94 protein-coding genes and 1 riboswitch (2 of these 95 only partly in view) are annotated in these 115,343 nt (G+C 68.2%); of the genes, 47 read left to right on the forward strand and 47 right to left on the reverse strand.

Going from position 1 to position 115,343, the window contains the following annotated elements; translation table 11 throughout:
- Nucleotides 1–360: the final stretch of a 2-dehydro-3-deoxy-D-gluconate 5-dehydrogenase KduD gene (kduD, locus tag ACODRV_RS01030; RefSeq protein ID WP_488907129.1), read on the forward strand. 396 nt of this gene lie to the left of the window's left edge; 360 of the gene's 756 nt are visible here — the last part of the coding sequence; its start codon lies off the left edge, out of view; its stop codon occupies nt 358–360.
- Here the strand turns inward: kduD and ACODRV_RS01035 are convergent.
- Complete coding sequence (locus ACODRV_RS01035) at nt 357–1,658, reverse strand: pectate lyase (RefSeq protein ID WP_488907130.1); 1,302 nt, start codon at nt 1,656–1,658, stop codon at nt 357–359. The genes kduD and ACODRV_RS01035 overlap by 4 nt on opposite strands.
- A gap of 219 nt (nt 1,659–1,877) precedes the next feature.
- On the opposite strand from ACODRV_RS01035, the gene ACODRV_RS01040 reads away from it, so the two are divergent.
- On the forward strand, nt 1,878–4,880 hold the full coding sequence (locus ACODRV_RS01040; RefSeq protein ID WP_488907131.1) for a TonB-dependent receptor: 3,003 nt from the start codon (nt 1,878–1,880) through the stop codon (nt 4,878–4,880).
- A gap of 80 nt (nt 4,881–4,960) precedes the next feature.
- Here ACODRV_RS01040 and ACODRV_RS01045 read toward each other — a convergent pair whose 3' ends face one another.
- Genes ACODRV_RS01045 through metX form a run of 3 tightly spaced genes read right to left on the reverse strand, consistent with a single transcriptional unit; the run spans nt 4,961 to nt 8,368 of the window.
- Nucleotides 4,961–6,187 carry a homoserine dehydrogenase gene (locus tag ACODRV_RS01045; RefSeq protein ID WP_488907132.1) on the reverse strand — a complete coding sequence of 409 codons (1,227 nt, stop codon included), beginning with the start codon at nt 6,185–6,187 and terminating at the stop codon, nt 4,961–4,963.
- A gap of 1 nt (nt 6,188) precedes the next feature.
- The gene (metB, locus tag ACODRV_RS01050) at nt 6,189–7,379 is read right to left on the reverse strand and encodes a cystathionine gamma-synthase (protein WP_488907133.1); all 1,191 of its coding nucleotides are present in this window, start codon (nt 7,377–7,379) and stop codon (nt 6,189–6,191) included.
- Nucleotides 7,376–8,368 carry a homoserine O-succinyltransferase MetX gene (gene metX / locus ACODRV_RS01055; RefSeq protein WP_488907134.1) on the reverse strand — a complete coding sequence of 331 codons (993 nt, stop codon included), beginning with the start codon at nt 8,366–8,368 and terminating at the stop codon, nt 7,376–7,378. Before metX ends, metB begins: the two co-directional genes overlap by 4 nt.
- Nucleotides 8,369–8,467: 99 nt before the next feature.
- Nucleotides 8,468–8,592, reverse strand: a riboswitch (SAM riboswitch).
- 255 nt (nt 8,593–8,847) lie between these two features.
- On the opposite strand from metX, the gene ACODRV_RS01060 reads away from it, so the two are divergent.
- From ACODRV_RS01060 to gltB, 4 genes are all read left to right on the forward strand, one after another.
- Entirely contained in the window at nt 8,848–10,203 is a 1,356-nt protein-coding gene (locus tag ACODRV_RS01060) for an ammonium transporter (RefSeq protein ID WP_488907135.1), read from the forward strand.
- Nucleotides 10,204–10,297: 94 nt separating this feature from the next.
- Nucleotides 10,298–10,978 carry a TorF family putative porin gene (locus ACODRV_RS01065; protein WP_488907136.1) on the forward strand — a complete coding sequence of 227 codons (681 nt, stop codon included), beginning with the start codon at nt 10,298–10,300 and terminating at the stop codon, nt 10,976–10,978.
- A gap of 167 nt (nt 10,979–11,145) precedes the next feature.
- Nucleotides 11,146–12,579, forward strand: a complete 1,434-nt coding sequence (locus tag ACODRV_RS01070) for an NAD(P)-dependent oxidoreductase (RefSeq protein ID WP_488907137.1) — start codon at nt 11,146–11,148, stop codon at nt 12,577–12,579.
- A complete protein-coding gene (gltB, locus tag ACODRV_RS01075; RefSeq protein WP_488907138.1) occupies nt 12,576–17,057 on the forward strand; it encodes a glutamate synthase large subunit in 4,482 nt (1,493 codons plus the stop codon). The genes ACODRV_RS01070 and gltB overlap by 4 nt, the downstream gene beginning before the upstream one ends.
- Here gltB and ACODRV_RS01080 read toward each other — a convergent pair.
- From ACODRV_RS01080 to ACODRV_RS01095, 4 genes are all read right to left on the reverse strand, one after another.
- On the reverse strand, nt 17,054–18,514 hold the full coding sequence (locus ACODRV_RS01080) for a S41 family peptidase (RefSeq protein WP_488907139.1): 1,461 nt from the start codon (nt 18,512–18,514) through the stop codon (nt 17,054–17,056). The two genes, gltB and ACODRV_RS01080, sit on opposite strands and share 4 nt — an antisense overlap.
- 145 nt (nt 18,515–18,659) lie before the next feature.
- A complete protein-coding gene (locus ACODRV_RS01085) occupies nt 18,660–20,102 on the reverse strand; it encodes an efflux transporter outer membrane subunit (protein ID WP_488907140.1) in 1,443 nt (480 codons plus the stop codon).
- Nucleotides 20,102–23,338 carry an efflux RND transporter permease subunit gene (locus tag ACODRV_RS01090; protein WP_488907141.1) on the reverse strand — a complete coding sequence of 1,079 codons (3,237 nt, stop codon included), beginning with the start codon at nt 23,336–23,338 and terminating at the stop codon, nt 20,102–20,104. The genes ACODRV_RS01085 and ACODRV_RS01090 overlap by 1 nt, the downstream gene beginning before the upstream one ends.
- Nucleotides 23,339–23,345: 7 nt before the next feature.
- Entirely contained in the window at nt 23,346–24,542 is a 1,197-nt protein-coding gene (locus ACODRV_RS01095; RefSeq protein ID WP_141625853.1) for an efflux RND transporter periplasmic adaptor subunit, read from the reverse strand.
- A 170-nt stretch (nt 24,543–24,712) separates the two neighbouring features.
- Between ACODRV_RS01095 and ACODRV_RS01100 the strand changes: the two genes are divergently transcribed.
- The gene (locus ACODRV_RS01100; RefSeq protein WP_141628204.1) at nt 24,713–25,282 is read left to right on the forward strand and encodes a TetR/AcrR family transcriptional regulator; all 570 of its coding nucleotides are present in this window, start codon (nt 24,713–24,715) and stop codon (nt 25,280–25,282) included.
- Nucleotides 25,283–25,415: 133 nt separating this feature from the next.
- Complete coding sequence (locus tag ACODRV_RS01105; protein WP_488907142.1) at nt 25,416–29,801, forward strand: cadherin-like domain-containing protein; 4,386 nt, start codon at nt 25,416–25,418, stop codon at nt 29,799–29,801.
- 25 nt (nt 29,802–29,826) lie between these two features.
- Here the strand turns inward: ACODRV_RS01105 and ACODRV_RS01110 are convergent, their stop codons facing one another.
- A complete protein-coding gene (locus tag ACODRV_RS01110) occupies nt 29,827–30,261 on the reverse strand; it encodes a PaaI family thioesterase (RefSeq protein WP_141625855.1) in 435 nt (144 codons plus the stop codon).
- An 81-nt stretch (nt 30,262–30,342) separates the two neighbouring features.
- On the opposite strand from ACODRV_RS01110, the gene ACODRV_RS01115 reads away from it, so the two are divergent.
- From ACODRV_RS01115 to ACODRV_RS01145, 7 genes are all read left to right on the forward strand, one after another.
- Nucleotides 30,343–30,657, forward strand: a complete 315-nt coding sequence (locus ACODRV_RS01115) for a DUF3253 domain-containing protein (protein WP_488907143.1) — start codon at nt 30,343–30,345, stop codon at nt 30,655–30,657.
- 135 nt (nt 30,658–30,792) lie between these two features.
- The gene (locus ACODRV_RS01120; protein WP_141625857.1) at nt 30,793–31,377 is read left to right on the forward strand and encodes a uracil-DNA glycosylase family protein; all 585 of its coding nucleotides are present in this window, start codon (nt 30,793–30,795) and stop codon (nt 31,375–31,377) included.
- On the forward strand, nt 31,374–32,384 hold the full coding sequence (locus tag ACODRV_RS01125) for an alpha/beta fold hydrolase (RefSeq protein WP_488907144.1): 1,011 nt from the start codon (nt 31,374–31,376) through the stop codon (nt 32,382–32,384). The genes ACODRV_RS01120 and ACODRV_RS01125 overlap by 4 nt, the downstream gene beginning before the upstream one ends.
- 234 nt (nt 32,385–32,618) lie before the next feature.
- The gene (locus tag ACODRV_RS01130) at nt 32,619–33,710 is read left to right on the forward strand and encodes a Glu/Leu/Phe/Val family dehydrogenase (protein WP_141628205.1); all 1,092 of its coding nucleotides are present in this window, start codon (nt 32,619–32,621) and stop codon (nt 33,708–33,710) included.
- Nucleotides 33,711–33,996: 286 nt separating this feature from the next.
- Nucleotides 33,997–36,048 (forward strand): cell cycle histidine kinase CckA, encoded by a 2,052-nt coding sequence (gene cckA, locus ACODRV_RS01135; RefSeq protein WP_488907145.1) that lies wholly within the window; start codon nt 33,997–33,999, stop codon nt 36,046–36,048.
- A gap of 68 nt (nt 36,049–36,116) precedes the next feature.
- A complete protein-coding gene (locus ACODRV_RS01140; RefSeq protein ID WP_488907146.1) occupies nt 36,117–37,958 on the forward strand; it encodes a M61 family metallopeptidase in 1,842 nt (613 codons plus the stop codon).
- A gap of 85 nt (nt 37,959–38,043) precedes the next feature.
- A complete protein-coding gene (locus ACODRV_RS01145; RefSeq protein WP_488907147.1) occupies nt 38,044–39,867 on the forward strand; it encodes a DUF885 domain-containing protein in 1,824 nt (607 codons plus the stop codon).
- On the opposite strand, the gene ACODRV_RS01150 is transcribed toward ACODRV_RS01145, so the two are convergent.
- The 4 genes from ACODRV_RS01150 to ACODRV_RS01165 form a co-directional block, all read right to left on the reverse strand.
- Nucleotides 39,864–40,778, reverse strand: coding sequence for a LysR substrate-binding domain-containing protein (locus ACODRV_RS01150; RefSeq protein WP_488907148.1), 915 nt, complete (start codon nt 40,776–40,778; stop codon nt 39,864–39,866). The two genes, ACODRV_RS01145 and ACODRV_RS01150, sit on opposite strands and share 4 nt — an antisense overlap.
- Nucleotides 40,779–41,108: 330 nt before the next feature.
- The gene (locus ACODRV_RS01155; protein ID WP_488907149.1) at nt 41,109–42,044 is read right to left on the reverse strand and encodes an NAD(P)/FAD-dependent oxidoreductase; all 936 of its coding nucleotides are present in this window, start codon (nt 42,042–42,044) and stop codon (nt 41,109–41,111) included.
- A complete protein-coding gene (locus tag ACODRV_RS01160; protein ID WP_488907150.1) occupies nt 42,041–43,186 on the reverse strand; it encodes a DUF1176 domain-containing protein in 1,146 nt (381 codons plus the stop codon). The genes ACODRV_RS01155 and ACODRV_RS01160 overlap by 4 nt, the downstream gene beginning before the upstream one ends.
- Nucleotides 43,174–43,431, reverse strand: coding sequence for a hypothetical protein (locus ACODRV_RS01165; protein ID WP_488907151.1), 258 nt, complete (start codon nt 43,429–43,431; stop codon nt 43,174–43,176). The genes ACODRV_RS01160 and ACODRV_RS01165 overlap by 13 nt, the downstream gene beginning before the upstream one ends.
- A 217-nt stretch (nt 43,432–43,648) precedes the next feature.
- Here ACODRV_RS01165 and ACODRV_RS01170 point away from each other — a divergent pair, with 217 nt between their 5' ends.
- The 3 genes from ACODRV_RS01170 (at nt 43,649) to ACODRV_RS01180 (ending at nt 46,328) form a co-directional block, all read left to right on the forward strand.
- Nucleotides 43,649–44,863, forward strand: coding sequence for an NADP-dependent isocitrate dehydrogenase (locus ACODRV_RS01170; RefSeq protein WP_141625864.1), 1,215 nt, complete (start codon nt 43,649–43,651; stop codon nt 44,861–44,863).
- Nucleotides 44,864–45,070: 207 nt separating this feature from the next.
- Nucleotides 45,071–45,688, forward strand: a complete 618-nt coding sequence (locus ACODRV_RS01175) for a DUF2939 domain-containing protein (protein ID WP_141625865.1) — start codon at nt 45,071–45,073, stop codon at nt 45,686–45,688.
- A 79-nt stretch (nt 45,689–45,767) separates the two neighbouring features.
- A complete protein-coding gene (locus ACODRV_RS01180) occupies nt 45,768–46,328 on the forward strand; it encodes a DUF2939 domain-containing protein (protein WP_488907152.1) in 561 nt (186 codons plus the stop codon).
- Here the strand turns inward: ACODRV_RS01180 and alaS are convergent.
- The gene (gene alaS, locus ACODRV_RS01185; RefSeq protein ID WP_488907153.1) at nt 46,325–48,973 is read right to left on the reverse strand and encodes an alanine--tRNA ligase; all 2,649 of its coding nucleotides are present in this window, start codon (nt 48,971–48,973) and stop codon (nt 46,325–46,327) included. The two genes, ACODRV_RS01180 and alaS, sit on opposite strands and share 4 nt — an antisense overlap.
- Nucleotides 48,974–49,166: 193 nt before the next feature.
- On the opposite strand from alaS, the gene ACODRV_RS01190 reads away from it, so the two are divergent.
- Nucleotides 49,167–49,343, forward strand: a complete 177-nt coding sequence (locus tag ACODRV_RS01190; RefSeq protein WP_168196780.1) for a hypothetical protein — start codon at nt 49,167–49,169, stop codon at nt 49,341–49,343.
- Nucleotides 49,344–49,381: 38 nt separating this feature from the next.
- Here the strand turns inward: ACODRV_RS01190 and ACODRV_RS01195 are convergent, their stop codons facing one another.
- From ACODRV_RS01195 to chpT, 6 genes are all read right to left on the reverse strand, one after another.
- Nucleotides 49,382–49,672 carry a hypothetical protein gene (locus ACODRV_RS01195; protein WP_488907154.1) on the reverse strand — a complete coding sequence of 97 codons (291 nt, stop codon included), beginning with the start codon at nt 49,670–49,672 and terminating at the stop codon, nt 49,382–49,384.
- 238 nt (nt 49,673–49,910) lie between these two features.
- Nucleotides 49,911–50,990, reverse strand: a complete 1,080-nt coding sequence (recA, locus tag ACODRV_RS01200; RefSeq protein WP_141625869.1) for a recombinase RecA — start codon at nt 50,988–50,990, stop codon at nt 49,911–49,913.
- Between the two features lie 188 nt (nt 50,991–51,178).
- Nucleotides 51,179–53,059 carry a M28 family peptidase gene (locus ACODRV_RS01205; RefSeq protein WP_488907155.1) on the reverse strand — a complete coding sequence of 627 codons (1,881 nt, stop codon included), beginning with the start codon at nt 53,057–53,059 and terminating at the stop codon, nt 51,179–51,181.
- Nucleotides 53,060–53,126: 67 nt separating this feature from the next.
- Complete coding sequence (locus tag ACODRV_RS01210; protein WP_141625871.1) at nt 53,127–53,942, reverse strand: CheR family methyltransferase; 816 nt, start codon at nt 53,940–53,942, stop codon at nt 53,127–53,129.
- A 4-nt stretch (nt 53,943–53,946) separates the two neighbouring features.
- Nucleotides 53,947–54,318: a response regulator gene (locus tag ACODRV_RS01215; protein WP_141625872.1), complete on the reverse strand. Its 372-nt coding sequence runs from the start codon at nt 54,316–54,318 to the stop codon at nt 53,947–53,949.
- A gap of 103 nt (nt 54,319–54,421) precedes the next feature.
- Complete coding sequence (chpT, locus tag ACODRV_RS01220) at nt 54,422–55,078, reverse strand: histidine phosphotransferase ChpT (RefSeq protein WP_141625873.1); 657 nt, start codon at nt 55,076–55,078, stop codon at nt 54,422–54,424.
- A gap of 89 nt (nt 55,079–55,167) precedes the next feature.
- Here chpT and cysQ point away from each other — a divergent pair, with 89 nt between their 5' ends.
- On the forward strand, nt 55,168–55,953 hold the full coding sequence (gene cysQ / locus ACODRV_RS01225) for a 3'(2'),5'-bisphosphate nucleotidase CysQ (protein WP_141625874.1): 786 nt from the start codon (nt 55,168–55,170) through the stop codon (nt 55,951–55,953).
- Here the strand turns inward: cysQ and ACODRV_RS01230 are convergent.
- From ACODRV_RS01230 to ACODRV_RS01255, 6 genes are all read right to left on the reverse strand, one after another.
- Nucleotides 55,950–57,188: a hypothetical protein gene (locus ACODRV_RS01230; protein WP_488907156.1), complete on the reverse strand. Its 1,239-nt coding sequence runs from the start codon at nt 57,186–57,188 to the stop codon at nt 55,950–55,952. The genes cysQ and ACODRV_RS01230 overlap by 4 nt on opposite strands.
- A 109-nt stretch (nt 57,189–57,297) precedes the next feature.
- Nucleotides 57,298–57,810, reverse strand: coding sequence for a YbjN domain-containing protein (locus tag ACODRV_RS01235; RefSeq protein WP_488907157.1), 513 nt, complete (start codon nt 57,808–57,810; stop codon nt 57,298–57,300).
- A 64-nt stretch (nt 57,811–57,874) separates the two neighbouring features.
- Entirely contained in the window at nt 57,875–58,219 is a 345-nt protein-coding gene (locus ACODRV_RS01240; protein WP_141625877.1) for a hypothetical protein, read from the reverse strand.
- Between the two features lie 81 nt (nt 58,220–58,300).
- On the reverse strand, nt 58,301–59,821 hold the full coding sequence (locus ACODRV_RS01245) for a tetratricopeptide repeat protein (RefSeq protein ID WP_488907158.1): 1,521 nt from the start codon (nt 59,819–59,821) through the stop codon (nt 58,301–58,303).
- A gap of 87 nt (nt 59,822–59,908) precedes the next feature.
- Nucleotides 59,909–60,037 carry a hypothetical protein gene (locus tag ACODRV_RS01250; protein WP_255431440.1) on the reverse strand — a complete coding sequence of 43 codons (129 nt, stop codon included), beginning with the start codon at nt 60,035–60,037 and terminating at the stop codon, nt 59,909–59,911.
- A 65-nt stretch (nt 60,038–60,102) separates the two neighbouring features.
- Nucleotides 60,103–61,746: a peptide chain release factor 3 gene (locus ACODRV_RS01255; protein ID WP_488907159.1), complete on the reverse strand. Its 1,644-nt coding sequence runs from the start codon at nt 61,744–61,746 to the stop codon at nt 60,103–60,105.
- Nucleotides 61,747–61,928: 182 nt separating this feature from the next.
- On the opposite strand from ACODRV_RS01255, the gene ACODRV_RS01260 reads away from it, so the two are divergent.
- Nucleotides 61,929–62,069, forward strand: a complete 141-nt coding sequence (locus tag ACODRV_RS01260; RefSeq protein ID WP_168196781.1) for a hypothetical protein — start codon at nt 61,929–61,931, stop codon at nt 62,067–62,069.
- 71 nt (nt 62,070–62,140) lie between these two features.
- On the opposite strand, the gene ACODRV_RS01265 is transcribed toward ACODRV_RS01260, so the two are convergent.
- The 4 genes from ACODRV_RS01265 to ACODRV_RS01280 form a co-directional block, all read right to left on the reverse strand.
- On the reverse strand, nt 62,141–63,733 hold the full coding sequence (locus tag ACODRV_RS01265; RefSeq protein WP_488907160.1) for a DUF1570 domain-containing protein: 1,593 nt from the start codon (nt 63,731–63,733) through the stop codon (nt 62,141–62,143).
- Between the two features lie 69 nt (nt 63,734–63,802).
- Nucleotides 63,803–64,183, reverse strand: coding sequence for a hypothetical protein (locus ACODRV_RS01270; protein WP_488907161.1), 381 nt, complete (start codon nt 64,181–64,183; stop codon nt 63,803–63,805).
- A gap of 234 nt (nt 64,184–64,417) precedes the next feature.
- Nucleotides 64,418–64,999, reverse strand: coding sequence for a hypothetical protein (locus tag ACODRV_RS01275; protein ID WP_488907162.1), 582 nt, complete (start codon nt 64,997–64,999; stop codon nt 64,418–64,420).
- A gap of 96 nt (nt 65,000–65,095) precedes the next feature.
- Nucleotides 65,096–65,425 carry a DUF1491 family protein gene (locus ACODRV_RS01280; protein WP_488907163.1) on the reverse strand — a complete coding sequence of 110 codons (330 nt, stop codon included), beginning with the start codon at nt 65,423–65,425 and terminating at the stop codon, nt 65,096–65,098.
- 56 nt (nt 65,426–65,481) lie between these two features.
- Here ACODRV_RS01280 and ACODRV_RS01285 point away from each other — a divergent pair, with 56 nt between their 5' ends.
- Entirely contained in the window at nt 65,482–66,342 is an 861-nt protein-coding gene (locus tag ACODRV_RS01285; RefSeq protein WP_488907164.1) for a hypothetical protein, read from the forward strand.
- A gap of 11 nt (nt 66,343–66,353) precedes the next feature.
- Here the strand turns inward: ACODRV_RS01285 and ACODRV_RS01290 are convergent, their stop codons facing one another.
- The gene (locus ACODRV_RS01290) at nt 66,354–68,045 is read right to left on the reverse strand and encodes a sensor histidine kinase (protein WP_488907165.1); all 1,692 of its coding nucleotides are present in this window, start codon (nt 68,043–68,045) and stop codon (nt 66,354–66,356) included.
- Between the two features lie 134 nt (nt 68,046–68,179).
- Here ACODRV_RS01290 and ACODRV_RS01295 point away from each other — a divergent pair, with 134 nt between their 5' ends.
- Complete coding sequence (locus ACODRV_RS01295) at nt 68,180–68,641, forward strand: SufE family protein (RefSeq protein WP_370451024.1); 462 nt, start codon at nt 68,180–68,182, stop codon at nt 68,639–68,641.
- Here the strand turns inward: ACODRV_RS01295 and ACODRV_RS01300 are convergent.
- The 5 genes from ACODRV_RS01300 to ACODRV_RS01320 all read right to left on the reverse strand — a co-directional run bounded on the left by ACODRV_RS01300 (nt 68,616) and on the right by ACODRV_RS01320 (nt 71,992).
- Complete coding sequence (locus ACODRV_RS01300; protein ID WP_488907166.1) at nt 68,616–69,629, reverse strand: AAA family ATPase; 1,014 nt, start codon at nt 69,627–69,629, stop codon at nt 68,616–68,618. The two genes, ACODRV_RS01295 and ACODRV_RS01300, sit on opposite strands and share 26 nt — an antisense overlap.
- The gene (gene pnuC / locus ACODRV_RS01305) at nt 69,626–70,204 is read right to left on the reverse strand and encodes a nicotinamide riboside transporter PnuC (RefSeq protein WP_488907167.1); all 579 of its coding nucleotides are present in this window, start codon (nt 70,202–70,204) and stop codon (nt 69,626–69,628) included. The genes ACODRV_RS01300 and pnuC overlap by 4 nt, the downstream gene beginning before the upstream one ends.
- A 25-nt stretch (nt 70,205–70,229) precedes the next feature.
- A complete protein-coding gene (locus ACODRV_RS01310) occupies nt 70,230–70,769 on the reverse strand; it encodes a hypothetical protein (RefSeq protein WP_488907168.1) in 540 nt (179 codons plus the stop codon).
- 150 nt (nt 70,770–70,919) lie between these two features.
- Nucleotides 70,920–71,639, reverse strand: coding sequence for a DUF6456 domain-containing protein (locus tag ACODRV_RS01315; RefSeq protein ID WP_141625888.1), 720 nt, complete (start codon nt 71,637–71,639; stop codon nt 70,920–70,922).
- The gene (locus ACODRV_RS01320) at nt 71,636–71,992 is read right to left on the reverse strand and encodes a helix-turn-helix domain-containing protein (RefSeq protein ID WP_141625889.1); all 357 of its coding nucleotides are present in this window, start codon (nt 71,990–71,992) and stop codon (nt 71,636–71,638) included. Before ACODRV_RS01320 ends, ACODRV_RS01315 begins: the two co-directional genes overlap by 4 nt.
- Nucleotides 71,993–72,285: 293 nt before the next feature.
- Between ACODRV_RS01320 and ctrA the strand changes: the two genes are divergently transcribed.
- Both ctrA and ACODRV_RS01330 read left to right on the forward strand, forming a co-directional pair.
- Entirely contained in the window at nt 72,286–72,993 is a 708-nt protein-coding gene (ctrA, locus tag ACODRV_RS01325) for a response regulator transcription factor CtrA (RefSeq protein ID WP_141625890.1), read from the forward strand.
- Nucleotides 72,994–73,239: 246 nt separating this feature from the next.
- Nucleotides 73,240–74,535 carry an OmpP1/FadL family transporter gene (locus tag ACODRV_RS01330; RefSeq protein ID WP_488907169.1) on the forward strand — a complete coding sequence of 432 codons (1,296 nt, stop codon included), beginning with the start codon at nt 73,240–73,242 and terminating at the stop codon, nt 74,533–74,535.
- A 99-nt stretch (nt 74,536–74,634) separates the two neighbouring features.
- On the opposite strand, the gene ACODRV_RS01335 is transcribed toward ACODRV_RS01330, so the two are convergent.
- Nucleotides 74,635–76,146, reverse strand: coding sequence for a DEAD/DEAH box helicase (locus ACODRV_RS01335; RefSeq protein WP_370451025.1), 1,512 nt, complete (start codon nt 76,144–76,146; stop codon nt 74,635–74,637).
- Between the two features lie 280 nt (nt 76,147–76,426).
- Nucleotides 76,427–77,059 carry a DUF1345 domain-containing protein gene (locus ACODRV_RS01340; protein WP_488907170.1) on the reverse strand — a complete coding sequence of 211 codons (633 nt, stop codon included), beginning with the start codon at nt 77,057–77,059 and terminating at the stop codon, nt 76,427–76,429.
- 427 nt (nt 77,060–77,486) lie between these two features.
- On the opposite strand from ACODRV_RS01340, the gene ACODRV_RS01345 reads away from it, so the two are divergent.
- The gene (locus ACODRV_RS01345; RefSeq protein ID WP_488907171.1) at nt 77,487–79,589 is read left to right on the forward strand and encodes a malate synthase G; all 2,103 of its coding nucleotides are present in this window, start codon (nt 77,487–77,489) and stop codon (nt 79,587–79,589) included.
- A 76-nt stretch (nt 79,590–79,665) separates the two neighbouring features.
- Here ACODRV_RS01345 and ACODRV_RS01350 read toward each other — a convergent pair whose 3' ends face one another.
- Nucleotides 79,666–81,075 carry an HlyD family type I secretion periplasmic adaptor subunit gene (locus ACODRV_RS01350; RefSeq protein WP_488907172.1) on the reverse strand — a complete coding sequence of 470 codons (1,410 nt, stop codon included), beginning with the start codon at nt 81,073–81,075 and terminating at the stop codon, nt 79,666–79,668.
- A complete protein-coding gene (locus tag ACODRV_RS01355; protein ID WP_488907173.1) occupies nt 81,072–82,913 on the reverse strand; it encodes a type I secretion system permease/ATPase in 1,842 nt (613 codons plus the stop codon). Before ACODRV_RS01355 ends, ACODRV_RS01350 begins: the two co-directional genes overlap by 4 nt.
- Nucleotides 82,914–83,103: 190 nt before the next feature.
- On the opposite strand from ACODRV_RS01355, the gene ACODRV_RS01360 reads away from it, so the two are divergent.
- Both ACODRV_RS01360 and ACODRV_RS01365 read left to right on the forward strand, forming a co-directional pair.
- Nucleotides 83,104–83,982, forward strand: a complete 879-nt coding sequence (locus ACODRV_RS01360) for an ABC transporter ATP-binding protein (RefSeq protein WP_141625896.1) — start codon at nt 83,104–83,106, stop codon at nt 83,980–83,982.
- 11 nt (nt 83,983–83,993) lie between these two features.
- Complete coding sequence (locus ACODRV_RS01365) at nt 83,994–87,569, forward strand: ABC transporter permease/M1 family aminopeptidase (protein WP_141625897.1); 3,576 nt, start codon at nt 83,994–83,996, stop codon at nt 87,567–87,569.
- A gap of 72 nt (nt 87,570–87,641) precedes the next feature.
- Here ACODRV_RS01365 and upp read toward each other — a convergent pair whose 3' ends face one another.
- From upp to ACODRV_RS01380, 3 genes are read right to left on the reverse strand one after another with little or no spacing between them, the layout of a single operon-like run.
- Nucleotides 87,642–88,271 carry a uracil phosphoribosyltransferase gene (gene upp, locus ACODRV_RS01370; protein ID WP_141628213.1) on the reverse strand — a complete coding sequence of 210 codons (630 nt, stop codon included), beginning with the start codon at nt 88,269–88,271 and terminating at the stop codon, nt 87,642–87,644.
- 20 nt (nt 88,272–88,291) lie between these two features.
- The gene (locus ACODRV_RS01375) at nt 88,292–89,545 is read right to left on the reverse strand and encodes a URC4/urg3 family protein (protein ID WP_488907174.1); all 1,254 of its coding nucleotides are present in this window, start codon (nt 89,543–89,545) and stop codon (nt 88,292–88,294) included.
- The gene (locus tag ACODRV_RS01380) at nt 89,532–90,785 is read right to left on the reverse strand and encodes a GTP cyclohydrolase II (protein ID WP_488907175.1); all 1,254 of its coding nucleotides are present in this window, start codon (nt 90,783–90,785) and stop codon (nt 89,532–89,534) included. The genes ACODRV_RS01375 and ACODRV_RS01380 overlap by 14 nt, the downstream gene beginning before the upstream one ends.
- 205 nt (nt 90,786–90,990) lie before the next feature.
- Between ACODRV_RS01380 and ACODRV_RS01385 the strand changes: the two genes are divergently transcribed.
- From ACODRV_RS01385 to ACODRV_RS01415, 7 genes are all read left to right on the forward strand, one after another.
- The gene (locus ACODRV_RS01385; RefSeq protein WP_488907176.1) at nt 90,991–91,686 is read left to right on the forward strand and encodes an SDR family NAD(P)-dependent oxidoreductase; all 696 of its coding nucleotides are present in this window, start codon (nt 90,991–90,993) and stop codon (nt 91,684–91,686) included.
- Between the two features lie 110 nt (nt 91,687–91,796).
- A complete protein-coding gene (locus ACODRV_RS01390; protein ID WP_488907177.1) occupies nt 91,797–92,126 on the forward strand; it encodes a PadR family transcriptional regulator in 330 nt (109 codons plus the stop codon).
- Between the two features lie 25 nt (nt 92,127–92,151).
- Complete coding sequence (locus ACODRV_RS01395) at nt 92,152–93,264, forward strand: HAAS signaling domain-containing protein (protein ID WP_488907178.1); 1,113 nt, start codon at nt 92,152–92,154, stop codon at nt 93,262–93,264.
- A gap of 63 nt (nt 93,265–93,327) precedes the next feature.
- Complete coding sequence (locus ACODRV_RS01400) at nt 93,328–95,103, forward strand: SLC13 family permease (protein ID WP_141625902.1); 1,776 nt, start codon at nt 93,328–93,330, stop codon at nt 95,101–95,103.
- 137 nt (nt 95,104–95,240) lie between these two features.
- Nucleotides 95,241–96,341: a bifunctional transcriptional activator/DNA repair enzyme AdaA gene (locus ACODRV_RS01405; protein WP_488907179.1), complete on the forward strand. Its 1,101-nt coding sequence runs from the start codon at nt 95,241–95,243 to the stop codon at nt 96,339–96,341.
- The gene (locus ACODRV_RS01410) at nt 96,325–96,855 is read left to right on the forward strand and encodes a methylated-DNA--[protein]-cysteine S-methyltransferase (protein WP_141625904.1); all 531 of its coding nucleotides are present in this window, start codon (nt 96,325–96,327) and stop codon (nt 96,853–96,855) included. Before ACODRV_RS01405 ends, ACODRV_RS01410 begins: the two co-directional genes overlap by 17 nt.
- Before the next feature lie 53 nt (nt 96,856–96,908).
- On the forward strand, nt 96,909–97,748 hold the full coding sequence (locus ACODRV_RS01415; protein ID WP_488907180.1) for a hypothetical protein: 840 nt from the start codon (nt 96,909–96,911) through the stop codon (nt 97,746–97,748).
- A gap of 66 nt (nt 97,749–97,814) precedes the next feature.
- Here ACODRV_RS01415 and ACODRV_RS01420 read toward each other — a convergent pair whose 3' ends face one another.
- Nucleotides 97,815–99,128, reverse strand: coding sequence for a cation:proton antiporter (locus tag ACODRV_RS01420; protein ID WP_488907181.1), 1,314 nt, complete (start codon nt 99,126–99,128; stop codon nt 97,815–97,817).
- Between the two features lie 195 nt (nt 99,129–99,323).
- Here ACODRV_RS01420 and nadA point away from each other — a divergent pair, with 195 nt between their 5' ends.
- The 6 genes from nadA to ACODRV_RS01450 all read left to right on the forward strand — a co-directional run bounded on the left by nadA (nt 99,324) and on the right by ACODRV_RS01450 (nt 104,236).
- Nucleotides 99,324–100,403 (forward strand): quinolinate synthase NadA, encoded by a 1,080-nt coding sequence (nadA, locus tag ACODRV_RS01425; RefSeq protein ID WP_488907182.1) that lies wholly within the window; start codon nt 99,324–99,326, stop codon nt 100,401–100,403.
- Between the two features lie 10 nt (nt 100,404–100,413).
- Nucleotides 100,414–100,605, forward strand: coding sequence for a hypothetical protein (locus ACODRV_RS01430; protein WP_488907183.1), 192 nt, complete (start codon nt 100,414–100,416; stop codon nt 100,603–100,605).
- A 116-nt stretch (nt 100,606–100,721) separates the two neighbouring features.
- Complete coding sequence (locus ACODRV_RS01435) at nt 100,722–101,594, forward strand: metalloprotease (RefSeq protein WP_488907184.1); 873 nt, start codon at nt 100,722–100,724, stop codon at nt 101,592–101,594.
- Complete coding sequence (locus ACODRV_RS01440; protein WP_488907185.1) at nt 101,591–103,111, forward strand: L-aspartate oxidase; 1,521 nt, start codon at nt 101,591–101,593, stop codon at nt 103,109–103,111. Before ACODRV_RS01435 ends, ACODRV_RS01440 begins: the two co-directional genes overlap by 4 nt.
- The gene (nadC, locus tag ACODRV_RS01445; protein ID WP_141625909.1) at nt 103,108–103,953 is read left to right on the forward strand and encodes a carboxylating nicotinate-nucleotide diphosphorylase; all 846 of its coding nucleotides are present in this window, start codon (nt 103,108–103,110) and stop codon (nt 103,951–103,953) included. Before ACODRV_RS01440 ends, nadC begins: the two co-directional genes overlap by 4 nt.
- Nucleotides 103,954–104,020: 67 nt before the next feature.
- The gene (locus ACODRV_RS01450) at nt 104,021–104,236 is read left to right on the forward strand and encodes a hypothetical protein (RefSeq protein WP_141625910.1); all 216 of its coding nucleotides are present in this window, start codon (nt 104,021–104,023) and stop codon (nt 104,234–104,236) included.
- Here ACODRV_RS01450 and ACODRV_RS01455 read toward each other — a convergent pair whose 3' ends face one another.
- Nucleotides 104,237–105,250, reverse strand: coding sequence for a cell wall hydrolase (locus ACODRV_RS01455; protein WP_488907186.1), 1,014 nt, complete (start codon nt 105,248–105,250; stop codon nt 104,237–104,239). It abuts the gene before it with no gap.
- Nucleotides 105,251–105,767: 517 nt separating this feature from the next.
- Here ACODRV_RS01455 and ACODRV_RS01460 point away from each other — a divergent pair.
- Both ACODRV_RS01460 and ACODRV_RS01465 read left to right on the forward strand, forming a co-directional pair.
- On the forward strand, nt 105,768–105,953 hold the full coding sequence (locus tag ACODRV_RS01460; RefSeq protein ID WP_141625912.1) for a hypothetical protein: 186 nt from the start codon (nt 105,768–105,770) through the stop codon (nt 105,951–105,953).
- A 148-nt stretch (nt 105,954–106,101) separates the two neighbouring features.
- Nucleotides 106,102–106,464 (forward strand): DUF6481 family protein, encoded by a 363-nt coding sequence (locus ACODRV_RS01465; RefSeq protein ID WP_141625913.1) that lies wholly within the window; start codon nt 106,102–106,104, stop codon nt 106,462–106,464.
- A 43-nt stretch (nt 106,465–106,507) separates the two neighbouring features.
- Here the strand turns inward: ACODRV_RS01465 and ACODRV_RS01470 are convergent, their stop codons facing one another.
- Entirely contained in the window at nt 106,508–110,113 is a 3,606-nt protein-coding gene (locus ACODRV_RS01470; protein ID WP_488907187.1) for a PAS domain S-box protein, read from the reverse strand.
- Nucleotides 110,114–110,337: 224 nt separating this feature from the next.
- On the opposite strand from ACODRV_RS01470, the gene ACODRV_RS01475 reads away from it, so the two are divergent.
- The 4 genes from ACODRV_RS01475 to ACODRV_RS01490 all read left to right on the forward strand — a co-directional run bounded on the left by ACODRV_RS01475 (nt 110,338) and on the right by ACODRV_RS01490 (nt 114,239).
- Nucleotides 110,338–110,817, forward strand: coding sequence for a Dps family protein (locus ACODRV_RS01475; protein WP_141625915.1), 480 nt, complete (start codon nt 110,338–110,340; stop codon nt 110,815–110,817).
- Nucleotides 110,818–110,910: 93 nt separating this feature from the next.
- Nucleotides 110,911–112,104, forward strand: coding sequence for a cell wall hydrolase (locus ACODRV_RS01480; RefSeq protein ID WP_141625916.1), 1,194 nt, complete (start codon nt 110,911–110,913; stop codon nt 112,102–112,104).
- 86 nt (nt 112,105–112,190) lie between these two features.
- Nucleotides 112,191–113,735: a sensor histidine kinase gene (locus ACODRV_RS01485; protein ID WP_141625917.1), complete on the forward strand. Its 1,545-nt coding sequence runs from the start codon at nt 112,191–112,193 to the stop codon at nt 113,733–113,735.
- A 96-nt stretch (nt 113,736–113,831) separates the two neighbouring features.
- Nucleotides 113,832–114,239 (forward strand): response regulator, encoded by a 408-nt coding sequence (locus tag ACODRV_RS01490; protein ID WP_141625918.1) that lies wholly within the window; start codon nt 113,832–113,834, stop codon nt 114,237–114,239.
- 114 nt (nt 114,240–114,353) lie between these two features.
- On the opposite strand, the gene trxB is transcribed toward ACODRV_RS01490, so the two are convergent.
- On the reverse strand, nt 114,354–115,343 hold the 3' portion of the coding sequence (gene trxB / locus ACODRV_RS01495) for a thioredoxin-disulfide reductase (protein WP_141625919.1). 21 nt of this gene lie beyond the right edge of the window; 990 of the gene's 1,011 nt are visible here — the last part of the coding sequence; its start codon lies beyond the right edge, outside the window — the gene reads right to left on this strand; its stop codon occupies nt 114,354–114,356.

Below are 115,343 nucleotides of genomic sequence, written 5' to 3' on the forward strand. Positions count from 1 at the left end.
GGGAGGGGCGGCAAGATCATCAACATCTGCTCGATGCTCAGCTTCCAGGGCGGCATCCGCGTGCCGTCCTACACCGCCTCCAAGAGCGGTCTGGCGGGCCTGACCCGTCTACTGGCCTGCGAGTGGGCGTCGAAGGGCATCAACGTCAACGGCATCGCCCCGGGCTATTTCGCCACCAACAACACCGAGGCCCTGCGCGCCGACGAGGTCCGCAATCGCGACATCCTCGCCCGTATCCCGGCCGGGCGCTGGGGCGATCCGTCCGACCTCGGCGGCGCGGCGGTCTTCCTCGCGTCCGACGCCTCGGCCTACGTCCACGGCACGGTGCTGGCCGTCGATGGGGGCTGGTTGGCGCGCTAGCCCGCCAGTTCGTTCAGCCAGTCTTCCAGATTGGTGAAGCCGTCGCCGTTGCTGTCGTTCGCCCCATCGGCCGGGCTGGCCGGGTTCAATCCGTGGGCGCGTTCCCAATCGTCGGGCATTCCATCCCCGTCGCTATCTATCCAGGGCGTGCCCGGCTCCAGCTCCGGCCAGCCGCCGACCTGCTCCTGACTGTCGATGATCCGTCCCGTGCGGTCGCGCACCCCCGCGATCACCCGCGCATCCACGGCGTCCCGCACCCGGCCGGCTCCCGCGCGATCCAGGACGGACAGCACTGCGGCCTCCGCCGTCTGGCCCGCCGCCTCCGCCCAGTCGGGGCGCGCCGCCAGCCGATAGTTGGACCGATCCGAATCCTTCACCAGCGACCACGGATCGGCGGGCGTCACCCCGTCCATGCTGTTCCCCTCGAACCAGGCCCGCGCCAGCGGGTTCGATTCCTCGAACGCCCGGCGGCCCGTCGAATCCGGCCCCGGAATGTAGGCGTTGCCGATAAAGGCGTAGGTCGACAGGCTTTCGGTGTCGGCGTTGTAGCCGGCGTGTGAGCCGCCCCAGTCGTAGAAGACGTTCGAGCGAAACTCGAAGCGCGGGCCCTGCGGATCGACGGAGGGCGGATTGTAGTTGCCGGGCCGGGGCATCCGCGCCCGGTGCATGGCCCACAGATTGTGGTGGAAGGTGAAGCGCGCGCCGTGCCCGCCGCGCACCAGCGAGCCGTAGCCGTGATCCCCCTTTGCGTGGCCCGAGTGGTTCAGCGACTCGGCGATCACCGACCACTGCACCGTCACGTCGTACAGGCCCCGCTCGGGCGGATCATAGCGACTGCCCGCCGACAGGGTCTCGTCCACCGACCAGCTGGCCGAGACGTGGTCGAGGATGATCCGGCGGCCCCGCTCCAGCGAGACGGCGTCCGATTCGATACGGCTCTCGTCGCCCAGTCGCGAGCGGATGTGGCGCACTACGACATCGTCGGCGGCGATGACCAGCGCGTGGTCGCGCAGGGTTATGCCCCCGCCGGGCGCCGTCTGGCCGGCGATGGTGATGCGCCCGCGCCGGATCCGTAGCGGGGTCTCCAGCCGGATCGTGCCGCCGATGTCGAAGATGATGGTGCGCGGCCCTTCGGCCTCGACTGCAGCGCGCAGGCTGCCCGGACCGGCGTCGTTCAGGTTTGTCACCCGCAGCACCGCGCCGCCCCGTCCGCCCTGTGCGTACCGTCCCGCGCCCTCCGCGCCGGGGAAGGCGACGGTCGTTTCCTGTGCAACCGCCGTGTGTGTTCCGAAGGACACGACAAGCGCTGCCGCGGCGAAACCTGTGACGACTTTGTGTCGAAGTCCGCTTGCGAAACCATCGGTCATCGGGTTAGGCTCATTTTTGATACCGGTGTCAGCGCACATTGCGCACCAATATGACACCGGTGTCAAACGGGAAGGCCAACGATGCCGGACCGCAAAAACAGATAGACCGGGGCCACCCCGGCGTCCTGTATGCCCACTGGGAGGGAGCATATGTTGCAAGCCATTCGGCCGGGGATGACCCGCGCCCTTAGTCGTAGCCTGTTCGTCGGTGCGTCCGGTCTGGCCGTCGCCCTGTCGTTGGGCGTGGGAGCCGCCGCCGCGCAAACCGCGCCGCAAACCGCGCCGCAATCCGCTCCGCAGGACGATGTCGCCGAGATCGACGAAGTCGTCGTCACCGGCTTTCGCGCCAGCCTGAACGCGGGTCTGGACGCCAAGCGTCGCGAAACCAGCATGGTCGACGTCATCGTCGCCGAGGACATCGCGGACTTCCCCGATCTGAACCTCGCCGAGTCCATTCAGCGGGTTCCGGGCGTGGCCATCGACCGTGACGCCGGCGAAGGCCGTTCGATCACGGTGCGTGGTCTGGGCTCGGACTTCACCCGCACCCGCATCAACGGCATGGAGGCCCAGGCCACCGCCGGCGGCACCGACTCCTCGGGCGGCGCTAACCGCGGTCGCGGCTTCGACTTCAACGTCTTCGCCTCCGAGCTCTTCAACTCGATCACCGTGCGCAAGACCGCCGCGGCCGAGACCGAGGAAGGCTCGCTGGGCGCCACGGTCGATCTGCAGGCGTCACGCCCGTTTGACTACAAGGACGGCTTCACCGCCGCCATGTCCGCCCAGGCCGGCTACAATGATCTGTCGGAGGAATATAACCCGCGCCTGGCCCTGCTGCTGAGCAGCACCTTTGGCGAGAACGATCAATTCGGGGCGCTGGTCTCTGTCGCCTACAGCCAGCGCAATCTGCTGGAAGAGGGCTTCAGCTCCGTCCGCTGGGCGCCGGCTGTCGGCACCAACAGCTCGGGCGGCTTCTGCTCGCCGGTCGGCGTCACCCCGGTGAACCCGTCCGGTACGGCCAACGGCGCCAGCGCCGCCAACTGCGCCACGGGCGTGGCCCGCCCGGCCAATACGGCCTCGAACGTCGCCGCCTATACCACCGCCAACCAGAACAGCGTCTTCATCCCGCGCCTGCCGCGTTACGGTCGCCTGACCCACGAGCAGGAGCGTCTGGGCGTCACCGGCGCCTTCCAGTGGCGCCCGGCCGAGACCACGCTGTTCTCGCTGGATGTTCTGTACTCTTCGCTCGACGCGACCCGTCAGGAAGATTTCCTGGAAGCGCTGTCCTTCAGCCGTAACGCGGCCGCCGGCGGCCAGACCCAGGTCCACGTCCGCGATGCCGCGGTCGAGAACGGCATGCTGGTCTATGGCGTGTTCGACAACGTCGATGTCCGCTCCGAGAGCCGCTACGACGAACTGTCGACCGAGTACCTTCAAGTCAGCCTGACGGCCGAGCACGACTGGACCGACCGCCTGCACAGCCGCTTCTACTACGGCCGCGCGGAGTCGAATTTCGAGAACCCGATCCAGACCACGGTCACCCTCGATCGCTCGAACATCCAGGGCTATTCGTGGGACTTCCGCGGCAACCCGAACGCGCCGGTCATCGACTACGGCTTCGACGTCGCCAACCCGGCCAACTGGCAATGGCGCCCCTCGACCAACGCGGTGCCGCGTTCGGAAATCCGGATTCGCCCCAACGGCGTCGATACGGTCTTCGAGTCCTTCCAGACCGATATCAGCTATGACGCCAGCGACTGGCTGACCATCAGCGCGGGCCTGAACTGGAAGAGCTACACTTCGGACTCCTACGAGTTCCGTCGGGCGGATGAGACCGTCGTTCCGGTCCTGCCGGGCGGTACGACCGTGGCCGACATCACCAGTGTGCTGACCGGTTTCGGCTCGAACCTGATCCCCGGCGGCACGGCGTCCAGCTGGGTCCGTCCGGACCTCGGCGCCATCGCTGACCTGTTCAATATCTACTGCAACTGCAACACCGGCGTGCCGGGCGGGGACTTCACCCTGACCAGCATCACGAACGGCAATGCGCGCGGCGGGAACCGGTCGATCAAGGAAGACGATCTGGCCGCCTACATCCAGGCGGACTGGGACACCGATCTGTTCGGCCGTCCGTTCCGCGGCAATGTGGGCGTGCGTCAGGTCAGCACCACCCTGAACGCCACCGGCTACAGCTCGACCGGCGGCGGCACCCTGGTGACCGGCGAGAACCAGTATGACAACACCCTGCCGTCGCTGAACCTCAGCTATGAGCCGGTCGACGATCTGATCATCCGCTTCGGCGCGGCCTCGGTCATGGCCCGTCCGCAGATCGGCAACACCCTGGCGGGCACCAACTATCTGGTGCCGACCACCTCGCTGGCCGCCTCGGGCCCGAACTACACGGCCACCATCGGCAACGTGAAGCTCCAGCCGTTTGAAGCCACCACCTACGACCTCAGCATCGAGTGGTATTTCGCACGCGAAAGCCTGCTGTCCTTCGCCTACTTCTACAAGGACATCGACACCTACATTCAGATCGTGCGTCAGGACCTGGCCTATTCGGACCTGACCGCCCTGAACCCGTCGGCCTTCGCGCCGGGCTTCTGCACGGGCACCTGCTCGCCCTCGACCATCTTCCAGCTGACCGCCGCGGTGAACACCGAGGGCGGCCCGCTGAAGGGCTTTGAGATCAGCTACCAGCAGCCGTTCACCTTCCTGCCGGGGCCGCTCGAGAACCTCGGCGTGCAGGTCAACTACACCCACGTCGAATCCGAGATCGACTACTGCAACAACGCCCTGTGCACGACCTTCGTCACGGCGGACCTGATCAACCTGTCGCCGACGTCCTGGAACGCGACCCTCTACTATGAGGACGACAAGTTCTCGGCGCGGGTCTCGGGCGCCTTCCGCGACAGCTACATCCAGAACGTCCCGGGCCGGAACGGCAATGTGGTCGAGGGCAAGATGGAGACGTTCAACCTGGACGCCTCGGCCTCATACAATCTGACCGAAGACCTGGAGTTGACGCTGGAGGCCCTCAACCTGACGGACGAGGAGAACCACCAGTACGTCGGCGACGGCGCGGATCGTCAGAGCACATCCGTCTATCACCACACCGGCCGGCAGATTTACGTCGGCGCACGCTATCGCTTCTGATCACTCCTGAACCGAAGCGCACTTACGCCGCCGACCCGGAAGGGTCGGCGGCTTTCTTTTGTGCGGCCCGGGGCCGTCGCTCAGGCCAGCAGGTCAGTCAGGTCGGCCCAGACGCTTTCGGTCGTCGGAATGCGCCCGGCGCCGCGTCCACGCGCGGTGAAGACGCGACCGTCTCCGGTGGTCACGCGCAGGGCGTTCCACTCGTCCGGCAGGTCGGCGAACAGGCTGTCGCCGTCCACCGCCGTGAAGGCGACGGCGGCGCTGTCCGTTCGCACGTCCAGTCGGGAAAGCTGGCGGACGCGACCGGGGAGGAGCGCCGCGTCCGCCGACAGGGTCTCGCGAGCGATACGCTCGGGCGAGATCCCGCCGTCCAGGGCCTCATGCGCCAGAATGGCCAGCTTGGCCGAGGCGTCGAGGCCCGACAGGTCCGCGGTCGGGTCTTCCTCGGCGAAGCCCGCATCGCGCGCGGCGATCAGGGCCTCGTCGAAGGCCACGCCCGCGGCCAGTCGGTTCAGGATGAAGTTGCAGGTGCCGTTCAGAACGGCCTCGATGCGCACGACCGGGCCATGCGCCCGGGCCCGGCGCACCGTTTCGATCAGGGGCGAGCCGCCGCCGACGCTGGCGGAGTACAACAGTCGCGCCTCGTGCGCCTCGGCCAGTGCGGTCAGCGCCGCCAGATCACCGCCCACCGCCTGCTTGTTGGCGCTGATCACATCGACCCCGCGCGACAGGGCGGCGCGGATCAGCGCCAATCCGGTCGAAGCGTCGGAGATCGCCTCGACCAGCACATCCGGCTCGCGCGCCAGCAGGGCGGCGGGGTCGCCCAGCAGAAGGGCCCCGGGAACCGCCGGGTCGCGGGGCTTCTTCGGATCACGCACCAGAACGCCGACCACCTCGAACCGGTCGTCTGTCGACAGGCGCGCCAGCACGCCGCCGCCGACCACGCCGCATCCGGCCAGCGCCACACGCAGCGGGCGCGCGGGTATCGTGCGCGGATGAGCGATGGCGGTCTCCGGACCCGCGACGATCGACACCGGCGCATCCAGCAGGGCCTGACCTGGCCCGGGGCGCGCCGTCGTCACGCCGATCAGGTCCAGCGCCTCCGCCAGTCTCGCCGAAGCGTCGACGCCGCCCGAGGCGACGGCGACCACGCGACGCCCGCGACGGACCTCGCGATAGACCGCGCTGGCGGCCTCGGCCGTGTCGGAGACATCCAGTTGCAGCAGGGCGACGGGCTCATCAGAGACGTGAGCGGTCAGGTCCGCGCCGGATACCGGGCGGGGCAGGGGCAGCGAAGCGGCGGTCATCTCAGGCGGCCTCGGCTTCCAGCGATGTACGGGCGACGACGGCGTCCAGCGCCGCCGACAGATCGGCCAGCAGGTCTTCCGGATGCTCCAGACCGATCGACAGGCGCAGCAGGCCGTCGGTGATCCCCGCGGTGGCGCGCGCTTCGGGCGTCATGGCCGCATGCGTCATCAGGGTCGGGTGGGCGATCAGGCTTTCCACCCCGCCCAGCGACTCGGCCAGGGTGAAAACCTCCAGTTGGTCCACCAGCGCCCGCACCGCGTCCAGATCGGCCAGTTCAAAGCTCAGCATGGCGCCGAAGCCCTTCTGCTGGCGGGCGGCGATCTCGTGTCCCGGGTGGTTCTTCAGGCCCGGATAGTTGACGCGCTTCACCGCCGGGTGGGCGTCCAGCCATTCGGCGATCCGCTCGGCCGTCGCCTGCTGCCGCTCAACGCGGGCGAACAGGGTGCGCACGCCTCGCAGGGTCAGATAGGCGTCGAAGGGCGAGCCGGTCACGCCCAGGCAGTTGGCCCACCAGGTCAGCTGTTCCAGATCGGCCTGATCCTTCGCCACCACGGCGCCGCCGACCACGTCCGAGTGGCCGTTGATGTATTTGGTGGTCGAGTGGATCACCAGATCGGCGCCCAGGGCGATCGGGTTCTGCAGGGCGGGCGACAGGAAGGTGTTGTCCACCGCCGACTTGCAACCGACCGCGCGGGCGCGGGCGCAGATGTCGGCCACGTCCACCACGCGCATCAGGGGGTTCGACGGTGTCTCGATCAGGATCAGCTTGGGGTTCAGGGCGAAGGCGGCGTCCAGCGCCTGGCGATCATTCTGGTCCACGAACTGGACGTCGAAATGGTTGCGGCGCGCGCGGGCGCACAGCAGGCGGTGCGTGCCGCCGTACAGGTCATGCGGGGCCAGCAGCAGGTCGCCCGGCTCCAGCGACGACAGGGCCAGATCGACCGCCGCCATGCCCGTCGCGGTGATCACCGCGCCTGCGCCGCCTTCCAGCCTGGCCAGCGTCTCGCCCAGCACGTCGCGGGTCGGGTTGCCCGAGCGCGTGTAGTCGTACTTCCGCTTACCCTCGAGGCCGTCGAAGCTGTAGTTCGACGACAGGTACAGCGGCGGCATCACCGCCCCGTGCGCCGGATCGTTGTTCACGCCGTGCCGGGCGGCGGTGGTACAGGGATGGGCTTCGCTGGAGCAGGTCATGCGGCGATCTCGTCAGGCTGGCGGACGTACAGGGGTGAAAGGGCGTCGTGGAGCGTGCGGCCGACCAGCTCGCGCTCCTTCAGAAAGGCGTCGTGGCCGAAGATGGAGCCCGCCTCGGCGAAGCGACGCAGGGCGGGGGCGCGGGCGGCCAGCTCGCGCAGGTCTTCGATCGGGACCAGCCGGTCGCTGGTGAAGCCCAGCAAGGTCAGCGGGCAACGGATGGCTTCGGGCGCGACCGCGTGGCGATCCAGAGAATCCGACAGGGAGATCCAGCGGTCCGCGCTGGTCGCCTCGGCGTAGTCGGCGCCGCGCGAGATCAGGTACTCGCACACCGGATAAGCCTCGCCGGCCTGCGCCGGGGCGATGGTGGCGAAGCGCCAGTCGAACTCGTCGGCGGTGCGATAGGTGGTCATCGCCAGTTCGCGGGCCAGCGACACGCCCTCGGCCTCACGACCGCAATCGCGGGCGAAGGCCAGCACCCGGCGCTGCACCCCGCGCCAGGCGGTAGCCGCCGGATGGGCGCGGTGGGCGGCGGAGATCACGATCAGCTCACCGATCCGTTCGGGGAAGGTCGCGGCGAAGGCCTGACCCACGCAACCGCCGTAGGAGGCGCCGACGAAGGCGTCGATGCGCGCCTCGTTCAGGCTGTCGAGCAGCACGGCCAGCAGGCGGGCCTGATCTTGGGTCGTGATGGTGACGCCCGGCTCCGTCTTTCCCGGCAGAAGATCGAAGGCCAGCACCCGCACGCGGTCCAGATCGACCGGTCCGCCGTGACGCACGGCCCACGACCACCAGCGGGCGGCGAAGCGGCCGCTTGAGATGCCGCCGGTGATGACGACCAGCGGTCCCTTCGTCGGGCCATGGATGCGGCCGACCAGCGTGTCCGCCGACAGACGCTCGCCCGAGGCCAGCCGGAAGTCGGCCGGAATCGCGGCCGTCACGTCACGGCCGGGAGCCTCGTCGATGATCCATTCGGTGGTGGACGCCACTGTCCGCTCCGGTTCCACTCAGCGAAACCGATGGGGCGAACCAACATCTGCGAAGAAAGACCCGTGAAGTCGTCTGGCCCCGTGATGGACCACTCGCTTCACTCATCTCTCGCGGCTTCCGAAGACGCCCCGCAGGAGTTGGCACCATCTCCAATGATCGGGTGGATCACTGGAAGGTTGCCCCGGCGTCAAAGGGCCTATCCCTCAGCCGGTCTTGATGAGTGTCTTTACGGTGACGAACGCGGGCGGGCTCGTCAATCCCCCAAAAATGCTGCGACTGCGAATTCGCAAGCTAAGCCGTAAATAAGCACGATTTTGATTGCTATGGATCGTATGGCGACAACAGTTTTGCGTTTGGTGAAGTCAAGTGCGTTGCGAACGCAACAAAAATTCCTGAATCTTCTTCCGCCCACTTGCGGATTTCGCAGGTGCGGTAAACAGTTTGCAAATGCGTAACGGCATCCTTTTGGGGGATTGAGATGACACGACTTCGCGGCGGCCTTGCTCTCGGGCTCGGTCTTTTGACATCGGTAATCGCGACCGCGGCCAGCGCCGCGCCCGCACCGGCTCCGGCCCTTCTGGGCCATCAGGTTCCGCTGGAACTCGACGGCGCCGGCACCGCCTGGTTGCTGACCTCGGCGGCTCTCGTTCTGCTTATGACCCTGCCGGGTCTGGCGCTCTTCTACGGCGGCATGGTTCGCCGCAAGAACGTCATCGCCACCATCACCCAGTCAGTCGGCGTCTTCGCCGTCGCCACCCTGGTCTGGTTCATCGCCGGCTACTCCATCGCCTTCGGCAAGGCGGGCGCCCTTGGCGGGTTTGACGGCGACACCGTCAACCAGTTCATCGGCAGCTTCGACGCCTTCTTCCTGAACGGCGTGGGCATGGAGACGGCGCACAGCCTGCTGCCGGGCATCCCTGAATTCGTCTTCCTGTCGTTCCAGTTGACCTTCGCGATCATCACGCCCGCCCTGGTCACCGGCGCCTTCGCCGAACGCCTGAAGTATACCGGCCTGCTGCTGTTCACGGCCCTGTGGTCCCTGCTGGTCTATGCGCCGATCGCCCACTGGGTGTGGGGCGGCGGCTTCCTCGGCGGCGCCGGGGTGCTGGACTTCGCCGGCGGCGCGGTCGTGCACGTCAACTCGGGCGTGGCCGGTCTGGTCTGCGCGATCTTCCTCGGCGCCCGCAAGGGTTACGGCAAGGAGCCGATCGTGGCCCACAACCCGGTTCTGACCATGATCGGCGCCTCACTGCTGCTGGTCGGCTGGATCGGCTTCAACGCCGGTTCGGCCGGCGGCGCCAACGCGCTGGCGGGTGTGGCCCTGATCAACACCATTCTCGCCGCCGCCGCCGCTTCCATCACCTGGAAGATCGTCGAGGTCATCGAGAAGAAGAAGGCGTCGCTGATCGGCGTGCTGTCGGGCATCGTCGCCGGTCTGGTCGCCATCACCCCGGCCGCCGGCTTCGTGGACCCGAAGGGCGCGGTCATCATCGGCCTGATCGCCGGTCCGGTCTGCTACGCCTCGTCGGTGTGGATCAAGAAACTGCTCCGCTACGACGACTCGCTGGACGCCTTCGGCATCCACGGCGCGGGCGGTCTGGCCGGCGCCCTGCTGACCGGCGTGTTCGCCTCGACCGCGATCAACAGCCTGTCGGAAGGCGCTGACGTCATGACCCAGCTGATCGGTCTGGGCTGGACCATCGCCTACAGCGCGGTGGGCACCCTCGTCATCCTGATCATCTGCAAGTTCACGACCGGCCTGCGTGTCAGCGCGGAGGCGGAAGAAGAAGGTCTCGACACCCACCTGCACGGTGAGGCGCTGGAGACCGTCTGAGCGATCGTCGGGGCGGGAGCTCTCTCCTCCTGCCCCGGCCCCAGTAAGCGTTTGCGTGCCGACCATCGACCGAACAAATTGGGGAACAAGAACAATGAAACTCGCCTATTGCGCCGCGGCCTTCGCCGCCGCCCTGATCGCGACCGGCGCGGCCTCGTCGGCCAGCGCCCAGGATGTCAGCTTCAACGCCGCCGTCACCTCCGACTATGTCTTCCGCGGCTATAGCCAGACGGATGAGGAAGCGGCGATCCAGCTCGGCGTCGACGTCACCTTCGAGTCCGGCTTCTATGCCGGGGCCTGGGCCTCGAATGTGGACTTTGGTGACGACACCGACGCCGAAATCGACATCTACGGCGGCTATCGCACGGAAGCGGGCGGCTTCGGCCTCGACTTCGGGGTGGTCGGCTACCTGTACGTCAACGATCCGTCGGGGTCGGACTACAGCTATGTCGAGCTCAAGGCCGCCGCCTCGCGCGCGGTCGGTCCGGTGACCTTCGGCGGCGCCCTCTACTACTCGCCGGACTTCTTCGGCCTGGATGGGGAGGCGACCTACGTCGAGGCCAACATCGCCTACGCCCCCATCTCCAAGCTGAGCCTCAGCGCGGCGGTCGGCTACCAGTATCTGGACGTCAACGATGACTACAGCACCTGGAACGCCGGGGGCGCCTATTCGATCACCGACAACATCGCGATCGACGTGCGCTACCACGGCACCGAAGTGGACACGCCCCTGTCGGATGACCGCGTCGTCGGAACGCTGAAGTTCCTCTTCTAAAGATCCGGGCGTCCCTTCCGCCCGGCGACCGGCAAGACCTTGCCTCTTTGGCGGGTCTTGCCGGTTTGTATTTTCCGGCGAACAGGATGAATGCGCAAGGACAGCATGGAAATTGCCTGACCTGCCTGAAGCCTCTAGAACTTGTGCAGTTGCGAAGAGGGCTTGCCTTGGCGTCCGTGAACCAGACTTTCGTTGTTGTCCCCAGAACCGGCCCGACCAAGGTGTCGGCGACCGATCGCGTGCACAACCACGCCGAAATTTACGCGGACTTCGCGCCTGACGCGGGCAAGGGGCAAGCGAGCCGCTGCGCCCAGTGCGGCGTGCCCTTCTGTCAGTCCGCCTGTCCGCTCCAGAACAACATTCCCGACTGGCTGCGCCTCGCCGCCGAAGGTCGCGCCGAGGAAGCCTGGCGCCAGTCCGAGGCCACCTCGACCATGCCCGAAATCTGCGGTCGCATCTGCCCGCAGGATCGGCTGTGCGAGGGCTCCTGCACGCTGGAACAGTCGGGCTGGGAGACGGTCACCATCGGTTCGGTCGAGCGCTGGCTCGGCGATCAGGCGTTCGAGAACGGCTGGGTGGATCCGATCCGCCCTCGCACCGAAAAGGGCCAGTCCGTCGGCATCGTCGGCGCCGGCCCGGCGGGGCTGGCGGCGGCCGACCGTCTGCGCAGCGCGGGCTATGCCGTCACCGTCTATGACCGCCACGACCGCGCGGGCGGCCTGCTGACCTACGGCATCCCCGGCTTCAAGCTGGAGAAGCACGTCGTCGGCCGTCGCGTGGATCGCCTGATCGACGGCGGGGTCGCGTTCAAACTCGGCGCCGATGTCGGTGGAAGCCTGCCCTTCGCTGATGTGCGCGCCGCCCATGACGCCGTGCTGGTCGCCACCGGCGTCTATCAGGCCCGCCGCCTGACCGCGCCCGGCTGCGGCTCCGACGGCGTGATCGCGGCGCTGGACTATCTGATCGCCTCGAACCGCAAGGGCTTCGGCGATGCGGTCCCGGCCTATGACGACGGCCCGCTGAACGCGGCGGGCAAGAAGGTCGTGGTCATCGGCGGCGGCGACACCGCCATGGACTGCCTGCGCACCGCCGTGCGTCAGGGCGCCACGTCCGTCACCTGCCTGTATCGCCGCGACCGGGAGAACATGCCGGGCAGCGCGCGCGAGACCGCCAACGCCGAGGAGGAGGGCGTCGTCTTCGAATGGCTGGCCGCGCCCCGCGCCGTGCTGGGCGGCGCCTCGGGCGTCACCGGCGTGCGCGCCCAGCGCATGGCGCTGGCGGCCCAGTCGGCGGACGGCCGCTGGTCGGTCGAGCCGGTGCCGGGCGGCGAGTTCGACGTCGCCGCCGATCTGGTCATCGAGGCTCTGGGCTTCGAGCCGGAAGACATGCCGACCCTGTTCGACGAGCCTGATCTGGCCCTCACCGACTGGCGCACCATCCGCACCGCGGGCCACACCAAGGCCACCACTCTGGAGGGCGTTTTCGCCGCGGGCGACATCGTGCGTGGCGCCTCGCTGGTGGTCTGGGCCGTCCGCGACGGTCAGGACGCCGCCGCCGAAATTGATGCGTGGCTGTCCTCGCAACGGAGGGCTGCCGCGTGACCTTTGACCTGACGAAGTTCGAGGCCGACCGGCAGAAGCTGATCGACGCCCACGCCTATGATCCGGCGTCCGAGCGGGACGCCTGCGGTGTCGGTCTGGTCGCCGCCATCGACGGCAAGCCGCGCCGCGAGGTGGTCGATCTGGCGCTGAAGGCCCTGTCGGCCATCTGGCACCGGGGCGCCGTCGATGCGGACGGCAAGTCGGGCGACGGCGCCGGCATCCTGATCGGTTTGCCGCGCGCCTTCTTCGAGGCCCAGGTCCGCGACGCGGGCCACGAGCCGCGCTCCGGCCCCATCGCCGTCGGCATGATCTTCCTGCCGCGCGTCGATCTGGGCGCGCAGGAGCAGGCCCGCACCATCGTCGAGCGCGAGGTCATGGCCTCCGGCTTCTGGCTGTACGGCTGGCGTCAGGTGCCGCACCGCGCCGAGGTTCTGGGCCAGCGCGCCGCCGCCACCCGCCCGGAGATCGAGCAAATCATGCTGGCCCCGCCCGAGGGGCTTGAGGGCGAGGATCTGGAGCGCGCCCTGTACCTGCTGCGTCGCCGGATCGAGGCCCGCGCCACGGCCGCCGGGCTGCAGCATTTCTACGTCTGCTCCCTGTCGGCGCGGTCGGTGATCTACAAGGGGATGATGCTGGCCGAGGCGCTGGCCGACTTCTATCCCGATCTGGCCGACCCGCGCGTCGAGGCCAATGTCGCCCTGTTCCACCAGCGCTACTCGACCAACACCTTCCCCGAGTGGCGGCTGGCCCAGCCGTTCCGGATGCTGGCCCACAACGGCGAGATCAACACCCTGCGCGGCAACGCCAACTGGATGCGCAGCCACGAGATCCGCATGACCGCCGAGGCCTTCGGCGCCGACGACGAGACGGTCAAGCCGGTGATCCAGCCGGGCGGCTCCGACTCCGCCGCTCTGGACAATGTCTTCGAGGTGCTGGTCCGCGCCGGACGCCCCGCGCCCATGGTTAAGGCCCTGCTGATCCCCGAGGCGCCCATAGAGGGCGTTATCTCCGACGATCACCGCGCGCTGTACGCCTACTGCAACTCGGTCATGGAGCCGTGGGACGGTCCGGCGGCGATCTGCGCCACGGACGGTCGCTGGGTCGTGGCGGGCAAGGACCGCAACGGTCTGCGCCCCCTGCGCGCCGCCGAGACCGTCGATGGCCTGCTGATCTGCGGCTCGGAAGCGGGCATGACCGGCGTGTCCGACGACCGCATCGCGCGTCGCCTGCACATCAACGGCGGTCGCATGATCGCTGTCGATCTCGAAGCCGGGAAGCTGTTCGACGAGACCCAGACCATCGACCGTCTGGCCGCCAAGCATCCCTACCGCGAGTGGCTGTCCAACATGGTCGCGCTCGAGCCGCTGGTCGGTCCCGGCGACGAGCCGCGCAAGCTGCAGGGCGAGACCCTGACCCGCTTCCAGGCCGCGGTCGGCTGGACGCAGGAGGACATCGAATCCCTCCTCGACCCCATGGCCGGCGACGGCAAGGAGGCGGTCGGCTCCATGGGCGACGACACCCCGCCCGCGGTTCTGTCCGAACAGACGCGGCCCTTCGCCCACTATTTCCGTCAGGCTTTCGCACAGGTCACCAACCCGCCCATCGACTCCCTGCGTGAAGCGGGGGCCATGAGCTTGCGGACCCGGTTCAAGAATCTCGGCAACATCCTGGCGCAGGACGAGACCCAGACGCGGGTCTTCGTGCTGGACAGCCCGGTCCTGACCACCGGCATGTACGAGCGGATGCTCGATGTGGTGGGCGCGGGCGCGACCACGGTCATCGACTGCACCTTCCCCACGCCAGCCGAGGGGGATCGCGAGGGCGAGGCCCTGCGCGCCGCTCTGGATCGCATCCGCGATGAAGCCGTCGCGGCGGCGAAGGGCGGAGCCGGGCTGATCGTCCTGACCGACGAACGGGCGGGCGAGGATCGCCCCCTGATCCCGATGATTCTGGCGACCTCGGCGGTGCATGGCCGTCTGGTCGATGCGGGGCTGCGCTCCTACTGCTCGCTGGTGGTGCGCTCGGCCGAGGCGATCGACGCCCACGCCTTCGCGGTGCTGGTCGGCTGTGGGGCCACGGCGGTCAACGCCTGGCTGGCGCAGGAGACTTTCCTCGAACGTCTGGAGAGCGGCCGCTATCCCGGCCTGTCCCTGCGCGACGCCTGCCTGAACCACCGGGCGGCGGTCGAGGCCGGTCTGATGAAGATTCTCGCCAAGAAGGGCATCTCGGTCATCTCCGCCTATCGCGGCGCCTGCGAGTTCGAGGCTCTGGGCCTGTCGCGCGCGCTGGTGGCCGAGTTCTTCCCCGGCATGACCTCGCGCATCTCGGGCGTCGGTCTGGCGGGCATCGAGGAGCAGTCGGTGGCCAAGGCCGCGCGCGGCTTCTCCACCGACCGCGCCCGCCTGCGCATCGGCGGGGCCCACCGCATCCGGGCGGGCGAGGAGACCCACGCCTGGGACGCCGAGATGATCCACCGCCTGCAGGACGCCACCACGCGCGGCGACTACAAGCGGTTCAAGGCCTACAGCCGTCGCGCACGGGAACTGCCCGCCACGGCCCTGCGCGACCTGCTCGACTTCCGCGAGGCGGTCCCGATCGCCATCGACGAGGTCGAGAGCGTCAACGAAATCCGCAAGCGCTTCGTCACCCCCGGCATGTCGCTGGGCGCCCTGTCGCCCGAGGCGCACGAGACGCTGAACATCGCCATGAACCGCATCGGCGCCCGCTCGGTCTCGGGTGAGGGCGGCGAGGACCCGGAGCGCTATCACCCGCGTCCGAACGGCGACAATCCGAACAGCGCGGTCAAGCAGATCGCCTCGGGCCGGTTCGGCGTCACCGCCGAATACCTGAACCAGTGCCGCGAGATCGAGATCAAGGTGGCCCAGGGCGCCAAGCCCGGCGAGGGCGGACAACTGCCCGGCTTCAAGGTCACCGAGTTCATCGCCCGCATGCGTCACTCGACGCCGGGCGTGGGCCTGATCTCGCCGCCACCGCACCACGACATCTATTCGATCGAGGATCTGGCCCAGCTCATCTACGATCTGAAGCAGATCAATCCGGTCGCCCGGGTGACGGTGAAGCTGGTGGCCTCGTCCGGCATCGGGGCTGTGGCCGCGGGCGTGGCCAAGGCCAAGGCCGACATCATTCTGGTCGCGGGCCACAACGGCGGCACCGGCGCCTCGGCCATGGGCTCGATCAAGCACGCGGGCATGCCGTGGGAACTGGGTCTGTCCGAAGCCCATCAGGTGCTCAGCCTGAACGGCCTGCGCGGCCACGTCCGCCTGCGCACGGATGGCGGCATCAAGACCGGGCGCGACGTCGTCGTCGCCGCCATGCTCGGCGCCGAGGAGTACGGCATCGGCACCGCCAGCCTGATCGCGGTCGGCTGCCTGATGGTCCGCCAGTGCCACTCCAACACCTGCCCGGTCGGCGTCTGCGTTCAGGACGAGCGCCTGCGCGCCATGTTCACCGGCACGGCGGACAAGGTGGTCAATCTTTTCAGCTTCATCGCCGAGGAAACGCGCGAGGTTCTGGCCTCGCTCGGCCTGCGCTCGCTGGATGAGGCCGTGGGTCGGACCGATCTGCTCAAGCAGATTTCGCGCGGCAGCGCGCATCTGGACGATCTCGACCTGAACCCCCTGCTGGTGCGGGTGGGCGAGGGCGATGCCCGTCAGGCGCCCGACGCCCCGCGCAATGCGGTGCCGGATGCGCTGGACGCCCGCATCGTTCTTGACGCCGAGCCCTTCCTGGCCCGGCGCGAAAAGATGCAGCTGACCTATTCGGTCGCCAACACCCAGCGGTCGATCGGCACGCGCCTGTCGTCCCACATCGTGCGGACCTACGGTTCCGACCTGCCGGACGGCCACCTGACCCTGAACCTGCGCGGCGCCGGCGGTCAGTCGCTGGCGGCCTGGGGCATGAAGGGGCTGCGGATCATCCTCGATGGCGAGGCCAACGACTATGTCGGCAAGGGCCTGTCGGGCGCCGAGATCATCGTCCGCCCGCCGTCATGGCAGGCGGGCGCGGCGGTCATCGGCAACACCTGCCTGTACGGCGCGACCGGCGGCAAGCTGTTCGCGGCGGGCGCGGCGGGCGAACGCTTCGCCGTCCGCAACTCGGGCGCCACGGCGGTGATCGAGGGCTGCGGCGCGCACGGCTGCGAATACATGACCGGCGGCGCTGTCGTGGTGCTGGGTTCGACCGGCTGGAATTTCGGCGCCGGCATGAGCGGCGGCGAAGCCTTCATCCACGACCCCGAAAGCACCGCCCACCTGCGCCTCAGCGACGCCTCGGTCATAACCGGCGCGGTCATGGGCGAGGCCGGCCAACGCCTGCACGAACTGGTGACCCGTCATGCGGTCGAGACCGGCTCCCCGCTGGCCCGCAAGCTGCTGGAGACCTGGACGGTGGCGGTCACTCACTTCCGCCACATCCTCCCGCGCGAGGAAGCCGCGGCGGTGAAGGCGAAGCGGGCCTAGCGACCCGCCGCCTGCTGCCCCACCCACGCTTTCAGCGCCTCATCGTCCGCCATGACGCCGGGGTAGGGGATGTCCGGCGTGTAGGGGCCGAAGTCGGGCAGGCCGACGGCGACCTTCTGCAGGGTCGAGAAGTCGCGCAGGCCGGACGGCAGGACGATGGTCCGCACCTCCATGTAGCGGCTCGACACATCTGTCGCTTCGCCGACGTGCAGGGCGCCCAGTCGCCGGAACAGGTCGGTGGTCATCAGGCAGGAGCTGAAGCAATGCCGGTCGGTGATCAGGACCACATGGCGGTCGATAGGCGCCCGCGCCGCCTCGTCGGCCAGATCAGCGGTCGCGGCGCAGGCGGGCAGGTCCGGCCAGAAGGCCTGACCATCCGTCAAGGCCGCCTCCATCCCCTCGACCACCTCGGTCATTCTGGCCGCTGTCTCCGGATTGCGGGTCGCCTGACTGTCCCGCAAGGCTTTCAGGGCGGCGGTGTTGTCTGCCGACACGCGCCAGTAGGCGCCCTGACAGTCCGAGCTGCGGCCCTTGGCCTGCCGGACATGATCCGGGCCGAACAGCGTTTCCGCAATGGCGTCGCCGTACCGGGAGTCGCCCCCGCCATTGCCGCGCAGGTCCAGCACCACGACCCGCGCGGTCTTCAGTGAGGCCTCGGCCTCCTGCACCGCCGTCACGACGGCCCCGGCGTTGTTGTCCAGTCCGCTCAGTCGGATCCAGTAGCCGCCGTCCCACGGCGTCAGCGCATAGCCGTCTTCGGCCCGGCTCTGGATGGCCTCGATCCGCTCCTCGACGAAGCTCGCAGGGCCCCGCCCCCAGCGGAAGGTGATCGTCTCGGACGATCCGTCCGTCTTCTCGAACACGCAATGCTCCGGGCGTTTCAGGAAGGGATTGCCGTCGTCGGTCAGCAGCCGCCCCGCCGCCTCCGCCCGTTGCGCTTCGTTCGGTGCGCCCGCCACGAAAGCGGTGATCCGTGCGTCGGCCCAGTGCTCCGCGTCCACGCCGTCGCAGCTCACCAGCCGGGCGTTCTCGATGTCTGGCAGACGCGCCTCGGGCAGCAGCGACCCGACCCGCCACGCCTGTCCCTCACGCTTCAGCAGGATGCCGGTCCAGTACAGGGTCTTTCCATCGACGCGCGGTCGGGACCAGATGTGGCCGTCGGCGAAATCGGCGGCCAGTCCGGCCATCAGGGCGCTGTAGCCCTCGAAGCTGCGCACTTCGGGCAGGCGCTCGTGCACGTGGGTCCTGGCGGCCGTCAGCCGCTGCTGGAAGACGGTGTCGCCCAGTTCGGGCCGCGCGCCGGGATGGTTGTCGGTGATCAGGCGCAGGGCCGCCGCGCTGTCCGCCTCGGCCATCTGGCGCCAAAGGCCAGCACTTTCGGAGGCTGTGTCCTGCGCCTGCGCGGGCATTCCCGTCAGGGCCATTGCAGCCGCCAGCGCCGTAAGCGTTCTCACCATCTCTGTCCCCCGTCCACGTGGGGCCTTGATGGGGCAGTGCGCCCGGCGGGACCAGTTAAACTGCGGTAAGGACGAGGTTCCGACCATGAAAAAGGGGAGGCCGTTTCCAGCCTCCCCTTCGTCATTTCAGCCTGGACCGGAGGCCTCAGCTTTCGGTCTCCCATCCGCCCGCCAGCGCCTTGAACAGGGCGATCTGGTAGGTGGTGACCTGGGCGTTCGAGGCGGCCAGCTGGGCGTCGGCGGCGGCCAGCGTCCGCTCCGCGTCCAGCACCGTCAGGAAGCTGTCGGCGCCGGCGTTGAAGCGCAGGCGCGACAGGCGGGCGGCGTTGGCGGCCTGATCCCGCGCCGACTGCAGGGCCGACCGGCGGTCCAGCTCGTTGGCGTAGTTGGCCAGAGCCGTCTCCGTCTCCTGCAGGGCGACCAGCACCGTCTGGTCGAACGTCGCCAGTGCGGCGTCCGAACCGGCCGAGGCCTGTTCGATGCGCGCGCGGGCGGCGAACACGTTCGGGAACGACCAGCTGATCAGCGGACCGACCGAGAAGCGGAAGTTCTCGCTGTCGCCCAGACCGCTGCCGTCCAGCGACGTCGCGCCGGCCGAACCGCCCAGGGTGATGCGCGGGAACAGGTCCGCGGTCGCCACATTCACCCGCGCCGCCGCGGCGGACAGGTTGCGTTCGGCCTGACGGATGTCAGGACGACGGGCCAGCAGGGCCGCACCGTCGCCGACCGGGATCGGCCGGCTCAGTTGCGGCGGGGTCATGCAGGCGCGGGCCGCCGTGCTGGCTTCCGCCGGGGTGCGCCCGGTCAGGGTGGCCAGACGGAACAGGGCGCCGTCGCGCTGGGCCCGCAAGGGCGGCAGGCTCGAACGGGTCGATTCCAGCGACGAGCGGGCCCGGGCGACGTCCAGTCCGTTGCCCGAACCGGCGTCCAGCAGACCTTGCGTCAGGCGGACGGTGTCCGACTGCAGCTCGATGGTCCGCTCCGCCACGGCGATCTGGGCGTTGGCCGAGCAGGTGTCGGCATAGGCCCGGGCCGTTTCCGCCGCGACCGTGACCCGGACGATGTCCAGAGCGGCCTCGGCGGCGGCGGCGTCCGCGCGGGCGGCGCGGATGGTCGACTCGACCCGGCCGAACAGATCGACCTCGTAGGAGACGTCCAGACCGGCCGTATAGGTGTCCACGTCGGGCGCGTTCTCGCCGGGCGGGAGCGTCCCCGCCGGCAGGGTCGCGGCCGAGGCGCGGCTGTTGGTGTAGCCGGCCGAGGTCGTCGTCGTCGGGAAGCGGCCGACACGCGCCTCGCCCAGCGCCGCGCGGACGCGACGCAGGTTGGCGGCGGCGGCCTCAAGCTCGTTGTTCTCGGTCAGCGCCTGCTGGACCAGACCGTCGAGGGTCGGGTCGTTGTACAGGCGCCACCAGTCGTTGCGAGCCGAAGAAGTCGAGACCGCCGGTGAGGCGGTCCCGATGAAGGCGCCCGACGCTGAGGGGGGAAGGGTAGCGTCAGGCGCCTTCGGCCCGACCGCGCACGACGCCAGCAGGAGGCTGGCCCCGGCGGTTGCGGTCAGGAACCGGAGAGAGGGTCGAACAGTCATCAGGCGTCTCCCGAGCGGACGGTCGCGGTGTCCGCGTCTTGCGGGGGAAGGGGGGTGGGCGCTTCCTTGGTCGTCTTCGGCGCGCCCGGCAGCCTGGAGGCCACCCAGCGCATGACGACGTAGAAGACCGGCGTGAAGATCAGACCGAAGAAGGTCACGCCCAGCATGCCGGAGAAGACGGCGGTGCCCAGCGACTGACGCATCTCCGCGCCCGGACCCGTGGCCAGCATCAGCGGCACGACGCCGAAGATGAAGGCGAACGAGGTCATCAGGATCGGGCGCAGACGGGTCTGGGCGGCGCGCACTGCGGCATCCCAGCGGTTCATGCCCTCGTCCTCGGCCTGCTTGGCGAACTCCACGATCAGAATGGCGTTCTTGGCGGCCAGGGCGATCAGCACCACCAGTCCGATCTGGACCAGGATGTTGTTGTCCAGACCCCGCAGGTTGACCCCCAGGATCGCGGCCAGAAGACACATCGGGACGATGAGCACGACCGCCATCGGCAGGGTGAAGGCCTCATACTGCGCGGCCAGCACAAGGAAGACGAAGACCACGGCCATCATGAAGATCATGGTCGCGCCGCCCGACGCCTGCTTCTCCTGCAGGGCCAGACCGGTCCACTCGTAAGAGAAGCCCGGCGGCAGGGTGGCTTCGGCCAGTTTCTCCATTTCGGAGATGGCCTGACCGGACGACACGCCCGCCGCCGCCTGACCTTGCAGCTCGGCTGCCGGGAACAGGTTGTAGCGGACGATACGCGACGGACCGGAGTCCTCCCGCAGGTTAGCCACCGAGCCGATCGGCACCATGGCGCCCGAGGCGGAGCGGGTCTTCAGGTTGGCGATGTCCGCCATGTCGTCACGCGACGTCGGCTCCGCCTGCGCCGTCACCCGGAAGGTGCGACCCAGGAAGTTGAAGTCGTTGACGTAGGACGAACCCAGATAGACGCTCAGGGTGTCGAACACAGCCGACGGCTGCACGCCCATCATCAGCGCCTTGTCACGGTCGACGTCGGCGGCGATGCGCGGCGAACCGGTGTTGTAGGTCGAGAAGACCTGCTGCACCTGATCCGGCGCCTGGGCGGCGGCGCCCATCATGGCGAAGGTCGAGCCTTCCAGCGCGCGATAACCCGCGCCGGAGGTGTCCTGCACCATCATCTGGAAGCCGTTGCCGTTGCCCAGACCCTGAACCGCGGGCGGGGCGATGACGAAGATCTGCGCGTCCTCGATGCCCATGGTGGCGCCGGTGATGGCCCCCGCCAGGGCGGCCGCGCTCTGCTCGGCCGTCTTGCGATCATCGAAGGCGTTCAGGCGGACGAAGATGGTCGCCGCGTTGGAGCCGAACGAGAAGCTGGTGCCGTCCAGACCGGCGAAAGCCACCATGCCCTCGACGCCCTCGGTCGACTTGATGATGTCCGAGGCGCGCTTCATCACGGCTTCGGTGCGGTCCAGCGACGAACCCGGCGGCAGTTGCACGACGCCGATCAGGAAGCCCTGATCCTGCTCCGGGATGAAGCCGGACGGGGTGTCGACCAGACGCCAGGCGGTCAGGCCCAGCAGACCGACATAGATCACCAGCACGATGCCGACGGTGCGCACGAGGCGGGCCGTCAGGCGACCGTACTTGTCCGACAGCCAGTCGAAGCCTTCGTTGAACTTACGACCGGCGAAGCCGACGTAGTAGACGATGGAGCCCCACAGACCCGGCTTGCGGTGGTGGTCATGTTCCTTGTGCGGCTTCAGCAGCAGCGCGGCCATGGCCGGCGACAGCGTCAGCGACACCAGCAGCGACACGACCGAGGCGGTCGTGATGACGATGGCGAACTCGCGGTAGAAGATACCCGGGATGCCCGGCACGAACATGGTCGGCACGAACACCGAGACCAGCACCAGACCGATCGAGATCAGGGCGCCCGACACTTCCTGCATGGAGCGGTAGGCCGCCTCCTTGGGAGACAGTCCCTCGCGGATGTAGCGTTCCACGTTCTCGACCACGACGATGGCGTCATCGACGACGATGCCGACCGCGAGGACGAGGGCGAACAGGCTCAGCGAGTTGATCGAATAGCCCAGCAGCATCTGGACGGCGAAGGTCGCTACCAGCGCCACTGGGATGGCCACGATCGGAATGATGGCCGCGCGCCAGGTCTGCAGGAAGACCAGCACCACGAGCACCACCAGGATGACCGCTTCGAACAGGGTGTGCTGCACGGACTCGACCGAAGCCGCGACGAACTCCGTCGGGTTGTAGGCGACCGAGATCGCCATGCCCTGCGGCAGTTCCGCCTTGAAGGCCTCGACCTCGGCCATGACGCGGTCAGCGGTGCCCAGCGCATTGGCGCCCGGTTGCTGCACGATGGCGATGCCGACGCCCTGCTGGCCGTCGAAGAAGCCCTTGATGCCGTAGTCCTGGGCGCCGAGTTCGACACGGGCGACGTCACGAACGCGGGTCACACGGCCTTCGGCGTCCGTCTTGATGACGATGTTTCCGAACTCGCCGGGATCGCTCAGACGGCCCTGGACCTGCACCGGCAGCTGGAAGGCCGCGGCGTTGGTGGGGAAGGGCGGCTGACCGATGGAACCGGCGGCGGCCTGGACGTTCTGGGCTTGCAGGGCGGCGACGATGTCCGGACCGGTCAGGTCGCGCGCGGCGGCCTTGGCCGGGTCGATCCAGACCCGCATCGAGTAGTTGCCGCCGCCGAAGATCGAGACGTTGCCGACCCCCTCGATCCGCAACAGGCGGTCCCGCAGCGTCGAGTTGGCGTAGTTGCCGACGTAGTCGTTATCCAGCGACCGGTCCGGGGACGTGAGCCCCAGGATCATCAGGAAGCCCGACTCCTGCTTGTTCACGGTCACGCCGATCTGGCGCACCTGAGCAGGCAATCTCGGCTCCGCCAGCGCCACGCGGTTCTGAACCAGAACCTGCGCGGCATCCAGATCGGTGCCCGGGTTGAAGGTCACGGTGATCGCCACCGTCCCGTCCGATGTGGACGAGGATGACAGGTACAACATGCCCTCGACCCCGTTGACCTCCTGCTCGATCGGGGCGGAGACGGTCTCCGCCACGGTCTCTGCCGAGGCACCCGGATAGGCGGTGTTGATGGTGATGGTGGGCGGCGCGATCTCCGGATACTGCGACAGAGGCAGCAGCGGATACGCGAACACCCCGATCAGGGTGATGAACACCGAGATCACGGCCGCGAAGATCGGCCTGTCGATGAAGAAGCGTGAGATGTTCATTGTCGGATCAGTCGCCCGAGACGCTGGCGGTGAACGTGGCGGTGGAGGCCGGGGCGGCGGTGGTCACGGGCGCTTGCGCCTGTTGGGCCACCGGTTCGATGCGGCCGTTGCGGGCCTGCACCTTCACGCCCGGCTGCTGCACACGTTGCAGGCCGCTGATGATGACACGGTCGTTGGCTTGCAGGCCGCCGCGGACGACCCGCAGGCCGTCGACCAGCGGTCCGAGTTGAACCGTGCGCGGGGCGACCGAACCGTCGGCGGCCACGACATAGACGACGCGGCGGGCCTGATCGGTGGCGATGGCGGCGTCGGGCACCAGCATGGCCTGATACGAGCCGGCGCCGGCCAGACGGGCCTGACCGAACATGCCCGGCTTCAGGAAGCCGTCGGCGTTCGGCACCAGGGCGCGCAGGCGGATGACGCCCGAGGCCGTGTCGACCGCGTTGTCGGTGAAGTCCAGCGAGCCGGTGCGGGTGTAGCCGCTTTCGTCCTGCAGGCGGATCTGGATCGGCGCGGCGCCGTTCCGGGCCTGACGCTGATACTTCAGCAGCACGGCTTCAGAGCCGTCGAAGACGAAGTGGATCGGAGCACTGGAGACCACGGTGGTCAGGACGTCGGCCTGCGACGAACCGCCGGCGACCAGATTGCCCGGATCGACGCGCCGGTCGGACACGCGGCCCGAGATCGGGGCGGTGACGCGGGTGAACTCCAGGTCCAGCTGGCGGGCGCGCACCGCGGCGTTGGCGGCGGCGACCGCGGCTTCGGCCTGCTGCACGGCGCCGCGACGGGTGTCGACCTCGGCCTGCGAGACGGCTTGCGACGCCAGCAGGGTTTCCGAACGCGTCAGCTCCGTGCGGGCCAGGTTCAGTTGCGCCTGCGCCTGCGCCAGCGTGGCGCGGGCCGAGGCCATGGCCGCCTGGGCCGGACGCGGGTCGAGAGTGAACAGCAACTGGCCGCGCCGGACATAGTCGCCGTCGCGGAAGTGAACGCCCTGGATGTAGCCGCCGACGCGCGCACGCACCTCGACGGACTGGGTCGCTTCAAAGCGGCCCGTAAACTCATCCCAATCCTGCACCGCGCGCTGCAGCGGGACCGCGACGGTCACCTGCGGAGCGGGAGGCGTCTGCGCCTCGCTGGATTGAGAACAGCCATAGAGCGCGGCGGCCATCAGGGCCGACGCGGTCACGATCTTCACCGTGCGCATGAACGCAAATCTCCGAATGGGAGCAAATCCCTGTCCTTGTCGACATACGGAGTTCGGGGAGGAAAGCCGCTAGTCAACGCCCGGTGACTTAATGGTGATGCGCCTGCGCCTTGTCAACGGGTGATGACAAAGCCATATTCCCGCTGGGGCTATTCTGGAGTGCTAACCCATTGTTTTGTCATGCTGCGCCGCGACCAAGAAATGCTGAAGCGACTCGCGCGGCGATCCTGAGCGCGGCCCAGGAGCGCTTTTCGAAGGAAAGCTACGACGATGTGGGCATGCGGAACATCGCCGCCGACGTAGGGGTCGATGCGGCTTTGGTGTCGCGCTACTTCGGCTCGAAGGAGGACCTGTTCGCCGCCGTTCTGGACAGCTGCTCCAACGGCAATGAGCTGATGGAGGGGCCCCGCTCCGAGTTTGGCCGCCGCGTCGCGCACGAGGTCATCTTCAAGCCGGCCAAGGCGGGCAAGCTGAAGGGCCTGCTGATCATGCTGCGCTCGGTTGGCTCGGCCAAGGCGATGGAGATTGTCCAGCGCACCGGCACCGAGCGGTTCTTCAACCCGTTCGCCGACTGGGTCGGCGGCGAGGACGCCATGCTGCGCGCCCGTCTGGCCGCCGCGACCATCATGGGCATGGCGGTCAGCCGGGAAATCACCGGCGGCTTCGGCCTGACCCGCGAAGAGTGTGAGCGTATGGAAATGCGAATGGCTTCAATGCTTCAGGGCATAGTGGATAACTAAGGATAGTATAGAGATATCAATCTCGACGCGATTTTAGGAATTTCTTAAGCAACAAACGTTCGCGGCGCCGCAATATCGCCTTTGAAATCTCCGTATTTGCCACATTCTCAAAAATGTGGCCTGGAGTGGATTGGTGGTGGAAACTGAAAACGATTTCGGTACGCCGCCGGCCACTGATGACAGCGCGCCGCCCTACACCTACTCGTGGGACTTCGATTACGGGCTTGGCCCGTGGACGACCTGGTTCTCGCCGTCGGTAGTCAACGAACCGGGCGGTCAGATCGAGAACTTCACCCGCCTTCAGGCCTCGGGCCTGCTTGACGCCAACCACATCGACGGCATCGGCGCCATCTGGCTGATGGCGCACCTCTCTACGCCGACCCTCGGCTCGCCCGGCGCGCTGAACCTTCAGGACGCCGAGTTCAGTATGACCGTGCGCAGCACGGACTTCGACCCCAACGGCGGTCAGCTGGCGATCTGGATCTGCCGCTATGTGCCCGAGACCGGGCTGATGGAGAATTTCACCGTCGGTCTGCAGGTCACCAACTGGGCCAACACAGGCACGGACCTGCTGGACCAGATTTCCGACGAGTGGACCACCGTCACGCTCCGGATCAGCAACGACCCCGCCGACTGGACCTACGCGGGCAACTATCAGTCCATGGAGGGGGACTGGGCGGACCGCTACATGCCGTTCGACCTTCAGGAGACCTTGTCGAACGTCAACGCGACCCTGCATCTGGTCGTGCTGAACCCTGATCCGGATAACGCCCCGACCGGCTTCCTGGATCTGGCCAACATCACCGTCAGCACCCACACCCCGGCCACCCCCGATGGTCTGGCGGGCTCCAACCCCGAGGTCCATCACGGGCTCGAGGATCAGGTCGCGACCGGCCGGCTGGCGGGCAGCGACAGCGTGGACATGGCCAATGCGACCTTCAGCCTGGTCGCGGACTCGGCCACGAACGGCGTGGCGACCATCGACCCCGCCACCGGCGCCTTCACCTTCACCCCGCCCGCAGACTGGTACGGCCCCACCTACAATCAGGGCTACGCCACCTTCCGCTATACGGTCAGCGACGGCGTCACCACGTCTGAGCCGATCACCGTCGTGGTCTATATCGGCGGCGTGAACGATGCGCCGGAACTGACGACCCGGTCCGAGGACGCCGAGCTGATCGCGGGCCAGCCCTTCTCGTTCAGCCTGTTCAAGGGTTCGGACGTCGACGGCGACCAACTGACCTTCAAGGTCGTGGCGGACTCCGTCGTCGGCGGCACGCTGACGCTCGACGCCCGCACCGGCCGGTATGTGTTCACCCCGGACGAAGGCTTCACCGGCGCGGCCTCGTTCCGCTACACCGTGTCCGACGGCCAGCTCGACAGCGCCGAAAAGACCGTCACCCTGAACGTCCACGCCGCCGGTGATCCGCCGCCGGTCATGACCTTCGATGACGCGGTCAACTTCCTCATCGCCGGTGATCTGGAGCAGTGGCAGTACTGGGTCGTCCGGCTGGCGGACACCGATCCCAACGCCGCCTACCACTACGCCACCTGGCTGAATGACGGGATCAACGGCGCCACCCTGAACTGGGATCTCGCCCGCCACTATTATGAAGCCGCCCTCGGCGCGACGCCGGATGTGAATCTGCGTCTGGCCACCCTCTATGTCGGCGGCATGGGGGGCGAGCGGGACTACGCGGGCGCCCGCGCCCTGCTGGAGGCGCTGCCGGACAATCCGGTCGCGATCTTCCGTCTGGCCATCCTGAACGACCTCGGCTTCGGCGCGCCCGTCGACAAGGCCCTGGCCGTCGAGGGCTATATCCAGGCCGCGAAGATGGGGAATATGGAGGCCGCCTGGAATCTGGGCCGCCGCTACCTCGCCGGCGAGGGCGTCGACGCCTCGCCCGAGGACGCCTATTTCTGGATCGGCCTCGCGGTGAAGTCCAACGTCGCGCCCAACTATGGCGTCCAGACCCTGCTTCAGGACAACATGGCTCTGGCCGCCGGCTCGCTGACCCCGGAACAGATCACCGCGCTCGACGCCGCCATCGCCGACTGGACGGTCGGAGACGCCTCCCCGGTCAATGACGCTCCGGTTCTCACGGGCGAGGACACGGTCGTGTCGGCCGCCGACGGCGCGCCCGTCACCGGAACCCTCGCCGCCGCACGTGACGCGGACGGCGACCGCCTGACCTATGAGTTGGTGGACGGCTCGGCCCTGAACGGAACCGTGACGATCAACCCGGCCACCGGCGCCTTCGTCTTTACGCCCACGCCCGGCTACAGCGGCTCTGCCGGTTTCACCTACGTCGTCAGCGATGGCCAGACGACCTCGACGCCGCGCACGGTCAACTTCCCGGTCGATACCGCCACCTTCGCCGCTGCCGACTCCGGTGATGTCGATGAGAACGCCATTCTGACGGTCGCCGCCGCCCAGGGGCTGCTGGCGAACGACAGTGCTGGGCAGGACGCGACCCTGGGCGTCACCGCCGTCAACGGCCTGAACACGAACGTCGGCGCCCCTGTCGTCGGAGCGTGGGGCGTTCTGATCGTCAACGCGGACGGGTCCTACGTCTTCACCCCGTCGGCGAAGGCCCTGACCCTGCTGCAAGGCCAGACCGCGACCGACACCTTTACCTACACCGCGACCGACTCCGAGGGAGTCAGCGTGGGCGCCACCCTGACCATCACCATCGATGGTCTGGCCGGAACGGTGATCGAGGGGACGGGTGTTGTCATCGGCTCGGCCTTTGACGACGCCTTGTTCGGCGGTGTCGGACGCGACGTGCTGATCGGACTGGACGGCGATGATCGCCTGATTGGCGGCGACGGCGTGCCGGACGAGCTCTACGGCGGTCGCGGCGACGACACCTATGTGGTCGACACTGTCGGCGACAGCATCGTCGAACTGGAAGGCGAGGGCTTCGATACGGTCGAAACCAGTGCCGCCGTCTATACCTTGCCGGCCAATGTCGAGGCCCTGACCTTCACCGGCGTCGGGGACTTCACCGGCACGGGCAATGCGCTGGACAACGTCATCACCGGCGGCGCCGGCGCGGACATCCTGTTCGGCCTGGACGGCGCCGACATCCTGCGCGGCGGCGGCGGACTGAACGTCCTGCACGGCGGCCGGGGCGACGACACCTATATCGTCGAGTCCGCGGGCGATGTGACCGTCGAGCTGGCGGGCGAGGGGGTCGACACCGTCCTGACGGCCCTGTCCGAATGGACGCTCGTCGCGAATGTCGAGAACCTGACCTACCTTGGAACCGGCGCCTTTACCGGTCGCGGGAACGCCTCGAACAACACCATCACAGGCGGCGCGGGCGATGACGTCCTCAGCGGCGGGGCGGGGACCGATACGCTCATCGGCGGCGGGGGCCGCGACACCGCCGACTACGCCGATGCCCTGACCGGCGTGGATGTGCGCCTGAACGGCGGCGTCACCCGCAATGACGGCTTCGGCGGGACCGACACCCTGATCGGGATCGAGAACGTCACCGGTTCCGCCTTCGACGACCTGCTGATCGGCGACGCCGGAAGCAATGTCCTGCGGGGCGGTCTGGGCCGCGACACCCTGATCGGCATGGACGGCGACGACGTGCTGGACGGCGGCGCGGGGCTGGCCAACACCCTTCAGGGCGGGCGCGGCGATGATCTCTACATCGTCTCGGCGATCGGCGATTCCATCGTGGAGTTCGCGGGCGAGGGCTATGACACCATCCAGACCTCGCTGGGCTCGCTGCGCATGGCCGCCAATGTCGAGGAGCTGATCTACACCGGCTCGGGGACCTTCTTCGGTCAGGGCAATGCGGGCGACAACGTCATCCGCGGCGGCCTCGGTCGCGACACCCTGATGGGCCACGACGGCAATGACATCCTGATCGGCGGCGACGGCGCGCCTGATGAGCTGCACGGCGGCGCGGGCGACGACATCTATGTCATCACCTCGGGCGGCGACACCATCGTGGAATACGCGGACGGCGGCTTCGATACGGTCCAGACGACCCTGTCGTCCTACGCCCTGCGCCTGAACGTCGAGGCCCTGACCTATATCGGCGACGGCGACTTCACAGGCACGGGCACCAGCGAGGACAACGTCCTCACCGGCGGCGCGGGCAATGACGTGCTCAAGGGCGGGGGCGGCAACGACGCCCTGATCGGCGGCGACGGGATCGACATCGCTGTCCTGACCGGCTTGCGCGATGACTATCTGCTGGAGCAGATCGACGGCGGCTGGCGCGTCACCGACCGCATCTCCAACCGCGACGGCGTGGACGTGCTTTACGGCATCGAGACCCTGCGCTTCGGCGACGGCCAGACCTTCGAGCTGACCGCGCCGGCGACCAATGTCATCGCCGGGATGGACAAGGCCTCCGGCCCCCTGACCCTGCCGGGCGAGTCTGACCCGATCGACACCGGCGCGCGTCTGTTCGACAGGGCCGCTCATCAGATCGCTGCGCCGACCGGAGACACCATGGCGGTTCATCCCGGCGACGGCTGGGACGTCCTCATCTAGGGCGTCCCGGTCCTCGGGAGGGGGCTCAGCCGCGCGGTGTGAACTTCCGGATCACGCCCGAGAAGGTCATCAGGATGCGCTCGCCGGCGGTGATCTGGCCGCGCACGAAGATCAGGCTCTTGCCCGCGCGCACCACCTCGCCCGTCGCCTCGACCAGTTCGCCCACATAGGCGCCGTCGATGAAGGTCGAATCCAGCGACACGGTCACGCCCGACGCGCCCTCCATCTCCTGATAGGCCGTCTGGAAGAGTGAGATGTCGGCGAAGGTCATCAGGCAGCCGCCGTGCATCCGGTCGCCCGCGTTCATATGCTTCTGCTCGGCCCGGAAGGCGCACCGCATCCGGCCGTCGGGGTCCGGCTTGAAGTAGAACGGCCCCACCACCTGATCAAAGGTGCCGTGCAGGTCATAGGTCTGCCACCCGGTGAACTCGCCCTCGGTGACGGTGATTTTCGCGACCATGACACTCTCTTTCGGCTATCGCGTCGCGCTACTTGAGCCGGACGCCTTCTTATCTCTCTCGCAATGCAGCATATAGGCCCGATGAGCGATCCAATCGAAGCCGCCATTTTCGAAAAACTGGCGAAGGCCGACCCCAAGAAGGTCGGTGGAAAGAGCATTGAGCCCTCGGACGTGGCCAAGGAACTGCAGCCCGAGCAGTGGCAGCGCATGCTGCCCAAGGTGAAGGCGACGGCGCTGGGCCTGATGCGTCAGGGCAGGCTGACCATCACCAAGAAGGGCAAACCGGTCGATCCGAAAGCGGTCAAGGGCGTCACCCGCCTGCGCCTGCCGACCCCGGAAGAGACCGCCGCCGCGCTCGCCGCCCTGCCGCCGAAGCCGGATGAAGACGAGGATTGAGAAATCCCGACATCCCTCCCCTTCATGGAGAGGGATGTCGATGCGGCGCAGCGACAGGGTGGGGTTTGTAGCCGAACGCTCGGCTCCCCACCCGTCCCGCTTCGCGGTCCACCCTCCCCCTGAGGGGAGGGAGATTTGAGTCTCGAAACCGTTCTCACCGACATCCGCGCCTGCCGGGCCTGCCTCGGCCAGTTGCCGCATACCCCGCGCCCGGTGGTCCGCGTCTTCCCGGAGACGCGGCTGCTGATCTGCGGCCAGGCGCCGGGCCGGCGGGTGCATGAAAGCGGCCTGCCGTTCACCGATCCGTCCGGCGACCGCCTGCGCGACTGGCTGGGCGTGGATTACGAGACCTTCTATGCCGATCAGCGTATCGGGGTGGCGGCGCAGGCCTTCTGCTATCCCGGCACCGCACCGAAGGGCGGTGACTATCCGCCGCCGCGTAAATGCGCGGAGCTGTGGCGGCCTCAACTGCTGGCCGAACTGCCGAACGTCGAGCTGACCTTGCTGGTCGGCGGTTATGCGCAGGCGTGGGCGCTCGGCGATCGGGCGCGGGCGAACATGACCGAAACGGTCCGGGCCTGGCGCGACTACGCCCCCTCGATCCTGCCCCTACCGCATCCGTCGTGGCGCAACACCGCCTGGCTACGCCGCAATCCGTGGTTCGAGGTCGAGGTCATCCCCTATCTGAAAGAGCGGGTTCAGGGCATCCTGTCCGCATGATCCGCAAGACCCTCGCCCTGCTGTTCACCCTGACGCTGACCTTGGCCTTGGCCGCCTGCGCCACGCCCACCGTCCAGCCGCCGCTGACGCCGCCGCCCGGCTTCACCGGTCCGGCGGTCGAGGGGCAGGCGCTCGTGATGGACGACGGCGCCCGCCTGCCGCTGTCCCGCTGGGCGCCTGAACAGGGCGAGCCGTGGGCCGTCATCATCGCCCTGCACGGCATGAATGACAGTCGCGCGGGCTTCCATCTGGCCGGGCCGTGGTGGGCGCAGCGGGGCATCGAGACCTGGGCCATCGATCAGCGCGGCTTCGGCGCCGCTCCCGGCCGCGGCGTCTGGGCGGGCGAGGCGCGGATGACCGAGGACCTGCGAACCACCGTCGCCCTGGCCCGCGCCCATCATCCGAACGCCGTCATCGCCGTGGTCGGCGAGAGCATGGGCGGCTCGGTGACCATCGCCGCCTTCGGTTCGGACCGTCCGCCCGCCGCCGACCGGATCGTCCTGCTGGCGCCCGGCGTCTGGGGCTGGAGCGCGGTCGGGCCGGTCAACGCCTCGGCCCTGTGGATCGCCGCCCGCACCATGGGGTCCGCCGCCGTCGATACGCCCGAGTGGGCCATCCGGCAGCACAAGGCCTCGGACAATATGGTCGAGCTCTACCGCAACGGCCGCGACCCCGGCAGCGTCATCTCGACCCGCTTCGACGCCGTCTATGGTCTGGTCAGCCTGATGGAGACCGCCTCGACCCGCCTGGGCTCGCTCGAGCAGCCGACCTTGCTGCTGTACGGCGCGAACGACAATGTGATCCCCAAGTCCGCGATGCGTCTGGCCCTGCGCCGCGCCGGTGAGCGTCCCGGCTTCCGCACCGGCTATTACCCCGAGGGCTGGCACATCCTGAACCGCGACCTCCAGGCCGAGACCATGTTCCGCGACGTCGAGGCTTGGCTGCGCGACACCGCCGCGCCCCTGCCGTCCGGTGCTGGCCCTGTGCTGCCTGCGCTGGAGGGGTGATTGGTGACGGGGGGTTCGATGCGGCTGCCGTCGTCGCCTGACGGGCCGACACCGCACGTTGTCCCGGCCATCCACCAATCCCAATCACCAGTCACTTGCAGCCCCCGTCCGTTGCCGGATGCGCGCCGTCGACCGGGCCACGTCTCCCATCACGAAACCGCCATGCTTGCGGAGTATCTCCCCGGCGCGTAAGCAGCCGCGCAATAAAAATACACGGGAGTAACGCTTATGAGCATGACCCTTTTCGATTCGCCGTCGTTCGCGAACCACGAAGGCGTGCACGCGGTCTATGACGAAAAGACCGGCCTGCGCGCTATTATCGCTGTTCACTCAACCGCGCGCGGCCCGGCCGTCGGCGGCACCCGCATGTGGAACTACGCCTCCTCGGCTGAAGCGCTCGAGGACGTCCTGCGCCTGTCCAAGGGCATGAGCTACAAGAACGCCGTGGCCGATCTGGAGATGGGCGGCGGCAAGTCGGTCATCATCGGCGACAGCCGCACCCAGAAGACGCCTGAGCTGTTCGCCGCCTTCGGCCGCGCCGTCTCGACCCTCGGCGGCATCTACTACGCGGCTGAAGACGTCGGCGTGTCGGTCGCCGACATCGCCGAAGCCCGCAAGGTCACCCCCTATGTGCTCGGCCTGTCGGACGGCCCGGAAGCGTCGGGCGACCCGTCCCCGGTCACCGCCGAGGGCGTGTTCCGCTCGACCCTGACCGTCGCCCGTCGCCTGTGGAAGCAGGACGACCTGACCGGCCTGACCATCGCCCTGCAGGGCATCGGCCACGTCGGCGGCTATCTGGCCGACAAGCTGCACGCCGCCGGCGCCAAGCTGGTCATGACCGACGTCAACACGGCCCTGCTGGCCGAGGTCGCCGCCCGCACCAACGCCGAGATCGTCGCCCCGGACGCCATCTATGACGTGAAGGCCGACATCTACGCCCCGTGCGCCCTGGGCGCGACGCTGAACCCGCAAACCCTGGACCGCCTGTCGGCCAAGGCTGTCGTCGGCGCCGCCAACAACCAGCTGGCCACCCCGGAGATCGGCCGCATCCTGTTCGAGCGCGGCGTCCTCTACGCCCCCGACTATGTCGTCAACGGCGGCGGCATCATCAACGTCGCGTCCGAGCTGAACGCCCGCAACACCGGCGGCGCCTACGATCCGGCCTGGGTCGAGGGAAAGCTGTCGCGCCTGATGGAGACGCTCGACGAGGTTCTGGAACGCTCGGCCTCGGAAGGCCGTCCGACCCACGAAATCGCTGACTCGATCGCCGAAGCCCGCATCAACGCCGCCCGCGCCGAAAAGGCCGAGCAGCTGAAGGCGGCGTAAACGCTCCAGACGCATCGCGTTACCGACCGGCCGTCCTGCTCACGCGGGGCGGCCGGTTTGCGTTTCGGCCATACGACCAATTCTGACGTACCGGCCTGCTAATCTCTCCGAACCAACAATCCGGAGGCGCGCCAGCCGATAGACGACATAGACGGCATAGACTCCATAGACGGTGTATTTCGACGGTCTCCACAGTCTCCACCGTCCATCGACGCCCGGATTCGCGCGACAGGCGCATCCGGCCCATCATCCCGCATTCCACCCGTTCTGATTCGGGCCGAGACGCATGACGACGACCACCGCCCGCCGCTCCATTGATCCGCTGCTGATCGTGATGGCGCTCGGCTTTGTCGTAGCCGTGGGGGCCATGGCCTATCCGGCCTTCCGCGCCGATCCCATGAGCACGCCGGGCCTGATCCTGATCTTTACCGTCGGGGCCGTGTCCCTGATCGGTCTGTTCACCTTCGCGCGCAGCGAAAGACGTCCGCCGACCGGCGACGCCGACGTGGACCTGCTCGACGCCATGGTCGAGCCCGCCGCCCTCGTCTGGTCCACCGGGCAGGTGCTGGCCTACAACGCCGCCTGGGCCAACGCCGGGGGCGCGACCGTGGCCCTGCCGTCCGCGCGTTCGGGCGGGGCCGCCTCGGCCCTCTACATGGCCTTCGCCCAGGCGCGGGCGGGCGAGCATGGCCGCGCCATCGTCCCTGTCGGCGAGCGAGAGCTTGAAGTTCTGATCGGCCGGGCCGGGGAGGGACGCTTCCTCCTGCGCGCCGCGCCCGAGGCTGTCCTGCCCGTCGCCACGCCCGCCGCTGACCGCCCTGTCGCCGCGCAGAACGGTCCCGGCGGTCGCGCCATGGCCGCCGGTGCGCCCTTCGGCTCGGCCCTGATCCAGGCTGACGACCTGTTCGCCGGCAAGGTCGAGGAAGCCAACGCCGCCCTCGCCGTCCTGACCGGCCCGGCCGCCGCCCGCGACGCCGCTTTCGGCCACCTGTTCGAGCCGTCCGGCGTGGTCGAGGCCAAGGCCAAGCTGGCGGGCGGCTCCTCCGGCCCGATCGAGCTGGTCGCCCGCGCCCACCCCGACCGGATGCTCCACCTCTACGTCGCGCCCGAGAACGGCAAATGCCGGGTCTGGCTGTTTGACGTCTCGTCGCAGAAGTCGATGGAGCTCCAGCTCTCGCAAGCCCAGAAGATGCAGGCCGTCGGCCAGCTGGCGGGCGGCGTGGCGCACGACTTCAATAACCTGCTGACCGCCATCCAGATGCAGTTGTCCGAACTGCTGGAGCGCCACCCTGTCGGCGATCCGTCCTACGACGGCCTGAACCAGATCCGTCAGACCGCCATCCGGGCCGCCGATCTGGTGCGCAAGCTGCTGGCCTTCTCGCGCAAGTCCACCGTCCGTCGCGAGCGTCTGGACCTCGGTGAACTGGTCGGTGAGTTCGCCGTCCTGCTGCGCCGCCTGCTGCGCGAGGATGTGCGGCTCGAGACCGACTACGGCCGCGACCTGCCGGTGGTTCTGGCCGACAAGAGCCAGCTGGAAACCGCCGTCATGAACCTGGCCGTCAACGCTCGCGACGCCATGCGCGGCGTGGTCGAGCCGGGCGACGCCGTCGTCACCATCAAAACCCGCCGCCTGACGCGGGACGAGGCGCGCCAGATGGGCTGGGCCGCCGCCGAGACGGAGGCCGTCGCCCTGATCGAGGTGTCGGACACCGGCACGGGCGTCCCGCCCGAACTGCTGGACAAGATTTTCGAGCCCTTCTTCACCACCAAGGCGGTGAACGAAGGCACCGGCATGGGACTGGCCACGGTCTACGGCATCGTCGAACAGGCGGGCGGCCACATCAACGTCACCAACCTCGAAGGGGCCGGCGCCGCTTTCCGCATCTTCCTGCCCGAAGCCGCCGAGGCGGAACTGGCCGAGACCCCGGTGATCGAGAAGGTGGTCAAGGCGCCGCGCGACCTGTCCGGCGCGGGCCGCATCCTGTTCGTCGAAGACGAGGCCGCCGTGCGCGGCATCGCCGCCCGCCTGCTGCGTCAGCGCGGCTATGAGGTCATCGAGGCCGAGGACGGCGAACAGGCGCTGGAGCTGGCCGAGGAACACGCGGGCCAGATCGACATGATGATCTCCGACGTCATCATGCCCGGCCTCGACGGCCCCAGCCTGCTGAAGAAGGCCCGCAAATATCTCGGCGACGCCCCGGTCATGTTCATCTCCGGCTATGCCGAGAGCGACTTCTCCGACCTGCTGCAGGACGAGGTCGGCGTCTCCTTCCTGCCCAAGCCGCTGGACATCAAGACGCTGGCCGAGCGGGTGAAGCAGGAGCTTCACGCGGGCTGAACGATCCTTCACTTGTCAGGCGCCGATACTCGCGCCACGGTCCGCGCCGCGCTCTGGAGGGACCCCGCATGAAGTTCGCCGCCATCAGTCTGGCCGCCCTGTCGCTTGGCTTCGCGAGCCCTGTTCTGGCCCAGACCGCGCCGCCGGTCCGCTATGAGCTCAGCTTCGACAACGCCGTCCACCATGAGGCCCGGGTCACGGTCACCTGGCGCGAGATGGGCCGCGAGCCGGTGCGGTTCGAGATGTCCCGCTCCTCGCCGGGCCGCTATGCGATCCATGAGTTCGCCAGGAACGTCTATTCGCTGGCCGCCGTCGACGGCGCCGGCCGCCCGCTGGAGGTCGAGCGCACCGATCCCTATGGCTGGACGGTCTCGGGTCACGACGGAACCATCACCGTCACCTACACCCTGTTCGGCGACCGCGCCGACGGCACCTACGCCCAGATCGACGCCACCCACGCCCACCTGAACATGCCCGCCACCCTGCTGTGGGCGCGGGGTTATGATGACCGTCCGGTGGAGCTGACCTTCCGCTCGCCCGACCCGTCCTGGCGCATCGCCACCCAGCTGGCGCCCACCGCCGATCCGGCTGTCTTCACCGCGCCGAACCTCCAGTACCTGATGGACAGCCCGACCGAGCTCAGCGACCACCGGGTCCGCGAGTGGCAGGTCGATGATGACGGCGTCCCGCGCACCATCCGCATCGCCCTGCACGATCCGGGCACGGACGAGCATGCCGACATCTTCGCCGAGCGCGCCCGCAAGGTGGTGGACCAGCTGATCGCCGTCTTCGGCGACGTGCCCGACTTCGACTACGGGACCTACACCTTCATCGCCGACTACCTGCCCCACGTCAGCGGCGACGGCATGGAGCATCGCAACTCCACGATCCTCAGCGGCTCGCGCTCGCTGGCCGAGGGGAACTACAGCCAGATCGGCACCCTCAGCCACGAGTTCTTCCACTCCTGGAACGTGGAGCGCATCCGCCCTCGCGAGCTGGAGCCCTTCGACTTCACCCGCGCCAACCCGACCCCGTCCCTGTGGTTCGCCGAGGGCTTCACCAACTACTACGGCCCGCTGGCCATCCGCCGCGCCGGGGTGTCTAACATCGACGCCTTCCTCGCCAACGTCGGGGGCCAGTTCAACGCGGTTCTGAACAGCCCGGCGCGCGGCTATGGCGATCCGCAGGAGATGAGCCTGCGCGCGCCCTTCGTCGACGCGGCCGCCTCCATCGACCCCAACAACCCCAACATCTTCGTCAGCTACTACACCTGGGGCGCGGCTCTGGGCCTGTCGCTTGATCTGACGCTGCGCGACCGGTTCCGGAACGTGACGCTGGACGACTACATGCGCTGGATGTGGCGCCACCATGGGGTCAATGAAGTTCCCTACACCACCGACGACCTCCGCAAGGGTCTGGCCGCCGTGACCGGTGATCAGGCCTTCGCCGACGCCTTCTTCGCCCTCAGCATCGAGGGCAGCGAGCTGCCGGAGATCCAGCCCATGCTGGCGCAGGCGGGCATCCTGATGCGCCCCCGCAATCCGACCGCCGCCTGGCCCGGTCCGGCCCGGCTTCAGGTCACCGGCGAGACGGTTCGCCTCGCCTCCGCCACCGTCCCCGGCACGCCCCTCTACGTCGCCGGTCTGGAAAGCGGGGACGAGATCGTCGCTCTCGGCGAGACCGCCATCGACAGTCAGGCGGATTGGGACGATGCGCTGAAGGCGCTGAAGCCCGGCGACACCGTCGCGGTCCGGTTCATCCAGCGCGGCATCGAGCGCACCGGCCAGATGACCCTCGGCAATGACCCGAACGTCGAACTGCTCCGCATCGAGACCACCGGCGCCACGCCGACGCCCCAACAGCTGGCCTTCCGCACCGCCTGGCTCGGCGCCGAGAGCGAGCAGCCCTGAGCCTCGGACGAAGGCCGCTTGCCAGCGGGGGGCGGGGGGCGTTCAGTGTCGGGGTACGCAAGTTCATGACCACCGGGAGTCCGTCATGCTGGATCGCCGCCGTTTCCTTCTGAGCACCGCCGCCGGGGCCGGTCTGGCCGCCACGGGAGGCGCGGTCTTCGCGCAGGAGGCGGGGTCCGCCGACGCGGCCCTGTCGACGGTGATGGACCAGATCACGCAGGAACACCTGCTCAGCTCGCCTGAGCTTCTGACCATGCTGGGCCTCGACAAGGGGCCGGGCGCGGCGATGAAGGGCCGGCTGGATGACCGCTCGCTGGCGAAGCAGCAGCAGGACAAGGTCAAGTTCGTGGCGTCGATGGCGGCCCTGAACGGCATCGACCGCGAGGCCTTGTCGCCGCGTTTCAAAGTCTATCACGACACCGTCCGGTTCTTCGGCGAGACGGCGGTTCAGGGCTACCAATTCCCCTATGGCGGCGGCATGTGGCCGTCGCCCTATACGGTCAGCCAGCTCGGCGGCGCCTACCAGAGCATTCCCGACTTCCTCGACAGCCAGCACTCGATCGACACGACCGAGGACGCTGAGGCCTATCTATCCCGCCTCTCGGCGCTGGCGACCGTCTTCGATCAGGAGACCGAGCGGATGCGCGCCGAGTTCGCGGCGGGCGCCGTGCCGCCCGACTTCGTCATCCAGCGCGCCACCGGTCAGATGCAGTCGATCCTCGGCGCCGATCCCGCGGGCCTGACCCTCGTTTCCTCGGTCGCCCGCCGCGCGGCGGAGAAGGGGCTTCAGGGCGACTGGGCCGCCCGCGCCCTGGCCATCGTCAACGGCGAGGTCCTGCCCGCCCTGACCCGTCAGCGCGACACCTTGGCCGCCGCCCTGCCGTCGGCCGTGCACGACGCCGGCTGCTGGCGCCTGCCGGACGGCGACGCCTATTACGGCTACGGGCTGAAATTCTACACCACCTCCGCCCTGAACGGGCAGGAGATCCACGATATGGGTCTGGAGCAGGTGGCCGAGTTGAGCGCCCGGGCCGATGAACTTCTGAAGGCTCAGGGGCTGACGCAAGGCACGGTAGGCGAGCGCATAGCCTCCATCGGCAGCCTGCCGGGCCAGCTCTATCCCAACACCGACGAGGCCAAGGAACAGTTGCTGGCGGACCTCAACGCCCAGATGGCTACGGTCATGGCGCGGATGCCCGAATACTTTGGCCGCCTGCCGACCTCGGCCTGCGACATCCGCCGTGTGCCCAAGGAGATCGAGGCCGGCGCGCCGGGCGGCTACTACCAGTCACCCTCGCTGGATGGCTCGCGGCCGGGCGCCTACTACATCAACCTGCGCGACACGGCCGAGTGGCCGAGATTCACCCTGCCGACCCTGACCTATCACGAGGCGGTCCCGGGCCATCACTTCCAGATCGCCCTGCAACAGGAGAAGGTCGACACGCCGATCCTGCTCAAGGTGCTGGGCTTCTCGGCCTATGCCGAGGGCTGGGGCCTCTACGCCGAGCAGTTGGCCGACGAGATCGGCATGTACGAGAACGACCCGTGGGGCCGGATCGGCTGCATCCAGTCGCTGATGTTCCGCGCCGCCCGCCTCGTGGTCGACTCAGGCCTGCACTACAAGCGCTGGAGCCGCGAGCAGGGCATTCGCTACATGGTCGAGACCTTGGGCGATCAGGAAAGCTCGATCACCACCGAGGTCGAACGCTACGCCGTCTGGCCGGGGCAGGCCTCCAGCTACAAGGTCGGCCACACCACCTGGGTGCGCCTGCGTGAAGAGGCGAAGGCGACGCTGGGCGACCGTTTCGATATCAAGGGCTTCCACGACGTCGGCCTCGACGCGGGCGGCGTGCCCCTGACGGTGCTTGAACGGGTCATCGACGACTGGGTCGCCAGTCGACGGGGTTAGCCCCCCGCGCGCGCCTCGATCACGGCGGGGTCCGCGTCGGCGACGGACATCAGCCACTCCCGGAACCGCCGGATCTTGGGCGAGCGCCGCCGCCCCTCGGGCCAGACCAGATAGTAGCCGGTGTGGAAGGACACCGTCTGAGGAAACGGCCGGACCAGCAGCCCGGCCCTGAGCTCCCGCGCGAACAGGATGGGCGAGCCCAGCGCCACGCCCTGATCGCCCAGCGCCGCCGCCACCTCCAGCACCTGATAGTCGGCGGTCAGGCGGATCGCCGGGCGCCGGCCCTCGCTCAGGCCCGCGACGGCGAACCACTCGGCCCACTCCTTCTCCATCCCGATCCGCGGCGCCTCCAGCAGGTCGCAGGGCGCCTTCAGGTTCAGCCGCTCGGCCATCGCCGGGCTGCACAGGGGTGTGAAGATCGACGGCATGAACAGCTGGCTCTCCAGCCCCGGCCACTCCCCGTGACCGGAGCGGATGCCGACGTCGAACCCTTCACGCGACAGGTCCAGCAGGGCCGGACTGGTGTCCAGCCGCACCGCCAGTCCGGGGTTCGCCAACTGAAAGGCCCCCAGATGCGGCGCCAGCCACTGGCTCGCCAGCGTGGCCAGCGTCGTAATCGACAGGATGTGCTCGTCCGCCTCGGTCAGGTCGCTGATCGCCCGGCGCAGCAGGGTGACGGCCTCCGTCGCGGCGCTCGACAGGCGCTCTCCGGCCTCGGTCGGCTGCACCTCTCGCGGCAGGCGGCGGAACAGGCTCTGGCCCAGCCGACCCTCCAGCGCCTTGATCTGCCAGCTGACCGCGGCCTGGGTCATGCCCAGCTCCTCGGCGGCGCGGGTGAAGCTTCTCAAGCGGGCGGCGGCCTCGAACACCCGGATGGAGGCGAGGGGAATGCCGGACAGGGGATCGGCCATAAGCGAGCCTTATGAGGTGGCCGGCCAATCTGGTTTGTCCCGCCGACCTGTCAAGCCGATAGTCCGCTCACCGCCGACGCCGGACAGAGGAGGCCGCTATGGAAGAGATGCACCACACGCATAAGGAACCCGCATGGGGCTGGATCTCGGTGCTTGAGGACTGGCGCCGCAGCCGCGCTCGTCGGCGTCTGCGCGCACAGCCCCGGTCCGACGCCGCGCACCGCCGCTGACCCTTTCCAACCCGGTACGCTACGGGGGAGCCTCCGCCCCCTGTCTCTGCCGTAGGGCTCCCGTCTCCGCGGGAGCCATGGCCCGAACGCCGGGGTTCCCCTACGCCCGGTGTTCGGGCCGCCCCGCTTTCGGCGGCACGATCAGGCCGTCCGCCTGCCGCAGCCGGTTGTGGATGTCGGTGGCCGCGACGGCGGCTTCGGCGCTCGCCACCGCGATCTGGTTCAGCCCGCGCACCACATCCCCGGCGGCATAGAGCCCGGGCGTCGTGGTCTGTTGATGGGCGTCCACGAACAGCCGCCCGTCCTCTCCGGTCCTGGCGCCGAGGCCCTCCGCCAGCCCGGCGTTCGGCGAGGTCCCCAGGGCTGAGTAGACCAGGTCGAAGCTGCGGAAAGTCCCGCCCCAGCTCAGCGCCGTGACCCGATCAGCCTCCAGCCGCACATTGTCGATCGGGGCGCGGATCAGTTCGATCCCCAGTCGCTCCAGCTCATCGCCGCAAGCCAGGTCCTCCGGGCGCCCGATATGGATCAGCGCCACCCGGTCCGAATAGGTGCGCAGGAAGGCCGCCTCCCGGGCGCCCTTCTCGTCGGTCCCGATCACTGCCACGGCCTTGTCGATGGCTTCATAGCCGTCACAGATCGGACAGATGCGAACCAGCGACCGTTCGATGGCGCGCTCGACACCGGGCAGATCGGGATGGTGGTCGGTCACGCCGGTGGCCAGCAGAACGGCCCGGGTCCGCACCTCACGTCCGTTCAGCCGGGCGACGAAGTCGCCGCCGTCGCGCGCCAGAGCGTCAACACGCCCGGCTTCGATCACGGCCCCGTACTCGACCGCCTGCTCCGTCATCCGTCTCAGGATGGCGTCGCCGGTGATGCCTTGGGGAAAGCCGGGCATGTTGTGGCTGACGGGTATCCAGCAGGCGCGGGACTGGCCCCCGTCGGCCACCAGCACACGTCGCCGGAACCGCGCCAGATAGGTCGCCGCCGTGAGCCCCGCGGGGCCGGCCCCGACGATCAGAACCTCCGCGTCGCTCACCCGCGCGTCCGCCACAGTGTCGGCCAGACGTCCGGGGTCATGCCCCAGCAATCACCCATGGAGCGTTCCTCTGACAGCGCGAAGCCGCCGGTGGTCCAGGTCCAGGTGGTGATGGTTCCGCAGTCGCCGAGGCCGCGTCCACGCGGGAAGACGGTCAGTGTCCGGCGCTCCGCGTCATAGACCGGGTTCACCAGCCACGGACCCTGACCACCGATGTCGCCTTCCCTGCGGGGTGCGCGTTCGGGCAGGGGCGCCGGGCGAACGTTCGAACCGTCCGGGCGGCTCAGGTAAAGGACATAGGTGGCGTTATAGGCGCCGCTGCCGCAGGGCACGCCCCACAGCACCGTCTGCCCGTCCAGTCGCGCGCCGAGGATGGCCTGATTGAGCGTGTCGTTGCCCTCCGCCCGGCAGTCCTTGACCGCCTGCAATCCCTCGATGTTGGCGGGCAACTTCAGTCCCCTGGCGTCGTCCTCCAGCGGATTGGCGGCGCCTTCGAAGCCGCGCTGCGAGATCGCCGGAGCCGGTGTGGCTTGCGGCAGGGGCGGCGGCGCCGGAACGGCGGAGGCCGGACGGTCGCCGCGTCGGATCAGGGCGGTGGGGGTGTTCAACCGCCCCTGTCGCTCGTCGATCCACAACAGGGCCGCCGAGATACCAGACGACGGCAGGTCCGCCGTCTGTGCGCCCGATGCCAGCGCCAGAGAGCGCGAGGCGGGCAGGGCGGCGATCACGGTCCGCGCCCGCTGCGCCTCGGTCTCACGACCTCCCCCGCGCAGGGCGTAGTCCCGTCCGTCGATCTTCAGCTTCAGCGTTTCGGGCGCCTTGTCCACGTCGCCGAAGGCCCAACTGCCGGCGGTCACGGTCGGCACGGCGTCAGGACCGGCGTCGATGGCGATGCGGAGCCAGCCGCTATCCGATCCGCTCCAGGCCACGCAGGCGTTGCCGTTGTCGCAGGCCGCGCGCCACTCCCGGAACTCGCGCATCTCCGGGACCGCCGCGACCGGCGAGGGCGACGGTGCGCCCGGAGCGTCGGCCGGCGCCTGGCTCGCGGCGCCCGCGACCGGCGTCGGTGCCTTGTCCGCCTCGTCCCGCCCACAGGCCGCCAACGTGGTCGACGCCGCCGCCGCCAGGATCAGATATCGCACGGGTCTTCCCCCCTGAATGTCAAAGCTTCGACGGGTTTCAGGACATGCGCGCCGTCCGGACCCCGATCTCCCTGATAGACGCGGGATCGCCCCGACCGGTTCCGTCCGGTCTTTCGCGGATGCGGACGCCGGCCGGTGCGCAGGTCCCGCTCATAGTCCGCCAGCACCCGCCGCATCAGTTCAGGGTCTATCAGAATCGGGGCCTCGCAGAAGGTGAGTATCCATTGCTCGGTGAGCGTCTCCACATCATCACTCATGCGCCCCGTCGGTCTTGGTAAGCCAGTCACTGAAAGGCCAACGAGCCTTGACGACGCGGCGTTCAGCTTGGCCGGAGGCGGCTTTTTCAGGGCAGGGTAAACGGCGATAATCTGCCGCGTCCCCGCACGGGCTTTGCGCCCCGGCGCGAGGGGGCTATACCCCCGCCGACCCTTTCATATTCCCCAAGGCAGAGGCAGCATCCGCATGGCCAAGATCAAGGTCGAGAACCCCATCGTCGACATCGACGGCGACGAAATGACCCGCATCATCTGGCAGATGATCAAGGACAAGCTGGTCTTCCCGTTCCTGGACCTGGAACTGGACTACTACGACCTGGGCATGGAGCACCGCGACGCCACCGACGATCAGGTGACCATCGATGCGGCCCACGCCATCCAGAAGCATGGCGTCGGCGTGAAGTGCGCCACCATCACCCCGGACGAGGCCCGGGTGAAGGAGTTCGGCCTGAAGAAGATGTGGAAGTCGCCGAACGGCACCATCCGCAACATCCTGGGCGGCGTCGTCTTCCGTGAACCGATCATCTGCTCGAACGTGCCGCGTCTGGTTCCGGGCTGGACCCAGCCGATCGTCGTCGGCCGTCACGCCTTCGGCGACCAGTACAAGGCCACCGACTTCTTGATGCCGGGCGCCGGCACCCTGTCGATCAAGTTCGTCGGCGACGACGGCGAGGTGATCGAGCACGAGGTCTTCAAGTCGCCGGGCGCCGGCGTCGCCATGGGCATGTACAACCTGGACGCCTCGATCACCGAGTTCGCCCACGCCTCGTTCGCCTACGGCCTGCAGCGCAACTACCCGGTCTATCTGTCGACCAAGAACACGATCCTGAAAGCCTATGACGGTCGCTTCAAGGACATCTTCCAGGCTGTGTTCGACGAGCACTACGCCGCCGAGTTCAAGGCCCGCGGCCTGACCTATGAGCACCGTCTGATCGACGACATGGTCGCGGCCGCGATCAAGTGGTCGGGCGGCTTCGTCTGGGCGTGCAAGAACTACGACGGCGACGTGCAGTCGGACATCGTCGCCCAGGGCTTCGGCTCGCTGGGCCTGATGACCTCGGTCCTGATGACCCCGGACGGCAAGGTGCTGGAAACCGAAGCCGCCCACGGCACCGTGACCCGTCACTACCGCCAACACCAGAAGGGCGAAGCCACCTCCACCAACTCGATCGCCTCGATCTTCGCCTGGACCCGTGGCTTCAAGCACCGCGCCAAGCTGGACGGCAACGCCGAGCTGGACCGGTTCGCCGACACCCTCGAGAAGGTCGTCGTCGACACCGTCGAGGCCGGCTACATGACCAAGGACCTGGCCCTGCTGGTCGGTGACACCCAGTCGTGGCTGTCGACCGAAGGCTTCCTGGACAAGGTCGCCGAGAACCTGACCAAGGAACTGGCGGCTTAATTGCCCTTCTCCCCTGCGGGGGAGAAGGTGGCATGCGAAGCATGACGGATGGGGGGATGCCGGAAACGGCGTCCCCCTTTCCAATTGTGGCGCGGACAGAGCCCCCTCAGCCGAGCGGCTCCGCCGCCCACCTTCTCCCCCGAGGGGAGAAGGCCTTGGCCACCGACCCGGCCCGTGCATATCTGGTCCGGTTAACGGAGGGCGGGCGTGAAACTCATCGGGCGGCTTATTCTGGCGGCGATCATCATCGCGGTGATCAGCTTCTTCGCGGCGCCCGGCGTGGCCTTCTTCGCCGTTCGGTCGGCGGCGGACGCCAATGATGCGGCGGCCCTGTCGCGGCTGATCGACTACACCGCCGTGCGCCAGTCGCTGCGCCCCCAACTGACCGGCAATCCGGCGGCGCAGGCGCCGGCTCCGTCCTTCCTCGAAGACCCCATCGGCGCGGTGCGGCGTCAGTTCGAGCAGGCGGTTCCGGCGCTGGGTCCAACGCCGGACGCCTATCTGACCCCCGCCGCCGTCGCCGCCCTGACCCGGGGCGAGGGCCGCTACGCCTCCCAGCGCACCGCCGCGCCGTCGGAGGGCGAGCGCCGTGATCCCTTCCCCGAGCCGGTCTTCTGGGGCGTGAACCGCGCCCGGATGGCGGTGACGGACGAGGGCGGCTCGAAGACCGTCTTCACCTTCGAGCGCAAGGGGCCGTTCGAATGGCGTCTGGTCCACATCGGCCTGCCGGAGGGCGTCTCACCGGCGGCCCCGGGGGCGCCTGCCGACGACCCGGCGCCCGAGCTCCCTCCCATCGCAGGCAAAAGCGGCAAGACGGGCGGCTGATCGTCCGCCCACTGGCTAAGCAGGCTCGACTCGGGCAACCGTAGCGGTGGGGAGGCGTTACGACGCCAGAGGGAAGAGTATGACCAAGAAACTGCTGACCGGCGGTGTGCTGGCGGCGGCGTTGCTTCTGGCCGCTGCATGGGGCCTGGCGCCGGTGTTCGCCGGACAGGCGCTGATCCGCGCCGCCAAGGCGGGGGATGCCCGCAAGCTGGAACGGCTCGTCGACTTCCCCGCCCTGCGTGAGAGCCTGAAGGACCAGTTGAGCCTGGAGGTCGCCAGCCGCATCGGCCGAGACCCCCGCCTCGCCGAGAAGGGGCTGGGCGGGTTAGGCATGATGCTGGCGCCGATGATCCTGGACGGCGCCATCGACGCCGTGGTCACGCCCGAGGTGGTGGCCCAGATGGTCACGACCGCCGAGGCGCCGCGTCCCGCCGGCGCTCCCGAGCCCAAGTCACAGGCAGGCGACCGGAAGGGCGGCAAGGACCTGCATCAGTCGTGGGGATACCGCGATTTCAACCATTTCGCCGTGACCCTGACCGACCGGGAAAAGCCGGACCAGCATCTGGCCCTGATCCTCGAACGCCGTGGCCTGTTCCGCTGGCAACTGGCGGCCGTGGACCTGCAGACCGACGGGGGCTAGGCCCCCAGCGCCGCCCGCACCGCCGCCAGACCGTCCTCGGCCTTGCCGCCGTCCGGGGCGCCGCCCTGGGCGAAGTCGGGCTTGCCGCCCGCGCCCTGACCGCCCATCGCCAGCACCGCCGCGCGGGCCAGATCGGCCGCATTGACCTTGCCGACGACGTCCGAGGTCGCGGCGACGGTGACCGCCGCCTTGCCGTCCGTCACGCCGATCAGGGCGACGACGCCCGAACCGACCTGCTTGCGGAAGTCCTCGGCCACGCCGCGCAGACCCTTGCCGTCGACGCCGTCGAGGACGCGGGCGATCAGCTTGACGCCGTTGATCTCTTCCGGGGCCGCGTTCGCGCCCGAACCGCCGCCCAGGGCCAGCTGCTTCCTAAGCTCGGCGACCTGCTTCTCCAGCGCCTTGACCGAGGTCTGCAGGCCTTCGACGCGACCGGTCACGTCGCCGGTCTGGACCTTGAAGTCGCGGGCCAGCTTGCGCGCCACCCCGGCCTGACCTTCGAGGTACAGGCGCGCGGCCTCGCCGGTCAGGGCCTCGATGCGGCGGACGCCGGAGGCCACGCCGGTTTCCTGAATGACCTTGAACAGGCCGATGTCGCCGGTGCGGGCGACATGGGTGCCGCCGCACAGTTCGACCGAGTAGGGGGCGTTGTCCGACACCAGCGAACGGCCCAGCGTCAGGACGCGGACTTCCTCGCCGTACTTCTCGCCGAACAGGGCGATGGCGCCGGCCTCGATGGCGGCCTCGGGGGCCATCAGCCTGGTTTCCGCCGGGACGTTCTGGCGGATGACCGCGTTCACCTCGGCCTCGATGGCGGCCAGTTCGTCCTCGGTGACCGGGGCGGCGTGGCTGAAGTCGAAGCGGGCGCGTTCGGCGTCGACCAGTTGGCCCTTCTGCGCGACCTGCGGCCCCAGCACGTTCTTCAGCGCGGTGTGCAGCAGGTGGGCGGCCGAGTGGTTGGCGCGGGTTGTGGTGCGCTTGTCAGCATCGACCAACTGGGCCGCGCGCATGCCGATCTCAAGCTTGCCCGCGGTGATCTGGGCCGACAGGACGTGCAGGTCGCCGGCGTGCTTCTTGACGTCGATGACCTCGGCCTCGCCGCCGGGCCATTCGAAGCTTCCGTGGTCGCCCGCCTGACCGCCGCTCTCGGCATAGAAGGGGGTGGTGTCGAACAGGACCTCGACGATGTCGCCGGCGTCCGCCGAGTCCACCGGGGCCCCGCCCTTCATGATGGCCAGGACTTCGCCCGAACCGTCGATGTTGTCGTAGCCGGTGAAGACGGTCGGCCCCAGACGGTCGCGCACGGCCAGCCATTCGGCGGCGTTGGCGGTCTGGCCCGAGCCCTTCCAGTTCTCGCGCGAACGCTGGCGCTGCTCGGCCATGGCTTCCTGGAAGCCGTCGACGTTGACGGCGTAGCCGCGACGACGGGCCTCGTCCTGCGTCAGGTCCAGCGGGAAGCCGTAGGTATCCGACAGGGTGAAGGCCGTCTGACCGTCCAGCATGTCGCCGGGCTTGAAGCCCTGAACCGCCGTGTCGAACAGGGCCATGCCCTTGGACAGGGTGGTGCGGAAGCGGATCTCTTCCTGCTTCAGCGTGTCCTCGATGAACGGCTGGGCGCGCTTCAGTTCCGGATAGGCCTCGCCCATCTCGCTCACCAGCGTCGGCACCAAGCGGTGCATCAGCGGGTCGTTGGCGCCCAGCAGGTGGGCGTGGCGCATGGCGCGGCGCATGATGCGGCGCAGGACATAGCCCCGGCCTTCGTTCGACGGGGTGACGCCGTCGGCGATCAGGAAGGACGACGAGCGCAGGTGGTCGGCGATGACCCGGTGGCTGGAGGCCCGCTCACCTTCGGACTTCGTCGAGGTGGCGTCTTCCGAGGCCGCGATCAGGGTCTGGAACAGGTCGGTGTCGAACACCGAGTTCTTGCCTTGCAGGACCGAGGCGATGCGCTCCAGACCCATGCCGGTATCCACCGAGGGCTTGGGAAGGCTGCGAACGATCTGGTCGTTCTCCTTCTCGAACTGCATGAAGACGTTGTTCCAGATCTCCACGAACCGGTCGCCGTCCTCATCGGGCGAGCCGGGAGGGCCGCCGGGGACGTGTTCGCCGTAGTCGTAGAAGATCTCGGTGCAGGGACCGCAGGGGCCGTTGTCGCCCATGGCCCAGAAATTGTCGCTGCCGGCGATGCGGACGATCTTGTGGTCCGGGAAGCCGGTGACCTTCTTCCAGATGTCGAAGGCCTCATCGTCGTCGATGTAGACGGTGACCATGAGGCGGTCGGGCGACAGGCCGAAGTCCTTCGTCACCAGCGACCAGGCGCGGTCGATCGCGTGTTCCTTGAAGTAGTCGCCGAAGCTGAAATTGCCCAGCATTTCAAAGAAGGTCAGGTGGCGCGCGGTGTAGCCGACGTTGTCCAGATCGTTATGCTTGCCGCCCGCGCGGACGCATTTCTGCGAGCTGGTGGCGCGCGGGAAGGGCGGGGTCGCCGCGCCGGTGAAGTAGTCCTTGAACGGCACCATGCCCGCGTTGACGAACATCAGCGTCGGGTCGTTCTGCGGCACCAGCGGAGCCGAGTGGACCTTCTCGTGGCCGTCGGCCGCGAAGAAATCGAGATAGGTCGAGCGGATCTGTTTCAGGCTGGTCATGGGCGAGCGTCAGACGTGCGTAAAAATTGCGGAACGGGCGTCATATAGGGGTTTAAGCGCAAACGCATCACTCCTTCGCCGTTCAGTCCGGCCGCCGCTTCTTGCGAGGCGGGCGCCGGCGCGGGGATTGGCCGCACGGCCGCAATCCCGTCCGGCCCGTTCTCTCTCCAGACAAGCAAAAGGGAGAGACGCCGTGATCGACTACAATGACCCCGTCTATGTCGACTGGGACAAGGCGCTGGAGGCGCTTCAGGCGGCGCATCACAGTCTGCGTCGCCGACTGGACCAGCCGGAGGAGCGGGATGAAGCGCGCGCTGCGCTGGACAACACCCGCCGGCTCTATGAGGAGGCGCTGTCTCGCTTGCCTTGAGCGGAACAGGCAAGGACCGGTCGCTCCGTCCGATCGGGTCAGGGCGCGTTCCATTTGAGTTCGGTGGCGTCCACGGTGTCGGCGCCCATTTTTCGGATGAACACCGGGAGCAGTTGGGCGCGCCACTGTCTATGGTCCTGTGGATGGCTCAGGGCCGTGAAACCCTCAGCCTCCGGAAGCCAGTCCAGGAACTGTTCGGCGGTGACCGGCCCGGCCTCGGGAATAAAGAAGTCGACGTGGCTCGGCTGGCCGTTGACGGTCCCGCCGCCCCAGCCCAGCCCGACACAGAGTTCATCCATCAGGGCGTTGTAGCGGGAGGTTTGCGTCATCCGGGCAGTCTGTGGCCCTGATCGTCGTGCACCAAGGAAAAAAGGCCGCCCAACGCCGGCGGGGCGTTGAGCGGCCGCTCCGTCCGGTCCCGGCCCGGCGGGGTCGGATGGCGGGTCGCCGGACCTGATCGGAGAAGGTTCGGTGTCTGCGTCCGGCGAGGCCGGACTCAAAATTCAGCGGACATATCGGACTCTGCGGCCGCTCGCCGGATGGCGACGAGCAGCCTCAGTGCGGAGTCTAGCCCTCGAGGTCCTGGCCTTCGTCGGGCTCGGGCGTGCCCAGCAGTTCGTCGGCGATCTTGTTGGTCGAGGCGCGCACGGCCTTCTCGATGGCGGCGGCGACGTCCGGATTGGCCTTCAGGAAGGCGCGCACGTTCTCGCGGCCCTGACCGATGCGGGTCGAGTCATAGCTGAACCACGACCCCGACTTCTCGATGATGCCGGCCTTCACGCCCAGATCGATGACCTCGCCCAGCTTGGAGATGCCCTCGCCGTACATGATGTCGAAGATGACCTCGCGGAACGGCGGGGCGACCTTGTTCTTGACCACCTTCACGCGGGTGGTGTTGCCGACCACCTCGTCGCGGTCCTTGATCGCGCCGGTGCGGCGGATGTCCAGACGAACCGAGGCGTAGAATTTCAGCGCATTGCCGCCCGTGGTGGTTTCCGGGGAGCCGTACATCACGCCGATCTTGTGACGGATCTGGTTGATGAACAGGACGATGCATTTCGACTTGGAGATCGAGGCGGTCAGCTTGCGCAGGGCCTGCGACATCAGGCGGGCCTGAAGGCCGGGCAGGCTGTCGCCCATCTCGCCCTCGATTTCGGCGCGCGGCGTCAGGGCGGCGACCGAGTCGACCACCACGATGTCCACGGCGCCCGAACGGACGAGGGTGTCCACGATTTCCAGCGCCTGCTCGCCCGTGTCGGGCTGCGACACCAGCAGGTCGTCCAGGTTCACGCCCAGCTTCTGGGCGTAGACCGGGTCCAGCGCGTGTTCGGCGTCGACGAAGGCGGCCACGCCGCCCTTCTTCTGCACTTCCGCGACGGTGTGCAGGGCCAGGGTGGTCTTGCCCGAGGATTCCGGCCCGAAGACCTCGATCACCCGCCCGACCGGCAGACCGCCGATGCCGAGCGCCATGTCGAGACCCAGCGAACCGGTCGAGACGCTTTCGATTTCCGCGACGACGCCGGCCTTGCCGAGCTTCATCACGGAGCCCTTGCCGAAGGCGCGATCAATCTGCGCGATCGCCGCCTCCAGAGCGCGTTGCTTGTCGCCGTCTTCCTTGCCTACCAACTTCAGAGCCGCCTGTGACATTGCCTTCGTCTCCCTTGCCATGATTCCCATCTGGTTTCGGGAGAGACCCGCCACGGACCCGCCCCCTCGTTGTGTGAGGCGGACTATGTGCACGGTTTGTTCCGGTTCACAAGATGTTCTTGTTCTGTCCGTCCGAAGTTCCGGTTTCATACGTCCAAAAATGACGCATCCGTTCATGAAAGGCCTGTTCAGGCCGTCGCGGCGGCGATCATGGGCTCGGTGATCGCCGCATAGCCGGACAGGCCCGCGCCCAGTAGCAGAACCGCGAGGGCGACCATCAGCAGGGGGCGGCGACCGGCCGTCTCCGGGGCGAACGGGCGGACCAGCATCAGGCCCAGCAGGCCGAGCAGGGCCAGAACGCCGGGCAGGTCCATGCCGATGCCCAGGAAGACCGGGTGCGCCATGCCGACCAGCCAGGCGCCGCCGACCGCCGCCGTGACCGCGACCGGCGCGAGGCCGCTGGGGCGGGTCAGGCCCGGATTCAGCGCCGCCACGGCCACCGCGGCGACTGTCGCCAGCAGGGCCGGCCACAGGAAGAGGAAGGCGATTTCCGGCGCCGCCGTCTGTGCGGCCGCGGCGCACACCAGCACCAGCGCGATCAGTCCGGTCCAGCCGCCCCAGACGCTACGCGCCGCCAGATGCGGGACCAGCGACAGGCCGACCGCGACCGCCCCGGCGATCAGGATCATGACGTTGACCCCCGCCAGCGGGATGGTGGCGAGGGTCAGAACGGTCAGGGCTCCGGCGGACACGCGCCGGTCCGGACGCGCCCGGCCGCCTAGCACCGCGAGGATGACCGCCAGCACCGCCAGCGCCACGCCCGCCTCCAGCCAGGGCAGGCGGGCCAGCAGGACATAGTAGGCGGCGTCGCTGTCGACCCGGTCCGCCATCGGTCCGCCGAGAGCCCGCACCACATGGGTGACCACCAGACCGGCGCTGAGGAACCACAGGCCGTCCACCATGCCCCGGCCGACCTCGGCGAAGGTCAGTCCCGCGCGCTTGCGGGCCAGGGCGGCCGCGACGCCCAGCAGGACCGCCGCGACGCCCCACAGCGCCCAGCCCATGACCGGCGGATACTGGACGATGACCCGGCCGAACACGTCGGCGTAGACGGCGTTTGTCGTTTTGCGCGGCAGAGCCGGCGCGCGCAGCAGGGCGTCGGCGCTTTCCAACGCCTGTGAGCCGAGGTGCTGCACGCTGCCCTGATCGAGTGTCGCGGGGGTCGAGTCGGCGGCGTGATACTGCTCCGGGCGGCCGATAAAGGCGAAGTTCAGCCCTTGCACGCCCCGGCCGGCCGGGACGGTGAAGTCGGTGCCGTTGGGCATGACCTTGTAGACGAAGATGGCCAGAGAGTTGGACGTCACCCCGCCGTCGGCCCGGCGCGCGGCCTGTCCGAACAGGGCGATGGTTTCGGCGTTGCCGCGCCCGGTCTCGAACATCATGGCCCGCCCGCCGCCGCCCCGCGCCTCGAGGTTGACCACCGCGCCGATGCGGTCGCGCAGGGGATGGCCGCCCCAGAAGACCCGGGCGCCGTCCAGATCCAGTTCCTCGCCGTCGGTCAGCAGGACCACCAGCGTCCGGTCCGCCGGACCCCGCGCCCGGATCGCGCGCGCGGTCTCCAGCGCGGCCGCCACCCCGGTCGAGTCATCCGCCGCGCCCGGCGAAGTCACCGTGGTGTCGTAATGGGCCATCAGGGCCACGGCGGGCAGGGCCGGATCGCGGCCGGGCAGCACGCCGATCAGATTGGTGGCGCTGAAATTCGCCGCGGCAGGGTCGCCGCCCGCCCGCTCCAGACGCCGGATGGCTCCGGGCGACAGGGGGCCGGTCTGGGTCGAGGTTTGCAGGCCCAGCGCGCCCATCCGCTGCATCAGATACGCCTGCACCCGTGCATGTTCGGCCGAGCCGACCGGATGGGGACGCTGCGCGATGGCCCGGATGTCGATCATGGCCCGGTCGCTGGAGAATTCGGTCGCCGGGGCCGTGGCCGGAGCCGGTCGCGGAACCTGCAGGGTCAGGACGCCGACGCCCAGCGCGACCACCAGTGATCCGATCAGCCACCAAAGCCGCATGAAGACGCCTCCCCCCGGTCCAGATGACAGGGAGGCTAGGGCATCCGGGCGGATTAGCGAAGGGGGATCAGGCCGCGCGGCGGATCGCCGAGGGCGCCTTCACGAACAGGCCGCGACGGCCGGAGACCGCGCGGAACGCCACGCTGTCGCCGTCGATTCGCTCGTCGGGGCCGAGGAACAACACGCCGTCATCGACCAGGCGGCGCTCCAGATTGTCGAGCACCTGCGGCCGGCGGGCGGGGTCCACGTCGTCCAGCAGGTTGCGGCAGAAGATGATGTCGAACCGGGTGTCGTCGGTCGGCGGGTCCAGCAGGTTGGCGCGGGCGAAGTGGACGGCGGCGCGCAGCTGCGGCTTGGCGATCCACGCCTCCTCGGTCTGCTCGAACCAGCGCAGCATGGTCTCGGCCTTGAGGCCGCGCTGGATTTCGAAGCCTGTGTAGGCGCCCGTGCGGGCCTTCTCCAGCGCGCGCTGCGACAGGTCGGTGCCCACGATCTCGACCGGCGACCCGGCGTCCAGCGCGGCCATGGCGATCGACAGGGGTTCCTGCCCGGTCGAGCAGCCCGCCGACCAGATGCGCACCGGCTGGCCGCCGCGCGCGCGGCTGAGCGCCGGCAGGAGTTCGCCGCCCAGGGTGTCGAAGGTGGGACGGTCCCGGCGGAACCAGGTTTCGGGATTCAGCAGGGCCTCGATGATCGCCCAGCCCAGGCTTGCGACGGGCCTGGCCCACAGCGAGGCCAGCATGGCGTCGACGGTCTCGAACCCTTCACGTCGGGCCACCGGCCCCAGACGGTGCTCGGCCAGCTTCATCCGGTCGCGCGAAAGCCTGAACCCCGCGCGCGAGGCCATCAGCGATTGCAGGCGATCGAAGTCCTCCGGCGACATGGGTTCAGACGGCCCCCACCTCGGCGAATTTCGAGCTCAGGATCTCACCGTCGAACGGCTTCATCACATAGTCGTCGGCGCCCGCGGACAGGGCCTCGGCGATGCGGTCGGCGCGGGTCTCGATGGTGCAGAACAGAACCTTGGGCTCTCGCCCGCCCGGCAGGTCGCGCAGGCGGCGCAGGAAGGTCAGGCCGTCCATGACGGGCATGGACCAGTCCAGCAGGATCACTTCGGGCATCAGGCCGGCGCAGAAGGCGAGCGCCTCCGAGCCGTCGGCGGCCTCGTCGACCTCGAAACCAAGGCCCTCGATGATGCGTCGCGCGACTTTCCGGATGATCCGGCTGTCGTCGACGATCAGACAGGTCCTGGGGGTCAAGCGCGTATCCTGCAGGCGAATCGGGCCGCAACGCCCGCGTGTGCACTATCCTCTATGATCGCTTCGCGCCGGTTAACGAGTCCTTGGGAAACCGGCTTAAGCGTCAGTTAGGCATGCGCGCCGTGAGGGACACGCGGCCTTCCTCGGCTTGTACATCAAGTGCGCCCCCCGCGTCATGTGCCGTTAACCACAGCCAGTAGGGCTGGATCCACTGGCCCGGAAGGCCCTCGGTCAAGGGGCGACCCGCCAGCCCGGCGACGGCCTCGCCCTTCAGCCGCGCACGGGCGCCTTCGGACACCCCTTCGATCACCACGCCGTCGCTGGCGATGTGGGTGCGGATGGTCGCCACGCCGCCCGACGGCAGGGCCGCCATGGCCATATAGGCCAGGTTCACCAGAGCCCGGGCCTGCGGCTTGGAATAGGTCCCCTCGGTCACGGCCCAGTTCAGGGTCGCGCGGCCGCCCTCGGTCAGGCCCGACACCAGTTCGCCCAGCTCGGCGCCCGAGAAGCGCTCGGCCGAGGTGGCGGCGCCGAAGGCCACGCGGGCGAAATTCACCAGCGCGATCATCTTCTTCGAACTGGCCTCGATCAGGCTCATGGCGTCGTCGCGCATGTCCTGGGCGGTCGGGTCCTTCAGCAGGTCCAGACCCGAGCTGATCGCCCCCGCCGGGCTGATGAAATCGTGGCACAGCTTGCCGGCGATGAGGGTGGCGAGAGCCTGTCCGTCAGGCAGGGCGGGGGTGGGCGCGGTGTCGGTCATCGGGTCCGAAAGGCTGGCGTGCGGAGTATCCCCAAGGCTGACCTGATTTGCCGGTTCTTCAAACCGCCGGGATGTTCTATCGGTCGCCCATGAGCAAACGACTGACCGCCGACCTCGCGTCGGGCGCGCTGGCCGAGACCCTGGCCGACATCGCCGAGGATGCGGCGCGCGTGATCCTGCCCTACTGGCGCAACGGCGTGGTGGCCGAGACCAAGGCCGATGACAGCCCCGTCACCCGGGCCGATCAGGAGGCTGAAGCCCTGATCCTTGAGCGGCTGGAGGCCCTCTATCCCGGGGTGCAGGCCGTGGCCGAGGAGGCGGTGTCCGCCCACGGCGTCCCGACCTCGCTGAAGGACTGGTTCTGGCTGATCGACCCGCTGGACGGCACGCGCGGCTTCGTCGAGGGCCGCGAGAGCTATACGGTCAACATCGCCCTGATCCATCGCGACACGCCGGTGGCCGGGGTGGTCTCGACGCCCGCGACCGGGATCACCTGGCGCAGCGGCGCGCCGGGCAAGGGCGCCTTCCGCCGTCGTTTCGGCGAGGGCTGGACGCCGATCCATGTGCGCGAGCGTCCCGCCGCGCCGGTGGCCCTGATGAGCCACAGCCTGACCGACGAGGAAGCCGACCGGCTTGGCTCCCGCTACGGCTGCAAGCAGTGGCAGGGCATGGATTCGTCGCTGAAATTCTGCCTGATCGCCGAAGGGCGCTTCGACGCCTATCCGCGCGTCGGCCCGACCTCGGAATGGGACACGGCGGCGGGGCAGGCGGTGCTCGAGGCCGCCGGTGGTCGCGTCATGGCCGAGGACGGCTCGCCCCTGCGCTACGGCAAGCCGGGGCACGCCAACGGCGGCTTCGTCGCCCTGGGCGGCTAAACGGCGGCTTCCGGCATCGCCAGAACGGCCCGGTCGGCCAGAGCCCCCGCACCGAGCTCACGGGCGGTCTCCAGCGCTTCGGCCAGCATCAGGCCGACGGCCCGGGGCGCTTCGCCGGTCAGCCGCGCGCGCGCCAGCACCAGCCGCGCCATCCCGATCTGGTCGGCGGCCCAGTCCAGCGGCTGGATGCGGCCCGGCTCGGCCAGACGGCGGCGCACGGCGACTTCCAGTCCGTTCAGCCCCCTCACGTCCGACAGTGTCTCGGCCACCGCGACCTCGGCGGACAGGCGGCGCTCGCGCACCAGGGCTCCGATCAACAGACCGGGCTCGCAGGTCATGGCCTCGGCCTGGGCCAGGACGATCAGCGGTGTCGCCTCGCTCGCGCTCGCCAGCAGAACGGTGGCCCAGTCCAGCGGGCTGTGATCGGGGGTGAATTGGTCGGCGGCGGCGTCGAACAGGGCGCGGCCCTGGGCGGCGGCGGTCTCGTCCTTCGCCAGCGCGGCCAGCGCGGCCATGCCGGCTCCGGCCAGCGCCAGCGCGCGGGCGCGGGTCAGGGGGCGCTGATCCGGTGAGGCGGCCTCGACGAGGGCGCGCAGATCACGACCGGCCTGATCCAGCATCCGCGCATCCCGACGGGCCACGCCCGCCTCCAGGGACATCGCCGCGCGGTCCAGCCGCAGTTCGTCAGCCACCGGCGGCGGCAGGCTGCGGGCATCATGCACCGCGGCGTCCAGCAGGGCGCCGGCGTCCAGAAGGGCGTTGGTCTCGCCGCTCAGCCGGGCCTGCCGGGCCGAGAGGCGAGCGTGCAGCGCGGCCGCCGCCGAACGGGTGACGGCCCGTTCGCAGGTCAGGCTCTGAAGGTCGGACAGGGCGGCGGTCAGGGCCGCGGGGCCGCCGAACAGGTCGAAACGCAAAAGGTGGATGGCCGCCGACTCGATCGCGGCGGCGGCCGTCTGGTCCGGGTTGCTGGTGTGGCGGGCGGCGTCGGAAGCGGCCGAGGCGGCGCGGTCCAGACTGGCCCGGCTGCCGGTGCGCCGCGCGTGCTCGCGCCACAGGGCCGAGGCGCGCATCCAGCCGTCGAACGGACGCGGCGCCGAGACCCGGCCCGCATCAATCCCTTCGCGGCGGGCCTCGATCTGCACCAGCTCGGGACCGACCAGCTCCAGCCAGCCGAGGTCTTCGCTTTCGCGCGCCTTCTCGAACAGCTTTCTCAGATCGCGGCCGAATTCAAACATGCACGCAAGCTCCGGAACCGTCCCGCTTCGGGACGGACGAATGGTCCCCGGACGGTCTCCAAGCAAACGCAGCGCCGCGCCGCTGGTTCGCCGTGACTTTCGGGAGCGCTCAGCGGCCGACCGCGTCGTGCAGGGTCTCGCCCAGCCGATCCATCATCAGCAGGAAGGTCATCGCCTCTTCCCGGATATGGTCCTGCGTCACGCCGCCGTCGGTGGTGACGTACCGCTCGGCCCGGACGTGGTCGTTCAGCACCAGCGCCTTGCCGATCCGATACTCGTCGTTGAACTTCTCGATCGCGGCGGCGACCTTGGGGCGATCATTCGGCTGAAGGCCCCAGCTGGTGAAGAACAGGATGCCGAAACATCCCGGCGTGCCCCCTTCGGTGTCGCAGGCGGCCATTTCCACCGAAAAGCGGAACCCCTCGCGGGTCTCGATGTCGAACACTGTCTCGCCGGCCTTGCGCACGCTGGCGTAGTCCGAGGTGTTCAGCAGGGTGAACATCTCGGAAGTCAGGATCGAGCGATACACCTGGGCCCGTTCGATCCGTGCCGATTGCGCCGCAGCGGGCAGGGCGACGGCGGCGAGCCCCAGCGAAATCGCGGTCGTCAGAAACAGGCGCATTGGTACTCCCCGGTCATGCGGTGCTGCGACCCTAGCCGCGTGTCGGGTGAGCCGACAACGGGGATCAGTTCAGACGGGGCGCGCGAGCGCGGCAGCGTTGCAGTTCGGTGCGGGCGTCGTCGTCGTCGGCGCTCAGTTCCCGCACGGCCCGGATGCGGGCGCGGGTCTGGTCGCCCTCGGCGACGGTCGGGGTGCGCCCGACGCGACTTGCGGCCTGAATGGCGGTCAGCGACCAGTACAGGGCGGCGTCATACAGGGACCGGCCCTCGCTGCTTTCGCCGCCTTCCAGCTCCGAGGCCGCCTGGGTCAGCCCCGTGCAGCGCACAGCCTCGTCATACGACGGCTGCTGGCCCGACGCGGCTTGCGCGCCCGACAGGGACAGAATGGCCAGCAGGGCCGCCAAAGACATCGAATCCTCCACGGCACGCCCCGGCCGTCTGATGCGGACAGAGAACCATGGGCGCGTGACGGAAGGAAGACCGCGAAAGGGTCAGGGCGTGACCGGGGTGTTGGCGGCTTCACCGTTTCCCGCCGCCCGCCGGGCGTGGATCGCCGCCAGCCTGTCCCGCGCCCAGTCCGTGCTGCGTCCGCCGTGCGGGTCGTTCGCCATCGGCAGAAGATAGGCCTCGGCCTCGACGTCATGGCCGGCGGCGATCATGGCGTCGGCGGCCTGTCCTCTCAGATTGAGCACCTGCGGCGCGTGCTCGACGGCCAGACGCCAGGTCTCCAGATCGTTCTCGTTCGGATAGTCGTCGGCCATCCGGCGGATGCCGGCCAGTTCGGCGAGGACGCGATAGTCGGTCGGGTCGGCCGCATAAGCGCGCCCCAGCAGGGTCTGGGCCTCGCGGTACAGGGCGAACATCTGCGCGTCGTCCGTGGCTTGCCCGGCGTCGTCGATCCGGCGCCGGGCCGCCATCAGCAGGGCCTCGACATTGTTCGGCTCCAGCGCCAGCACCTGCTCGAGGATCGGCTCCGCCGCCGCCGGATCGCCCAGCGTGATTTCGGCATTGGCCAGGACGGTCAGGGCGAGGGCGTCTCCGGGATGACGGGCGGCGGCGGCGCGGGCCTGCGCCAGCAACGCCGGGTTCTCGCTGTCCCGCCCACGCTCCCTGATGTTCAGCCCGATCAGAAGCACATCGTCCGCGCTGTCCGGCAGCAGGGTTACGGTCATCTGCGGGTCCAGCGGCGGCATGCTCATTTCGGCGTATCGCAGCCCCCGATCCATGTAGGTCCGCAGATCGCGTGTGAAGGCCTCCGGCGTGGTCTGGAACCGGGTCAGGAAGGCCTCGACCGGATCGGCCCCGTTGCTCAGGTCCGTGAGATAGGCGCCGAACCGTTGCAGCCGTTCCGGATCGGAAAGCAGATAGTGTGTCAGCAGCCAGGCCTGGGCGTAGAAGGTCCAGCGTTGTTGCTGTCCCTCCAGCGTCATGGGCGAGGCCGTCAGCAGGTCTCCGAGCGGCAACCAGCGCTGTTGTTGCAACGTCCGCAGGCGGCCGAGGTGGGGATAGCCGACCGTCGACTTGCCGCGTGAGTCCACGGTCGCCGTGGCGAAATACTCGGCGTAGCCTTCGCGGAACCAGCCCGGATAGCTGCCGGGCGAGGTCTGTGACATGTAGTGGTGGGTGTATTCGTGCAGCAGGAGGTCATCGTCCTGCCCGCGGATCAGAATGGCCCGGATGTCATGGGGGCTGGCGCGATAGAAGCCGTCCACGCCCTCGGGCAGGTCGGGCTGGACGACCCGCAACTCCCGTCCGTTCTCGACCAGATAGACCGGCAGCTTGCGCAGGCCCTCGATGTCGGTGGGGCCGTTGGCGACATGGCGCAGCAGGGCGTCGAACCGCTCCAGCCGGGCGGCGTAGTCGCGCAGGTTCCGTTCCGAGCCGTTGCTGTAGACGACGAAGTGGGCGGTCTCGGCCCGGCGCCAGTCGGCCAGCGCGGCCTGTGGCGCGGACAGGGCCAGAGCCAGCGTCGTTCCGACCAGCCACGCCGCCCGTCTGATATGCCTGCCCATGCTCACGTCCTCCGGATAGCCGAAGCTAACTGCACGGAGCGGATGACAACCTGACGAAAAGTGACGCACCGGGCCCGTGGGGCCGGATCAGCCGACGAACACGCCCGCGAGCGCAATGGCGAAAGCGATCAGGATGCTGACCGCCGAGATCGCCGCCGCCGCCGCGCCGATCACCAGCACGATCATCAGAATGCGATCCTTGGTCGAGGTTTTCATGCGCTCATCTACGGCGAAGGTCGGGGGCGCGTCGATGGCTGTCTGACTGCGTCAGGCGATCAGGGTCAGCCCCGTTCCTTCGTCTTCGTGAAGGCCACCTTGGGGAAGCGTTCGCCGACATAGCCGGTCTCCCAGCTCGACTTGGCCAGGAACACCGGGTCGCTGTCGATGTCGGTGGCCATCTGGGGGCGGTATTTGCCCATGAAGTCCTCGATGTCGGCTTTGGAGCCCCCCGATCCTGGCATGATCCAGCGGGCCTCGGCGTAGGGGCTGGGCTCGAAGATGACGTCCAGCCCGTACTCCTCGCCCAGACGGTCGGCCATGACCTCGAACTGCAGCTGGCCCACGGCGCCGACGATGAAGTCTGACCCGATCTCGGGACGGAACAGCTGGGTCACGCCTTCCTCGGCCAGACCCTCCAGCGCCTTCTTCAGGTGTTTGGCCTTCAGCGGATCCTTCACGCGCACGCGCTGCAGGATTTCCGGGGCGAAGTTCGGCAGGCCGGCGAACCGGATCATTCCGCTTTCCGACAGGCTGTCCCCCACGCGCAGCACGCCGTGGTTCGGAATGCCGATCACGTCGCCGGCGAAGGCGTCCTCGGCCAGTTCACGGTCAGAAGCGAAGAACATGATGGGCGCGTTCACCGACAGCTGCTTGCCGGTGTTCTGGACCTTCAGCTTCATGCCGCGCTTGAAGCTGCCGGACGCCATGCGGAACATGGCGATGCGGTCGCGGTGGTTCGGGTCCATGTTCGCCTGGACCTTGAACACGAAGCCGGTGACCTCGGCCGAGCCCGGCTCGACGGTCAGGTCGACCGGGTCGGGGGCATTGCGGGTCTCGGGCGGGGCTTCCTTCCGGGCCTTCATGACCTTGGGCGCGGGCGCCCAGTCGCCGATGGCCTTCAGCAGTTCATCGATGCCGAAATGGCGCAGGGCCGAGCCCCACAGCACCGGCGTCATATGGCCTTCGAGGAAGGACTGGACATTGAACGCCGGGTATCCGGCCTCGACCAATTCCTGCGCCTCCAGCAGGGCCTCGTGCTCGCCTTCCTCGAAATACCGCGCGGCGTCGGCCAGCGGCAGGGCGTCGGGATGGGGCACGTCTTCCTTTGAGCCCGCGGGCTTCTTCGCATAGGGCTGGAACCGGCCCGTGCCCATCTCGACCATGCCGCGCAGGCGGTTGCCGCTCTCGGCGGGCCACCAGATCGGAGCCGGGTCCAGCTGAAGACGCGATGCGATCTCGTCCAGCAGGGCCATCGGGTCCTGCGCCTCGCGGTCCAGCTTGTTGATGAAGGTTATGATCGGAATGTCGCGCAGGCGGCAAACCTCGAACAGCTTCAACGTCTGCGGCTCGATCCCCTTGGCGGCGTCCAGCACCATGATGGCGCAGTCGGCGGCGGTCAGGGTCCGATAGGTGTCCTCCGAGAAGTCCTCGTGCCCCGGGGTGTCCAGCAGATTGAACATCTTGCCGTCGTGCTCGAACGTCATCACCGACGCCGAGACCGAGATGCCGCGCTCCTTCTCGATCTTCATCCAGTCGGACTGGGTGCGGCGGTTCTCGCCCCGCGCCCGCACCGCGCCCGCCGCGCGGATCGCGCCGCCGGACAGCAGGATATGCTCCGTCAGCGTCGTTTTACCGGCGTCCGGGTGGGCGATGATGGCGAAGGTGCGACGGCGCGCAGCTTCCTCGGGCAGGGAGAGCTTGGACATTGGACGGGCGACCTAGACCAGCACGGGCTGAAAGTCACTCAGCGACGGGACTTTCCGCGGTCTGGTCTGTCACCGAAAGTGAATACCCCTTGGCAACGAAGGGATAATGGGATCATTGTTCAGTCAGGCGAGACGGTCCGGTCACGCAATCGGGCCCCGCCTTTGGAAACGAAGGAACGGACATGGCCCTGCATCACCCCATCGACGACCATCCTCCCGCCCGTGAAGGCGGCCCGCACCCGGCGATCTGCCTGATGCTCGGCTTCGCCGTCATCGCCGCCGGCGCGACGATCGTGCACATCGTCTTCAATACGCTGGTCTAGGCGGTCTGAATTCCAAGGGGGTTTCGCGGCGTCCTGCGCCGGAGCCCCCCTTTTCCGGGTCGTGCCTGTCGTCAGGGCGCGGCCACGGCCTCGTCGTCGTTCACGACCTGTCCGGTCGCCGTCGCGATGGCGGCGAGCAGGGTTCGGGCCCGGACGCGGTCGGCGCCGGGGTGCGGCGCATTGGCGACCGGATTGAGCATGGTTCTGGCCTCATTCCACAGGGACTGGGCCATATAGGCCTCCGCCAGCCTCAGCCGGTTCTCGTCAGCCTGGGGGGCGAGGGCGGTCGCGGCCTCCAGCGTCCTGATGTCGTTGGCGTTGGGATAACCCGGCTGCCCGCGCCGGGTGTCGTTCAGGCCCAGATAGATGCGGAAATCCAGCGGATCGAGCTCCATCGCCTGACCCAGATAGGACATTGCCAGCCGACGCCGGGAAAGCGCGGTCGCCGGGTCCGGCTCCGCGCCCGCCTGATCCATCAGCAGCGCGGCGGCGATGCGCAGCGCGTCCGCGTCCGTGGAGTCGACGGCCAGCAGCGGTTGCAGAGCGGCCAGACCCGCCCCGGGATCGCCCTTGAGCCGGTGGGCGCGGGCGGCGACCAGCATGCCCATGCGATTGTCCGGGCGGCGCGCCGCCGCCGCGAGGGCGTTGGTGATCAGCTCTTCGCGGTAACGTGCCGCGTCGCGGGCCATCTGGGCCTTTACCTCGGGCGAGCGGGGATCATCGGGATCGTTCTCCGACGCGACGACGAGGGGCGTGTCGTCCAGGCGAAGATCGAACCAGGTGAAGGCGCCTTCGTCGGCGCCGATGGTCGAGACCGTGACCTCGGGCATCGGGATGTCGATCTGGAGCGTGTAGTAGGTGATCCGTCCCAGCAGATAGCGCCGCATGTCGTTCTGGAGCTCGGCCGAGGTGCGTCCGGTCGCCGCCTGCATCGCCGCCTCCGGGTCGCCGCCCCGGATCACGCCGGTCAGATACTGGTTCAGCATCTGTCGCCGCTCGGGCGTGCTCATCAGATAGTGCGTCAGCGCCCAGGCCTGGGCGTAGTAGTCGCCGATGCGGGCGCGACCGGACCGGCTGACCCGCCATTTCAGCACGTCGGCCATGGGCGCCCATTCGTTGGCCCCCAGGTGCGTGAAGTACATCATCCGTCCGCGGTCTTCCCGGCCGACCTCGATCTTCTCCGGCTCCATGACCACGGTGGAGTAGTACTCGGCGAAGCCTTCCACGAACCACGACGGATAGGCCGCCGCCGACATCTGGAACATGAAATGGTGCGCGTACTCATGGAACAGGGTGCTCAGCGCCTCCGGGTTCGCGATGTTGGTCACCGTGTAGATGCGACCCGCGTCAGCGGAGTAGAAGCCGGCGATGCCCTGCGAACCGTCGGGAAGGATGCGGCGCATGTCGCGCGCGCCGTCCGCCAGATAGATTTCCAGCTTCGGAATCTGGACGTCGCTCTGGATCGGATAATAGGTCCGCAGCAGGGCGTCGAAACGTTCGATCTTGGTGGCGTAGGTCCGCAATGTGCGCTCGGACACATCCCCGTACAGAATGAAGTGTTCGGTCTCGGCCTTGCGCCATTCCGCGTGCGCGGGCGAGGCCGCGAACAGGCAAAGCGTCAGGATGGCCAGCGCCAGCGTCCTGAAAAGCGTCGAAACAGGCATGGTTCTGGGTCCCCCGGCTCAGGGGTTCAACCCTAACCAGTGCGGCGGGGGATATTCAAGCTGCGCCGGTCAGGCGGCCAGACGCATCCACACGGCCTTGTCGGCGGCGACGGCGTCCAGCTTGCCCTTGGTCGCGCGGGTCCGCAGCTGGCGCATGACCGGGTCGGGCAGGGCGCAGAACTGCGGCTCGACCAGATCGGGATGGCAGCCGGCTTCCGGCGCGGCGAACAGGGCGGCGTTCACGTCCGGCGAGCGGTCGTGGATCAGCCAAGCCAGACGACGCGCGCGTTGCGGGTCATTGTGATGCAGTAGCGGGTCCTCGGCGAACAGCTCGCAACCCAGCTCCAGCACATAGTCCAGATCCAGCGCTTCGAACCGGCGCGCGTCGCCGGGCGTGACCGGGCAGGCCTCGTCCAGATCAAACACGACGTCGTTCAGAAGAAACAGCATCCGGAAACACCCACCATCAGTTCGGGCTCATCGCGGCCCGTTGAGGTGACCATAGGCGCCCCGGCTTGCGGTTCCGTGTGCGAACGTCGTTAAGGATTTCGCACCGCGGCGGGCGGCGTTAACCGGTCGGTCGCCATGTTCGAAAACGGGGACGTCCCGGCGTCCAGCAAACGCTTTCCGCCGGTGCAAACAGACGTCCGGCTGTCGCCGTGGGGGGACGTCGGGTTTCGACCCTTAGGAGACGTTTACAGGGACCCAGTCATCAGGGAGTTTATGCCACGGCGTATCCGGAAACCGAGCTGCCATCTCCTGCTTGATGAGACGCTCGCGGCGTATGGGGCCGCCCACGTGCCAAGGAGCTTCTTCTTCGCCGAAGTCGGCAGCCAAACGAGATGGGACATGAGCCTCGGCATCCCACGCGGCCATGATCTCCATGTCCTGAATGGCCGGGTCCTCAACTCGCGTGTTCCAAGTGCGACCTGCGGTCCAGACGGTGACGGTTAGAGTCCCGACAGGCCACTGCACCGAAGGGCGAGGCTCAACCAAGGTTGGCACGACGCCACAGCGACCGAGCTTTTTCCAGCGACCACTCCTCAGTGCGGAAGTGATGCTGGGGATGCCCACCGAAAGCACAGTCATAACGGGAGCGGCCAATACGTCCGCGATTTCAGCGATCTGCTTGGTGCGGAGCCGGAAAAACCCGACCCGCTTATCGGGAGTCACCTGACCATAGTAGAGCCACCCGGCTTCTCCGCTCAAGGCGTAGACGGACCCGCCGATCATGTCGGCGCGCGCCTTTGGGGCTTCTTCAAACATACCGCAACGTTGCACCGCGAACGGCGTAGGGCAATGTCCGCTCCCCACCCATAGCGGACGCCGGGAAGGTCTCTTCCGGAGCGGCGACCCGCTCCGCTAGCCCGCCACCTTCTCCGTAATGAAATGCCGCCCCTCGCGGTCCTCGATCTCGACGATCCACAGGTCGGGGTCGTAGCGAACCTGCCGCTGCAGATAGTCGTCCAGCTCACTCTCGAACTCGCTTTCGACCGGCTGCATCCAGAGGCGCTCGCCGTCGGGGCCGAAGGCCTCACTATAAAGTCTCGCGCGGCGTTCGGCGGTGTTGAACACCTTGACGATCACCGTGCCCGCGCGCGCGTCGCCCTTGCGCGCGACCGTGGCGAAGCCGCCGCCGATCTCGGCGCGGCGGATCAGGGCGGCCACCCAGACGTCACTTGATAGAAGCAATTCGCTAACCCTGCTCGGACACCGGACCTGAACGCTCCATGCGTAGGGTGCGGGGCATGAAGATACGGCAAATCGCGCTGAAGACCCAAGCGGCCCTGTTGGCTGTCGCGACCCTCGTGGCGCCGGCAAGCGCGTTCGCTGGTCCCGCCGACACCTATTATGAGCGCGCCTTCGTCGTCGCCGCCGATGCGCGTTGCAACCTGTTCCAGCCGGAACTGGCCCGCGCCCTGACCGCCGCCACCGCACAGGCGCGCGGCGCGGCCCTGCGCTCGGGCGTCGCGGCCGCCGATCTGACAGATGTGGCCTACCGCGCCGGTGCGCGCGCAGGCTCCGTGGCCTGCGCCGATCCGCAGCTGGCGGTGGTCAAGGACCGTGTAGACGGCGCCTTCGCGGGCTGGGCCCGCCTGCCGCGCATGACCTTCCCCGGTGACCGGTTTGACTGGGTCGCCAACCGCGCCGCCTACAAGCGCCCGACCTGGCGCCTGCATCAGGCCTCCCAAGTCGGTTCCTCGCCGGTGGCGTTCGGCTATGCGGGCGAGGGCGAGACCGCCGCCCTGACCGCCGTGGTCAGCTGGTACGGCGATCCCCGCCCGACCTCGGCCCGTCTGGTCTTCCGTGATCCGGCCAGGGCGCCGCGCCCCTGGCTGGCGGGCGACAGCCTGATCCCCGCCTCGGCCCGCGCCAGCCTCTGGTCCTCGGGCGTGACCGCCGCCGCCCCGACCCTGTTGGCGAAGGACAAGCGCGCAGGCGACGCCTGGACCTTCAGCTCCGCCGCCGCCGAGGCGCTGGAGCAACTGGACCCGCGCGAGACCTTCGCCCTGGAGTTCCACTTCCGCGACGGCAGCGTCGCCACCGTGCCGTTCGAGGCGGGCGACTTCGCCGCCGGGCGGGCCTTCATCGCGATGGGGACGGTCTAGCCTTCGGAGGTTCAGCCCCCGTTCGCCACCGGTAGCTGGATGATTTCTGCGCCGCCTTCGGGGGCGGGCGCGCGGGCGATGACGGCGACCGGCATGCGGACCGTCACGGCGGTGCCTTCGCCCAGGGTGCTTTCAATGCTCATCCGCCCGCCGTGCAGTTCGGCGAACGCGCGGACCAGAGACAGGCCCAGACCCGTGCCCTGACGGCGTTGCTCCGGACCGCCGGCCTGTTCGAACGGGCGGCCCAGACGCTTGACGTCCTCCGGCGCGATGCCGACCCCGGTGTCGGCGACGACGATCTCCAGATAGGGGCCGATGATCTCGGCCGTCACCGTGACCGACCCGCCGTCCGGCGTGAACTTCACGGCGTTGGACAGCAGGTTCAGCGCGATCTGCTTCAGGGCCCGGCGATCCGCCGACACCTCGACCGCATCCGGCGGCAGGACGCCGGACAGGCTCACGCCCTTGTCCTCGGCGTTGACGCGAACCAGCGCCATGGCGTCGGACACCACCTCGCGGGCGTCGAACTTCTCAACCGAAAGGGTGTACCGCTCGGCCTCGATCTTGGAGACGTCCAGCAGATCGTTGATCAGGTCCAGCAGGTGACCGCCCGCCTGATGGATGTTGTCCGCGTACTCGGCGTAACGATCCGGGATCGGGCCGAACAGGCGTTGGCGCATGATGTCCGAGAAGCCCAGCACCGCATTCAGCGGCGTGCGCAGTTCATGGCTCATGTTGGCGAGGAAGCGGGTCTTGCCCCGCTCGCGCGCCTCGGCCTCGTTGCGGGCGACCTCCAGACCCAGTTCCCGGGCGTACTGGCTGGTGGCGTCAAAGGTCTGGGCGATCAGGCGCGGCCCGGCGGGATCGTCCAGCCGGCGGATCACCACTTGCACGCGCCGGTCCAGCGCCAGGCGCGGCGCCAGGGTGGCGGCGCCTTCGTGTCCGTTCAGGGCGCGGTCCATGGCGGCCAGCAGGCGCGGCCGGTCCGGGGCATGGATCGCGGCCACCAGTCCCTGCTCGAACAGGGGATCGATCGGCAGGGAGGCGGGCGGCGCGCCATAGGCGGCCAGAACCCGGCCGGAAGGCTCAAGGATCAGGGTCAGACCCGGCTGCGCCGCCATCAGGCCCTCGACCCGGCGGACCTCGGCTTCGGCGGCGGACAGTCTGCGCTCGCGCTGCAGCCACGACAGGCGCACGGCCAGTGCGGCGGCGGCGGCGGTCAGGACGGCGGACAATGCCGCCAGCGCGGGCAGATGGGGGCCGGGTCCGCCCAGCATCCAGCTGGTCGCCAGTCCCGCGACGGCCGCCACGCCGACGCCCAGAGCGCCGACCTGCACCGGGCGGGGACCGCCCAGCGCGATGCCCGCCGTCAGCGGCAGGAAGACAAAGCCCGATAGTGGGCCGGTCAGGCCGCCGGACAGGGCCGCGGTGGTCGCGGCGGCCGTGCCCCAGACGCCCAGCAGGATCATCCGGTCCCGGAAACTGTCGTGCTTGATCAGGTTCAGGCCGATCAGGCCCGGGACCACCATGGCCAGCACGCTGTAGAAGACCGGCCCGTCAACCCCGCCGAGCCAGCGCACGCCGAACGCCAGCAGGGCGGCCGCGACGGCCCAGCCCGCATGCCAGGCGGCCAGCGCGGCGCGGTCGCCGTCCCCGTGTCGGGCGGCGCCGTCTGTCTGCTCGGGGCGGCGGTGGGCGTTCAAGGGCGGCGACGACGGTGAGGAAATGGCGGAATTACCTCGTCCAGCCTATCCGCAGCGGTGAGTCGTCCAAAGTCCGCACCCCCATCAGGCGACTTGTGGAGACGGGCGACTGACGATTTCCGGGGATGGACCGCATGGTTGTCGTTAACGCGCGGGCGGCCTATCTGGCGCCGATGAGCACTCCGCCCCCCATCGACGCCGTCCTCGCCGAACTGGTCGAGGAGTTCGACCTGCTCGGAGACTGGGAAGGCCGCATCGAATACGTCATCGATCTGGGCAAGGAACTGGAGCCCTTGCCGGAGGCTGACCGCATCGAGGCCAACAAGGTGCCCGGCTGCGCGGCGCAGGTCTGGCTTGCTGTCCGCCGCGACGGCGAACGTCTGCATTTCATGGCCGACAGCGACAGCGCCCTGAGCAAGGGCAACATCGCCTTGTTGCTACGGCTTTATTCCAACCGCACGCCGGCCGAGATTCTGGGCTTCGATGCCCGCTCGGCTCTGGACCGGCTGGGCCTGCCGTCCGCCCTGACCCGCCAACGCGCCAACGGCCTGAACAGCATGGTCGGCCGCATCAGGGACGCGGCGGCGGCGGGCTGATTTCGGCCAGTCCGGGGAAGGCCGCCAAAGCGGCGGCCACCGCCTGCGCCTCGCGCGCAGCCCAGTCTGCGCCCTCGATCAGGGTCCAGCTTGCGCCCCTGCGTTCCAGCGCCTCGATGCACAGCGAGAGGAACCGCTGTCGGTCCGCCAGGTCGGGGAAGTAGCGCGTACCGTCGTCGGTCCACGGCGCGCGGACGTCCAGCAGCAGATAGTGGTCGGCCAGTTGATCGAAGGCGTCGAGCGCCGGATCACGACGCCCGGTCAGCATCTCGCACCAGACGGAGGTCAGCACAGGATCGGTGTCCTCGATCAGGATGCGCCGGGCCTGTCGCGACGCCGCCGCGACCGCCGCCCGGTGTCCGGCGACGATGTGGTGCAGGTCTTCGACGCCGACCTCCCCACCGAACATCTCCGTATAGGTCCGACCGTACTCCGGGACGCTGATCGTGCCGAACCGATCCGCCAGCCTCGCCGCCAGCGTCGACTTGCCGGTCGATTCCGGGCCGAACAGGCACAGGCGTTTGACGAACCAGGGACGAACCGGGGCGGGCAGGGCGTCCCAGCAGGCGAAGGGATTCTCGCGCACCACGGTTCCTGACATGGGCACGGCGATCCGGTCCGGATCGACGGGCGCGAAACGGGCGCCGACCTCTTGCGCCAGACGCAGGCCGTAGGATTCCGAGGCGAAGACCACGTCGGGCGCGCCGCCGTAACGGTGCACGACATCCTTCCAGATCGCCCAGAAGTCGGGGTGGTCGGCGGGCTCCTGCGGCAGGTCCTCCTCGCACCAGCGCACGTCGCAATCCGGGAACAGCGCCTGCATCCATTCATGGCGCAGTCGCCCGGGGATCGGATCGTCCGGCAGGGAGCAGACCAGGATGGTCAGCCGCTCGCAGTAGGCCCGTCCGAAGTCGCACAGGAAGACATGGCCGTTGTGCGGAGGCATGAATTTGCCCAGCACGAACCCGCGCGCGGGGCGGGGCGTCACGCCTCGGCCGCCTGTTGCAGGCGCAGGGCGCGCCGCCAGCGCATCCATCCGTATCCGACGTTGATCAGCAGAAGCACGTACAGGCCGGCGGTGATCCACAGACCCTGCGCGCCATAGACGCCGATGGCGATGACGTCGGTGACGGCCCACACCGCCCAATGCCGCATCTGCTTGCGGTCCAGCAGGAACTGGGCAAGCACGCTCAGCGACAGGATGGCGGTGTCGCCGACCGGCATGGCGGCGTCGGTCAGTCGGGCCAGAAGCAGCGAGACGATCAAAGTCAGCAGGGTCGCGGGGATCAACAAGGCGGCGACCACGCCCCAGCCCCAGGTCCCGATGCGCGGTTCCCGACCCCTGTCACCCCGGCTCCAGAACCACCAGCCGTACAACTGGATGGCCACGAACCAGACCTGAAGGGCCGCGCTCGCGTATAGCTGGGCGTTCCAGAATACGACGGCGTACAGGCCGGTGGCCAGCAGGCCGACCGGATACAGCGCCTTCTTCAGGTGCGACGTCAGCAGGACGCTGATCAGCGTCAGTGCGGCGGCGAAAGCTTCAATCAGGGACAAGGACAAGCGTCTGGCTCCCTTGTCGGGCTGATCAGAAATACAGTCCGCGGATGCGCAGGGCCGGGCGTTGGCCGGGTTCCTCGATCACCTCGACTTCCAGCCGGCGCTCTTCCGGATTGCGGTACCGGCGCTCCCACCGGGGTTGGCTTGCCTCGTCCGCCGCCCAGTAGCGCTCGTCCGAGAAGGCGCGGCGGCCCAGGACCGCCAGCTCACGCGCGCTGGCCCGGGTCGAGGACAGCAGGCAACTCACATAATAGGCTTCGCGGTCGCCGTACTCGACGCTGCCTTCTTCCAGCCGGACCCGCCAGGCGCCGTCGTTCGACACCAGATTGATGTCCGACGCATACTCATCCATCGGCTGGTCGCGTTCGTCGGCGGGGCGGCGGAATTTGAGATCGCGAGCGACGCGGATCGAGCGCTCGAAACTGAGAGAGCGGCCCGCATAGGGCAGGCAGATGTCGGCCAGAACCGTTCCGGTCAGATTGGCCTGCGCCATCGCCGGAGCCGCCGGCGCAACAATTGCAACCATGAACAGCCCCACGGCGAGGCTGGATGCCACCAGAGTTTTCACGCCATCCCCCGAACGCGGCGTCGGTGAGAGCGACGCCGAAAAAACAGGACGCGCCCGTTGCGGAGCGCGTCATTCCGGCACCCTAGAACCGATGTTCGACGGGCGAAAGTTACGAGCCTGTAACGTAGGGTGGCGGACGAATTCGCTGTTTCAGGTGAGGCGATAATGCCGCGCCAGCGCCGCCAATCCCAGTCGCAGGACCGTTTTGCCGGTGCGGCGGCGCAGGCCCAGCGTCTGTTCGGCCGCCTGCAGGGGCGCGCCGCGAAGGCAGATCTGTTCAACCATCGCGCGGGCAGGGCCGCAGGCGGCCAGCGCGGCCTCCACTCGCCGGGCGGCCGACAGGACGTGGTCACCGGGCGCGCCCGGACGACCGCCGCCGCGCCCCGCCCGGGGCAGGCCGTCCCATCGCATGGTCAGGCCCGGACCGCGTCGCGCCGCCTCCGCCTCCAGCGCCAGCCGCCCGGCGGCGGCGCTTTCGGCTTTCGACAGCAGCGGCCTGCCGCGCGCATCGGTGCGCCCGGCCAGCCAGGCGACCGGCGAGGTGGCCAGGTTGGCCGCCCGTTCCACGATCTCCCCGTCAGGCTGAATGACGGGGCGCAGCCCCTCGGCATGGCCGGGTCGTCCCGGCGCGGGGGCGGGCAGGGCCGTCGGCGCGGTCTCCCGCGCGACCCAGCCGCCTCCGGGGCGGGTGCGCAGGCCGGGCGCCTCGGTCAGGGCGATGAAGTCCGCCTCCTCCAGCCGCATCATGATCCGCGCCCGCCGATCCGCCCCGGTCCGCAGGGCGTAGGTTTGGGGACCGGCCGCCTCCAGCCAGCCGGTGGGCAAGGTCAGCAGGCGGCGCGCCCGCTCCAGTCGACGCCCCTCCGTCATGCCCGCAACTCGTAGCGCGGGCCGTCCAGCAGATCGTGGACGGAGCGCTCCATACGGTTCAGCAGGTCGTCCAGACCGGGGCGGTCGCGCTCATCCTCGGCCCAGCGGCAGGCCTGCGCCGCCGTCGCCCGGTTCAGGCCGAAGGCGTGGGCGACCCGCTCGATCGGCCAGCCGAAGGTCACATGCGCCAGATACATGGCCAGCCAGCGCGCGCGGCAGGCCTGCCCGGTGCGACGGGCGTTGCCGCTCATTCGCTCCACCGGCACCCCGGTCGCCGCGGCCACCATCTGCAGGGCCAGCCCGGCCTTCAGTTGATCCGCGCCCGACGTCGGCGCCCGATACAGGTCGTCCATGCCTCTCTCCATCATCATCGTTCAGCCGGTCTGAAGGCCGGTCTTGATATAGGACTATATTCCTGCGATGCGTCGATATTGGACGTATGGGCTCCCGGATGACCGATGTTTTTCGAAAAAAAATCGACTCGCTTGACTCGGGACTCTCGACGCCGATTCGCAAATCAGCCTAGATTCGCTGTTAACCAATCCCATTAACCCTTCTTAAGGTTTTGGGGGATTAACGTCCGAACAAGGTTACCCGGAAACGGGGCAGTAATATCTACGGCCAAGCTCTGCCTGGAGGGGCATCCATGCGCGTCCTGCTTATCGAAGATGATCACGCGACCGCGCAGAGCATCGAACTCATGCTGAAGTCGGAAGGCTTCAACGTCTATACGACGGACCTCGGTGAAGAGGGCATCGATCTCGGCAAGATCTACGACTACGATCTCATTCTTCTTGACCTGAACCTGCCGGACATGAACGGTCTGGAAGTCCTGCGCCAACTGCGCGTCGGCAAGGTCAACACGCCGGTGATGATCCTGTCGGGCACCTCGGAGATCGAGACCAAGGTCAAGACTTTCGGCGGCGGCGCCGACGACTACATGACCAAGCCCTTCCACAAGGACGAGCTGATCGCGCGCACCCACGCCGTGGTCCGTCGCTCGAAGGGTCACGCCCAGGCCATCATCCACACCGGCGAGATCGCCGTGAACCTGGACGCCAAGACGGTCGAGGTGAACAATCACCGCGTTCACCTGACGGGCAAGGAGTACCAGATGCTGGAGCTCCTCTCCCTGCGCAAGGGTACGACCCTGACCAAGGAGATGTTCCTGAACCACCTGTACGGCGGCATGGACGAGCCCGAGCTGAAGATCATCGACGTCTTCATCTGCAAACTGCGCAAGAAGCTGGCCACGGCCGCGGGCGGCAAGCACTATATCGAAACCGTCTGGGGCCGCGGCTACGTCCTGCGCGACCCGGCCGAAGGCGCGCAACCGGCTTCCGCCGCCGCCTGATCCTTCAGGGAAGAAACGTCAGAATACAGAGCGCCCGCCGGTCCTCCGGCGGGCGTTTTGCTGTTCGCGGGGCAAAAATGGTCAGCTTTGCCTAATTCTGTTCGCCGATCAGGTGAACATTGATCACATTTTTGAAACAGACCGCCTGAAGCATTGCAGCTTTCCGGCCTCGAGCGCATTTCCGTTTCGCCTCCCCGGCATAGTTGGAAACGCCGCCCCCCAAAGGGGCCACCGAAAGTAACAACAATGATTACCTCCAAGTCGCTGTTCACCAGCGCGGCCCTCGCCGCGCTGGCGTTTGTCGTCGCCACACCGGCCGCGGCCCAGTCCTATTATCTGCAGGAGCAATCCGCCCGCGGCGCCGGTCGCGCCTTCTCCGGCGAAGCCGCCGACACCGGCGTGTCCTCGCTGTGGTGGAACCCCGCCGCCATCGCCCGCAGCGGCCGTGAAGTCACCGTCGGCGTCCACGCCGTCGCCGTGAACTCGGAAGTCAGCAACGCCGGCTCGACCATCACCTATCCGGGCGGCGTCACCGTTCCGGTGGCCGGCGTCAGCTCGACCCAGAATCCGATCGAGAGCGGCATCGTGCCGAACTTCGCCATCTCGACCCCGATCGGCGACCGCTTCGCCGTCGGCCTGGCCATCGCCGCGCCCTACAACTTCACCACCAAATACGAGCCGACCTCCTTCGCTCGCTATGACGCCCTGACCTCGGAGCTGCGCTCGGCCAACGTCGGCCTGGTCGGCGCCATGCGCGTCACCGACTGGCTGGACCTCGGCGTCGGCGTCGACGCCCAGTATGTGAAGGCCAAGCTGACCTCGGCCCTGCCGAACCTGTCGCCGGCCCTGCCGGACGGCCTGTCCTCGCTGGAAGGCGACGGCTGGGACTACGGCTGGAACGTCGGCGCCCAGGCTCACTTCGGCAAGCTGGACCTCGGCCTCAGCTACCGCTCGGCCATCGAGCATGAGCTGGACGGTGATGTCGTGATCTCGGGCCTGCTCGGTCCGCTGGCCGGCAGCAACATCGCCACCGACGGCGTGGCGGGGTTCAGCACCCCGTCCTACATCGCCGCCTCGGTCCGTTATGCGGTCAATGATCGCCTGACCCTGAACGCCCAGGTCAACCGCATCGGCTGGTCCGAGTTCGACAACATCGACGTCGTCTATCCGGGCGGCGGCCAGACCCTGCGTCTGGACTACAAGGACGTCACCACCGGCGCCGTCGGCTTCGACTACGCCGCCAGCGACAAGCTGATCTTCCGTGGCGGCGTCGGCTACACCCCGACCCCGACCCGCGAGAACGAGCGCACCGCCCGCATTCCGGACTCGGACCGCTGGCTGATTTCGGGCGGCATGTCGGCCCAGGCGACCGAGCGCATGTGGGTGGACTTCGGCCTGACCTACATCGCCTTCTCGGACGGCGATGCCCACAGCGACCGGACCATCTACGGCGGCACCCCGGCGGCGGTTCAGTCCAGCCTGCGCGGCACGACCGAAGGCTACGGCCTGGTCTGGTCGCTCGGCACCCGGATGGCCTTCTGATCGAAGGCTGTCCTGCGGGCCGTTGATCGGCCCTCGGATGCAAAAACGCCCGCCGGAGTGATCCGGCGGGCGTCTCTGTTTTCAGCTCAAGCCGAGGGATCAGCCCTTGGCGGCGTAGCCCTTGCCGCCGTTCGACGGCTTGCGGCGACGTGGGCGGCGCTTCATCTCACCGACCGGCTTCGGCTCCCGGGCGGGCGGGGCCGAGGTGTGGCGCGGGTCGTTGTTGGTGTTGCGCGGCCGGTCGCGGGCCATCGGATCGAAGGCGCGTTCCGGGGTCGGGCGAGCGGCGGCGTCGCGGGCGCCGGCCTTGCGGACGCGGTGCGGCTGGCCGCCGCCTTCCAGCTTGATGCCGTCGCGACGCGGGTTGCGCGGGCCACGTTGCTGCTGCTGGCGATCCCCACGACCGTCATCCGGCATCGAGGCCTTGTTCTTCACGCCCGACGCCATGATCGACTGGTCCAGCAGGGCCAGCGACTTGTCGTTGCGGCGGTCGCTCGACGGGATCTTCTGACGCGTGACCTTCTCGATGTCCTTCAGCAGCTTCATCTCGTCGCCGGCGACGAAGCTGACGGCCGAACCGTCCTTGCCCGCGCGGGCCGTCCGGCCGATGCGGTGGACATAGGCTTCCGGCACATAGGGCAGCTCGAAGTTCACGACGTGCGACACGCCGTCCACGTCGATGCCGCGCGCGGCGATGTCGGTGGCGACCAGCACGCGCAGCTTGCCGGCCTTGAAGGCGGCCAGCGTGCGTTCACGCTGCGGCTGGGACTTGTTGCCGTGGATGGCGCCGGCCTCGACGCCGCCGGCTTCCAGATAGGCAGCGACCTTGTCGGCGCCGTGCTTGGTCTTGGTGAAGACCAGGCAGCGCGTGTACTCGGGATCGGCGAACATCTCGGTCAGCAGGGCGCGCTTGCGGCCTTGCTCGATGTGGATGACCGACTGGTTGATGCGCTCGACCGTGGTCGACTGCGGCGTCACCTGAACCTTGACCGGCTCTTTCAGCAGTTCACCCGCCAGCTTGCCGATCTCCGTCGGCATGGTGGCCGAGAAGAACAGGTTCTGACGCTTGGCCGGCATACGGCTGACGATCTGGCGGATCGGCTTGATGAAGCCGAGGTCCAGCATCTGGTCGGCCTCGTCCAGCACGAAGATTTCGGTGGCCGACAGGTCCAGGTTCTTCTGCTGGATGTGGTCCAGCAGACGGCCCGGCGCGGCGACCAGGATGTCGAGGCCCTGGTTCAGCGAACGTTCCTGCCCGCCGTACTTCACGCCGCCGAAGATGACGGCGACGCGGAAGCCCAGATGCTTGCCGTAGGCCTTGAAGCTTTCAGCGATCTGGGTGGCCAGTTCGCGCGTGGGCGACAGGACCAGGCAGCGGGTGGTGCGCGGCACAGGCGCGACGCGGTTGGCGGCCAGACGGTGCAGGATCGGCAGGGCGAAGGCGGCGGTCTTGCCGGTGCCCGTCTGGGCGATGCCCAGCAGGTCCTTGCCCAGCATCACGTCCGGGATGGATTTCTGCTGGATCGGGGTCGGGGTCTCATAGCCTTCCGCCTTCAGGGCGGTCAGCAGGGCCGGGTTCAGGCCCATGGAGTCAAAGGTGGTCTTGCTCACGGAGCGTCTTCTTTCGCATGCGGCGACACGCATCAGCCATGGCTCGAAAGCCGTCAGGGCCGCGCACCGCCAGTCCCGATGGGGCGCCTGAAAGGGGCCTTCGGGGTGGATCGGGCGCTACCCCGCGTGTCCGGGCAGCGAATGAATATGAGAGTCCGGCGGCTTCTACAGACAGGCTTCCGGGGAGGGAGGCCCACACGCGCTGGAGACGCCGGTAATCGCAAAATGCTGCGATGCAGCGAGCAGATGGGCCTGAAAGGTGTTCAAGTCAAGGCGTGGCTCAGTTCGCGCCCAGCAGCCCCACCGCCATATTGACCGTCAGGGCCACCACCACGGTGTTGAAGACGAAGGCCGTCAGGCTGTGCACGGTCGAGGTCCGGCGGATGCCCCGGTCGGTGATCTGCACGTCCGCCGTCTGCGACGCCACGCCGATGATCAGGGAGAAGTGCAGGAAGTCCCAGTAATCCGGCTCGGGGTCGTCGCCGGGAAACAGAAGCCCGCCCCGGTCGCCCTTCTCGCCCGGCGAATAGAAGACGTGGGCGTAGTGGAAGGCGAAGATGACGTGGACGAACAGCCAGGACAGGGCGACCGTCACCAGCGCCAGCACCGCCGGACCGCCGCCTCCGCTGGCCGCCTCGCCCACCACGACCACAACACTGCCGACCGCCGCGATCAGCGCCAGCGGCAGGATGGCCGGACCGGCTTCGTCCAGCGCCGAGGCGCGCTTGCGGATGGCGTCGGCCGATCGGGTGCGCAGCACCTTCGCCGCGCTTTCCAGCAGGAACAGACCGACCCCGATGTCCCACGCCAGCGCCACCTTCGACGGCCAACCGCCGGGCACGGGCCACAACACCCCCGACGCGGCGATCAGGACCAGCAGGGTCAGCGGCCAGTGAAGGCGAAACCAGTTCATGCGCTCACTCCATCACCTCTCCATCGCCCCTTCAAGGCGATGGGGAGGACAGATCGCGCAGCGATCAGGAGGGGGCGGCGCCTCCTGCTGACACCGAGCCGCCCTCTCCTGATCGACGCTCGCGCGTCGATCTAACTTCCATTCGCTTGAGGGCCAATGGAATGGTGAGGCATACGTCCAATTCTGACGCACCTACCTGATACCCTGCTGCCTACTGCCTTCCGCCCCCTCCGCCGATAGACGCCATGGACGGCATAGACTCCATAGACGGTGTATTTTCGCCGCCTCGACCGTCTCCGCCGTCTCACACCGATTACACTCTTCACACCCGGTTTTTCACGCGCACGAATTCCTCCCGCATCTGCGAAATCCGCTCGACTTCCCCGACGTGATCACGGAATGTTACAGCCTCACTTCGGAGACGCCCATGTCGATGACGCCGCGCGCTGGCCTGCAGGTCGCACAGGAACTGGCTGATTTCATTGAGCAAGAGGTGCTTCCGGGCATAGGCGTGGAGGCGGACCGGTTCTGGTCCGGCGCGGCGGACCTGCTGAACTGGGCCGCCGTCGAGAACGGCGCCCTGCTCAAGGTGCGCGATGAGCTTCAGGCCCGCATCGACGACTGGCACGCCGCTCGCGCCGGTCAACCGCAGGACCCCGCCGCCACCGTCCGCTTCCTGACCGACATCGGCTATCTGGTCCCCGAGCCCGCGCCCTTCGCCATCGCCACGACCCATGTGGACGCCGAGGTCGCGACCATGGCCGGGCCGCAACTGGTGGTGCCCGCGCTCAACGCCCGCTTCGTGCTGAACGCCGCCAACGCCCGCTGGGGCAGCCTCTATGACGCCCTGTACGGCACGGACGCGCTGGGCGACCTGCCGCCGCCCGGTCCCTATGACGCCGCGCGCGGCGCCCGCGTCGTGGCCCGCGCCAAGGCCTTCCTCGACGAGGCCGTGCCGCTGGAGAGCGGCTCCTGGGCCGACCTCGGCGACCCGTCGAACGGCATCGCGCTCAGGGACCCCGCCCAGTACGTCGGCCAGACCGACAAGGGCCGCGTCTTCCGTCACAACGGCCTGCACATCGAGGTCGTCTTCGACCCGTCCCATCCCATCGGCGCGACCGATCCCTCGGGCATCTCGGACGTGGTGCTGGAAGCGGCCCTGTCGACCATCGTGGACCTTGAGGACTCCATCGCCGCCGTCGATGCCGCCGACAAGGTCGCCGCCTACCGCAACTGGCTGGGCCTGATGACCGGCGAACTGGTCGAGACCTTCTCGAAGGGCGGTCAGTCCCTGACCCGCGCCCTGAACCCGGACAAGGCCGTCACCGCGCCGGACGGCGCGACCGTCACTCTGCCGGGCCGGTCGCTGCTGTTCGTCCGCAACGTCGGCCACCTGATGACCACCCCCGCCATCCGGCTGGCGGACGGGTCAGAGGTGTTCGAGGGTGTTCTGGACGGCCTGATCACCTCGGCCATCGGCGCTCATGACCTGAAGGGGCGGGGCCGCTTCCGCAACAGCCGTGAAGGCTCGATCTACATCGTCAAACCCAAGATGCACGGGCCGGACGAGGTCGGCTTCACCGACGCCCTGTTCGGTCGGGTCGAGGACATTCTGGGCCTGCCCCGCCACACCCTGAAGGTCGGGGTGATGGACGAGGAGCGCCGCACCTCCGCCAACCTCGCCGCCTGCCTGAAGCAGGTCGCGAACCGGCTGGTCTTCATCAACACCGGCTTCCTGGACCGCACGGGGGACGAGATCCACACCGCCATGCGCGGCGGCCCGGTGGTCCGCAAGGCCGAGATGAAGTCATCGGACTGGATCAGCGCCTATGAGGCCCGCAACGTGGCCATCGGTCTGACCTGTGGCCTGAACGGCAAGGCCCAGATCGGCAAGGGCATGTGGGCCGCCCCGGACCAGATGCAGGCCATGCTGGAACAGAAGGCCGCCCATCCGAAGACCGGCGCCAACACCGCCTGGGTGCCGTCGCCGACGGCGGCGACCCTGCACGCGCTCCACTACCACCAGACCGACGTCTTCGCCCTGCGCGAGGCCATCGCCGCCAGGCCGACGCCCGGCCTCGAACCCCTGCTGACCGCGCCTCTGGCGTCAGGCCGCAACTGGTCGGCGGAAGAGGTGACGGAGGAGCTGGAGAACAACGCGCAAGGATTGCTGGGCTATGTCGTCCGCTGGATCGATCAGGGCGTCGGCTGCTCCAAGGTGCCCGACATCCACGACGTCGGCCTGATGGAGGACCGGGCCACCCTGCGCATCTCGTCCCAGCACATGGCCAACTGGCTGCTGCACGGGGTCTGCACGGCCGAACAGGTGGACGCCGCCCTGCTGAAGATGGCCGCTCGCGTGGACGCCCAGAACGCGGGCGATCCGCTCTACGAGCCCATGGCGACCAACCCGTCCGGCAGCATCGCCTTCAGGGCCGCGCGCGCGCTGGTCTTCGAGGGCGTCCAGCAGCCCAGCGGCTACACCGAGCCCCTGCTGCACCGGTTCCGGGCGGAGAAGAAGGCCGGGTAGGGACAACCTGAGGCCGAGCGCCATCCCTCCTCTCCGCCGAACTAATCCCCAATCCCCAGTCCCTAATCCCTCGACCCTACTGCTCGCTCCCCGAGCGCCACAGGTTGTTGGTCAGCGGCTCCAGCAGATAGGCCAGCGCCGTGCGCTTGCGCAGCAGGATGACCACCTCGACCGGGGCGCCGGGACGCAGGCTGTCCGCGGTGCGACCCAGCTTGTGCAACTCGGCCGCCGGGACGACGATCTCGGCGCGGTAGAAGGCTCGTCCCGTCTCCTCGACGGTGAAGCTGTCGCCCGAGATGTTGGTCACCCGGCCGCGGATGATCGGCGGATTGCGCTCGCGCAGGCCGGTGAACTTCACCTCGGTCTCCTGACCGACCTGAAGGTTGTCGATATCGGTCGGCTCGACCTCGGCCACGATGACCTGCGAGGCGTCGCGCGGGACGATCTCCATCAGGGTCTGGCCCGCCTGAACGACGCCCCCCTGGGTGAATATGGTCAGGCCCACGACCTGACCGGTCGCCGGGGCCCGCACCTCGCTGCGCGCGATCTGGTTGCGCAGCTCGGTCATGCGGGGGCGCAGTTCGTTCAGCTGGATGTCGATCTGGCGCAGCTGGTCGGCGACGTCCTCGCCCATCTTGGTGTTGACCCCGGCCATCTGCAGCCGGGTCTCGCCGACGGCCTCGCGCGAACGGGCGATCTGGGCGCGCAGCGAGCCCAGTTCCCCGTCCAGCTGGGCCGCGGTGCGTTCCAGCGCGCGCACGCGGGTCTGGGGCGCATAGCCCTGCGCGGCCAGCCCCCGCATGCCGGTCAGCTCTTCCTGGATCAGGCGCTGCTGCTCGATGTTGGATTCGATCTGCCGCTCATAACCGTCGATCTGGTCGTTCAGCTGGGCGATCCGCTGGACCAGCACGCCGGTCTCGGTCGAACGTCCGGTGCGACGCGCGCCGAACTGCAGCTGCTGGATACGCAGGGACTCCTGCGCCAGCGCCGCATCCTCGGGCGGCAGGTTGGCGAACTCGGCGGGCGTAGGGATGGAGCCCAGACCGTCCCGTTCGGCCACCAGACGCGAACGCTGGGCCAGCAGGGCGTAGACCTGGCCGGCGACGCCGCGCTCGGTCGCCCGCAGTTCGCCGCTGGACAGGGTCAGCAGGATCTGGCCGCGCTGGACCGTATCGCCTTCGCGGACATGCAGGGCGCTGACCACGCCGCCCTCGCGGTGCTGCACCGCCTGCCGGTTGCCGGACACCGAGATCTGGCCCTTGGCGAAGGCGCCCGCATCCAGGGGCGCCAGGGCGGCCCACCCCATGAACAGGACGAAGAACAGGACGATGATCGCCCCGCCGATCCGCAGCTCCAGCCTGGGGGCGTCGGTGACGATCAGCGGCTTCTCGGGCGCGCCGGCGCCGGGGATCGCGATCGGCGTCGCCGAGGCGGCGGCGCCCGGCGGCAGGGTGGCCGGGGTCCGGGGCGGGGCGGCGTCGGTCATTGGCTACGTCGCGGCGGCTGCGGCGCGGCAGATGCCGGAGCCTGTTGTTGCGCCGGGGCCGAAGTCGGGGCGGCGCCCGGAGCGGCGGGGCGTTGCGGGGCGGGGCCGGGCTGGCCGGGAGCGCGCGGGGCGGTGGCGCGCATCTTCTCCAGCACCTCCTCGCGGGGGCCTTCGAGTTGAACCATGCCGTCACGCATCATCAGCAGGCGGTCGACGCGAGCCAGCACGCCCGCGCGGTGGGCGATGATGACCACGGCGGCGCCACGGGCCGAGGCGCCGATGATCGCCTGCATCAGCGCGGCCTCGCCCTCCTGATCCAGATTGGAGTTCGGCTCGTCGAGCACCAGCAGGACCGGGTCGTCGTACAGGGCGCGGGCCAGCGCCACCCGCTGCGCCTGACCTGCCGACAGCCCCTGACCGAAGGGCCCGAGCAGGGTGTCATAGCCGTTGGGCAGGCGCAGGATCAGCTCATGCGCCCCCGCGGCCATGGCGGCTTTCACAGCGCCCCGGTCGGCGACCTCCTGATCCACGCCGACGGCGGTGGAGAAGCGCGAGATATTGTCCTTGATGGTCCCCGCGAACAGGCTGGGGACCTGCGGCAGGTAGCCGATCCAGCGCGCCAGCTCATCGCCCTCCCGGGCATCATATTCGGCGCCGTCCAGACGGATGGCGCCGGCCTGCGGCTTCAGCGCCCCGGCCAGCACGCGGGCGAGGGTGGTCTTGCCCGAGCCGCTGGCTCCGACGACGCCCAGCGTCTGGCCTGGTTGCAGCGAGAAGGCGACGCCGCGCAGCTGCGGGTTTTCGGTGTCGGGGAATTTGACCGAAACCCCCTCGACCTGAAGCCGTCCGCGCGGATCGGGCAGGGCGGTGCGCTCGCGCTCGACCGAGGCGGTGCTGGCGAACAGGTCGGTCAGGGTCTTCCAGCTGGCCTTGCCCTGAACCAGCGACGGCCAGACGCCGACCAGCAGCTCCACCGGCGCGACCGCGCGGCTCAGCAGCACCGACGAGGCGATGATGGAGCCCTGCGAGATTTCACCCTTCACCGCCAGATAGGCGGCCAGACCCAAGGCGGCCGACTGCATCACCAACCGCAGGAACTTGATCGCGCCCGAGTAGCGACCGCCGGCCAGCTGGGCGTCGGCCTGGGCCGCTGTCGCCTGACGGCGCTGCTCGATCTGGCGCGAGATGGACGACTGGCGCATGCCCAGGGCGCGGACGACCTCGGCCTGCCCGGCGATGGCCTCCTGCGAGGCGTAGGCGTGGTTCTGGGACTGGATCGACTTGGCCAGACGCGGGCGGGTGTCCCGCTCGTTCAACCAGGCGAGGGTGAACAGCGTCCCTCCGCCGACCAGCGTCAGCACGCCGATGGCCGGGTGCAGCAGGAAGCAGCACGCCAGATAGATCGGGGTCCAGGGCGCGTCGAACATCGCCAGCATGCCCTGACCGCCGATAGCGCCGCGCACATTGTCGAACTCACGCAGGGCCTGGGTCGACGGCGCCTTGGCCTGCAGGTCCATGACCCGTTGCAGCACCTTGGCCGACAACAGACGGTCCAGCCGAAGGCCCGCGCGCAGCATCAGCCGTCCACGCAGCCAGTCCAGCGCGGCCAGCGAGGCGAGGGCGGCCACGGCGACGAGGGTGACCAGCCACAAGGTCTCGATCCCGCCGGTCGGCACGACCCGGTCGTAGACCTGCATCATGTAGAGGGTCGGCGTCAGGTAGAGCAGATTGACCAGCGCCGAGAAGACGGCCGCCCAGATGAAGTGCGACTTGCACGCCTTCAACGCTTCGGCGAGGGGCTCGGTCCCCGGCTTGCTGGGAAGCAGGTTTTTCAGCACGGGCGGGGTCGGGTCCTGCGGTTGTCCGGGCTCATTCTAACCCGTTGGCGGTTCAAGACATAGTGGTCAGGCTCAAACGCCTGCAAGGCGCGCGCCGAACCGGTTCCGGACAGCGTTTGTGACCCAACTTTAACTTGCCGCTCACCCGTCCGCGCGACACGGTGCAGGCCGTTATTCTGAGGGGGACGCCATGCTGACCATCGAGAACCTGACCCACGTCTACGGGAACGGGACACACGCTCTGGACGGCGTCAACCTGACGATCCCCAAGGGCATGTTCGGCCTGCTGGGGCCCAACGGCGCGGGCAAGTCGACCCTGATGCGCTCGATCGCCACCCTCCAGACCCCGACCTCGGGCTCGATCCGGTTCGGCGACATCGACGTCATCGCCGAGCCGGAAAAGCTGCGCCGGGTGCTGGGCTATCTGCCGCAAGACTTCGGCGTCTATCCGCGCGTGTCGGCCTACGACATGCTGGACCACATGGCCGTGCTGAAGGGCATCGCCAACGGCAAGGAGCGCAAGGCGACCGTCGAGGCGCTGCTGAATCAGGTGAACCTGTGGCCGGTGCGCGGCAAGGCGCTGGCCGGCTTCTCGGGCGGCATGCGCCAGCGCTTCGGCATCGCCCAGGCCCTGATCGGCAACCCCGAACTGATCATCGTCGACGAGCCCACCGCCGGTCTGGACCCGGAGGAGCGCAATCGCTTCCTGAACCTGCTGGCCGAGGTCGGCGAGAACGTGGTCGTCATCCTGTCGACCCACATCGTCGGCGACGTGACCGACCTGTGCCCGCGTATGGCGGTGCTGGCGGGCGGCAAGATCCAGCTGGAAGGCGTGCCGACCGATCTTCAGCACACGCTGGAGGGCCGTATCTGGAAACGCGCCATCGACAAGGCCGAGCTGCCGGACTTCCGCAAGCGGTACGAGGTGATCTCCACCCGTCTGCAGGCCGGCCGCACCGTCATCCACGTGCTGGCCGACGGACATCCGGGCGATGGTTTCGAGGGCGCGCCGGGCGGGCTTGAGGATGTCTATATGGCGACCGTCGCCAAGTCGCGTAAAGCGGCCTGAGGCGCCCCGGCATGTTTGGAAAGATCGCCAGCTTCGAATTCCGCTACCAACTGCGCCAGCCGGCGTTCTGGGTCATCGCCATCGTCTTCGGTCTGCTCGCCTTCGGCGCGGTCGCCAGTGACAACGTCTCGATCGGGTCGGGCGGCAACGTGCACCGTAACGCGCCCTATGCGCTGGCGGTGGCGCACATCATCTTCAACGTCTTCTTCATGCTGGCGACGACCGCCATCGTGGCGAACGTCGTGGCGCGGGACACCCAGACCGGCTTCGGCCCGATGATCCAGAGCACCCGGATCACCAAGGGCGCCTATCTGTACGGCCGCTTCCTCGGCGCCTTCGGGGCTGTGGCGCTCTGCTATCTGAGCATCGCCATCGGCACCATGGCCGGGACCCTGATGCCGTGGGTCGATCCCGAAACCGTGGGCGCGTTCCGTCCGCTGGACTACCTGTATGCCTATGGCGTCTTCGGCCTGACCGGGCTGTTCCTCACCTCCGCCCTGTTCTTCGCCCTCGCGACGGTGACCCGGTCGATGATGGCGACCTATGTGGGCGTGGTCGCGGTGCTTATCGTCTATCTGGCGACCACGGGGACGTTGGGGTCGCGCCCCGAGTTCGAGACGGCGCTGGCCTGGGGCGAGCCTTTCGGCAGCGGCGCCTATTCGCTGGTGACGAAGTACTGGACCGCCGCCGAGCGCAACACGCTCAATGCGCCGCTGGAAGGCGTGCTGCTCTGGAACCGGGTGATCTGGACCGCAATCGGAGCAGGGCTGTTGGCGGCGGCCTATGCCCTGTACCGTCCGGCCGCCAAGGGTGCGAAGCCCCGGAAACAGGAGCGTCTGCGCGCCCTCGCCGAGGCGGAAACCTCGACCCCGATCCAGCCGGGCGCCTTGCCCGCGCCGAGCTACGGCTTCGCCGCCGGCTGGGCCCGATTGGTCAAGCGCACGGCGTTCGAAGTGTCGATGGTGTTCAGGAGCCCGGCCTATCTGGTGCTGATCTTCCTCGGCTTCGCCTTCGCGATGACGACCCTGTTCTTCACGGGCGAGATCTACGGCGCGCCGCTGCTGCTGGTGACCCGCGTCGTGATCACCGGTCTGGTCGGCGCCTTCGGCCTGATCTCCATCGTCATCGCCATCTACTATTCCGGCGAGCTGGTCTGGCGGGATCGGGACCGGAAGTTCCACGAGATCATCGACGCCACCTCGACGCCCGACTGGACTTTCCTTGTGCCCAAGACGCTGGCGCTGGCGCTGGTGCTGGTCTCGACCGCGCTGGTCGGCGTTCTGGCGGGTGTCGTGACGCAGGCCATCAAGGGCTACACCGACTTCGAGTTCGGCAAATACCTGCTCTGGTACGTCGTTCCGCAGGCCGTCAGCTTCAGCCTGCTGGCCGTGCTGGCGATCTTCGTGCAGGCCCTGTCGCCCAACAAGTTCGTCGGCTGGGCGATCATGGTCGTCTACATGATCTCGACCATCGTGCTGTCGAACCTCGGCTTCGACCATGTGCTGTACAGCTACGGTCGCGGCATCGGCGTGCCGCTGTCGGACATGAACGGCACGGGCAAGTTCGCGGGCTTCAACGCCTGGCTGGACGCCTACTGGACCGCCTTCGCCATCCTCCTGCTGGTCATCGGGTACGGCCTGTGGCGTAGGGGAACCGAGAGCCGACTGATGCCCCGCCTGAAGCGGTTTCCGCGTCGGCTGGCCGGTCCGGCCGGCCTGATCGGCGGCGCGGCGCTTGCCGCGTTCATCGGCTTGGGCGTCTATATCTTCATCAACACCAACGTCTGGAACGAGTACCGCACGGACAAGCAGACCGAGCAGCTTCAGGCCGACGCCGAGAAGACCCTGCTGCGCTACGAGACCACGCCGCAGCCGTCGGTCGTGGATGTGCGGATGAACCTCGATCTGCACCCCCACGCCCCCAGCCTGACCGCTGCCGGAGCCTATGTGCTGGAGAACCGGACCGCCGCTCCGCTGCGCGAGGTGCACCTGCGCTGGAACGACGATCTGGACATGGAGCGGCTGACGGTCGAGGGCGCGAGCGTGGCCCGCGACTGGCCGGAATTCAGCTACCGCATCTATCGCTTCAACACGCCGATGCAGCCCGGCGAGCGCCGCACGGTTCATTTCGAGAGCGTGCTGGCCCAACGCGGCTTCATGAACAGCGGCAACACCACCCGGATCGTCGACAACGGGACCTTCGTGAACAATTTCGAGTTCGCGCCGATGGTCGGCATGAGCCGTGACGGCCTGCTGAGCGACCGGACCAAGCGCCGCAAGCACGGCCTGCCGGCCGAGCTGCGCCCGGCCAAGGTCGAGGACGAGAGCGCCCGCGCGCGCAACTACATCGGCGCCGACTGGGTGACGGCCGACATCACCGTCACGACCGACGCCGACCAGACGGTGGTCGCGCCGGGCGACATGCGTTCGGACACGGTGGCCAATGGCCGTCGGACCTCGCGCTTCGTCACCGAAGCCCCGGTGCTGAACTTCTTCTCGGTCCAGTCGGCCCACTACGCCCAGACCCGTCGGGTGCATGACGGGGTGGAGATGGTGGTCTTCCACGACCCCGCCCACACCCGCAACGTGCCGCGCATGCTGAACGCCCTGTCCAGCTCGCTGGACTATTTCCAGGCCAACTTCAGCCCGTACCAGTTCAAGCAGGCGCGGATCGTGGAATTCCCGGACTATGCCTCCTTCGCGCAGTCCTATCCGAACACCTTCGCCTGGTCGGAAGGGTTGGGCTTCATCGCCGACCTGCGCGATCCGACGAAGATCGACTATGTCACCTATGTCGCGGCCCACGAGTTCGCGCACCAATGGTGGGCGCACCAGGTCGTCGGTTCCGACCAGCAGGGCATGACCCTGCTGTCCGAGACCCTCGCGCAGTATTCGGCGCTGATGGTCATGGAGAAGATGTACGGCAGGGATCAGATCCGCCGCTTCCTCAAGTTCGAACTGGACCGCTATCTGCGCTCGCGCGGCACCGAACGGCTGGAAGAGCTGCCGCTGTATCGCGTCGAGAACCAGCAGTACGTCCACTATCGCAAGGGCGCGCTGGTCATGTACCTGCTGCGGGACCAGCTGGGGGAGGACACGGTCAACCGCGCCCTGCGCCGGGTGCTGGCCCAGTACGCCTTCAAGGGGGCGCCCTATGCGCGCTCGCTGGACCTGATCGCCGCCCTGCGGGCCGAGGCTCCGGCGGACAAGCAGGCGCTGATCACCGACCTGCTGGAGAAGATCACCCTCTACGACATCAAGACGACCGGGGTGACGGCCACGCGCCGTCAGGACGGCCGCTGGGATGTCGCGGTCACTGTGGACGCCCGCAAGCTCTATGCGGACGGTCAGGGCAAGGAGACCGACGCCCCGCTGAACGAGCAGATCGACATCGGCCTGTTCACCGCGGAACCGGGCAAGGGCGCGTTCAGCCAGACGGACGTGATCCTGCTGGAGCGTCGTCCGATCCGGACGGGGGTGCAGACCCTCCGCTTTATCACCACACGCGAGCCGAAGTTCGCGGGCGCCGATCCGTACAACAAGTGGATCGACCGCAACTCCGACGACAACGTCCGGGCGGTGGGGTAGCGCCGGATCGGAAACAGCAACGGGCCCGGACGCGATCGCATCCGGGCCCGTTTTACATGATGCCGTGGCGCACTAGCGCGTCCCGAACAGCCGGTCGCCCGCGTCGCCCAGACCCGGAACGATGTAGCCATGATCGTTCAGCCGCTCATCGACGGCCGCGGCCCAGATCGGCACGTCGGGGTGCCAGCCGCGCAGCCGCTCCAGCCCCTCGGGCGAGGCGACCAGACAGACGAAGCGCAGGTTGGTTACGCCCCGCTCCTTCAGCCGCTCGATGGCCGCGACCGCCGTATTGGCCGTGGCCAGCATGGGGTCGATGACGATGCAGAGGCGGTCGGACACGTCCTCGGGCGCGCGGAAATAGTACTCGACCGCCTCCAGCGTCTCGGGCTCGCGATACAGGCCGACATGGCCGACGCGGGCGGACGGGACGAGGTCCAGCATACCCTCGACCAGCCCCAGACCGGCGCGCAGGATCGGCACGAAGACCAGCTTCTTGCCCTCGATCTTCTGGCCGGTAGTGGGGCCCACCGGCGTCTCGACCGGATAGTCTTCCAACGGCAGGTCGCGAGTGACCTCGTAGCAGAGCAGGGTCGAAATCTCGCGCAGCAGGGCGCGGAAGCGGGCGGTGGAGGTGTCCTTCGCCCGCATGATCGACAGCTTGTGGGCGACCAGCGGGTGATCGACGACGGTGACCCCGTCCATCTTGAAGGCGGCTTTCGGCATCAGAAGACGGTCCCGTCGGAGAGGATGGTCAGGGGCGGTCCGCCCCCCGGTCGGCGTTCGGCGGCGGCGCGGCGACCGGCCGCCCAGGTGCCGCCCTCCAGCACGCTGGCCAACGGCATGGCCTCCGCGCTGACGCCCAGCTCAGTTCGCACCAGAGCCGCGATCCTGTCCAGCAGGGCCACGGTCATGGCGCGCCAGCCGACCACCAGCGGATCGGATACCGGCCACGGCATTTCCGCGTCCGCAGGGTTCTTCAGCGTCAAGACGCCGAGGTCGGTGAACAGGCCGCCGTTGCGGTATTCCGCCAGCCCGGTCAGGCCGTCCAGATCCACCACCTTCAGACCCGCAGTCTGAAGCGGCTCGACCAGCGAATAGCTGAGCCACTGGGACAGTTTGTGGATCGGGACCAGACCGTCGGTGGTGTCATCGCGCTTCATCGCCGGATGCTTCCAGCAGTCGCCCAGATCGACGCCGCCGAGGCTCAGCCGGTCCTGCCAGACCGGACCGAAAGCTTCGAGCAACAGTTCCAGAATGGCGGGGGCGGGCAGGGCGCCGTCGCTCGCCTGACCGATCAGCAAGTCGGCCAGTCCGCCCGGGCGGGGCGTGTCCGCCGTCGCGAACAGGTCGGGGCGTTTCAGGCATTGCTCGCCGAGACGGCGCAGCAGGCCCGCGCGGCCTTCAAGTCCGACCAATGGGTTGTCGTCCGAGACTTGGAACCCCTCCGCCAGATCGTCGGCGGACAGGCGGGCGAGCGCGTCGGCGTCCACCCGCCAGGGATCGCTCGGTGTGGACGAGAAGGCGCCCGCTTCGAACATCCGCAGGCTGGCGATGGCCAGTCCTTCGGAGCGGGTCAGGGTCTTGCCGGTGCGCGTGTCATGATAGCTCCAGCCGGGGCCGGAGCCGGCGTCCAGGAGCACGGAGACGATGACCAGATCGAACTCGGTCCGCGCGCGGTTGGCGGCGTCGGGCCAGGCCCGGCTCTCGGCCACCGGACCCCACAGGTCCACGCCATCGACGGCGAAATGCCGCCAGCGGGCATGGAAGGGTACGGCCAGCGTCGGATACTGGTCGCGGATGACGGCGGCGACATAGCGGGCCGTTTCCGGGAGTCGGTCGAGATCGACACGCCAGTGGTCGAGCCCGCCCGCGATGCCGATCTCCAGCATCTCACGGGCGCGCTCGCGGACGGCGGCGGCGGTCAGCAGGCCCTTTGCAAGCAGGATGGGCGCCTGCGCCGTTTCAGAACTGCTCAAGGTCGCGGCCCACCACGCGGGTCAATTCGTCAGCGGACTTGGCGCCTTCGGGGGTGAAGTAGCCGGCGGCCTTCTTGGCCTCCATTTCCACCGAGGCGTCAGGCGGGATCAGGTAATCGGGGATCGGCACGCGCTCGCCGATCTCGATGCCCGAGCCGGTCAGGGCGTCGTGCTTCATGTTGGACATGGAGACGAAGCGGTCGATCTTCGTGATGCCCAACCAATGCAGCACATCGGGCATCAATTGCTGGAAGCGGGCGTCCTGCACCCCGGCGACGCATTCGGTGCGCTCGAAATAGGTCGCCGCCTGATCACCGCCGGGCTGGCGTTTGCGGGCGTTGTAGACGAGGAATTTCGTCACCTCGCCGAGGGCCCGCCCCTCCTTGCGGTTGTAGACGATCAGACCCGCGCCGCCGTTCTGGGCCTCCTGAACGCATTCCTCGATCCCGTGGGTCAGATAGGGGCGACAGGTGCAGATGTCGGAGCCGAACACGTCCGAGCCGTTGCACTCGTCATGCACCCGGCAGGTCAGGCGGCGCGCCGGGTCGGCGATCGCGGCCGGATCGCCGAAGATATACAGGGTGATGCCGCCGATGGGGGGCAGGAAGACCTTGATGTCCGGGCGGGTGACGAGGTCGGCGTACATCCCGCCGGTCTGCTCGAACAGGGTGCGGCGCAGGGCGGTCTCGGTGACGCCGAAGCGTTCCGCGATGCCGGGCAGATACCAGACCGGATCGACGGCGGCCTTGGTCACCGCCACATCGCCGGTTTCGTGCACCACGGTCCCGTCGACCTTGATGCGGCCCGCGGCGATGGCCTCGTTGATCTCGCCGAGCTGAAGGCGGGCCCTGGTCACGGCGATGGTGGGGCGGATATCGACACCGTCCTGAATCTCGGTCGCGAAGTCCTCGGCCACGCGGGCGCCCCACGGGTCCAGCGAGACGATCTTGCCGCCATCGGTCCACTGCGGGAACGGCCCCATGGGCGTGGTCGGCGCGGTGTTGGTCAGGTCCGGGCGGTTGTTCGCGCTCATCGCCCCGGATGAAACGGCTAGCGCGCGATAGACCGAATAGGCGCCGCCATGGGCGCCGATGGCGTTGCGGTCCGGCCCGGCATTGACGGTGCCGATCACCGGCCCCCGTTCACGGGCGGTAGGGGCGCCCCACTGGACGGGGAAGCGGGACGCGGTTCCCGCGCCGGGGTGGGAGTTGAGCCGGATATGGCTCGGTCGGTTCGACATGTTTCCTCACTCGTCCCGGCCTGTTGTTTTTTCTTGCGCCGGACTCGTCAGGACACACCCGGAACGGGAGCTTGTCCAGTGGCGTCAACGACGGGCACCCTCCGCCCGTGCTCCGTGACCGCGAGATTGCGCCGCGCGTGAGGCATGACGTCCGCGCGGCCTGCCGGCGCTTGACCGCCCAGGTCGTGCGGGCGCTGATCGGGGCATGACGGAAACTCCCCCTCTTTCGGCGGTCGTGATCGGCGCGTCAGGCGGTCTGGGCGCGGCCATGGTCGCGGCGCTGGAGGCGTCGGGTCGCTTCAATCATGTCCATGCCTTGTCCCGATCAACCGGGTTGGACCTGGAAGACGAGGCGTCGATCGCCGCCGCCGCCGCCGGCCTCAAGGACGGGCCGCCCCTCGGCCTCGTGCTCGTGGCGACCGGCGTGCTGCACTCCGGCGCCGAACCTGAGCGGAGCTATCGCGCGCTGGACCCCGCACACATGGCGCGGGACTACCGGGTCAACACCATCGGCCCGGCGCTGGTCGCCAAGCACGTCCTGCCGTTGCTGCCACGCGATCAGCGGTCCGTCTTCGCGGTTCTGTCGGCCCGGGTCGGGTCTATCGGCGACAACCGGCTGGGCGGCTGGCACAGCTATCGGGCGTCAAAGGCGGCGCTGAACATGATCCTGCGCAATCTGGCGATCGAAATGGCCCGCACCCATCCGCAGGCGGTGGTGGCGGGTCTGCATCCCGGAACGGTGGACACCAGGCTGAGCGCGCCGTTCCAGCGCGGGGTGAAGCCGGACAAGCTGTTCAGCCCCGCGCAGTCCGCCGCCTGTCTGCTGGAGGTGATCGACGGCCTCAAGCCGCATGACAGCGGCGGCGTGTTCGCGTGGGACGGCGTGCGGATACCTGAGTGAGGCCTGTCCAGGCGACGGAAAGGGGATGGAACTCCCGCATATTGACTCCCTCGCACAGTATGTCGCATACACTGTGTGTCACACACTATGTGACGTAGCAGGGGGGCGGCGTGAGCGTCGAACCGGAACTTTTTGAAAGCATGCGGCTGGAGTTGCGCCGTGGATCGCTGGTGCTGGCGGTGCTCGCCTGCCTGCGGACCGAACGGTACGGCTACACCCTGCGTCAGGCGCTTGCGGCGGACGGGCTGGAGATGGAGGAGTCCACCCTCTACCCGCTGCTGCGCCGGCTGGAGAGCCAGGGGCTGCTGCAAAGCGAATGGCGTGAGGAAGAGAAGCGGAAGAAGCGCTTCTACGTCCTGTCGCCCATGGGCGTGTCGATGCTGGCCGCCCTGACCGACGAATGGCGGGGCATCAGCGCCTCGCTCGAAAAACTTCTCTGAACATCCAGGACGAGGGGAAAGCCTGATGGACCTGATTGACCGCTATCTGAACGCCGTCGCCGCCCAGCTGCCGCAAAGCCAGCGGGCGGACATCATCGCCGAACTGCGGGACATGATCCTGAGCCGGTTCGAGGAGAAGGAGGAGGTCCTGGGCCGCCCCCTGACCGAGGCCGAGCAGGAGGGCATCCTGCGCGACATCGGCCACCCGCTGGCCGTCGCCGCCCGCTACGGCTCGGGGCCGCAGCATATCGTGGGGCCGGAGCTTTATCCGTGGTGGATGTTCGGCGTTCGCGCCGGTCTGATCGCCGTCGTCGCCATCACCGTGCTTGGCGCGATTGTGCGGGTCGTCGTCGGTGACGTCGAGGTGGGCCGCGCCATCGGGCAGGCCTTCAGCAGCATCTTCAATGGAGCCATCAGTCTGATCGGCTTCGCGACGCTGGGCGCCTACATCATCGAGCGTCAAAAGGAGAAGCCGCGCTTCCTGCGGGAATGGCGGGTGAAGGACCTGGGCCTGTTCGAGTTCGGCGGAAATCTGAACGCCGAGGCCGTGTCGCGGGGGCTCAGCGAGGGCGACTGGAGCGGCGAGCCCGCCAAGCCCGCCAAGGGGAAGCGCGGGTCATCGCCCACGGTCCGGGCGCTCGGCAGCGCCGTGGGCTGGGGCGTGGTCCTGCTCTGGTGGATCGGTTGGCTGCCGCTGACCCACACAACGCCGCAAGATCTGGGCGCGGTGGTGAGCGGCGTCGACTACGGCCGGATGCTGGGCGAGATGCACCAGCTTCTCTACTGGCCGGTGATCGTCTTCGCCGTTGTGAGGATCGCCTTCGACCTGACCCGCGCCCTGCATCCGAAAGGCGTGCGCTTCACGGCCTTGGGCGACATCGGCTTCGGCTTGGCGGAAGCCGCCCTGTTCGTCTGGGTTTGGCTGTACTCCCCGATGTCGCCGGTGGTCTTCGTGCCGGACGTGGAGAGCTTTATCGAGCGGGTTCGTGTCATGTTCGCGAATGGCTGGTGGCCCCTGTCCAGCATCCTGATGCTCTGCGTCGCCCTCGGCTTCATCATCGCGGTGTCGAAGATCGTGGGCGCCGCGGGGCGGCTGATCACCGGCAAGGACAGCCGGATGCCCCACGCATCGAACTGAACCCTCGGGCGTTAGGCCCCGGCGGCCATCCGGCCGCCGGGGTTTTTCGTGGATGGGGCAGGCGTGACGCTGCAGCAGGGGCTGGCCTTCGGGCTGGTGGGTTTGACCATTGTCGCCTTCATATGGGGGCGGTTTCGCTATGACCTGATCGCGCTGGGCGCCCTCGTGCTGGGCCTCGCTATCGGGGTGATCCCGGCCGAGGCGGCCTTCGACGGCTTCCGCAACGATGTGACGGTCATTATCGCCGCGGCCCTGGTGGTCAGTGCCGCCTTCGCGCGGTCCGGCATTGTCGAGATGGCGCTGAAGCGGGTGCTGCCCCTGCTGAAGACCGAACGCAGCCAGACACCGGTGCTGACCGTCGCGGTCACCCTGCTGTCGATGGTGACGAAGAATGTCGGCGCGCTGGCGATCATGATGCCGGTGGCCCTTCAGGTCAGCCGCAAGACCGGATCGTCTCCCTCGCGCCTGCTGATGCCGATGGCGTTCGGAGCGATGGCGGGCGGGATGGTCACGCTGGTCGGCACGGCGCCCAACATCATTGTGGCCGAGGTGCGCGCCGATCTGCTGGGTCAGCCCTTCGGCATGTACGACTATGCGCCCGTGGGACTGGCCCTGACGGCGATGGCGCTGGTGTTTCTGGCGTTCGGCTATCGGCTGCTGCCGACGGATCGCAAGGGCGCGGTCGGGCTGGGAGAGGCGCTGGCGGCGAACGGCTACGCGACCGAGGCGCGGGCTCCCGAAGGCTGGACCTCGCCAAACCCTACCATCAAGGGCCTGTCGATGGTGGGGGACGGAGAGGTGCGCATCCTGGCCCTCATCCGGGGACAGAAACGCACCGCTAATCCGCGCGGCAATCACAAGGTTCTGCCCGGGGACACCCTGTTGATCGAAGGCGGTCCGGCGGCGCTGGAAAGCTTCCTGACCGCCAGCCATCTGCAATTGGTCCGGGAGGATCGTCCGGTGATGCTGGAGCAGCCGACTGACGAGGTGCAGGTGATCGAGGCGGTGATCGGCCGCAACTCGCCCCTGTCGGGCCAGTCGGTGCGGGCGGCGGACCTTTACGGCCAGTACGGGGTCAATCTGATCGGCGTGTCGCGCAGCGGCTATGAATTGACCCAGAAACTGAGGTCCGCCCGGCTGCAGGCGGGCGACGTCATCCTGCTGCAGGGCGGGGAGGCGGGCCTGCCGACGGCTCTGAAGGCGCTGGACCTGCTGCCGCTGGCCGAGCGGGAGGTGCGGCTGGGCAGTGTGCGCAAACGCTTCCTGCCGGCGGTGGTGCTGGCCATCGCCATGACGCTAGTCGGCTTTGGCGTGCTCCCGGTCGCCATCGCCTTCTTCGGCGCGGCGGTGGTGATCGTCGCGCTGGGCGGGCTGAAGATGCGTGAGGCCTATGGGGCGCTGGACGGGCCTCTGCTGATCCTGATCGCCTGCCTGATCCCCGTTTCCGACGCCATCCAGAAGACTGGCGGCGCGGACCTGATCGCGGCGGGAATGAGCGGCCTGTTCACCCATCTGCCGGGCGTGCTGGCGGTCGGCGGGTTGATGCTGGCCTCGATGGCCGTGACGCCGTTCCTGAACAACGCCGCGACGGTGCTGATCGTCGCCCCCATCGGGGCCAGTCTGGCGACGCAGCTGGGTTACAATCCCAACGCCTTCCTGATGGCGGTGGCGGTCGGCGCGGCCTGCGATTTCCTGACCCCCATCGGCCACCAGTGCAACACGCTGGTGATGGGGCCGGGCGGGTATCGGTTCGGGGATTATGCACGGCTGGGCGCGCCGCTGAGCCTGCTGGTGCTGCTGGCGGGGCCGCCGCTGATCCTGATGGTGTGGCCGTTGTAGATCGCCGAGCGGAGCTTGGGGCGCCCCCTTCAGTGTAACGGAAACTCAGAACGACCGCTTTCGGCCATTGAAGTCCGCCGCATGCCCATGTCCGAAAGCCGCGAGCATTCTCCTCCGCTCCGGCCTATCTTCCGCTCATGGAAAACCCCGCCGCACTCGATCAGGAGGTCTGCTACCGCGCCGTGCTGACGCGCGATGCGCGGTTTGACGGGCGGTTCTTCGGCTGTGTGAAGACGACGGGCATCTACTGCCGTCCGGTCTGTCCGGCGCGGACGCCCAAGAGAGAGAACATGATCTTCGTCGCCTCGGCGGCGGCGGCCGAGGAGGCGGGGTTTCGCGCCTGTCTGCGCTGTCGCCCGGAGACGGCGCCGGACATGGGCGCCTGGCGCGGGACGTCAAATACGGTCAGCCGGGCGCTGGTCCTGATCGAGGCAGGGGCGCTGGACGAGGGCGATGTGGATGCGCTGGCCGGGCGGCTGGGCGTGGGCGAGCGGCACCTGCGTCGCCTGTTCCGCCAGCATCTGGGCGCGGCCCCGGTCAGCGTGGCGCAGACGCGCCGTGTGCTGCTGGCCAAGGCCCTGATCCACCAGACCGACCTGTCGATGGCGCAGGTGGCGCTGGCCTCGGGCTTCGGCAGCGTGCGGCGGTTCAATGAGACGTTTCAGGCCCTGTATGAGCGGCCGCCCTCGACCCTGCGGCGTCGGGGTGAGCGGCTGCATGAGGGCGGCGTGTTGCTAAGCCTGCCCTATCGCCCGCCCTACGACTGGGACGCCATGCTGACCGCGCTGGCCGCGCGTGGCGACGCGGTTGAGGGGCGGCGGTGGTCGCGGGGGCTGACCCGGGAGATCGACGGCGCCGGGGGATCGGTGTCGGTCGAACCCGGAGAGGATGGGCGTGTCACGGTCTGCGTCGAGACCGCTGAGCTGAAGGCTCTCCCCGGCGTGCTGGCGCGGGTGCGGCGGGTGTTCGACCTGTCAGCGGACCCGGACGCCATCGCGCGTGACCTGTCGTCAGACCCGCTGCTGAAGCCGCTGCTGGCGGCGCGCCCGGGGCTGAGGCTGCCGGGCGACTGGATCGATGAGGGCGTCGAGCCGCCCAATGACCGGCTGATGGATGATCGCCTGACCGCGCGCGCCGAGCACTGGCGTCCCTGGCGGGCCTATGGAGCGCTGCATCTGGCCATGGCCGATATGGACGCCGACGAGCGGATGGAGCGAGACGATGCCGAAGCGGCCTGAGATGGAAACCCTGACGCTGGACCGGGTGGCGACGCCTGTTGGGGAAGTTCTTCTGATCACCGGCCCCGAGGGGGCGGTGCGGGCGCTCGATTTCGCGGGATATGAGGCGCGGATGCATCGTCTGCTGGGGCGGCACAGCCCGGGGGCGGCGCCGGTCGAGGGGCGTGCGCCGGGGCGCGTGCGGACGGCGGTTCTGGCCTATTTTAGCGGAGACCTGAGCGCGCTCGACGGGCTGGCGGTGAAGACCGGCGGGACCGACTTCCAGAAGAGCGTCTGGGCGGCGCTGAGGGCCATTCCGGCGGGGCAGACGCGCACCTACGGCCAGTTGGCGGCGGCGATCGGGTCGCCCAAGGCCGTGCGGGCGGCGGGGCTGGCGAACGGGCAGAATCCGGTGGCCCTGATCGTGCCCTGTCACCGTGTGATCGGCGCCAATGGAACCTTGACGGGATACGCCGGAGGGCTGGAGCGCAAGCGCTGGTTGCTGGCGCATGAAGGCGTTGTGACGACTGCTTGACGGGGCCTCGAGTCTGCGTGTCACTGCGCGCGGGCTGTGAGGGATTTTTGAGTATGAAGACGGTTACTTTTGCGGGCCTGGCCATGACGGCCGGGCTTGGTCTGGCGACGACCGCCGCGGCGCAGGACGATGACTGGGAGTTCCAGCACGATCCGGCGCAGAACATCGCCATAGCCGCAGCACGCTACGACGCCGGGCAGATGATCGTGGTTCAGTGTCGTGACGGCAAGTTGACGGCGGTGGTGACGGGCCTGCCCGCTTCCGCCGAACCGCTGCGCCTGAACGCCGCGCGGGCCGACGGACGCTCCGACCAACAGACCTGGACGGCCGCCGGCGCCGCCGGGGCCTATCGCAGCAACGCGCCGGGGCGCGACGTCCGCTTCATGAAAGGCGGCGGCCTGTACTCAGTGCAAACTGCGGACGGGGCAGAGCCTTCGTTCCGGGGGGCGTTCGATCTGCCGACCCAGTCGGCCAATCTGGACCGGGTGCTGACGACCTGCGGCTGGAGCACGACGGACGAGCGGGACGCCCTGGGGATCGCGCCGGGCGTCAGCCTGACCGACCCCGGAGCCCGTCGACCGGCTCGCAGGCAGCGAAGCGCACTTTCACGCGCGCCGCGTCGGGAGGTCGAGCCGCCGGTCGGTGCGCCGGTAACGCCGCCGGCCGAGCAACTGGTCAGCTGTGTCGTGCGCGATATGCACCTGAAGGAATGTCGGGCCGAACATCAGGCATCGGCCGCGCGGCCCGATATCGTGCGGGCCCTGCGCTTCTATGAGGACCGCGAGGTCTATGCGACCGAGGGCTCTGACGCCGCCGCCAACGAGGGCAAGGTGGTGTTTCTGAATGGGCCGCAGATCGTGGTGACGGTCGACTACATCGGTCGTGCTGACTGAGCCGGGTTGAAGCCGTCGACAAATGAATGGCCGGGACCGACATCCCGGCCATTTTTGTATTCGGCGTCAGGGCGCTACGGATCGGGCCTGAACCGGGGCGGCGTCCGACGCCTCGTGATCGTCCGCGAGACTGCCCAGTTCGCCCCGCTCGCGCGCCTTGCGGCCATAGACCCATTCGAACAAAGGGGAGGCCATCAGGGTGGTGACGATGGCCATCAGCACCATCATCGAGAACAGGGCCGGGCCGATGATGCCCTTTTGCAGGCCGATATTGAGAATGATCAGCTCCATCATCCCCCGAGCGTTCATCAGGGCCCCGATGCCCAATGCGGTGGCGTTGTCCTGACCGGTCAGGCGGGCGGCGGCCCAGCAGGCTCCAGCCTTGGCCAGGATGCTGCCGGCCAGAATGACCAGCGCGACGCCCAGCAAGGGCAGGCTGTTCACCATCGTCAGCTGGGTGTTCAGGCCCGAGTAGACGAAGAACATCGGCACCAGAACCACCAGGGCGAAAGGCTGGAGCTGGCGCTTCACTTCACTGGCCAGAAGGCCTCGGGGCATGGCTGCGCCCAGGATGAAGCCGCCGAAGACGGAATGCAGACCCGCGGCATCCATGGCCCAGGCGCTGAGCATGAACAGCACCAGCACGACGCCGAGAAGAGCGGGCGTGAGCCGGCCCTCACGCTCGACCCTGTCGGCCAGCGGCGCCAGCAGGCGGCGACCGACGGTCAGCATGAAGACAGCGAACACACCGCCGCCGACAATGGCCTTGAGGGCGACTTCAGCGCCGCCTCCCAGGCTGGCCAGGACCAGCGCCAGAACGGCCCAGGCGCAGGCGTCGTCAATGGCGCCGGCCGACAGGGCCATGGTGCCGAGCGGCGTCTTGGACAGACCCCGCTCCTGAATGATGCGCGCCAGCACGGGAAAGGCGGTGATGGAGATCGCCGCGCCGAGGAACAGCAGCGACTGAATGGAATCCACGCCCTCGCCGAACAGCTTCATGTTCATCAGCCAGGGTGTCAGGGCCACGGCGACGAGGAAGGGGGCCAGCATGCCGGACAGGGACACCGCCGCCGCGCTGCGGGCGTTGGCCTTGAAGTGGTCGCCCCGGAAATCGAGGCCGACAATGAACATGTACAGGCCGATGCCCAGCTGAGCGCCGACAAACAGGACGCCGCGCGTGTCCTGCGGGAAGATCATGTCCTTCACTTCGGGTGAGATAAGTCCCAGCAGGGACGGCCCGAGCAGGACGCCTGCGATGATTTCGCCCACCACCTGCGGCTGGTTGAACAGTCGCTTCACCAACCAGCCCATCGCCCGACAGACCGCGATAACGACGGCCATCTGAAGGAAGAAGGCCACGCTCAACTCAGCCGGACTCATCTCGGTGCTCATCCCCAACGGCGACCGCTCGTCCGACCGGTTCGCCTCCCGCCAGAACGCTAGCACAAGCGAGGCGAGGAGACAGTGACATGCGAGCGGTTTGCAGCACTTTCCGCCTTGCGCCGCCGCTCGATCGGCCTACATTGCGCCTGCTTATGCTAACTTTGAGCATAAGGGTCGATTGAGGACAGGATCATGGCGGACGGCGCGTTCGGGCTGTCGGAGGAACTGGAGCGGGAGACCGCGCCCGTGTGGGACAAGGTCAAGGACCATGTGACCCCGCTGGAGTGGCCGCGCTACGCGGCCCTGATCAGCGAGATCAACGCGCTGAAGAAAGAGCGCGACGCGGTCATCCTGGCGCACAACTACATGACGCCGGAAATCTTCCATGGCGTCGGCGACTATGTCGGCGACAGCCTGGGACTGGCCAAGGAGGCGGCCAAGTCGAAGGCCAAGGTGATCGTCCAGGCGGGCGTGCACTTCATGGCCGAGACCTCGAAAATCCTCAGCCCCGAAAAGACGGTGCTGATCCCCGACCTGCGCGCGGGGTGCAGCCTCGCCAGCTCGATCACCGGCGAGGACGTGCGGCTGATCAAGCAACGTTATCCCGGTCTGCCGGTGGTCACCTATGTGAACACGACCGCCGACGTGAAGGCCGAAACCGATATCTGCTGCACCAGCGCCAATGCGGTTCAGATCGTGGAGTGGGCGGCGAAGGAGTGGGGCGTCGACAAGGTCATCCTGATCCCGGACGAGTATCTGGCGCGCAACGTCGCGGCCCAGACCGACATCAAGATCGTCGCCTGGAAGGGCCACTGCGAGGTCCACAAGCGCTTCACCGCGCAGGACATCGCCGACATGCGCGACGCCTGGCCGGACGCCGAGGTGCTGGCGCATCCGGAATGCCCGGAAGAAATCCTTCGGGCCGCCGATTTCGCCGGATCGACCGCAGCGATGACTGACTACGTCGAGGCCCGCAAACCCAAGCGGGTCGTGCTGATCACCGAATGCTCGATGGCCTCCAACATCAAGGGTGATGTCCCCGAGGTCCAATTCGTCGGTCCCTGCAACATGTGCCCGCACATGAAGCGGATCACGCTGGAGAACATCCGCGACTGTCTGCGTGACATGAAGTTCGAGGTCACCGTGCCCGACGAGATGATCGAGAAGGCGCGGATGGCCGTGCAACGCATGATAGACCTGCCTCCGCCGCCGATTCCCGCGCGGTATGATCTGGTCAAGGCCAGGCATCACGTGGATGTGGAGTTGATCTGAAGTGGTTCGAGTGTGGCGCGTACCGTTTGGCTACATGATCATCATCTGGCGCGCCAAACAGCGCTGGTTCGCCTTCAAACCGGTGCAGGATCTGCGCCGGGTCTATGAAATCCTGACACGCAGGGGCGTGCCGAAAAATCTGGTGCGTGAGGCGCTGACGCGGGCCAACCCCGCAGAGGCCCGGGCGCACAATCTGGACTGAACCCCGATGCACTATGTTCCGCCTGTCCGCGCCGTCGCGACCGTTGACCGTAAGACCCTGCGGCTTCTCGCCGTACTGGCCTTGTGGCTGAAGGCGGAAAAGGCCACGTCGCGGGGATGAGCGACACCGACACCCCCCGCCGCCCCGGCCCCTGGGACATCAAGCCGGAAGAGACCCCCGCGCCGCGCAGGGTCGAGACACATGCGCCGGCTCGTAACGCGCCGCTGGCCTCGACTTCCGCGCATGCGCCGGTGCAGGGGCAGAGCATGGGCTGGGCGATCCTGTCGACGCTGCTGCTCGGCGGGCTGATCTATTACTGGACCCGCAGCTTCGAGATCGTCGCGGCGGTGCTGTTCGGCGTGCTTGTCCACGAGGTCGGCCATATGCTGGCGATGAACCGGCTGGGCATGGGCCCGGCCCGTATCTTCATCGTGCCCTTCTTCGGTGGCGCGGCCATCGGGCAGCGTCCGGCGGCGAGCGAGTGGCACGGCGTGCTGGTGGCGCTGGCCGGACCGGCGTTCGGCCTGCTGGCCGCGGTACCCTTCTTCGCCCTGTACGGCTGGACCGGGCAGGGCGTCTGGCTGGCCTGTGTGATGGCCATCGCCTTCATCAATCTGCTCAACCTGCTGCCCGCGCCCATGCTGGACGGCTCGCGAGCCATTGGTCCGGTGCTGGCCAAAATCCATCCGCTGCTCGAGCGGGCCGTGCTCATCGTGATCGGCGGACTGGCCGTCCTGTGGGGCGTATCCAACGGCAGCTGGCTGTTCGCCTTCTTCCTCGGCCTGGCCCTGTTCAGCTATCTGAAGCGCGGGGACTGGCGGCCCGAGGGGCGACGTCTGACCGTGGGCGAAGCGGTCAAGTCGACGGGGCTGTTTATATTGACGGCGGGCGCCTGCGTCGGTGTCGGCCTGCTCGCCATCCTGCCGGGCGCCGAAAGTCTGGCCATGGCCGCCGGGCACGGGGCCGGCCTGTTCGAGTTCGGTCAGTGAACCGCATCCGCCACGACGGCCCGTTGATCATCGGCGGCGGCCTCGCCGGTCTGTCGGCGGCGCTGGAAGCCGGGCCGCGTCCGACGCTGGTAGTGACGCCCGCGCCGCTGCTGCAGGCCTGCTCGTCCGCCTGGGCGCAGGGCGGCGTGGCGGCGGCGCTGTCGGTTCAGGATGATCCGGCCCTGCACGCGGCGGACACCGCGGCGGCGGGCGCCGGACTGGTGGACCCGTCCGCAGCGCGCGCCCTGACGGAGGACGGCAAACAGACCGTCGAATGGCTGGCCTCGCTGGGCGCGCCGTTTGATCGTGCCGCCGATGGCGCCTTCGCCGTCAGTCTTGAAGCCGCCCACTCCCGCGCGCGTGTGGCGCGGGTCGGCGGCGATGGGGCAGGGCGGGCAATTCTGTCTGCTCTGGTCGCATCCGTGCGCGCCGCGCCCCATGTTGAAGTCTGGGAGAACGGCCGACTGCGCGCCCTTGTACAGGACGACACGGGGCGGGTGCGCGGGGCTGTGATCGAGCGTGACGGTCGGCTGACCGAGGTGCTGGCGACGGCCGTGGTGCTGGCGACCGGCGGTGCGGGCGGGCTCTATGCGCGCACCACGACCCCGGCGGCCCTGCTGGGCGAGGGGATGGCGCTGGCCTACAGGGCGGGCGCGGAAATCCTGGACCCCGAGTTCGTGCAATTCCATCCGACGGCGATCGATGTGGGGCTGGACCCCATGCCGCTGGCGACCGAGGCCCTGCGCGGCGAAGGCTCGCGCCTGATCGACGCCGGTGGGCGCTTCCTGCTCGGCGAGGCGCCGGATGCAGACCTGAAGGCGCGCGACATCGTCGCCCGAGCGGTGCACAGCGCCCGCGCCGAGGGACGAGGCGCCTATCTGGATGCCCGCACGGCTGTGGGCGACAAGTTCCCGCATGAATTCCCGGCGGTCTTCGCCGCCTGCATGCGGGCCGGGCTGGACCCGCGCGAGACGCCGATCCCGGTCGCGCCGGGCGCCCACTATCATATGGGCGGTATCGCCGCCGGTCTGAACGGACGCACCAGCCTGCCGGGCCTGTTCGCGGTCGGGGAATGTGCGGCGACGGGCGTGCACGGCGCCAACCGGCTGGCCTCCAACTCCCTGCTGGAAGCCGCGGCCTTCGGGCGGCGCACCGGGCGCGCGGCGGCGGAGGAGGTCGGCGGTGAGGGCGAGACGCGCAAAGCCTCAATCGCGCCAGAACTGACGCCCGAGGCGCTGACAGCCCTGCGTGTGAGCATGAGTGACAATGTCGGGGTGGTGCGCGACGCCGACGGGCTGGCGCGGGCAATGGTGCTGATCGAGCGGCTGGAGCAGGAGGCGCGCGGGGCCCTGCCGGTGCTGGCGGCGCGGTTGATCACGGGTGCGGCTCTGGGTCGCCGTGAGAGCCGGGGCGGGCACTATCGCACTGACTATCCAAACACCGACGCCGCGCCGCGCCACACCCGGCTGCGCCGTGAGCCGGAAATGCCGACCCCTGACATGATGGCCGCCGAATGAGCCCGACCCTTCCCGACGTTCTGATCGAGCCGGTGGTACGGTTGGCGCTGGCCGAGGATCTGGGGCGGGCAGGGGATGTGACGGCGAGGGCCTGCATCCCCGGGGATGCGCGGATGCGGGCGGTCTTCGCCGCGCGCAAGCCGGGTGTGCTGGCCGGCATTGACTGTGTCCGTCTGGCGGTGCTGGCCATGGACCCGCAAGCCTCGATCAAGCTGAAACTGTGCGACGGGGATAGCTTCGAGGCGGGGGCCGTGCTGGCCGAAGTCGAGGCTGGCGCCCGGGCCTTCCTGTCCGCCGAGCGGACAGCCCTGAACCTGCTGGGGCGGCTGTGCGGGATCGCCACCCTGACCCGGACCTATGTGGAGGCGGTGGCGGGCACGGGCGCGCGCATCGCCGACACCCGCAAGACCACGCCGGGCCTGCGGGCGCTTGAGAAGCACGCCGTCCTGTGCGGCGGCGGGCTGAATCATCGTTTCGGGCTGGATGACGCCATCCTGATCAAGGACAACCACGTCGCCGTTTGCGGCGGAGTGGGCGAAGCGGTGCGACGGGCGAAGGCCGCCGCCGGGCACCTGATGAAGGTCGAGGTCGAGGTCGACGGGCTCGATCAACTGGACGAGGCGCTCGGTGAGCGGCCCGACGTGATCATGCTGGACAACTTCTCTCTCGCAGACCTGCGCGAGGCGGTGAAACGCGTGGCGGGGCTGGTGACCCTGGAAGCCTCGGGCGGGGTCAATCTGGATACCGTGCGCGCCATCGCCGAGACCGGAGTGGACGTGATCTCGGTCGGCGCCCTGACACATTCGGCGGCGTCGCTGGATATCGGACTGGACGCGATCTGAGCCGAACGCCGTTCCGGAACGGTCCGGTCGCGGGACGGTTAGCCTTTCGAACCGAAGGAGACAGCCGATGACTCACAGTCCGAAAATTCCGAAGGAGCAACGCAGCTTCGCTGATCGTGGCGGCCGCTCGATGGACGAGGCCGTGAATGCTGATCGCCGCGATCTTGCGACGGGCGCGCAGTCCGGTCAGCCCGGCGACTCCGACGTCAATCTCGAGACGCAGGGACGGTTCGGCAATCTTCGCCAGAACCTGACGACGCACTGGAAGGTGCAGCAGCGCTGATCAGGCTGAAGGAGCCGTGGTTTCGCTGGCGGCCGACGGCGCGGACGTGATCGCGGGAGCGGCCGGACGCGGCGCGGGGGTTTCGGTCTGGACCGGACGGGCGTCCTGACGGGCTTCCTGTGCGATCAGCAGGTTGTAGGCGACCGCACCGACTTCGCGCGCCGGACCGCTGGGATCCAGACTGGCCTGAACGATCTGGGGCGTGTCTGCCTCGGTCGAGCGGCGGGCGGCGTAGGTGAACGAACTGCTGGCCCCTGAGCGGCCGCCGAAGCGGTAGAACAGATGATCGCCGACCTGCGTCACGCGGATCAGGCTGTTGCGCCACTGGGGCGAAACGCCCGTGGTGTGGAAATGGGTGGCGTTGCCGACGCCGCTGTACACCGAGCCGGACAGCGCCGCCGAGGCCACGGCGCGGGCGCGATCCCATGCAGCTCGGTTGACGTTCCCGCGCATGGAGCCGTTGCAGGTAAAGCTGAACTGACACCCCGTTCGACGGCCCGCGCCCTGGAAGACCACGCCGCAGACCGTCTTGGGGAAGACCGGGTGGCGAACGCGGTTCAGGACCACTTGGGCCACGGCGCGCATGCCGTCACGGCCTTCGCCACGGGCTTCGTAATAGGCAGCCTGAGTCAGGCAATCGAGATCGCGCGAGGCTTCAAGCGCGCCGGCGAGGCGGAAGGGCTGGGCGGCGACCGGCGCCGACAGATTCGCCTGACGCAGGCCCTCGATGCGTTGCGGGCTAAGGCCGCGCAGTTGCTCAAGGCGCGCGGTCAGGAGCTCGGCCTGACGGTCGCGCTGGCTTGGGCCGGCTACAGTATAGGGGTCGTGACGGCGCGCGATGGTCAGCGCACTTTCATCGAGGCCGCCTGCCGCGGCGGCCAGAGCTTCCTCGGTGAAGCCCGCGGCGGCCGCGCCGTCGATGCGCGACGCCTGATCCCGAACAGCGGATGCCTTGGCCGCCGTGCCGCCCAGATAGGCGCCGCCGACCGCCAGTCCCACCAGAGCGCCGAACATGGCCGCCGCCGTGCCTGGCCGAATACGGGCCACACGATCAACGGGCGGGTTCACACGCGTCTGCGAGGAATTCGGCAAAGGCTCTGTCCTGTTCGGCAGGGCGCAGTGCCGCCCCCGGGTAGTCTCGCCGCCGGGCGATCCGTGATCGCGATCCGACTGCAGTTCCGATGTTCGGCGAACGGCCGGGCTTCGGAGGACGCGCCTTAAGCCAGCGATTTGTGGCGCCAATGTGGTTGATTCGCAAGAATCGTGTGCATCGCAACATTAGGTGTTAATGCCTATGTATGTGGCGGAAGGTGTCCCTATGAGTGAGAGTGGATGTCTTCAGTCGATTGGTGATTTACTGTATCGAATGCCGCAGGGTCTTTGTCACACTCCGACGTGAGGATTTTCCGATGTCTTCATGCTCGCCTTTATCTAGTCTTTGGCCGGGCTTTTTCCTGAAACGTAACTTCCAGCTGCGGGTGGAACCCCTGCGGACGTGATGACGTTTGGTGTTGTGAACAGGAGAAGAGACATGCGCCGCATTTCCACCGTCGCCGTACTGGCCATTCTGGCCCTTGGAGCCGCTGCTTGCGGCACAACGATCGAACAGAAGGCCGCTACCGGCGCTGTAGCGGGAGCCGTCGTCGGCGGGCCCGTGGGCGCGGCAGTAGGCGGAGCGGCCGGCGCGGCGGTGGGGCAGGCTGAGCGCCCGAACTGACACACTGCGGAAAGGGCTTGAGCCATCTGGCCCTCCCAACCTTGCTTTTTGACCCTATATGGGGTTAGCGGACCCGCCCGGGGCTGAGCCAAGCTCGCCCCGGCGAACGCGCATCTGAAAATCAATCAAGGATACGACGACCCCACGCATGAGAGACCTGAAACAAACCGGCTTCAACGACCGCCTCTCCGCCCAGAAGGACGCCAAGGCGGCCCTTCTCGCCAAATTCAAGCCGAAGGCGGCGGCTCCCGACCCCGAGTTCGAAAAGCTGGCTGAAAAGCGCGCCGCCGAGAAGGAAGCGCTGCGCCAACAGCATGAATTGGCCAAGGCCGAACTGCGCCGGGAAAAGGCTGAGAAGGAAGCTGCTCGCCAAGCCGAACTGATGGCTGCCCAGGAAGCGGTGGACGCCGAGAAGCGCGCCGCCCGCAAGGAGCGCAAGCAACTGTCCAAGGAAGAGCAGAAGGCGGCGCGCGATGCGCGTTACGCCGCTCGCAAGGCGCGACAGCGCTGATCTGCTGACGATCTCCCGCGACCGTCCCGGACGGTCGCGGGCGTCAATCCGCTCCGGCGGGAACCTGTCCCAGAATTTCGGCCAGCTGTTCGCCTGAGTAGGGCTTTCGCAGGAACGGCCAAGGGGCGTTCGACAAGGCCTCATCGACATCATCGCCGGCATAGCCTGAGGTCAGGACAATCCGCATGTCCGGCCATTCGGTGGCGCAGACGCGCGCCAGCTCGATGCCCGTCATGCCGCCGGGCATGACCACGTCGCTCAGCATCAGGTCGAACGATTCGACCCTCAACATTTCCAGGGCCCGCGGCGCCGTATCGGCGGCGACAACTTCCATGCCCATGGCTGTGAGCAGGTCCAGGGCGATGGCCGCGACGCCGGGATCATCCTCAACCAGCAGAATGCGACGCGCACCGACCTGCGGATAGGGCGAGACCGCACGGGCCGCGGAACCGATGCCCTCGGCGCGATCCAGCGGTGGAAGATACAGACGGAACTCCGTCCCCCGTCCGACCGTGGACGCCACCCGCACGCCGCCGCCGGATTGACGGGCGAAGCCATAGACCTGGCTGAGGCCCAGACCGGTCCCCTTGCCGACGGCCTTGGTTGTGAAGAAGGGCTCGAAGACCCGGCTGAGCACCTCCGGGTCAATACCGGCGCCGTTGTCGGACACCGATACGCTGACATAGTCGCCGGCGGGTAGCTCGTGCACTTCGCCGGCGTGCACCGAGACGATCTGGGTCTGGACGGTGATCCGGCCCTTGTCGCCCACGGCGTCGCGCGCGTTGACCACAAGGTTCAGCAAGGCCGCCTCGAACTGGGACGGATCGACATTCACCCGGGCGCCGCCACGACGCAGTTTCAGCCTGAACTCCACCGCTTCGCCGACCGCGCGGCGCAGCAGGGGGTCGCTCTCGCGGATCAGGGCGTTCAGATCCAGGGCCTGTGGGCGCAGCGCCTGGCGGCGGGAGAAGGCCAGCAGCTGGTGCGTCAGGCCTTCGCCGCGACGGGCGGCGGCCAGCGCGGCCTCGCCCAGCTTCTTCTGGCGGGCGGCGTCGTCCGGTGAACGCAGCATCATGTCCAGCGCCCCGATGACCACGGTCAGCAGATTGTTGAAGTCGTGCGCGACGCCGCCGGTCAGCCGTCCCACCGCCTCCATGCGCTGGGCATGCATCAGGTCGGCTTCGGCCTTGGCCTTTTCCGCGAGCGCTTCGCTGACGCGTTCTTCCAGCAGTTCGTTGATGCGCTTCAGGTCATCCTCGGCCCGCCGGGCTTCGGTGACGTCGATGGTGGCGCCGACGTAGCCCTGGAAGCGGCCTTGGCCGTCGAAACGGGGAATGCCCTCGCAACGCAGCCAACGGCGGCCCATCTGCGGATGCTCGACCTCCAGAACGCTCTCGAACCTGTCCCGCTGTTCCAGCGCCGAAAGGAAGTCGGCGTGGAAGGCTTCCAGTCCATTTGCGGTCATGACGGCCTGCCAGTTTTGCTGCAGATCATCGTCGCGCTGAACGTCGAAGAAGGTGCGGTAGCGCTTGTTGGCGAACACCACCCCGCCAGTCTCGTCAGTCATCCACATCTGGGCCGGCGCGCTGTCGGCGACCGTGCGGAAGCGGGTCTCGGACTCCTGAAGGCGCGCCTGCGCCTCGCGAATATCGGTGACGTCGAAGGCCACGCCGACGAAGCCGATGACTTCGCCATGCGCATCCAGCCGGGGGCGGGAGAAGGATTTGAGCCAGCGATATTCGCCGTCGTGGCGCAGGTAACGGGCCTCCATGGAAAACGGCTGGCGGGTGGCTTCGCCAGCAAGGGATTCCTGAAGAATCCGCTCGTGATCGTCCACGTGGATGACCTCCCGCCAGTCGGCGAGGCGGGCATCCTCGTAGGAACCGCCGGTGTAGGCGACATAGGCCTGATTGACGAACTCGCGGGTCCGGTCGCGGCCCGTGACCCAGATCAGCACGGGCGCGGTGTCGGCGATGGCGCGGAAGCGTTCCTCGCTTTCCCGGACCGCCCCCTCGGCGCGAGCGCGCTCGATCTCGGTCCATGTGCGGCCGGCGACTTCCTGCAGCAGGTCGATCTCGGCGTCGGCCCAGTGTCTGACCTCAGCGTTGTGGACATACAGGAACGCCTGCAGGCGCCCGCCACGGATGACGGGCGCGCGCATCAGGGCGCGGGTCCCCAGCCGTTCAAAGACCTCCAGCGCATCGCGGGTGCGACTGTCGGCGCGCACGTCGGAGATCTGGATCACACGTCCTTCGGCCAGATCCCGGATCAGGTCGGCGCCGAGGTCGGCGAGGCGGAACTGGCCCTGGGCGCTGACCACGCCGGCGGTCCAGTCTCGACTCATGGAGACAAGGCCACGCGCCTGATCGACCTCGCCGTAGCCGACACGATCAGCGCCGAGTTCGGCGCCGAGGGAGCGTTCGACCTCGACCATGATATCGTCCGGCGAGGTCAGGTCGCGCAGGCGGTCGGTGAGGGACAGCAGGAAGGTCTGCCGCCGCTCCTGCGCCTCGAGCGCGTCGATGGCCACGCGGGTGTCGGTGATGTCGAACGACATGCCGACGTAGCCGAGGAAGGCGCCGTCCGCATCGAAACGGGGATTCACGGCCACCCGCATCCAGCGCCAGCTGTCGTCAAAGCGTTTGAAGCGGGCCTCGAAGCCATAGGGGCGGTGTTCCGGCCGGGCGACCTCCATGACCCCCTCGACCTCGGCCACATCGTCCGGATGCAGGGCCCGGCGCCAAACGGACCCCAGCAGCTTTTCGTGTGGCTGACCGTAGAAATCGACCAGCGCGGTGTTGACGAATTCGACCTCGGCGTCGGCGTTGGTCATCCAGACCGGGGAGGGCGCGGTGTCCGCCATCAGGCGGAAGCGGCTCTCGCTCTCACGCAGGGCCGCCTCGGCGGCCTTGGCGGCGGTGATGTCCACGACCACGGCGATGAAGCCGATCAGGTCGCCATCGGGGTTGGTGAGCGCGCGCAAGCTGGTCAGGGCCCAGACCACGGTCCCGTCCGGGCGGATGTAACGCTTCTCGATCCGGCCCTCGCTCCCGCGCCGGGCGGCTTCCAGCGCGCGGCGGGTCACTTCGACATCGTCCGGATGGGTGACGTCGCGGGTGGTTATGCCGATGGCCTGTTCAGGCTTGAGCCCGAGAATCTCCGCGAATCGGGCGTTGGCGCTGATGATCTGGCCTTCCAGACCGACGCGGGCGATCCCGGCGGAGGCCTGTTCGACCATGGCGCGCAGTTCCTGCGTCGTCTCGCCGACGCGGTTGTCGGAGGCTCTCAGCCGCCGGACGGTGTCGTCAAGATTCCGCAGGGTGGTGCGCAGCGAAGCGGCCAGGACCGTTCCGAACACCGCGACCACGACGAAGGTGCAGACCGTGACGGTCAGCAATTCCGCGGTGCCGACCAGAAGCCCCTCGAACTGCCGGCTGATCAGGGTCGCCCCGAGGATGCCCAGGACAATGGTCGTATAGCCGGCGATCTGGCCGGCCCAGAGCGCGGCGATCAGGACGGCGGGCAGCATGACCGTCAGGCCGGTGACGCTGCCGTAGATCGGTTGAAGGGCGAGGCGCAGGGCAAGACCCACTGCCGCGCAAATGACGCCCGTCAGCACCGCCTGCCCGGGCCGCCCGGGCTGGGCCAAGGCGAGCTGTCTGAAAAACCTGTCCGCCCCCAAAGTCTGTTCGACCTCCCGCGCACGCTCTCAGTGGCGTGACTGATTGCAACGCTATCCCGATAAACGCGTTCCCGAACGCCGCATATATACGTTTTTATGGTCAAGCTTTCCGTAGCGCGGGCTTGGCCGGGGGCGTCGCGGCGCCTAATTAGCAGGCCTGAAACAGCGCTTCTTCTGAAGGACATCTCCCCATGACCGTGACCATCGACACCGGCCTGAGCTCCGCCGAACGCAATGGCGTCGCCGAGGAACTGACCAAGGTTCTGGCTGACAGCTTCGCGGTCTATCTGAAGACCCACGGCTATCACTGGAACGTGCGTGGACCGGAGTTCTTCAGCTTCCACAACCTGCTGGAGCAGCAATATCGCGACATCTGGGCCGCGCTCGACGAAATCGCGGAACGCATTCGCGCCCTGGGCGTGCTGGCCCCGCAGAGCTTCTCGGGCTTCGGCAACCTGACCTCGATCAAGGACGGTGATCCCGAGAAGGACGCCATCCCGATGCTCAAGGAACTGCTGGCCGATCACGACACCCTGATCGCCACCGCCCGCAAGGCGTTTGAGGTGGCGGACGAAGCCGGCGACGAGGCCTCGGCTGACCTGCTGACGCAACGCCTGGCGGCGCACGAAAAGTTCGCGTGGATGCTGCGTTCGACCCTCGGCGGGCGGTAAGCGTGACCAAACGGCGCTTTTCGGTCTGAAAAGCGCCGCTCTTCGCGGGCATGATCCTTGTTCCGGTTTTCGGACCGGCCGCCTTGGAGATGGATGCTGACCAGAACGACCCTGATCGCTATGATGACACGAGCGCGTCGGCTGCTGGCCGCCGCGCCCTTGTCGTTGGCGGTCATCGGTGTCGCCATGGCGGCCTCGTCAACGCCCCGGCCCGAAATCGACCAGCGGATCGAGGCCGTGCGGCGACTGACCAACGGTGATCTGTCCGACAAGGGGCTGGCCGCCATCGCGGCGCGCATGACGCCGTCGCAATTGGCGCTGGCCGAACGGATGGACCCGTCCATGCGGCGGGCCGCCCTGTATGGCCTGACACCCGGTTGGGAAAATCTGACCCTGACCGGCAAGCCGACGCTGGATTTCGGCGAAGCCGGACTGGACGCCTTGCGCTTGAACGCGGCCACGCCTGCCGTGTCCGGCCAGTTGCGCGCCGCCCGCCCATTCGTTTTCCGCCCGGCCACCGCCGAGGATCGTCGTCGCGCGCAGCGGTGTCTGACGCAGGCCATCTACTACGAGGCGGCGCTGGAGCCGACCGAAGGGCAGGAGGCGGTGGCGCAGGTCATCCTGAACCGCGTGCGCGATCCCAACTACGCCAACACCGTCTGTGGCGTGGTGTTCGAGGGCGCCGAGCGGGTCACGGGGTGCCAGTTCAGCTTCACCTGTGACGGGGCGCTGTCGCAGGCGCCGGTCGCCTGGGCCTGGGAACGGGCGCGCAAGGTGGCGGATCGCGCTCTGGCCGGTCACGTCTCCGCGCGGGTCGGCACCGCGACCCACTATCACGCCGACTACGTCCACCCGTGGTGGGCGCCGACGTTGAACAAGCTGACCCAGATCGGGGCGCACATCTTTTATCGCTGGAAGGGCGTGTACGGCGAACCCTCCGCCTTCCGTCAGGCCTACTCCGGCCGTGAGCCTTTGATTGACGAGGCCCGCTTCTCACGCCCCCGTATCCAGATCCCGGACGTCGTCACACCTGCCGAGGCTGACGCGGCCCTGACCCTCGCCGCGGCCAACGGGCGCGATGCGACCCGTACCGTCGAGATCAACGGCCAGACCCGTGTCGTGGGTGTGGTCTCGCTGGGCGGACGCCGTCAGGCCTCGTCGGCGGAAATCGCCGCGATCAACCAGAAGCTGGCGGCTTTCGAGGCTCCCGCCGCCGCAGCCCCCGCCCCGGTCGCGCCGGGTGTGACGCCGATGGCGGTCGAGGAAGTCGGCCGCCCCGGTTCCTGAAATCGTCGCTGACGCAGTTGCAACGCGACGGCCATCTTCGCATTAAGATCGGACCACCGGCGCGCGGCGCCGCTTGAGGCCACGGCGTGCGCGACAGCAATACAGAAACCACCGGCGCCACAGCGGAGCGGGAACGACTGGCCGTCCTCCGGGCGTATGGCGTTCTGCAGACGGCGCCCGAGGGGGATTTCGACGAGCTGGTGACGCTGTCCGCGCGGATTTGCGGGACGCCCATCGCCCTGATCAGCCTGGTTGGCGAAGACGAGCAATGGTTCAAGGCGCGGGTCGGTCTGGATGACGATTCCACGCCCCGGGACTGGTCATTCTGCGAGCACGCCATGCGTGGGGCGGAGGTGATGGTGGTGCCGGACGCCACGCTGGACCCCCGCTTCGCAGACAACCCTCTGGTGACCGGGGCGCCGAATATCCGTTTCTACGCCGGTGCGCCGCTGGTCGGACGTGACGGGCATCCGCTGGGCGCGCTTTGCGTGATCGACAGCAAGCCCAGACCAGAAGGACTGACGGACCTTCAGGCCTATACCCTGACCGTGCTGGCGCATCAGGTGATGGCCCAGATGGAACTGCGCCGCACGCACTCGGCGCGGATCGAGGTCGCGGACCAGTTGGCCGAGAGCGAGGCCCGTTTTCGCGCCATCGCCGACTCGATGCCCCAGATGGTCTGGTCGACCCTGCCGGACGGCTTCCACGACTATTACAACGCCCGTTGGTACGAGTTCACCGGCATGCCGGACGGATCGACGGACGGTGAGGGCTGGAGCGACATGTTCCACCCGGAGGATCAGACCAGGGCCTGGGATCGCTGGCGACACTCGCTGGCGACCGGCGAGCCCTATGAGATCGAGTACCGTCTGCGCCACCGCTCCGGCGTCTATCGCTGGACCTTGGGCCGGGCCATGCCGATCCGGAACGAGGCGGGCGAGATTGTCCGCTGGTTCGGCACCTGCACCGACATTGATGACCTGAAGCGGATGGAGCAGTCCAAGGAGCTGCTGAGCCAGGAACTGAGCCACCGGATCAAGAACATCTTCGCGGTGGTGTCAGCCCTGATCGCCCTGTCCGCCCGCAAGTTCCCGGAGGCGAAGCCGTTCGCGAGCGTTGTGCGAACCCGGATCAACGCCCTGGCGCGCGCCCACGAATTTGTCAGGCCGCACACCGAAAACTCGCGTCCTCTGGTCGGGTCCATGACCCTGCACGCCTTCCTGACCGACCTGTTCAAGGCCTATGCGGGACCGGAAGGAGGGGCGCGGGTGAGGGTGTCCGGCGACGACGCCACCTTTGACGATCAGGCCGCGACCTCGGTGGCCCTGCTGTTCCACGAACTCGCGACCAATGCCGCAAAGTACGGCGCCTTGTCCGCCGACAGCGGCTATGTGGAGCTGGAAACCCGCAATCACGGGGACCGCTTCATTCTGGGATGGAGCGAGTTCGGCGGACCGAGGGTGACCGGCGCCCCAGAACGGACAGGCTTCGGCACCTCGCTGGCCACCCTTTCCGTGGAGGGACAGTTGGGCGGGCGTCTGGAACGGAATTGGGCGCCCGAGGGTTTGCGGGTGGTCGCGGATTTGCCCGCCACCGCCCTGTCCCGCCGTCGCGCGGCGCTGGGTGTCTGATATCCAACATTGGCCCGAAACCTGCAGCCGCCTTGCGCGTTCCCCCATCGCGTTGCACACGCACGCAACAAGTTGATAAGTCCCGCTCCGCCTCCCATGACCGCCCGTATCCTCATTATCGAAGACGAAGCCCTCGTCGCCATGGAACTCCGCTTCGTGCTGGAAGACTTGGGACATGAGGTGATCGGTACCGCGGCGGATGCCCGATCCGCTCGTGATCTGGTGCGCGAGACCGATGTCGATCTGGCGCTGGTCGATATTCACCTGTCTGACGGCCCCACCGGCGTCGAACTGGGGCGCGAGCTGGCGCAGGAGATGGGGGTTACGGTCCTGTTCATGACCGCCAACCCCGGCATGGTGCGGAACGGGGTTGCCGGGACCATAGGTGTTCTGTCGAAGCCGGCGGAAGAGCGGGCGGTCCAGAAGGCCGTCGATTACGCCCTGCGTCGGCGCGTGGGTGAATCCGTCGACCAAGCGCCTGTAGAACTGCAACTGTTCGGGTAGCCCGTCAGCACGGCCCGTCGGTCACATACTGAAATTTGGAAAGGGGAGGCTGTCGTCAGCCTCCCCTTGCCTGTTTCTCTTCCACGTTCGCCTGCTTGGGAGGCGAAACTCCGGTCACCAGACCCCGATCTTCTCCGCTTCCTTGTGCGAGATCGGATGGTGGGCCTTGGCGTGGTCTTCCTCGGCGAGGAAGCGGACGGCTTCCAGCGCGGCCATACAACCCATGCCCGCCGCGGTGACGGCCTGACGGTAGATGTCGTCGGTGACATCGCCCGCGGCCCAGACGCCCTCGATGGCGGTGGCGGCGGTGCCGGGCTTCACAACCAGGTAGCCGCCCTGCTTCGTCTCCAGCTGTCCGGCGAACAGCTCCGACGAGGGGGCGTGGCCGATGGCAATGAATACGCCGTCAGCGGTGATCTCGCGGGTCTCGCCCGTCTCGACATTCTTCAGGCGCGCGCCGGTGACGTTCACGCCGCCGAAGCTGTTGGTCTCGCCCAAAATTTCATCGATGGCGTTGTTCCACACCACCTCGACCTTCGGGTGGGCGAACAGCCGATCCTGCAGGATTTTCTCGGCCCGGAACTCGTCGCGGCGGTGCACGACGGTGACCTTGCGGGCGAAGTTGGTCAGGAACAGCGCCTCCTCCACGGCGGTGTTGCCGCCGCCGACCACGATCACGTCCTTGTCGCGATAGAAGAAGCCGTCGCAGGTGGCGCAGGCGGAAACGCCGAAGCCTTGATATTTGGCCTCGCTCTCCAGACCCAGCCACTTGGCCTGTGCGCCGGTCGAGATGATGACCGTCTCGGCCAGCATTTCCGTCCCCGAGTCCAGCGTCAGGCGGAACGGACGCTGCGACAGGTCAGCCTTGACCACGATGTCGTGGATGACCTCGGTCCCGACGTGCTCGGCCTGCTTCTGCATCTGCTCCATCAGCCACGGGCCCTGAATCACATCCGCGAAGCCGGGATAGTTCTCGACGTCGGTGGTGATGGTCAGCTGACCGCCGGGCTGAAGCCCCGCGATGACAACCGGGTTCAACAGGGCGCGCGCCGCATAGATGGCGGCGGTCCAGCCGGCGGGGCCGGACCCGATGATGGCGACACG

This window comes from Brevundimonas sp. FG8 (assembly GCF_057808845.1).

Excerpts from the sequence above, each read along its gene's own strand:
- ACODRV_RS01480 (WP_141625916.1), top strand. The coding sequence starts at position 110,911 with ATGCTGACCAGAACGACCCTGATCGCTATGATGACACGAGCGCGTCGG.
- ACODRV_RS01270 (WP_488907161.1), bottom strand. The coding sequence starts at position 64,183 with ATGCTGTTTCTTCTGAACGACGTCGTGTTTGATCTGGACGAGGCCTGC.
- ACODRV_RS01410 (WP_141625904.1), top strand. The coding sequence starts at position 96,325 with ATGCCGAAGCGGCCTGAGATGGAAACCCTGACGCTGGACCGGGTGGCG.
- ctrA (WP_141625890.1), top strand. The coding sequence starts at position 72,286 with ATGCGCGTCCTGCTTATCGAAGATGATCACGCGACCGCGCAGAGCATC.
- ACODRV_RS01085 (WP_488907140.1), bottom strand. The coding sequence starts at position 20,102 with ATGACTGTTCGACCCTCTCTCCGGTTCCTGACCGCAACCGCCGGGGCC.
- cysQ (WP_141625874.1), top strand. The coding sequence starts at position 55,168 with ATGAGCAAACGACTGACCGCCGACCTCGCGTCGGGCGCGCTGGCCGAG.
- ACODRV_RS01295 (WP_370451024.1), top strand. The coding sequence starts at position 68,180 with ATGGTTGTCGTTAACGCGCGGGCGGCCTATCTGGCGCCGATGAGCACT.
- chpT (WP_141625873.1), bottom strand. The coding sequence starts at position 55,078 with ATGACCGACACCGCGCCCACCCCCGCCCTGCCTGACGGACAGGCTCTC.
- ACODRV_RS01065 (WP_488907136.1), top strand. The coding sequence starts at position 10,298 with ATGAAACTCGCCTATTGCGCCGCGGCCTTCGCCGCCGCCCTGATCGCG.
- nadC (WP_141625909.1), top strand. The coding sequence starts at position 103,108 with ATGAGCCCGACCCTTCCCGACGTTCTGATCGAGCCGGTGGTACGGTTG.
- ACODRV_RS01360 (WP_141625896.1), top strand. The coding sequence starts at position 83,104 with ATGCTGACCATCGAGAACCTGACCCACGTCTACGGGAACGGGACACAC.
- ACODRV_RS01040 (WP_488907131.1), top strand. The coding sequence starts at position 1,878 with ATGTTGCAAGCCATTCGGCCGGGGATGACCCGCGCCCTTAGTCGTAGC.
- ACODRV_RS01265 (WP_488907160.1), bottom strand. The coding sequence starts at position 63,733 with ATGCCTGTTTCGACGCTTTTCAGGACGCTGGCGCTGGCCATCCTGACG.
- ACODRV_RS01330 (WP_488907169.1), top strand. The coding sequence starts at position 73,240 with ATGATTACCTCCAAGTCGCTGTTCACCAGCGCGGCCCTCGCCGCGCTG.
- alaS (WP_488907153.1), bottom strand. The coding sequence starts at position 48,973 with ATGACCAGCCTGAAACAGATCCGCTCGACCTATCTCGATTTCTTCGCG.
- nadA (WP_488907182.1), top strand. The coding sequence starts at position 99,324 with ATGGCGGACGGCGCGTTCGGGCTGTCGGAGGAACTGGAGCGGGAGACC.
- ACODRV_RS01275 (WP_488907162.1), bottom strand. The coding sequence starts at position 64,999 with ATGTTTGAAGAAGCCCCAAAGGCGCGCGCCGACATGATCGGCGGGTCC.
- ACODRV_RS01235 (WP_488907157.1), bottom strand. The coding sequence starts at position 57,810 with ATGCGCCTGTTTCTGACGACCGCGATTTCGCTGGGGCTCGCCGCCGTC.
- ACODRV_RS01460 (WP_141625912.1), top strand. The coding sequence starts at position 105,768 with ATGCGCCGCATTTCCACCGTCGCCGTACTGGCCATTCTGGCCCTTGGA.
- ACODRV_RS01315 (WP_141625888.1), bottom strand. The coding sequence starts at position 71,639 with ATGACGGAGGGGCGTCGACTGGAGCGGGCGCGCCGCCTGCTGACCTTG.
- ACODRV_RS01210 (WP_141625871.1), bottom strand. The coding sequence starts at position 53,942 with ATGTCGCCGGAGGACTTCGATCGCCTGCAATCGCTGATGGCCTCGCGC.
- ACODRV_RS01115 (WP_488907143.1), top strand. The coding sequence starts at position 30,343 with ATGAGCGATCCAATCGAAGCCGCCATTTTCGAAAAACTGGCGAAGGCC.
- ACODRV_RS01385 (WP_488907176.1), top strand. The coding sequence starts at position 90,991 with ATGACGGAAACTCCCCCTCTTTCGGCGGTCGTGATCGGCGCGTCAGGC.
- ACODRV_RS01350 (WP_488907172.1), bottom strand. The coding sequence starts at position 81,075 with ATGACCGACGCCGCCCCGCCCCGGACCCCGGCCACCCTGCCGCCGGGC.
- ACODRV_RS01250 (WP_255431440.1), bottom strand. The coding sequence starts at position 60,037 with ATGAAAACCTCGACCAAGGATCGCATTCTGATGATCGTGCTGGTGATC.
- ACODRV_RS01285 (WP_488907164.1), top strand. The coding sequence starts at position 65,482 with ATGAAGATACGGCAAATCGCGCTGAAGACCCAAGCGGCCCTGTTGGCT.
- ACODRV_RS01045 (WP_488907132.1), bottom strand. The coding sequence starts at position 6,187 with ATGACCGCCGCTTCGCTGCCCCTGCCCCGCCCGGTATCCGGCGCGGAC.
- ACODRV_RS01380 (WP_488907175.1), bottom strand. The coding sequence starts at position 90,785 with ATGTCGAACCGACCGAGCCATATCCGGCTCAACTCCCACCCCGGCGCG.
- ACODRV_RS01450 (WP_141625910.1), top strand. The coding sequence starts at position 104,021 with ATGACTCACAGTCCGAAAATTCCGAAGGAGCAACGCAGCTTCGCTGAT.
- ACODRV_RS01110 (WP_141625855.1), bottom strand. The coding sequence starts at position 30,261 with ATGGTCGCGAAAATCACCGTCACCGAGGGCGAGTTCACCGGGTGGCAG.
- ACODRV_RS01465 (WP_141625913.1), top strand. The coding sequence starts at position 106,102 with ATGAGAGACCTGAAACAAACCGGCTTCAACGACCGCCTCTCCGCCCAG.
- ACODRV_RS01125 (WP_488907144.1), top strand. The coding sequence starts at position 31,374 with ATGATCCGCAAGACCCTCGCCCTGCTGTTCACCCTGACGCTGACCTTG.
- cckA (WP_488907145.1), top strand. The coding sequence starts at position 33,997 with ATGACGACGACCACCGCCCGCCGCTCCATTGATCCGCTGCTGATCGTG.
- ACODRV_RS01405 (WP_488907179.1), top strand. The coding sequence starts at position 95,241 with ATGGAAAACCCCGCCGCACTCGATCAGGAGGTCTGCTACCGCGCCGTG.
- ACODRV_RS01230 (WP_488907156.1), bottom strand. The coding sequence starts at position 57,188 with ATGTTTGAATTCGGCCGCGATCTGAGAAAGCTGTTCGAGAAGGCGCGC.
- ACODRV_RS01195 (WP_488907154.1), bottom strand. The coding sequence starts at position 49,672 with ATGACGCAAACCTCCCGCTACAACGCCCTGATGGATGAACTCTGTGTC.
- ACODRV_RS01345 (WP_488907171.1), top strand. The coding sequence starts at position 77,487 with ATGTCGATGACGCCGCGCGCTGGCCTGCAGGTCGCACAGGAACTGGCT.
- ACODRV_RS01260 (WP_168196781.1), top strand. The coding sequence starts at position 61,929 with ATGGCCCTGCATCACCCCATCGACGACCATCCTCCCGCCCGTGAAGGC.
- ACODRV_RS01475 (WP_141625915.1), top strand. The coding sequence starts at position 110,338 with ATGACCGTGACCATCGACACCGGCCTGAGCTCCGCCGAACGCAATGGC.
- metB (WP_488907133.1), bottom strand. The coding sequence starts at position 7,379 with ATGACCTGCTCCAGCGAAGCCCATCCCTGTACCACCGCCGCCCGGCAC.
- ACODRV_RS01090 (WP_488907141.1), bottom strand. The coding sequence starts at position 23,338 with ATGAACATCTCACGCTTCTTCATCGACAGGCCGATCTTCGCGGCCGTG.
- ACODRV_RS01415 (WP_488907180.1), top strand. The coding sequence starts at position 96,909 with ATGAAGACGGTTACTTTTGCGGGCCTGGCCATGACGGCCGGGCTTGGT.
- recA (WP_141625869.1), bottom strand. The coding sequence starts at position 50,990 with ATGTCACAGGCGGCTCTGAAGTTGGTAGGCAAGGAAGACGGCGACAAG.
- ACODRV_RS01240 (WP_141625877.1), bottom strand. The coding sequence starts at position 58,219 with ATGTCTTTGGCGGCCCTGCTGGCCATTCTGTCCCTGTCGGGCGCGCAA.
- ACODRV_RS01095 (WP_141625853.1), bottom strand. The coding sequence starts at position 24,542 with ATGCGCACGGTGAAGATCGTGACCGCGTCGGCCCTGATGGCCGCCGCG.
- ACODRV_RS01365 (WP_141625897.1), top strand. The coding sequence starts at position 83,994 with ATGTTTGGAAAGATCGCCAGCTTCGAATTCCGCTACCAACTGCGCCAG.
- ACODRV_RS01395 (WP_488907178.1), top strand. The coding sequence starts at position 92,152 with ATGGACCTGATTGACCGCTATCTGAACGCCGTCGCCGCCCAGCTGCCG.
- ACODRV_RS01060 (WP_488907135.1), top strand. The coding sequence starts at position 8,848 with ATGACACGACTTCGCGGCGGCCTTGCTCTCGGGCTCGGTCTTTTGACA.
- ACODRV_RS01245 (WP_488907158.1), bottom strand. The coding sequence starts at position 59,821 with ATGGGCAGGCATATCAGACGGGCGGCGTGGCTGGTCGGAACGACGCTG.
- ACODRV_RS01455 (WP_488907186.1), bottom strand. The coding sequence starts at position 105,250 with ATGTTCGGCGCTCTGGTGGGACTGGCGGTCGGCGGCGCCTATCTGGGC.
- ACODRV_RS01205 (WP_488907155.1), bottom strand. The coding sequence starts at position 53,059 with ATGCGGCTTTGGTGGCTGATCGGATCACTGGTGGTCGCGCTGGGCGTC.
- ACODRV_RS01320 (WP_141625889.1), bottom strand. The coding sequence starts at position 71,992 with ATGGACGACCTGTATCGGGCGCCGACGTCGGGCGCGGATCAACTGAAG.
- ACODRV_RS01170 (WP_141625864.1), top strand. The coding sequence starts at position 43,649 with ATGGCCAAGATCAAGGTCGAGAACCCCATCGTCGACATCGACGGCGAC.
- ACODRV_RS01180 (WP_488907152.1), top strand. The coding sequence starts at position 45,768 with ATGACCAAGAAACTGCTGACCGGCGGTGTGCTGGCGGCGGCGTTGCTT.
- ACODRV_RS01435 (WP_488907184.1), top strand. The coding sequence starts at position 100,722 with ATGAGCGACACCGACACCCCCCGCCGCCCCGGCCCCTGGGACATCAAG.
- upp (WP_141628213.1), bottom strand. The coding sequence starts at position 88,271 with ATGGACGGGGTCACCGTCGTCGATCACCCGCTGGTCGCCCACAAGCTG.
- ACODRV_RS01145 (WP_488907147.1), top strand. The coding sequence starts at position 38,044 with ATGCTGGATCGCCGCCGTTTCCTTCTGAGCACCGCCGCCGGGGCCGGT.
- ACODRV_RS01080 (WP_488907139.1), bottom strand. The coding sequence starts at position 18,514 with ATGGTGAGAACGCTTACGGCGCTGGCGGCTGCAATGGCCCTGACGGGA.
- ACODRV_RS01255 (WP_488907159.1), bottom strand. The coding sequence starts at position 61,746 with ATGTCCAAGCTCTCCCTGCCCGAGGAAGCTGCGCGCCGTCGCACCTTC.
- ACODRV_RS01420 (WP_488907181.1), bottom strand. The coding sequence starts at position 99,128 with ATGAGTCCGGCTGAGTTGAGCGTGGCCTTCTTCCTTCAGATGGCCGTC.
- ACODRV_RS01150 (WP_488907148.1), bottom strand. The coding sequence starts at position 40,778 with ATGGCCGATCCCCTGTCCGGCATTCCCCTCGCCTCCATCCGGGTGTTC.
- ACODRV_RS01490 (WP_141625918.1), top strand. The coding sequence starts at position 113,832 with ATGACCGCCCGTATCCTCATTATCGAAGACGAAGCCCTCGTCGCCATG.
- ACODRV_RS01140 (WP_488907146.1), top strand. The coding sequence starts at position 36,117 with ATGAAGTTCGCCGCCATCAGTCTGGCCGCCCTGTCGCTTGGCTTCGCG.
- ACODRV_RS01130 (WP_141628205.1), top strand. The coding sequence starts at position 32,619 with ATGACCCTTTTCGATTCGCCGTCGTTCGCGAACCACGAAGGCGTGCAC.
- ACODRV_RS01340 (WP_488907170.1), bottom strand. The coding sequence starts at position 77,059 with ATGAACTGGTTTCGCCTTCACTGGCCGCTGACCCTGCTGGTCCTGATC.